The following is a 115,343-nucleotide window of genomic DNA, read 5'->3' as shown; positions in this document are numbered from 1 at the left end:
GGGACCGGCGTCCGGCAGCATTTCGCTAATCAGACACAAAAACAATAAATCCTGCGTGGCCAGACTGCCGGCAACGACTACCTGGAAGCCCCATTCACCTTCGTGACCTCCAGATTGAATGGATCAATACCCTGTAAACACCCGGCGTTTATACCGTACTTGCCGGGTAAAGAGCGGGGCTTGTGGTGTGTATAGATACCACACGTCCTGCAGAAATAATGCTCGGCCACTTTAGTGTTGAACTGATAGCAACCCAGACTGTTTTCGCCCTTTAAAAGCCGAAAATCAGTTTGCTCGGCATAAACCATTCTCGCCCCTTTTCTTGTGCAGATGGAGCAGTCACACATATAGGCCATGTCGAGGCTGCACCTGACCTCGAATACCACTGACTGGCAATGACAGCTTCCTTGATACGTATTCATGACTCGAAGACAACCCTGGCAGTGGTATTTACGATGTGTGCTGCTGAATTCCAGTCTTGAGCCTATCGTCCTCCCCAAACACGGGCAATCGAAGCCTGGATAGATTCGGAGCGAGAGTCCTCGGAGTTCGTGGAAAGCCGGCGGTCAGCGTTCCAGGACCGTGCTTCTCCCGCGTCCTGGAACGCTGATCGCCGGCTCTCCTCCCCTGGCCAGAGGCACCCGCTCTCGGACCATCGCTGGCGCGACGTCAAAAATCGCTCCCGGCGATTTTTTGATCGGCGGGTCCCAACATTGGCAAATTTAACAATGACCGTGGGTCGCGCGTCTTTCGCCGCTTGTCGGTTTCGTCTACGCTTTGCCGGATATGTCGAGTGCCCCCAATGGCCGGCTCATTCGCCGGTCAACCGGGGCCTTTGCCGCTTCCCGGCGGCCGCCTTCGACCCAATAAGCAGGTAAAAAGACCCAGTCAATGACAGTTTCCATCGAGGAAAAGGCAAGTTTCGAGTTCAAGGGCCGCATGCTGATGGCGACGGTCCTCTATCTCAAGGACCTGGACTCCCGTAGTCTGCATCAGCAAATCTCCCAACGGCTGGAAGACGCCGCCCAGTGGCTGCTGGACGCACCGGTGGTGGTGGATGTGGCCCATCCGGAAGAAGCCTCCCAGGTGGAGCTGCTGACCGCCGTGGACACCCTGCGCGGGCTGGGCGTCAATCTGGTCGCCCTGGCCCGCCACCCGGAACTGGACGACCAGGTGGCCGCCATGCTCGGCCTGGGCAGCATCAATCTGGCCAATGGCCGCGATGTGGCCCGCAGTGAGCCGCCGGCGCGCGCCGGCAACAGCAAGGCCGCCCCGGCCGCCGCCGAGGACACCCTGGTGGTGGAGCAGCCGGTGCGTTCCGGACAACAGGTCTATGCCCGTGGCGATCTGATCGTGCTGGCTCCGGTGAGCACCGGCGCCGAATTGCTGGCCGAAGGCAATATTCATATATACAACACGTTGCGCGGACGGGCTCTGGCCGGCGTGCGGGGCAATGAGGCGGCGCGGATCTTCTGTCAGGATCTGGACGCGGAACTGGTGTCCATCGCCGGCCATTACCGGGTCGCCGAGGATCTGCCTGACGCCTATCGACGCAAACCCGTGCAAATGAGCCTGGACGGCGACGCCATGTGCTTCGCCGATCTGATGGGCAAAAGTTGAGAACCTGTCGTTGCCGGTGTCCGGTAGCGGCTCGCACCTACGTCTGCAAGGACTTCGAGGAGAAGAGATCGTGACAAAAATCGTGGTCGTGACATCCGGCAAGGGAGGAGTGGGCAAGACCACCACCAGCGCCGCCCTGGCAACCGGTCTCGCCATGCGTGGCCATAAAACCACGGTAATCGATTTTGATGTGGGGCTGCGGAATCTGGACCTGATCATGGGTTGCGAGCGCCGCGTGGTTTACGACCTGGTCAACGTGATCAACGGTGACGCCAACCTCAAGCAGGGTCTGATCAAGGACAAGCGGGTGGAAAACCTGTTCATCCTGCCTGCTTCCCAGACCCGCGACAAGGATGCTCTGACCCAGGAAGGCGTGGAGAAGGTCCTCAACGGCCTGCGCGACATGGAGATGGAGTACGTAATCTGCGACAGCCCCGCGGGGATCGAGAAAGGTGCGCTGATGGCCGCCTACTTCGCCGACGAAGCGATCGTGGTGACCAACCCCGAAGTGTCCAGTGTGCGTGACTCCGACCGCATCCTGGGGATTCTTTCCAGCAAGACCCGCAAGGCCGAACAGGGCGAAGGCGACATTCCCGCCCGGCTGCTGCTGACCCGCTACTCTCCGGAACGGGTGGACCGCGGCGAGATGCTGTCGGTGGGCGATGTGCAGGAAATCCTGGCCGTGGACCTGCTCGGCGTGATTCCCGAATCCCAGGCCGTGCTCAATGCCAGTAACTCCGGCGCGCCGGTGATCCTGGATCTGGAATCCGATGCTGGCCTGGCGTACGCCGATGCCGTGGCGCGGTTCATTGGCGAGGAACGCCCCCACCGCTTCCTCACCGCCGCCAAGAAAGGATTGTTTGGACGACTGTTCGGAGGCTAAATCATGGGCATCTTCAGTTACTTGCTGCCTAAGAAGCAGAACACCGCCTCCACCGCCAAGGAGCGGCTGCAAATCATCGTCGCCCGCGAACGCAGCGGACGCGGCGGTCCCGACTACCTGCCACAACTGCAGGAAGAACTGCTGGCCGTGGTGCGCAAATACGTCCCGGTGGACCCGGAGGCAGTGAATGTGCAAGTGGACCGGGAGTCCGGCTGCGAGGTTCTGGAACTGAACATCACCCTGCCGGAAGGCGAGGACAATTGATCATTATCGCCGAACCTTGACACACTGTTCTTTTGTACAGTATCTTTGCGGTTCGGCGAGCCCCCTTCAGATTCCCTTCTGTGACCCCTTGAAGGCCTGATCGATCTCCAGGTTCCACGGATGGAACCGGGCTCCCGTCAAAGCAGTGAATAGTGAATAGTGAATAGGGAACAGTGAATAGCTCGCGGGAAAAGCGTGAGCCTTATTTCCAGGAATATGAAAGTAAAGAGGCCGCATCCATCATCTGGGCGCGGCCTCTTTGTTTTCAGCTTCCAACCGGCGCATCCCGCGCAACTATTCCCTATTCACTGTTAACTATTAACTGCTTCTCTCATCCCATATGCCACCCATGGCTGACCACCACGGACTGGCCGGTGAGCGCCGCCGAGGGGAAGGCCGCCAGGTGCAGGGCCAGTTCCGCCACATCCTCCACGGTGGTGAATTCGCCGTCCACGGTGTTCTTGAGCATGACGTTGCGGATCACCTCATCCTCGGAGATGCCGAGTTCTTTCGCCTGTTCCGGGATCTGTTTGTCCACCAGCGGGGTGCGCACGAAACCGGGGCAGATGATGTTACTGCGCACACCGTGGGCAGCGCCCTCCTTCGCCACCGAGCGGCAGAGGCCGAGCAAGGCGTGCTTGGCGGCAACATAAGGTGCTTTCAGCGGTGAGGCCTCCAGGGAGTGCACCGACCCCATATACAGCATGGTGCCGCCACCGCTGGCGTACATGGCCCGCAGCGCTTCCCGGGTGAGCAGAAAGGCGCCGTCCAGATGCACCGCCATGACCTTGCGCCAATTGGCGAAGGACAGCTGATCCAGCGGGTCGATATGCTGAATACCCGCGTTGGCGAACGCCACATCCAGACCGCCCCAGGCCGTCACCACGGCGCTGACGCCATCACCGACCGCCGTTTCGTCGGTGACGTCCATGGTCACCGCCATGGCCTCACCACCGGCGGCCCGAATCGCCGCTGCTGTTTCCCCGGCACTGTGGCCATCCAGATCGGCCACCGCCACCCGCGCGCCTTCCCGGGCATAGCGCTCGGCAATACCCCGGCCAATGCCGCGGGCGGCGCCAGTGATCAACGCCACCTTGCCGTGCAGACGTCCCGCTTGCTCTCCCATTCCACTACTCTCCTGTCCTACTGCTTCCCGGTTCATGACACCACCGGGCCGTCCTTGCCCTTGTTGCCGCTTTCCTGCTCGCCGGCCGCCGTGGCGTCATCGCCGTTGCCCTGTTTCCGCGATGACGACCGCCCTGCCCACAACCGTAACTGACCGACGATGCCGGCGGGGAAAAAGTACACGCTGAGCACGAACAGCAGACCGAACCACAGTAACCAGCGCTCCGGCCCCACCAGCTCCGCCAGCAGCGAGCCCGGCTCCAGACCGCCGCCCAGCCACTTGAGCACATCCTGCAGATAATTCTGCGCCAACAGGAACAAGACCGCGCCCACCACCGAGCCATACAGTGTACCCATGCCACCGATCACGCACATCAGCAGAATGAACACCATCAGCTCGAAATTAAGTGTGTTCTCCGGATTCACATAGCGGTTGATCAGCGCGAACAACACACCAGCCAGCGTCGCCAGCAAAGCAGAGATGATCACCACCGCGGTGCGGTAAAACACGGTCCGGTAGCCGAGCGCCTGGGCACGGAATTCATTCTCCCGAATCGCCTGCAACACGCGCCCGAACGGAGAGTTCACCAAGCGCAGCAGGAACAGGAACACGCCAACAGTGACAAAGAAAGTGATGTAATACATCAGATCGCGGCCAGTGATACGCGCCTTGAACACCGATTCCCGCCATACCTCACCGAGATTTCCCGGATCGGTGAACAACCCGGTCAGGAAAGTAGTGATACTGAAACCACGCAGCTCACCATCAAAAGGTTTGAAGGCCGGCCCCAGTTCACGCGGCACCCGCACGCGCAGCCCATCCTCACCGCCGGTGATGTGATAAAGCTGCGTCACCAGACTGAGGAACGCGAACGCCACCGCCAGCGTCACCAGCGCGAAGAAAATCGCCTTCACCCGCAACGACAACAATCCCAATAACAATGCCAACAGCAGGCTCACCAGCAGGGAGGCGCCCAGACCAATAAAGATCGGAGCAAAGCCTTTACCCATGGCGTCCATGGTCATCGCCACGCCATAGGCGCCAATGCCGAAAAACATGGTATGGGCAAAGGACACAATGTGGGTGTATCCCAACATCAAATCGTAGGACGCCACCACGATCACGAACACGCAGATCATGCCCAGGGTGGAAAATGCCCGGGTACCGGGGAACAGGAACGGCCCCAGCGCCAAGCACAGGAACATCAACAGCAGCACCACGGTGAGCGGACGGCTGCGCGGATAATCTCCGGAAAGCAAGGTCTTCAGCATGTCTCTCTCCTCACACCTTGATGACCGGAATCAGGCCCTGGGGCCGCCACATCAGTACCGCCACCATCAGACCGACGGTGGCCACCGCCGCCAGCCGCGGCTCCAGATAACCGACATAGAGATTGATCAGGCCCACCAGCACGGCGCCGTAAAAACAGCCCCGCACCGAACCCAGACCACCGAGAATGATCACCACGATCACCGAGATCATCAGTTCCTCGCCCATGTGCGCGGTGATGATTTCCCGGTACATGGCCCACATGGCACCACCGATGCCAGCCAGGGCGGAGCCCGCCACGAACACCGCCAGGAACAGCAGACGGATACGGTAGCCGTGCACTTCCACCATCTCCCGGTTTTCCACTCCGGCACGGATCAGAATGCCCAGGCGGGTACGGTCGATTACCCACAACATCAGCGCGTACACCCCCAGCCCCAGGATCACCGCCAGCAGGCGATATTTTTCCAGGGCGATGCCGCCAATAATGGGAATGGCATCGCTGATCAACAGCGCGCCGCGCAGCGCTTCCGGTCGCGGCACCGGGATCTCGTTGGAACCCCAGATCACCTGCAGCAGCTCCATGACGATGATGGAGCCGCCCACGGTCACCAGGATCTGCTTGAGGTGATCGCCATAAACCGGCCGGATCACCAGCCGCTCGAACAACACGCCGAGCAACCCCGCCACCACCAGCGCGAACAGCAGCGCCGGAACCACCGCCACCAGATTGACCCACAGCGAGCCGCTGGTGTAGTCGTTCAGCCACATGGTCAGCACAGTGGCGCCGGCGAAGGCGCCGAGGGAAATAAAGGAACCGTGAGCCAGATTCAACACGTTCATCAGGCCGAAGGTCAGGGTCATGCCGGAAGCCATCAGAAACAGCATGGCGCCCATGGCCAGGCCGCTCAAAGTGAGTACCGCCCAGGTGGAGGAAGGCATCAGAAACAGCGGAATCACCACCATGATCAGCAACAGGAACAGGTGCGGTTTGTCCTGCCGGAAGGCACGCAGCTTCTCCCACCACGACCTGTTGCCGGTGTCGGCGTCAAAAACATCTTGAGGAGCGGACATGCTCTGTTCTCCTTATTGGTGCGCGCCCAGGCCAAGGCCCAGCAGTTCATGCTGCAAGTCCTCGTCCTCGGCGAGTTCCGCCATGGTGCCCCGGTGCACGATATGTCCGTCACTCATCACCGCCACGGACTGGCCAAGGCGCCGGGAAAAATTGAAGTTCTGTTCCACCAGCAGGATCGATACCCGCTGTTGTTTGAGTTGCTCGAAAGCATCGGCAAGGTCATTGATGATGGCCGGCGCCAGCCCCTTGGTGGGCTCGTCCACCAACAGCAACTCGCGCGGTTCGATCACTGCCCGGGCAATGGCCAGCATCTGTTTCTGCCCACCGGAAAGATTGCCGGCGGCGCGATTCCAGAATTTTTTCAACGGCGGAAATACTTCAAAAATCCAGTTCAGGCGTTGCTCGTCCATGGCACCGCTGACCGCCGCCAGGACCATGTTTTCCCGCACCGTGAGCTGACCGAAAATGCCCATGTTTTCCGGTACGAAAGCAATACCACCGCGGGCGATGGCCGGCGTTGCCGTGCCACCAATGTCACGCCCCTGAAAACGCACCTGCCCTTTGGTCAGGGTGGTCAGACCCATGATGGTGCGCAGCGTGGTGCTTTTACCGGCACCGTTACGTCCCAGCAGCACGGTCAGTTCTCCCGCCGGCACGTCCAGATCGACGCCATGCAGAATGTGGTATTGGTCGATGTCCGCGTAGACCTCCCGCAGAGACAGGATCGGCTCGCTCATGCGCCCTCCTCCGCTTCCGCCGCCACACCCAGGTAGGCTTCCTGCACGATCGGCGAGGCGATCACTTCAGTCGGCTCACCATCGGCCACCAGTTCACCGTTGTGCAATACCACGATGCGATCCGCCAGGGAGCGCACCACATCCATTTTGTGTTCCACCAGCAACACCACTTTGTCTTCACGCTGTTTGATCTGGGCGATCAGATCCAGGATCACCGGCACTTCGTCCACACTCATGCCGGCGGTGGGCTCATCGAACATGAACACGGTGGGCTCCAGCGCCAGCATCAGAGCCACTTCCAGCTTGCGCTGATCACCATGGGAAAGATTGGCCACCGCGTCATCGGCGCGGTGCAGCATGTTGACCTGGCGCAGATACTCGGCGGCGCGGTCGGTGATATCACGGCGCTTCGACGCCATCTGCCAGAACACATGGCCGATACGGTGACGCGACGCCACCGCCAGGCGCACGTTTTCCAGAGCGCTGAGATCGGGAAACAGATTGGTGAGCTGGAACGCGCGCCCCAGCCCCTTGTCCGCCCGGGCGGCCACGCCCAGATCGGTGATGTCTTCGCCAAACAGATGGACACTGCCGGCACTGGCCCGCAGTTGTCCTGAAATCAGATTGAACCAGGTGGTTTTACCCGCCCCGTTGGGACCGACAATGGCGGTCAGGGTGCCCGCCTGGAAGGCGCAGGACACCCGATTCACCGCCACGTGACCACCAAACTGGATGGTCAGGTCGCGGGTTTCGAGAACGGCGGTTGGTGACGCCATGACAACTTCCCCGTAGGCAAACTCAAACCGTGGAGACGAAGCTCCGCGAACTGCGCGGACGGCGTGCCGGAGCGCGCCGTCCGCAGCTGATCAGCGCTGATTGCGCAGCGGAATCTTCATTTCGTCCATGGAGATTTCCCGTACCAACACCGGCACGCCGGCGGTGACGGTGCGATCCTCGAACCAGTCGTCACGCTCTTGCGATTCGATACGGAAGTGGTACATGGCCTGCATCGCCTGATGGTCTTCCGCGCGGAAGGTCATCTTGCCCTTGGGCGTGTCGAAGCTGAGCCCTTCCATCGCCTCGATCAGGTCCTCGCTGTCGGTGGACCCTTCGGTCTTACGCAGCGCCGCGGTGATCGCCATGGCCTGGGCGAAGCCCTGGGCGGTGAAGAAATCCGGTGCCGCGTTGAAACGCTTGAAATGCTCCTTCACGAACCAGTCGTTGATCTCGTTTTTCGGGGACTCGAAGTAATAGAAACCGGCGCCTTCCATGCCTGGGAAGGCGGAATAGCCGGCCAAAGCGGCCAGAATGTTACCGCCGGTGGCCAGCTTGATACCGTAACGCTCCGGATGCAGATCCTGAATACGGCCGAGCGGATTGGCGCTGCCCGCCCAGATGGCGAAGATGTACTTGCCTTTGTCGCAGCCGTCCGGATCCTTCAACGCGGTGAACAAACGCTGGGCGGCGGCGGTGAAATCGGTGGTGTCCAGGGGCAGGTATTCCTCATGCACCACTTTACCGCCGGCGGAGGTCATCGCTTCCTTGTAGGCGGCGACGCCATCACGGCCAAAGGCGTAGTCCTGGGCGATGGTGGCCACGCAGACACCGGGTTGCCCCAGCGCCACCGCGTTGGAGACCGCATCCTGTGAGGAATTGCGCCCCACCCGGAAGACATAGCGGTTCCAGTCCGCGCCGGTAATGGCGTCGGCCACCCCTTCCGGCATGATGATGCGCTCGTACTCCTCGGCGATCGGCAAGGTGGCCAGGGCGACGCCGGAGGCCACCGGCCCCACCACGATGCTGGCATCGTCCTCGGCGTAGGCTTCCTCCACCAGGGAGCGGGCCCGGGCGGGGTCGTTCTGGGTGTCTTTATCGATGATCTCGATCTTGCGGCCGGCCACTTCCATGGTGCCGTCGGTGGCGTATTCAAAGCCCATGCGCATGCCGTCACCCAATTGCTTGGCGTAAGCGGAAAGCGGACCGGAGAATCCGGTGACGTGGGCGATGCGGACACTGTCACCGGCTTGCGCGACAGCGGAAAACGACAGGGTACCCAGGGTGAACGCCGTTACGGCGAGCAGACGCTGCTTCATGTTATCTCTCCCTTTCTATCTTCATCGTCTGCACGGCAGCGCGATGAGTGGGCTTGTTGTTCGGTTGTTGTCATTGGGTTGAGAACCGTCCCGGCACGGCCGGACGGCGTGGCATCTCGCCTTGTCCAAACAGGGCGAACTGCATTGGCTCACAATATGACAACTGAATCAGGTTTCTTCAAGCATCAAGATGGAGACAAATTTCATTATTTCGTCTACCAAGCAATTCCCGCCCTCCTAAAATTGCCAATAAAACTCTATAAAACAGCCACTAACAGCGATTATCAGGAAATCCTTTCAAGCACGGTTCAACTTGACACTGAGCGGCTTCGGTCGTAATTTTTCTGACTACTGATTCAGTTTTCAAATAACAAAACAGGATTTGCCCATGAGTTCCGCCGCCAAGGACATCGCCCCCAGCGCCCCGAAAACCGCCCGTGGTGCGCGCACCCGCGCCCGGATTCTGAAAGCCGCCGAGGACACCTTTGGCACTCTTGGCTATCACCGCGCCGGCATCAGCGACATCACCCGCGCCGCCGGCGTAGCGCAAGGCACGCTGTACTGCTATTTCTCCGGCAAGGAGGAAATCCTGCGTGAACTGGTACGCGACATGGGACATAAAGTGCGGGCCCATCTGGCCGCCAGTGTGATCGGCGCCCGCGACCGGCTGCAGGCGGAGGAGCTGGGTCTGCGCGCCTTCCTCGAATACGTCAGCGCCAATCCCTCGCTGTATCGGGTGCTGCAGGAAGCGCAGTTCGTCGATGAAGCGATCTTCCGCGAATATTACGAGGCGTTCGGCCGGGGCTACATGCGCATGCTGGCCGACGCTACCCGCAAGGGTGAAGTGCGGCCCGGCAATGATGAGATCCGGGTCTGGGCCCTGATGGGCCTGTCCAATTTTCTCGGCCTGCGCTTCGCCCTGTGGGACCGGGACCGTTCCTTCGACGAGGTGGTCGCCACCATATCCGATCTGTTCCGCAACGGGCTGGCCCTGGACGGCAAGGAGAAGGCATGAGCGAGTTGGTGCTTTATCAGAACCAGGACGGCCTGGCACGGCTCACCCTTAACCGCCCGGAGCGGCACAACGCCCTGGTGCCGGAATTACTGGATGCCCTTGCCGATGCCCTGGCCCGCGCCCATGGCGAAGCCCCCAGGGCGCTGCTGCTGGATGCCAATGGCCGCTCCTTTTCCACCGGCGGTGACGTGGCCGGCTTTTATCACACGCCGCGAGAGCAGCGCCGCGACTATGCCCACCACGTGGTGGGCCGCCTCAACGACGTCATCCTGGCCCTGCTGACCCTGCCCTGCCCCACCGTGGTGGCGGTGCACGGCACGGTGACCGGCGGCTCCCTCGGTCTGGTACTGGGCTGCGACATCGCCGTGGCCGGACCGCGCGCCAGCTTCGCACCCTGGTACACGGTGGTGGGCTACAGCCCGGACGGCGGCTGGACCGCTCTGATGCCGGAGCGTATCGGCCGCGCCCGCGCCCTCGACATCCAGTTGCTCAACCGGCGAGTGAGTGCCGAGGAAGCGCACCGCATCGGTCTGGTGCAGCACTTGGTGAACGAGGGCGAGGAACAGGATCAGGCGCTCGCGCTGGCACGGCGGTTGTGCCGGGCGCAGCCGTCCAGCGTCCGTCACACCCTGGCATTGACGCGGCCGGATCCACACCGGGTTCGCGCCGCCCTGGATGACGAGCGTCAGCATTTTCTGGAACAGATCGGCAGCGACGAAGCGGACAGCGGCATGGCCGACTTCCTCGCCCGCTGATACGAAAACACCCCAAAGCCGCGAATCAAACGGGAGAGCAAACCGCCGGGAAACCTTCCTTTCCCGGCTCAACGGCCCAAGCAGTATGACCGAGCCTGTTCCACAGTCTCTATCAGGGCATAACAACAACAATCGGGAGAACCACAATGAGCAGAAACACCCTGCTATACCGGCTCGGCCAGGCCGCGCTGATCAGCGCTCTGCCCCTATCGGCCAGCGCCTTCCAGACCTTCGCCGATGAAGATCGTTCGGCGGAGTTGAGCAGCGAGCCGGCACATCAACGCTACCAATTCAACACCCCCACCACCGTTACTTACGACCGCGACACCGTCGCCCTGGGCGCCGCCCAGACCCGCGTTTACGTGGCGGACATGGGCGACTACAAGATCCGCGTGCTCAATCTCAACGGCGCCGCCATCGGCACCCTCGACGACGCCGACCAGACCCTGGCGGCGGACAGCCCGGCCAGCACCGTTCCGGATATCCGCGCGCCGCTGGGCATCGCCTTTCTGTCGAAAAGCGAGGCGGATGACGATCGTCTGGCCGGTCTTTACGTCAATGATGTGGGCCGTCAGCAGGTGCATTTTTTCCGCACCGTTGCCGGCAGCGCCGATAATTTCGAATACGTCACTTCCATCGGCCAGCCCGGTCACGGTGGCGGCGAGGATCTGTATCTGCCACGCAACATGACGATCACGCCGCAAGGGTTCATCTACGTCTCCGATGAATTCAACCATCGCATCAAGGCGTTCAGCATAGACCCGGACAACAACTATCAGGTCAGCCTGATCCAGACCGTCGGCTGGCAGGACGGCAGCGGCCAGTATGTCGGCGCCGGGCCGATCCTGCGCGGCGTGGATAAAAACTACGGCACCGATTCCACCAACTACGACGACTATGCCGGCGAACCGGAAAAACGCGACGGCTTCCGCATTCCCCAGGGCATGACCTACTACCAGTCACCGGACAATGGCGCCACCTATCTTTACGTGGCCGACAACGGCAACAATCGCATCAAGATTTTCCGGGTCAATACCGCCACCGGCCAATTAACCCTGGACGACATGCTCGGGCGCATCCGCGATGACGACGGCAACGTCGATCACCTGAAACGCCCCCGCGGCGTGCGCACCGACCTGCAGGGCAACCTGTACGTGGCGGACACCTACAACGGCCGCATCCTGCGCTTCCCCAACCTGGCCGCCACCACCGACACCAACCCGGTGAAGTACCGAAGCAGCGGCAGCGCCGACGCCCAGGCCACCTGGGTCTATGGTCATCTGGGTATCCATCAGGTGGAGATGCGCGCCCCCACCACCGCCGCCAATGAAGATGCCGCCTTTCAGTTACCCAACGATCTGGTGCCGGTAATCGATGCCAACGGCAATTTCCACCGCGAGGATATCTGGTCGTGGGGTTACTTCTTCAGTGACGCCCGCGTACATCTGGTCAGCGACAGCGGCAATAATCGCATCAAGAAATGCTGGACCAATTCCGCCGGCACCACCCTGCTGCGCTGTTCCGTTTCCGCCGGCGTCGGCGGTGAGAGTAACCATGAATTCTGGGGGCACCCGCGTACGCTTGCCGGGCAGTTGCACTCCGCCAGCGGCATGGCATGGCTGAGCAGCAAGAACCGCCTGCTGGTCAGTGATACGCCCAACACCCGCATCAACATGTACGATGGCAGCGGCAATTATCTCGGCCGTTTCCCCGGTACCGATATCAGCTATGGGGTCACCGGCATCGCCACTTTCAACGATAGCAACCACGGTGAAATGGTGGCGGTTCTGGTGGGTGCCGACGCCACCCTGCCCTGGCCCTACACCGGCGACGCCAGCGTTCGTATTTACGATGCCGACGGCAACCTGGAAGAGCTGTTCAACCTGAGCTACCGCACCGGCGGCCTGTCGGCGCCGCGCATCGCGCTGACCTCCAGCAACATCAATTATCCGGTATCGATCTCGGTACGCGGCGGCGGCGACCAACACGAACTGTACATCACCAGCTTCGCCAATTACGCCTGGCGGTTCGACTATGACAGCGGCAGCGGCACGCTGAACCGGATCTGGTACGCCGGCGGCGTCGACAGCAACAAAGGCAGTGACCTGGGCGACAACTGGAGTCTCGGCCCGGCGTTCTTCGATCAGGGCGCGCCCGGCACCTTCGATCAGATTGGCAGTGTGCTGGCTCTGTCCGACCGCATCTACGTCACCGACCGGCGCAACCAGCGCATCCAGGCTCTGTCCCCGGCCAACGGCGGCCTGCTTGGACAAGTGGGCGTCGGTGGCGGCACCTACGACCATCCGGAAGACCTGGAAGCGGACCGGCTGTTCCTGCCCGCCGGCCTGGCTTACGACGCGCAGCAGGACAGCCTGCTGGTGGCCGATGGCTTCAACATGGTGGCGCGGGCCTGGGCCAACCCGGACGACAGCGCCCCGGACGGTAACGGCGTGATCCGCCCGAACTATCTGGGTCACTGGCTGGACCGCTCGCTCGGCAGCCGCCCGGGCGGCTTGTTCGACGCCGAACAGGTGGCCGTGGGTGACGGCTCGGTATTCGTGTTCTCACTGATCAGCAACCGCGTCACCCGCTTCAACTGGTCGGAACTGAACCCGTAAGAAAATGTGGGCGCGGGGCTCTGGCCATTGGCGAACCCCGCGCCGACGGAACAAGAAACCGGAGGCATCAATGGAAATGTTCGACCTTCTGGCCCAACGTGCCCGGGTAACCCCGGACCGGCTGGCACTGGAAGATCTGCACAGCGGCGAACGCTACAACTACGCGCAGCTCAACGAAAGGGCGGCCCGGCTGGCGGCGGCGGCCCGTGAGCATTGGGGGTTGCGGGAAGGCGACCGGCTCGCCTGGCTCGGCCACAGCCGCGCGGAATTCTTCGCCATGCTGTTCGGCTGCGCCAAGGCCGGCCTGATTCTGGTGCCACTGAACTGGCGACTGGCGGTGCCGGAGCTGGAAGTCCTGATGGCCGACTGCCAGCCCGGGGCCTTGATCTTCGGTGACGAACTGGCCGACGCGGCCCGCGCCCTGGGGGGCACCTTCACCGACCTGACGCTGGTGGCGCTGGATCAGCCGGTCGGCTCGGAACGCCACTATCACCAGGATCTTCAACAGGTGGCCCCGGATCTCAGCGCGCACCCGGAAAAGAGTCCGGACACGCCCTGGTACCTGCTCTACACCTCCGGCACCACCGGCCGGCCCAAGGGCGTGGTGCAGACGTTTCGCATGATGCTGGCCAATTACCTGAACATCGGCCTGGCGGTGAATCTCACCGGCGAGGACGTACTGCTCAACGTGCTGCCATTGTTCCACACCGCTGGCATCAATCTTTACTCCAGCGCGGTGTTTTTTGTTGGCGGTACCGTGCTGGTGGCACGCAATTTCGAGCCTCAACAAGCCCTCGACATATTGGAACGGCGGGCGACCATTTTCTTCGGCGTGCCGGCGGTGTACCAGGCGCTGCTGGAGCAACCGGGATTCAGCGGCGAGCGGCTGCGCCGGGTACGTTCCTGGGGTTGCGGCGGCGCCCCGCTATCCCTGCCGGTGGCGCAGAGTTATGTGGAGCACGGCATTCATGTGCGTACCGGCATGGGCATGACCGAAACCGGCCCCACCGTGTTTTTGCTCGATGAAGACAAAGTAATTGAAAAAATCGGCTCCGTGGGCCGCCCGCAATTGCTCACCGAAGTCCGTATCGTCGACCGGGATGGCCTCGACGTGCCCGACGGCGAAGCCGGCGAGCTGCTGATCCGCGGCCCCAACATTACGCCGGGTTACTGGAATCGTCCGGACGCTACCGCCGAGGCCATCGAAGCCGACGGCTGGCTGCACAGCGGCGACGTCGCCCGGCGCGACGACGACGGCTTTTATTACATCGTCGATCGCTGGAAGGACATGTACATCTCCGGCGGCGAAAACGTCTACCCCGCTGAAGTGGAAAAAGTGCTTGAACAACATCCGGCCATCGCCGAAGTGGCGGTGGTGGGCATCGCCGACCAGCGCTGGGGCGAAGTGGGCAAGGCCTGCTACGTGCCGCGCCCGGACAGCCAGGTCGACGAGGACGCTTTGCGCGCCCACTGCCGTGAACGGCTGGCCGGCTACAAGGTTCCCAAGGTTTTCCAGTGCCTGCCGGCACTGCCCCGTAACTCCCTGGGCAAAGTCACCAAACAGGAGCTGCGCAATGGCGCCGAATAAACCACGGCTGGAGCAAGCCGTGACCCTGTCCCAACAGGACTTTGATCGTTTCGCCGAGATCAGCGGCGATCACAACCCCATCCATGTGGATCCCCAGTACGCCTCGGTAACCCGCTTCGGCGCCACCGTTTCCCATGGCATGCTGTTGTTTTCCCATCTGCGCGCGCTGATCGCCCGGTCCTGGCCCGGCGCCACCCTGTCCATGCAGGAACTGATGTTCCCCGCCCCCGCCTACGCCGACGAGGCATTGACGGTGATCGTCGAAGCGCGGCAACAGGACGATCTATTCACCACCCGCGTGGTCAAGGCCGACGGCGGCATCTGCCTGGAAGGCCGCGCCCGTATTCACATCGCCGAGGAGAACACCCCGTGAGCGAGACCCTGCCCCGTTTTCACGCCCTGAAGGTCGGCGACCAGGCCACCGTCTCCCGCCATTTCAGCGCCGGGGAGCTGAGCCAGTGGTGCGCGCTGGTCAACTTCCCCGAGGCCCGGTGCGCCACCGTGCCGGAACCGCTCATCGCCGGCTTGTTTTCCTATCTGCTTGGCGAGGAGTTGCCCGGCCACGGCACCAACTATCTCAAGCAAAGTCTGCACTTCGAACAGAACGCCGATGTGGGCGAAGCGCTCACCGCCAAGGTCACGGTGACCCGCCTGCGCGCCGACAAGGCACTGGTGAATCTGGCCACCGAATGCACCGGCGCCAATGGCCGGATGATCTGTTCCGGCGAAGCCCTGGTGCTGTTTCAATGTTGACAGGAATGCTGAGCAAGGCGCTGCACCCCGGTCTGTTGCCCTGGCTGACCCGGCTCAACCATCTGATCGAGGAACAACGCCGCAAAGGTATCGAAGCCACCCCCGCCATGGTCCGCGACAGCCTGGCGGGGATGACCGAAACCCTGGTCACGGATAGCCCCGACATCGCCGACGTACGCGACCTGCTGGTGGATGCGGACGGACATACCATCACCGCGCGCGCCTACGATCCGGCACCGGGCCAGCGCAAGCCGGTGTGTTTATTTTTTCACGGCGGCGGCCACATGGCCGGCAGTGTCCAGGTGTACGACCCGATCTGCCGCAAACTGGCCAGGGCCAGCGGTCACCTGTTGCTGTCGGTGGAGTACCGGCTGACACCGGAGCACCCCTACCCGGCGGGCCTGGAAGATTGTCTGGCGGTGACACGAGGGCTCTACCCGCTGCTGTCCCGGGAAGGCTATCCAGTGCAACGGTCACTGACGCTGGCCGGGGACTCCGGCGGTGGCGCCTTGGCCGCCACGCTTTCCGCCCTGCTGCAGGACGATGAGGCACATCGCCCGCAACGCCAGGTACTGATCTATCCGAGTCTGGATTACACCCTGGAACAGCCCTCATTGCAGGAAAACAGCCACGGCTATTTGTTGGAAACAGCGCGTATCGAATGGTATGTGGATCATTACTTCCAGCACGGCGAGGACCGGCGCGCTCATTCTCCGCTGTACATGCCCATGGGCACGGGCATGCCGGAGACCCTGATGATCACCGCCGGCCTGTGCCCGCTGCGCGACGAAGGCCTGCGCTACCTTGACCGGCTGAGTGAAGCCGGCATCCCTCATCAGCACGTGCATTTCCCGGACATGATTCACGCTTATCTGAATCTGGAGGATCTGGTGCCGGAGGCCTGCGCGGAAACTTACCGGTGTATCGGTGAATTCCTGGGGCGGGCCAGGCGCCTGAATAACACCCCGTCATCCCGGGCTTGACCCGGGATCTCCTTCTGGAGGCACACCACCTTGTAGAGGGAGATGCCGGATCGAGTCCGGCATGACGTTTTTCGGAGGCTCCCCAGCAGCGAGTGGCCTGCCAGCGTGTTGCGTGCCTGCGTTATTTCATTGGTAAAACTTGTGAAAACCTGGCCGTTCCGGCCGGTATGCATATTGACCGTTTGCCCCGCGGATTTATGGTAGAGAAAACGGTTTGAAGAATGTCCAGGGACCATGACATGTCTTCTGCAGTACCCGCTCCACCCAGCCCTTTTGTTCACGGCCATCTGACGCTGGAAAGACAGGAACGCCGCGCCCGTAATCTGCTGCGCGGCGCCCGCCGCCATCACGGTCCGGCGGTATTGCGGCTGGCCGCGCGCCGACGTTCGCAGCGCCAGCCGTTCACCCTGGCCGATGCCCGGCGCGCCATTGCCCGGGAACAGGGTTTCCCGGATTGGGCCTCGCAGAGCCATCACATTCGCGAGCTGGAACACAGCCAGCCGCTGTACGGACTCAGCCCGGATGGCGACGAAGCCACCCTGCATCTGTGCGGCGCCATGGACCTGACCCCGCGTCTGCGCGAAGCCGGCTTCGTCGGGGAAATACTGAGCCTGGCGGACCCGTACAGTCTCGGCCCCCTGCGTAACGAACCGATACCGCTGTTCCGGCAGCGGCGCAGTCGTTTTCTGGCCAATCTGCGGCAACAGGACTGGCAACGGGTGGCGCGGGAACAGCAGGACATTCAAGACCGGCTGGCGGAAGCCGCGCGGGGACGGCGGGTGGTGTTGTGGTTCCAGCACGACAGCCAGGATCAGCTGATTCTGGCCCGGCTGCTGCACCAGTTCAGCCATGATGCCAACGGCGGCCGGTTGCAATTGATCGCGGTGGAATCGGTGCCGGGCGTCAAACGCTTCCGCTGCCTCACCCAACTGGCGCCCTTCGTGCTTAACTGGTTGTGGCGGCGCCGGCGCGCGGTCAGCGCCGCGCAGCTGTCGCTCGGCGAAGCGGCCTGGCGCGCGGTGACCGCCAACCATCCCGAAGCGCTTTACCGCCTGTCCCGGCACACCACCTCGGCGTTGCCCATGCTTGGCCGGGCCCTGCGCCGTCATCTGCTGGAACTGCCGGATCCGGCCACCGGCCTGGGACTGAGCGAGCAATTGGCGGCACAGCTGGTGGCGGAGCGCGGGCCGATTTCCATACGCGGGCTGTATAACGCCCTGCAAGAGGAACGCGAACCGCTCCCCTATTTGTCACCCCAAATGTTTCGCTGGGTATTGAAACCCCTGCTGGAAGGCGAGCGGGCGCTGCTGGAATATCACCGCACCCCCGGGCGCCCCTGGGATGAAGGCTTGCTGGATGTCACCCATGCCGGCCATGGCGTCCTCAGCGGCTACCGCAACTGGCTGGACAGCCGCCCGCCCATACGCTGGGTGGGCGGCATCCCCATCGACGGCACCCACGCCTGCTGGTGCATTGACAAGAGCAGTGGACAACCGAGACAGCGCTGAACAAAGCAGTTAAGAATGAATAGAGAACAGTTAACAGCGAAAACCAAAAAAACGATCCATACGCTGTCTGTGGGAGCTTGCTTGCAAGCGAATATTGCCAAGCGCCCGAGCAAACCCCATTCGCTTGCAGGCAAGCTCCCACAGTGGCTAAAGGTCACCTGTTTTGGTTTTTTTCTGTTAACTATTCACTGTTCCCTATTCACTCTTAACTGCTTTTTTTCTTCTTTTCGAATGTGCTCCACCAAAAGCTCCGCCACCGCATCCGGTTGTTGCAGGTGCAGGAAGTGGCCGGCGTCGGCCAGGGTTTTGACGTAGAGGCCTTCCGGGAAGTCACCGGGGTAGATGGTGTGGTCCAGCAGGCGCGGGCTCATGCAGCCGCCGCTTTCGCCGAGCAACACCTGGGTCGGAACCCGGGTTTCTCCCAACAGTGTCTTGCTGGCCTGACGCAGGTCCCGGCGCCATAGCCGGGGCAAGTGCCGGTACCAGCCCAGGGCGGCGGACAAGACGCCGGGTTGGGCCAGGGTGTGCTTGGCCTGCTCCAGGTAGCGGCCGGCTTCCCAGCCCGGCGACCAGCGCCGCCACAGGGTGGCGACACCGTCCAGGTCGTTGCGGTTGAGCCAGGTCTCCGCCGCCAGCGGCAGCTGGAAAAACGGAATATAGGCGCTCAGTCCCAATTGTTCCGGCACCCGCAGCAGCGCCTGGGGCAAGCGCTTCAAAGGCGGTATCGCCAGCGCGGAAAAAGTGCTGAAGGTTTCCGGATAGCGCGCGCAGGCCAGGTAGCCCAACACCGCGCCCCAATCGTGGCCGACCAGGTGCAAACGCCCGCCCAACTGATCGGTGAAGGCCATCAGATCCTCCAGCGCGGCGGTCAACGCATAGTCGCCACTGCCCGGCTGACAGGAGGGTGCGTATCCACGCAATGCCGGCGCCACCGCGGTATAACCGGCGCGCGCCAGCCGCTGCATGATATCGGCCCAATTCTCATGGGTATCCGGAAAGCCATGCAGCAACAATACCGGCTCGCCGTCACCGGTCAGCAGTGCCGGAAAGCGCAGATCGCCATTCACCAGTTCAACCTGTTTCACCGGGATACCTCGAAGTCCTCGTAACCCCTTGGGGTGCGTTCGGTTTGCGTCACATCGGTGACCCGCGCGCGAGCCGGGCCACGGCGCATCCAGGCCAGTAAGGCGCTGACCGCCTCCTCGCTGCCCTCCAGCCAGGCTTCCACGCTACCGTCCTCGAGATTGCGAACCCAGCCCACCACGCCATGGCGGCGGGCTTCATCACAGGTGCTGGCACGAAAATACACGCCCTGAACGCGGCCGCGCACCACCACTTGACGGGCAATCATGATCATTCGTCCTCTTTTCGATGACCGGCCCCCTCATCACTGAGGTCGGGATCGGGGCCGGTTTCCGGCAACTGATTCTCGAACAGCGTTTCCAGAGGAAACGACAAGGGTTCACGCATGCCTTCGCGCGCCTGATCGCAGCGTGCCTTGAGCACCGTTTCCCAGGGCTCCAGCCCCTGGGCATTGACGCTCAGTTGCTGCTCGCTGGTCCAGGGTAACATGGCGAGCAGCTCCGCCAGGGTCAACGAACGTAAATCTCCGCTCAGCATGTAACCGCCTTCATCGGTGCGGCGCATCAATCCACGATCCTCCAGCAGATTGCGGAATTCATCCCAATGGGTGACGCCGGCTTCCCGCAGTACGCGCTGCACCTCATTATGACGTAGCACTTCCCCGTTACGTTGCCGTGTCCACAGCACGCACAGCAATCGCAGCAGCGACTGGGTGCGCGGCACCCGGCGCCGAAACTCCTCGAACACCACCAGGCCGCGCACCAGCTCGGCGCCGGCGAGAACGATGATCCAGGAAATATAAATCCACAACAGAAACACCGGCACCATGGCGAAGGCACCATAGATGACCTGATAGCTGGGCACCTGCCGGATGAAGAACGCGAACCCGCCCTTGGCCAGTTCAAACGCCAAGGCCGCCAGCAAGGCACCGAGCATGCCCTGACGAATCGGAACCGAGGTGTTCGGCACCACGATATACAGCAACGAGAGTAAACCGGTGGTCATCACCACCGGCAAGGCGCGCAGCCAGAAACGATCGCCGCCCAGATACGCCACGGTATCGGTAACCAGGGAAACGGAAGTGAGATAGGAACTGATACCCAGGCCGGCGCCCAGCAGGATCGGGCCCAGAGACAACACCGCCCAGTACATCATCAGGCTGGTCAGCCCCTTGCGCGGCTTGCCGATACGCCAGATCCGGTTCAAGGACTGCTCTATGGTGCGCAACATCAATACCGAGGTCACCACCAGGAACAAGGCGCCCACAACGGTGAGATTGGTGGCCTGCCGGGAGAAGCCTTCCAGGTGGCGAAGAATCTGGTCACCGGCGGACGGCACGAAATACTGAAACGCCCACTGACGAATCGCCAATCCCCGTTCATTGAGCGCCGGAATCGCCGATATCACGGTGAACATCACCGTCATCACCGGAACGATGGCGAACAAGGTGGTATAGGTGAGCGCCGCCGCCGATGACAGGCAGCCGTCCTCGACGAACTGGCGCCGCAGTAAACGCAGAAACGCCACCAGCGACTGCATGCGCACACGAAAGGGAATCAGCGGTGTCTCGTCCTTGTCCGTCATCGGTTTCTTTTTTCCCATCGTTCACCGGGTCACCACGAAAAAGCAGAGGCAAGAGTCCCCTACCATCTTCCCGCGGCACATGGAATCTCCCACAAACGCCGCCCACTACCGTACAATCGAGGGCTTTCGCGTGCGCCGCCGATTACGGGGACGGCACCGCCCACTATTTCGCAAGGGGAGCGAGGCCATGGCCGACTACAGCATCTATCATAATCCGCGCTGTTCCAAATCCCGCCAGGCGCTGGCGCTGCTGGAAGAGAACGGCATTGAGCCGAACGTGATAAAGTATCTGGACAACCCGCCGGATGCCAACACTCTGCGCGCTCTGGTCCGACAACTCGGACTGGCCCGTGCCCATGATCTGGTGCGCGTCAAGGAAGCGGAATACAAAGAAGCGGGGCTGCACGCGGACGCCGATGACGACACCGTCATCGCCGCCCTGGTCCGCTACCCCAAGTTGCTGGAGCGGCCGGTGGTGGTCCACGGCAAACGCGCGGTCATCGGACGGCCGCCGGAAAAAGTGCTGGAGTTGATTGAATCGTGAGCGCCTACATTCTGGTCCTGTACTACAGCCGTACCGGCGCGGTGGCGGAACTGGCGCGCCAGGTCGCGCGGGGCGTGGAAAGCAGCGGCATGGAAGCGCGCCTGCGTACCGTGCCGCCGGTATCCGCCGATCACCAGGCCACGGCGCCGGCGGTACCGGACAGCGGCGCGCCCTATGCCACCCTCGACGACCTGCGCGGTTGCGCCGGGCTCGCCCTGGGATCGCCCACCCGCTTCGGCAATATGGCGGCACCGCTGAAGTATTTCATCGATCAGACCAGCGACCTGTGGATGTCCGGGGATTTGATCGGCAAACCCGCCGGCGTGTTCACCGCCTCCGCCAGCCAGCATGGTGGCCAGGAAAGCACCTTGTTGTCGATGATGCTGCCACTGTTTCACCACGGCATGGTGCTGGCCGGAGTTCCCTACAGCGAAGCGGCCCTGACCCGCACCCGTGACGGCGGCACGCCCTACGGCCCGAGCCATGTGGCAGGTATCGACAACCGCACCCAGCCCAGCGACGACGAAATCACTCTGGCGCGGGCGCTGGGGCATCGCCTCGGCGGACTGGCCCGGGCACTGGAGCAGCGCCGATGATTTTGCTGCTGCGGCTCACCTATGCCCTGCTGCTGCTGATCGGGCTGGCCAACCAGTTCTGGCTGGGGCCGCCGGACGCGCCCTGGATGGCGGCGGTGATCATGGGGGTTGGTCTGTATCTGCCGTTGCTGCTGATGATGCCGGCGGTGATCAACGCCGACAAACGCGGGCTCACCTGGTTGTGTTTTCTGCTGCTGTTCTATTTTTGCGGTTACGTGATACAGGTGCTGGACCCGGAACCGGTGCGCACCCTGGCCATCGTCAAGGTGAGCCTGACCACGGTGCTGTTCGTATTGTCCATGCAAGTCATCCGGGGTGGACGTGCTGATCGATGAACGTCTGCATATTGATACGCCGGAAGGCGCGCGGCTGACCTTGTCCCTGGCCGGGCCGCTGCCGCGCGGCATGGCCTACGGTATCGATTTGATGATCCGTGCCCTGATTCTGATGGTGGTGGCCACGCCCCTGATGTTGCTGGGCCGTGGCGGCTCCGGTCTTTATCTATTGCTGCTGTTCCTGCTGGAATGGTTTTACCCGGTGCTGTTCGAGGTATTCCGGCAGGGGCGCACGCCGGGCAAGGCGGCCATGGGCCTGGCGGTGGTGCACGGCAACGGCGCTCCGGTGGGCTTGAGCGGCTCGCTGGTGCGTAATCTGCTGCGCACCGCTGATCTGTTCCCGTTCGCCTACCTGACCGGCTTCGTGGTGATGCTGGTTTCCTCTCGCCAACAACGGCTGGGCGATCTTGCCGCCGACACCCTGGTGATTCACGTGCCCGCGCCGCAAACCCGCCCCGCTCCCGGTGACAGCGGCGGAGAGCCACCGGATTGGCCGCTGGACCGTGGCGATCAGTTGGTGCTGCTGGCCTTTCATGACCGGGGCTTGCGGCTGTCCGAGGACCGTCAACGGGAACTGGCCAGACTGGCTTACCCGGAACTCACCGATGATGCCGCCCTGGCCCGGTTACGCCGGGTGGTCAATCACGTACTGGGGGCGACATGAGACAAAGCCGGTTCGAGCAGCGCTATCAACCCCAGTGGCATCGCCTTGAGCAGGGCCTGACGGCGCTGGAGAAAAAGCAGCGGCCCAAGAACGTGGACCTGTCGCGCTTCACTGGCGACTACCAGGACCTGTGCCATCAGTTGGCGCTGTCGCGGGAACGGGGCTACAGCCTGGTGCTGCAGGACTACCTGAACGACCTGATGCTGCGTGCCCATCGCCAACTCTACCGTCACCGGGCACCGTTGATGCCGAGGTTGGCGGCGTTCCTGCGCGGTGACTTCCCGCGCGCGGTGCGCGCCATGTGGCGCTGGCATCTGATCAGCGCCCTCGCCTTCCTGCTCTCCGCCGGACTGGTCGCGGCGATGATCCTGCACGACCCGGAGCTGGTGCATACCGTGGTGGACGGCAATGGTGTCAGCGATCTGGAAAACATGTACCACCCGGATCTGCGCGACAGCAGCGACCGCAATCGGGCCGACGATCTGATGATGTTCGGCTACTACATCTACAACAATGTCGGCATCGCTTTCCGCACCTTCGCTGGTGGGGTGTTGTTCGGCATCGGCTCCCTGGTGGTGATGCTGTTCAACGGCAGTTTCCTCGGCGCCGCCGCCGCCCACCTGACCCTGGTGGGCGCCGGGCAGCCGTTCTACACCTTCGTCATTGCCCATGGGGCGCCGGAACTGACCGCCATCGTGCTGGCCGGCGGCGCCGGGTTGCGCCTGGGCTGGTCGTTGGTGGCGCCGGGCTCCTGGCGACGGGTGGATGCCTTGCGCCGGGCGGCGCGGGAAACCCTGCCGGTCATGTACGGCGTGTTCCTGTTGCTGGTGCTGGCAGCGATGATCGAGGCGTTCTGGTCCTCCCGGGAATTGGACGCCCAGATCAAATACACCGTCGGCGGTATCAGTTGGGCCCTGCTTTACGTCTATTTGCTGTTCGCGGGGCGTCATGGATCTGAATAACCTGCGCGCCCGCCTGGCGCCCCGTTCCCCCTGGCAGGCCATGGATCTGGGCACCCGTTTCTATCGCCGCTGGTGGCGTCAGGTCACCCTGGTATGGCTGCTGTTCACGGCGCTGCCCTATACCCTGCTCAGCGCCCTGTCCATTGGCCTGGACAGCCTGTGGCCGATAGTGCTGTTCTGGTGGTTGAAGCCACTGTGGGAAAGACCGCTGCTGGCCTTCTTCAGCCATGCCCTGTTCGGTGACTACCCCGGCGCCTGGACCCTGCTCAAGCGCTTCCCCGCCTATGGCCTGAACGGCTTGGCCGGACAGTTGACCTGGCGCCGGCTGAGCCCGTTCCGGGGTCTGTTGACCGGCATCTGGCAATTGGAAGGCTGCCGCGGCGCCCAGGCCTCGTCCCGCATCCAGGTGCTGCTGAGTCCGCCCGGGCAGCGGGCCGGCACGCTCATGGCGTTGATGGTGGCCCTCGAACAAGTGCTGCTGACCGGTCTGATGGTGCTGGTGCTGACGCTGGTGCCCTGGGACTTCAACATGGAATTCAGCGTCTGGTTCAGCGAACAGAGTTATTTGCATCTGAGTCTGGCGGCACTGGCCTGGTATCTGACACTGACCATCACCGAGCCGCTTTACGTAGCGGCCGCTTTTTCCCTTTATCTTAATCAGCGCACCTGGCTGGAAGGCTGGGATCTGCAATTGGGGCTGGACCGCATCGGCCGGCGCCGCCGGGTGCTCGGCGTCACCACCCTGGCACTGCTGCTGATGCTTACCGTGATGCCGCATCCGGCACCAGCGGCACAAACCGAACCGGAAGACCCCAAACAAGCGGCCATTGAACTACTGGCCGGCGAGCGGTTCATGCCGGTGGAAATCCGCGAGGAGCGCCAACTGCGCCCTTCCTTGCGCAGCGATGACAAGGACAGTTGGTGGAACCGCCTGCTTGATCAGTTGTTCAACAGTGACCATGCGGATCGCGACCGCGCTGGCGGTGACTGGCAACTGCCGGATCGGCTGGTCACGGTCCTCGCCAGTCTGGTGCTGGTGGCCCTGATCGTGTTCCTGCTGCTGGCCCTGTTCCGCAACCGCGGCGCTCTGAAAGGCGGACGTTCCAAGCCCATGGAGATGCCGGTGAGCGTGGCGGGGCTGGATACCCGCGCCGAGTCCTTGCCGGACGACCTGGGTAGCGGTGTGGAGCAGGCGCTGGCCGGTGACGATGTGCGCGCCGCGCTGGCGCTGTTGCTGCGCCATGCCCTGGTAGCCCTGTTTCAGAGCCACCCCACCCGGCTCACTCCCGGCGCCACCGAGCGGGATTGTCTGAATGCCTACCGGCGTCTGCTCGGTGACGATGCCAGAGTGACGTATCTCGGCGACCTGATACGGCAATGGACCCGCATCGCCTGGGCCCATCAGCCGGTGACGCCGGAACAGGCGCGCCAACTGCTGCGGCGCTGGCAACAATTGAGCAGCGCGGAGGCGGCATCATGAAGCGCTGGTGGCCCTATCTTGTACTGGTGCTGCTGGTGGCCCTGGTGGCGGGCTACTTCTGGGCCACGGTACCGGTGCAATACGCCGCGCCGGCCTCACCGGACGCCAGCGTGCGTAATAATCCGTACCTCGCCGCGCAACAGCTGTTGGACCACTGGGGACGGCCCAGCCGCCGTATCTTCAGCACCCGCGCCCTGTTTCCGTTGCCGGACACCGATACCACTCTGATCCTCGATGGCGATCGCGGCTCACTGGGCTACGAGCGGCAATTGGATCTGCTCAACTGGGTCCACGATGGCGGCAATCTGATCATTGCCGCGCGCTACCTGCCGCCCTCAAGCGGCTGGTTCGCCGAGGAGGAAACGGAACAGGACGAGAACGAGACGCGGCGCCGCGATCCGGACTCGCTGCTGTCCCTGTTCGAGGTGGAGGTCGAGGCCCTGCCCCGCGAGGACAATGAAGAAGACCCGCTGGCCCTGCTGTTCGACCGTTTCCGGCCGATGGAAGACTGGTTTCTGGAGTATTGCCTTAGTGGTGATGCCTCCGAGGAGCGGCTGCATCAATGCGAGGTCCTCACCTGTCAGGCACCGCAACACTGGCAGCCGCCGGCGGCGACCCACAATCTGGGCGACCAGCCCCGGCTGCTGCAGAGCGAGACGCCGATACGGCTGCTTTACACCCCCCTGCCGATAGACGATTCCACCGGCGAGCCGGCGCAGGTACTGGAAGCCTCCGCCAGCAACGAGGCCGGCGAAACCCTGCTGCGTTTCCGGGTGGGCGGCGGCACCGTCACCGTGCTTACCGAGCTTGGACTGTGGGACAACCAGCACCTGCACCATTTTGACCACGCCCGGCTGCTGGCCGACCTGACTGCCCGGGGACCGGTATGGTTCGTACGTGGAATCGATATCCCGCCGCTGCCAATATGGCTGTGGGAGCGATTCTGGCCCCTCATTCTGGCGCTGGTGCTGGCGCTGGCATTCTGGTTGTGGCGGCGGCTGCCACGCCGCGGGCCCTTGTGGCGCGATCCGGCCCGCCAGCACACCGATTATCTCGGTCATTTGCGGGCCATTGGCCATTTCCATTGGCGCACCGGCCAGAGCGACCGGCTGTTGGCGTCCCTGCGCCATCAGGTCCAGCGCCGCATCGCCCTGCAACACGCGGACCCGGTCAAGGCCCTGGCGTTGACCGCCAAGCGTCTGGACATCCCCGAACACACGCTTTCCCAAGCCCTGGAGCAACCCCCCGCCGACCGCGCTCAATGCGTGGCCATGGTGGCGCTGTTGCAACAGGTCAGGCAGAGGATCAGGAGTCAACCATGAAAACCGCTGAAACCCTGGAACAGGCCACCGCCCTGGCCGCCGACATCGAGGCGCAGCTGAATCGGGTGCTGATCGGGCAGCCCGAAGTCACCCGTCAGGTGCTGATCGCCCTGATCACCGGTGGCCACGTGCTGATCGAAGGCGTGCCGGGACTGGGAAAAACGCTGCTGGCGCGGAGCCTGGCGCGGGTGCTGAAACTCGATTTTCAGCGCATCCAGTTCACCCCGGACCTGATGCCCACCGATGTCACCGGCCACGCCATCTATGACGCCGGCAACGCCACCTTCCATATCCGCAAGGGGCCGGCCTTCACCAATCTGCTGCTGGCGGACGAGATCAACCGGGCCCCGGCCAAGACCCAGGCGGCCTTGCTGGAAGTGATGCAGGAACGGCAAATCACCATCGAGGGCGAAAGCTTCAGTCTGGCGCCGCCGTTCGTGGTCCTGGCCACCCAGAACCCGTTGGACCAGGAAGGGACCTACCCGTTGCCGGAGGCGGAGCTGGACCGTTTTCTGTTCAAGATCCTGATCGGCTACCCGGAACAGGAAGACGAGGCGCGGATGCTGCGCATGGTGCTGGACGGCACCCTGGCGGACAGCCTCGACGACGCCGGGCTCAGTGCCGTCACCGACAGTGCCGGCGTGCTCTCCTTGAGCCGCTGGGCGGAACAGGTGCTGCTGGACGACGCCATCCTCGATTACCTGCTGCGCCTGGCCCGCGCCACCCGCGATCACCCGGCCCTGGTTCAGGGCGCCAGTCCGCGTGCCAGTATTGCCCTGGCCCGGGCGGCGAAAAGCTACGCCCTGCTCGATGGCCGTGACTTCGTCATTCCCGATGACATCAAGGCGGTGGCGCCGCCGGTGCTGCGCCATCGCCTGCGCCTGGGCGTGGACGCGGAACTGGAAGGCCAGACCGTGGAGACGGTGCTGACCCACTTGCTCGAGCAAGTGGAGGCCCCGCGTCAATGAGACCCGGGTCACGCCTGCTGTTGCTTCTGCTCTGCTGGGCGGCGCTGAGCCTGCTGCCGGTGCTGGCGGCGGCCTTCGCCTCCGGATGGCGCGACAGCGCCCTGCTGATCTGGGTGCTGGCCGGCCTGGCACTGGCGTTATGGGCGGTGCTGGATGCCCGGCGCCTGAGCGCCCGTCCGGCACCGGCCGCCGAGCGCTCACTGCCCGCCGCTCTGTCAGTGGGGGTGCCACAGACCATTACATTGCGTCTGAGCGGCGGGCGGCCCGGTGAGATCTGGAACCTGGCCGATCATCACCCCGATGACGACAGCCACACCGGCCTGCCCCGGGAAGTGACCCTGGCGGCGGACATCACCGAGGTCCGCTACCGCTATCGCCCCTCCCGGCGCGGCCCGGTGGCGTTCGGCGACATCGAAGTGTGGCTGCCGTCCCCGGCGCGCCTGTGGCAAGGCCGCCGCCGGGTAGCCGCCGCCCGCACCGTACCGGTGTATCCGGACTTCTCCCCCATCGCCCGGGCGGCCCTGGCGGTGGATAAAAGCCAGCTGCGCTTTGGCAACCGCCAGCAACCGCGCCGCGGCCAGGGCCTGGAATTTCACGAACTGCGGGAATATCAGCCCGGTGACAGCCCGCGCCGCATCGACTGGAAAGCCAGCGCCCGCCGCCGTCATCTGATCACCCGTCACTACCAGGATGAACAGAACCAGAGCCTGTGGGTGCTGCTCGATGCCGGGCGACGAATGAAGCTGCCGGTGGGCGATCTGACCCTGTTCGACCATGGGCTCAACGCCACCTTGCTGCTGGCCTGGTCGGCACTGCGCCAGGGCGACCGGGTGGGCAGTCTGCTGTTCTCCCGGGACACCCCGCGCTGGCTGTCGCCGGTACACGGGCCTAGCGGCATTCAAACCCTGCTGAAAGGCTTCTACGACGTTCATCCCCAGGAGCACGCCAGCGACTTCAGCCAGGCCGCCCGCTATTTCCACGGCCGCTGGCAACGCCGCTCGCTGGTGGTGCTGGTCAGCCGGCTGCACCCGGAGGACAGCGACGATCTGCTCGCCGCCGTGACGCTACTGAGCCGGCGCCATCTGGTGATGGTGGCGGACATCCGCCTGCCCGAGCAGGAAGCCCTGCACCAGGCGCCGGTCCAGGACCTGGACGATGCCCTGCGGCTGGCGGCGGATGCCCAGGAACAAGAGCACCGGAGAGCCCTGCACGTGCGCCTGCGCCGCGCCGGCGCCAACGTGGTCGCCGCCACCCCGGAACGCCTCGCCGAACGCCTTGGGCAGACCTATCTGGCTTTGAAACGGGCGGGGAGACTGTGAAAAGCAGTTAATAAGGAACAATGAATAGTGAATAGTTTCGCGTGGCAGATCCTTCCACGCAGATAGTACAGAGGCCGCGTCCAAAGCCCTGCGCGACATTATCGTCATCAAGAAAACAAGCCGCTTCACGGCTGCGGCCAGACGTTATCGATACTCAATCGTCTCCCGGCTACGCAATGTTTTTGATTTTCGCTGTTAACTATTCACTGTTCCCTATTAACTGCCTTCATTCGACGCTTCCCCCGCAAATTGTTACCCTAGTTTTCTGGGTACGGATCATTTTTCTGACAAGCCGTTGAAAAAGCCGTGGCTGTTATTCTTCAGGATAAGGAATCTTGCATGGAACCTAATTCCCTCGAGGAACCTTCCGCAAAGGTCAAAATAAACCCCCCGGTTTTTTTCACATCCGTGATCATCATTGTTGGCCTGGTGCTGTTCTCGATCTTGTTTAAAACCGAGGCGGCCGAGTTCTTTTCAACAATGAAAACCGGTGTGCAACAATACGCCAGCTGGTTTTACATTCTCACCGTGGCGATTCTTTTATCGCTGGTGGTGTTCGTGATCGTCAGCCGTTACGGGGATATCAAGCTGGGGCCGGATCACTCGGAACCGGACTACAGCTATGGCTCCTGGTTCGCCATGTTGTTTTCCGCCGGCATGGGCATCGGCTTGATGTTCTATGGCGTGGCGGAGCCGGTATTGCATTACATGTCGCCGCCCATGGCCGAGCCCGGCTCCATCGACGCCGCCAAGGAAGCCATGCGCGTTACCTTCTTCCATTGGGGGCTGCACGCCTGGGCCATTTACGCCGTGGTGGCGATGATTCTGGCGTACTTCAGTTTCCGCCATGGTTTGCCGCTGACATTACGCTCCGCTCTCTACCCCCTGATCGGCAAAAAAATCTACGGACCGATCGGTCACATGGTGGACGTTTTCGCGGTGGTCGGCACCGTGTTCGGCGTGGCCACGTCCCTTGGCCTGGGCGTGGAGCAGGTCAACGCCGGCCTCAATCATCTGTTCGGGCTGCCCAAGACCGAATGGGTGCAAGTGGGGCTGATCATCTCGATCACCGCCCTGGCCACCATCTCGGTGGTGACCGGCCTGGACGCCGGTATTCGGCGCCTCTCCGAGTTGAACCTGGCCCTGGCGTTCCTGCTATTGATGTTCGTGCTATTCCTGGGACCGACCCTGTTCCTGCTGAAGGCCTATGTGCAGAACCTCGGCGCTTATCTCTCCAATCTGGTGGACATGACGTTCAATCTGTACACCTATCAGCCGGTGGAGAACGACGGCAGTGGACCACAGGGCTGGCTCGGCGACTGGACCCTGTTCTACTGGGGCTGGTGGATTTCCTGGTCACCGTTCGTGGGCATGTTCATCGCCCGCATTTCCCGCGGCCGGTCGATCCGTGAGTTCGCCCTCGGCGTAATGCTGGTGCCGGCCGGCTTCACCCTGCTGTGGATGACGGTGTTCGGCGACTCCGGTATCCAGATGATCGCGGACAATATCTTCCCCGCCCTGGGCACCGAAGTGCAGAAGGACGCGGCGGTGGCGTTGTTCCATTTCCTCGAACAGTTCCCCTGGTCCGGTGTGATCTCGTCCATCGCGGTATTGATGGTGGTGGTGTTCTTCGTCACCTCCTCGGACTCTGGCTCCATGGTGGTGGACATGCTCGCCTCCGGCGGCCATGACGACACCCCCGTATGGCAACGGGTGTTCTGGGCCAGCTCCGAAGGGATCGTGGCGATTGCCCTGATGTTGGCCGGCGGTTTGAAGGCGCTGCAATCCGCCACCATCGCTTTGGCACTGCCATTCTCCCTGGTGCTGCTGGTGGCCTGTGTCGGCCTGTTGCGCTCACTCAAGGTGGAGGGCATCCGCAAGCTCAGCTTCCAGGCGTCGCTGGCACCACCGCCCACCGTGCACATGGGCCACAGCACTCCCGCCGGCGGCTGGAAAGCCCGCCTGCGCGGCATGGTCCATTTCCCCGGCAAGGCACGGGTTCTGCAATACGTGGCAGAGGTGGCCGCTCCGGCACTGCAATCAGTGGCCGAGGAACTGCGTGGCCATGGCCTCAAGGTGGAGGTCAACGAGAGCGACGAAGGGGATCGGGTTTATCTGACCGTGGATCTGGGCCAGGAAATGGACTTCGTCTACGGCGTGCGGGTACGCGGCTACACCCGGCCGTCCATCAGCATGCGTCAGTTGGAACACTCCAAGCGCAAGGCGGAAAGCGACCGCTACTATCGCGCCGATGTGTTCCTCAGCGAAGGCGGTCAGGACTACGATCTGATGGGCTTCACCCGCGAGCAGGTCATCGGTGATGTGCTCGACCAGTACGAGAAGCACATGCACTTCCTGCACATGATGCGGTGAGACGGCGGGCCCTTCGGGCCCGCTTTTCCAAAGCAAAAAAATCGCGGTCCTTTCCTGTATGAAAAAAGAGGACCGCGATTTTTTTTGTCTCGGGAAACCTTAATCCAGCGGCCTGAGCAAACCGTCGTGCAGCTCATGGCGGGTATGACAACGGCTGGCGAAATCCGGCGCGTGGGTCACCAGCAGGAAAGCCGTGCCCAGCGTCTGATTGAGTTCCAGCATCAGGTCCTGGACCTGGGCGGCGGTGCGCTCGTCCAGGTTGCCGGTGGGCTCATCCGCCATCACCAGCGCCGGATCGGTCACCAGCGCCCGGGCGATCGCCACCCGCTGACGCTCACCACCGCTGAGCATGGAAGGCTTGTGTTGCAGGCGTTCACCCAGCCCCACCCGGGACAGTACCCGCTCGGCGCGCTCGGTGGCGTGTTTCGGCAGCTCACCGCGAATCAGCAGCGGCATGGCCACATTTTCCAGAGCGGTGAACTCCGGCAGCAAATGATGGAACTGGTAGACGAAGCCAAGATAACGGTTGCGTATCTGCCCCAACGCCCGTTCGTTCATCCCCGCCAACGGCTGACCGCCAATGGTGACGCTGCCACGGGTCGGCACATCCAGACCGCCGAGCAGGTTCAACAAGGTGGACTTGCCGGAACCCGAGGCACCAACGATGGCCGCCATATCCCCGCGCCGCACATGCAGCTCCACGCCATTGAGCACCTGCAGCTCGCCGCGCCCTTCCTGATAGCTCTTGATCAGCCCACGGGCGTGCAGAACGGTATCATTCATAGCGCAATGCCTCCGCCGGATGGACCCGGCTGGCGCGCCAGGACGGATACAAGGTGGCCGAGAAACTGATCAGCAAAGCGATGGCGACGATGATGCCCACATCACTCCACTGCAACTCGGACGGCAGGTAGTTGACGAAATAAGCGTCGAACAGATGAGTATTGAAAGTGCGCTCGATCCATTGCGCCAGAGTGCTGACGTTATCCGCCAGCAGGATCCCCAGCACCGTGCCAAGCAAGGTGCCGACCATGCCCACCACGGTGCCCTGCACCATGAAGATCCGCATGATCGCGCCGGGGGACGCGCCCAGCGTGCGCATCACCGCGATATTGCCGCGCTTTTCGGTGACCAGCATCACTTGGCTGGAAATGATGTTGAAGGCGGCCACCGCGACGATAAAGCTGAGCAACAGCGTCATCATGGTTTTTTCCATCTTGATGGCCTGGAACAGGTTGCCGTGGGTACGGGTCCAATCACTGGTGTAGTAACCGTAGCCAAGACTCTGCTGCAGCTCCCAGCCCACCTGAGGGGCGGCGAATAAATCATTGAGCCGCAGATGCACCCCTTCCACGGAGCCCGGCTGTCGCGCCAGGCGGGCCGCGTCTTCCACGTTGACGTAGGCGTAGAGTGAGTCCACCTCGGCGCGGGCGCGGAATATCCCCACCACCGTGAACCGTTTGAAACGCGGCATCACGCCCGCCGGCGACACCGTTGCCTCCGGCAGTACCAGAGTGACTTTGTCACCCAGTTCCGCATCCAGCTTGCGGGCCACGCCATAGCCCAGCACGACGCCGAAACTACCGGACTGCAGGGCATCGAAATCCCCTTCCCACATCATGTCACCGACGATCGACACCTGGCGTTCCGCCTCCGGCTCGATCCCGGAAATCAGCGCCCCGGCCACGTTGCCGTCAAAGGTCAGCATGCCTTCCAACTGCCGGAACGGGGCCACGGCCTCCACCCCGGGATAGCCTTCGATCTGATCCGCCAGCTGCTGCCAGTCGTTGACCGGTTCGCGTCCGTATACCGACAGGTGCGTCACCATGCCAAGGATGCGGGTCTGCAGTTCCCGGTCAAAACCGTTCATCACCGACAGCACGGTGATCAATACCGCCACCCCCAACATCAGCCCCAGGGCCGAAATCAGCGTGATAACGGAAATAAAACTGTTGCGGGCCCGGGCACCGGTGTAACGCAGGCCGACATAGAGAGAGAATGGTCGAAACATGGCGCGCATTTAAGCACTATTGCCGAAATGACGAAACTGCTTTCGGTTCCGTCCCCTGGTCGGATCACCTCAACTCGCTTTGTGACCAGTATCCTCGACCATGCAAATCACAATTGATTCAATGATCCGCGTTTTTATTGATCCGGTGGCCACTGTCGCCAAGCCGGATTCCTTTTTTATGTTGTTGGGGGACACACCATGATAAGAATCGTCGTGGCGCTGCTGGCGCTGGCGGGGGGCGGCCTGGTACTGGCCGGGGAGGCGCCACAGCGTGGCATGACCCAGGCCCAGGTGCGCGCGCAGTTCGGCACCCCGGTGGACACCAGGGGGCCGGTGGGCCAGCCACCGATCAGCCGCTGGGTCTATCCGGACTACACCGTTTACTTCGAGAATCAGGTGGTGCTGCACAACGTCACCCGGCCCTTGAATGAGACCGCGGACAACGCCAGGCCGGCCAATGACGCCGGCGATACCGAAGACAGGCATCCCGGCGACGGCGCCGGAAACGCGGAACCCTCTCCCCCGCCCCCCGCTGCCGCACCCGAGCGGGACGGCGCCACCCCATCGACGGCACCGCGCGACGATACCGCCAGCGAGGCGGAGGACGGCGGTGACGACGGCCAATTCCGCTTCGATCCGGTCACCGGGCGCATTGTCATAGACGACCGGCCGACCACGGATCAGGGCGGCGGCGCGGCACGCCAGTAAAACCGTCGATCGATATTCGCCAGCAGGCCGGCTCCCACAGTTTGCGCTACGGAGCCGCTGTGGGAGCTTGTCCGGGCGGCGGGCCGCTGCAAGCGAATACCCAACACCGGAGGCCACGACATCGGGCCAGTTGACGGCGCCTTCGGGCGATACCACAATCGCGGGCCATCCCTTTTTGGAACCCGATATCATGCGCCGCCTGCTTCCCGAATGGCATCCTCAATGGGGCGTACTCCTGGCCTGGCCGGACGCCAATACCGACTGGGCCGGACTGCTGGAAGAGGCCGAACAGAGCTTCACCGCCCTGATCGGCGCCATCCTCGGCCATGAAAACGTACTGCTGCTGTGCCGCGACACGGCGGTGGAGGCCCGTGCCCGTGAGTGCCTGGGCGCCGTCGGCGCCAACCTGGCGCGGCTGCGGGTAGTCCACGCCGACTATGACGACACCTGGGCGCGGGATTTTGGTCCCATCGCGGTGGCCGACGACGACGGCTTGCGCCTGTTGGATTTCCGCTTCAACGGCTGGGGCGGCAAATTCCCGGCGGAGCGCGACAACGCCCTCAATCGCCGTCTGCCCTGGCGGGTTCCCGTGGAGGGTGTCGGGCTGGTTCTGGAAGGCGGCTCCATCGACACCGATGGCCAGGGCACGCTGCTCACCACCCGTCATTGCCTGGGCCACCCCAATCGTAATCCGGATCTGGATGACCAGGCCCTGGAAGCGGCGCTGCGCGAGCATCTTGGCGTGGACCGCATCTGGTGGCTGGAACACGGTCATCTGGAAGGCGACGACACCGACGCCCACGTGGATACACTGGCCCGCTTCGTCAATCCCACCACCATCGCCTACGTGCAGTGTCAGGACGACGGCGACAGCCACTACCCCGCCCTGGCGGCCATGGAACGGGAACTTCAAATACTGGCCGAGCAGAATGGTTTGACGCTGGCACCGTTGCCAATGGTGTCGTCGCAGTACAATGACGACCGCGAGCGATTGCCGGCCACCTATGCCAACTTCCTGATCACCAATCAGGCGATTCTGATGCCCACCTACCAATGCCCCACCGATGAAGCGGCGCTGACCGCGCTGCAACAGGCGGCGGGCAGCCGGCCGGTGATCGGCATTCCCTGCCGCGCCCTGATCGAACAGGGCGGCAGCCTGCATTGCGTTACCATGCAATTACCGGAAGGCGTGCTGGAGGACTGACATGCGGATCGCCCTGGTTCAACAAAACATTGTTCAACACAGCAACGGCAACGACCTGGAAGCCAACCTGAACCGGTCCGTGGAACTGGTGCGTCAGGCCGCCGCCGAAGGGGCCGAACTGGTGCTGCTGCAGGAACTGCACCGCAGCCTCTATTTCTGCCAGACCGAGGACACGTCAGTGTTCGACCTGGCCGAGCCGATCCCCGGCCCCAGCACCGAACGGCTCGGCGCTCTGGCCCGGGAACTGAACATCGTCATCGTCGGCAGTCTGTTCGAAAAACGCGCCGCCGGCCTCTACCACAACACCGCGGTGGTGCTGGAACGGGACGGAACCCTGGCGGGCATCTATCGCAAGATGCACATCCCCGACGACCCCGGGTTCTACGAGAAATTCTACTTCACCCCTGGTGATGCCACTTTCAATGACGGCCACTCCGGTTTCACGCCGATTCAGACCAGCGTCGGCAAGCTGGGCGTGCTGGTGTGCTGGGACCAGTGGTATCCGGAAGCGGCCCGGCTGATGGCGCTGGCCGGTGCCGAGTTGCTGCTCTACCCCACCGCCATCGGCTGGGACCGCAACGACGATGACGCCGAGCAGCAGCGGCAACTGGACGCCTGGATCACCGTGCAGCGAGCCCACGGCGTCGCCAATGGCCTGCCGGTGCTGGTGGCCAACCGCACCGGCTTCGAGACCAGCCCGCACGGTGGCGATGGCATTCAGTTCTGGGGCAACAGCTTCGTCTGTGGCCCGCAAGGTGAATTCCTGGCCCGGGCCGGCAGCGACGAGGAAACCGTGCTGGTGGTCGACGTGGATACCCGCCGTAGCGAGGCGGTGCGACGCATCTGGCCGTACCTGCGCGACCGCCGCGTGGACGCTTACGGCGATCTCAGCAAACGCTACCGGGACTGAATAACCTCGCGATCCGGCGATCCGCTGACACCAGGTCACTGTAGGAGCTTGCCTGCAAGCGAATTCTTCCACCGTCGGAGAATATATTCGCTTGCAGGCAAGCTCCCACAGCGGCTAAAGAACAGGGTGCATGTTCCCCCTTTACGGCGAGGCGAAGCGCTCGGCGGCATCTTCCTCGCTCAACGGCGCCATCCGCCGTGGGCGGTGAACGCTGGCGTATTCCATCACCGCCGTCACCGAATCGAACTGACCGAGACGGCGCAGCACACTCAACGTCGGAGTAGCGAACTGGCGCTCGCCTCCGCCATGATATTCCAACGCCAGACGGGGGTTGACCCAGCAGTGGTCGATGGTTTCCTGGCCATCATGACGGGGTTGCTGGAACGGTGGTGCCTCGGCGACGAAGAAACGGGTATCAAAGCGGCGCGGCGGCCCCGGCGGGGTCACCCAATGATCGAAATAGCCCAGGCTTTCCAGTGGCACCCGCAGATCGTGGCGCCGGCACAACGTCAGCCAGTCCAGTTCGCCGTTCATGACCGCGTCACGGTCATCGGCCAGTACCGGATGGTGTGGTTCCGGCCAGTCGGCATCGCCGGGCCGGGCCAGCAATACACCGGCCTCCTCGAAACACTCACGAATCGCCGCCACCAGATAGCCCAGACCGCCTGCTTCCAGATTCAGCAGGGTGTTGGCGGCGGCCTCATCGAGGCCGTCCAGATGGGGCATCAACGCCGGATCGGAATCGGCGTGATCCACCGCGCCACCGGGGAAAACATAGAAACCGGGCATGAACACCGCTTTGTGGGTGCGCTGCAGCATAAGTACTTCGAGGCCCTCACGGGCGTCCCGAAGCAGGGCCAGGGTGGCCGCGGGACGTGGTTGCATAGATCAGCTCGCTTGATTCTTCTTTCCCTTCACCATAGCCGGTCCTTGAGCGGAATGCGACGCTTGCCAGGCGACTCCGTTCATTCCTCGCTCTCCGGCCCGCATTCCACGGCGTCATTGGCCGGTCTGACCCGGCTGCCCGGCGTCACGCCGTGGCGGGCGAAAAAGCCGGCATTCACTTCCAGGACGTTTGAATAGCGGGCATCGGAGCGGTACACCGGGCAGGAATAAGGGTCACGGTGAAGGCAGGGTTCCATGGTGTGAATCGTCAGGATTTCACCGCTCTGGTCCAGGAACGCGATATCCAGCGGAATGCGTGTGTTGAACATCCAGAAACCGTTGGCCGCCGGCTGTGGCCGTTCAAACCGGAACCACATGCCCTTGAACGCGCCCAGTTCATCCCGCTCCATCAGGCCACGGGCCCGCTCTTCAGGAGTGTCCGCCAATTCCACCAGTAGCCTCTCCGATAGGCCATCCACACACAGCACGGTATGCCCCGACGGCACTTCCACGGCCATCCCCAGGGATGTCACCATCGTCAATCCGGCCGCCAGCAGCCTGACCGGAAACCACTGAGCGATAGTCCGTGCTATCAAGGCGTTGATTCTCCCATGGTTGTTAACATGGCAATGGCTCATTGCCGGGCTCATAACTTATGTGCACAATTGTATTCAAAAAGTTGTTTTGTGATATAGTCAACTGAATTCGCTTTCCTGAGGTGTGCATCAAGGACTCCCCAGGCGGAGAAAGGCTTCTCCGTCGGCACACCTCCGCGCATAACAACAAACAAGTGCGGAACGAAGGATAAGAATGATGAAACGGACGCCAGACTTCAGCCTCTTTCTCGCCGTGGTAAAAGCCGGCACCCTGTCGGAAGCTTCCAGGGTTCTCGGTATGTCCGCGGCGGCGATCAGCAAGTATCTCACGCAACTGGAACAGCACATGAAGCTGCGCCTGCTGGCCCGCAGCGCCCGCGGCTTTCATCTTACCGAGCATGGTCGTGAACTGTTCGAAAGTCTCGATCACATGCTGCCGGAACTGACCCCTATTCTCGGGGAGCCGATGTCGCGGCTGGACCATCCCACCGGCACCCTGAAAGTAGTCTCCTCCATCGCCCTGGGGCGTCACCGGGTGGCACCCTTGCTATCGGAATTCAGCGCCCGCTATCCGGAGGTGTCCATCCAGTTACAACTGGGCGACGCGCCGGAAGATCTGTTCCGCTCCGGCGTGGACGTGGTGATCTCTCCTGGTGAGCCCATCGATCAGTCGCTGGTGGCGCGCCGGTTGATTACTCACCCGTGTTGTTTGTGCGCGGCGCCGGACTATCTGGCAAGGCGGCCAGCGCCTTCCCACCCCCGGGAATTGCACCAGCACGACTGCTTGATACTGGATTGCCACGGTGCCTTCCGCGATCGCTGGGTGCTGCGCGACCCTCGTGGCGGCACCCACACCATCAAGGTGGCGCCGCACAAGATCACCGATAACAGCGAGCAGCTCAAGCAGTGGCTGCTGGACGGCCACGGGCTGGCCCTGAAAAGCGAATGGGACATCGCCGAGCATCTTCACCGGGGTGAATTGGTCAAGATCCTGCCCGATTACGAAATGCCGCAGCTGAGTTTCTATGTGATCTACGGTGGCCGCCACCTGGTACCGGCGAAAACCCGGGCTTTCGTGCAGTTCATCGAGAATCAGCTGCGCCCCCGGGAAGATCCGGAACGCCTGCGCGCCTGAGCACTGGCTTAAGGTGCCCGCCCCGGTGGCCCGACCCGGCTACGGGGGCGGTGATCATTTTTTATTCTTTTTTCTTTTCTTTATCCCTCCATAAGCGTAGTTTGAAGAGCAGAACCTTCGGTTAGAGGCCGGAGGTCGGGCCCGAGGGATCGGGCGATACAGGTTGCAGCAAGACCCGACTGAACATGGCGCACGGGCGATACGGGAGCTGATCGGCTCCCCAAGCAGGTCCCGGAGTTTTTACCGACTCCCGAGCCGGCACTACCCCCGCCGGAGCAGTCTCGAAGGAACCCGGCCGGATCCACTGGAGATGGCAAGACGGTTCCGTTCGATGCCCCCATGCGCAGCCCATTACTGGCCTCCCAAAAGGAGGCCTCACAGGGAGGTTCATATCATGACTGACCGCTTGCTTTACAAACTACTGCTGGCATTCGCGCTGATCTACCTGCTCGGCGCCACCACCTCCACGCGTGCCCACGAACCCGACTCATCCCTTTCTTTGCCCTTCTCCCAAAGCGCTGTCGTTTTCTCTGCCTGACGCCAATCGGGGGCTCTGGCCCACCGCGTAGCGGTGGGCTTTTTTATGACCGCTATCCGTGGCGGCCACCCTCCGGGCCGTCACAGAAGTGACGTTAAAAATCGTTCCCGACGATTTTTTATGGTTCATCGCGGTTTAGAGGGAAACGGCCTTACCCTCCATCAGGGACAGCGGAGCCGTGTTACGCCTTTGCGGGAACGTCGTGAAGCAGGTTCCGCAAAGGCGTAACACGGCTCCGCTTCGAGGTGCCAGACGGCCGTTTCTGGAAAGGTCCGTCGTCGTTGGAGTCCGGAACGCGGCGGTTCACTCGAAACGGGTCTGCATGGAGGCCTTCCGGGACCCTGTTTGACAGGGACGTCAAACCGGGAGCTTACAGGGATGTATTTACAGCGATCCCGGAAGGCTTCCATGCAGACCCGTGCCCCCGATGGAGACGCTCATTCCCGTCATTCCGCGATGAACCTTTTTTATGACCGCCATCCGTGGCGGTCACCCTCCGGGCCGTCGCTAAAGCGACGTTAAAAATCGTTCCCGACGATTTATTTATGACCGCCATCCGTGGCGGTCACCCTCCGGGCCGTCGCTAAAGCGACGTTAAAAATCGTTCCCGACGATTTATTCATGACCCTCAGTGCGGATGAGGATGATCATGGTCCTGCGTTTCCGGCGAGGGTATCGCCCGGGCCCGATCCAGCCAGCGCCGCCGCCAGTTGGCCAGAGTATCGCTAGTGACGCTTCGGGTGCCGGTCAGCAGCGACGGCGTCTCGCCCACGGCGCTGCCGGTGAGGCGATGGAACACCCTCCAGGTAGGGTCCCGTTGCGCCAGCCCCCCTCGATCCGACGCAAATACCACCTGGTCGCCCGCCGCCCGGGGCCAAACCGCGTTACCCGTGCCCGACAGCCGCCGCGCCGGGCTCCAGCCCGTCTCCGCGCGCCAGCGACTCCCCCATAAACGATGGCGCCAATCGCTGTCCCGGGTGTCCATCCAAACAGCCTGAATCGCGCCGTCACCGCGGACCGCCAGCGTCGGCCTCTGGCTCATGGCCTGATCATTGCTGCCCACCGGCACCGGTTCCGACCAGCTCAATCCCCCATCCTCGGAGACACTGGCCAGAATGGCACTGTTGACCCCGGCACTGCGCAGCACCTTGGCATCCCAGGCGGCGATCAGGCGGCCGCCGCCATCGGCGACCAGACTCGGGTGGCGATCCGCCAGCGCGGTCTCGATGAAAGCGTCATCCGGGCTGCCATTATTGGAGACCCGAACCAGGGGGGACCAGACTCCCGTGTCCGGATCGCGCCGGCGAGTGACGATTTCCCAATTGTCCGGATCGGTACGATCCAACCCTTCCAGGCCATCGTAAAAACCGGTCTGTCCGGTCCAGCCCGGATTAACGTCGAAGCGATTGTCCTGGAACGCCACCACCACGGTATCGTCCGCCAGCACCGTCAGCGCCGGATGCAGGGACGAGGGATCACGGGTGCTGCGGGTATCCAACGCATGACCACCGTCACAAACCTTGTCGCTGCTGAGCGACTCCGCGGCACCATCGGCGCCGATCTGTACCATCAGATCAAAGCACCGCCGGGCGTTATCGCTCCACGCCACCACCGGCCGTCCGTCGGCGAGCACCGCCAATGCCGGCCGGATCGCCCGTCCCTCGGTGGCGCTCAGAAGCACCTCCGGTTCCCAGGTCAAACCACCATCGGTGGAACCGCGCAGAATGATCCGCGGCCGGCGCGGTTGCTGCCCGCGACGCTCATCCTCCCAGACCACCCACACGCGGCCGCCGCCAGCAGCAACCCGGGGGAAGCGCGCGGCGCCCGCCAGCGTATTGAGCACCACCGGCTCGGCCTGATCGCCGCGCCGGAACAGGATATCGGTGCCCTCGGCGTCGTGGCGTTCGGCCACCACCAGAGGCACTCCCTCCGCCGTCTCGGCAACGTCCGCGAAGCCGCTGAAGGCGCCGCGCTCCCCCACTACCAACGCGGCGCCGTCCCGCCATTGCAGGGACGCCGGCACCGCCCTTTCCCCTTGCGGCACGCCGCCAGCGTCGGAGGCGCGCAGGAATACCGGCGAGGTCAGCGCTTTGCGCACACCCAGCAAATCGGTGACTTCGGCATAAACCCAGTAAGGCGCATCGCCCTCGGGCCGGCTCACCGTGGTCACGAAGGTGTCATCAGAGGAGGAAGGCCGGAACGTGGCCAGAGGGCCAGCGTCCCTGCCCGGCGCCGCGTACAACCTCAGACGGTGCGCCAGCCCCCGCTGCACCCGCATTCGCAACGTCACCGGCTGCCCCGCCGCAGCCACCACCGCATCGCCCGGTAACGCCTCGAAGACGCCATCACCCTGAGCGTCCGCGCGCAACGTCAGAAACGGCGCCAGAGCACCGCCCTGGCTCAGCACCGTGTGGCCGTGCCGGAGTGCCCCGAGAATCGCCCGCTCGGTAACCACCGGAGCGAACACATGGGTTTTCACCGTACCCGGGCCGAACCCCAGCCACAGTTCGCGAAAATGGTTGTCGGAACTGGCGGTGACGCCGGTTTCCATACCCAGATTCCAGCGGCTCTCGGCGTAGGCCAGTTGGGCGTCCTTGTCCTGGGCGATGTTCCAGACCTCGATCAGATCACCGCCGATCAGGCTGGCGTGATCATTGGGCGTGCCGTCGTCATCGCTCCAGTCCCTATCCGGATGGTTCGATTGCCACACCGCGCCCTGGCCGTGAGCATCCCAAAGGCTCTGCTGGGTAGGCCGGTGCTCCGCGCCTTCAGCGCCATCCATACCATCAAGGACGGTGTCCACGGCGCCGAGGATGTTGGCATGGGGCCGGCCATTGGCTTCCTCTCCAGGGATCAACAGCAGATCCCCGGAGGTCCATAACGGATCCCAGTGCTGGTCGTAGGTGCGATGATCGGTGAGGGCCAGGAAATCCAGGTCCTGGCGCACCGCCTGACCGATCTGATCGGCCACCGCCACGTTGCCAGGCAAGGCGTCGTCACTGGCCTGACGCCACATGGAACCATCCGAGGAGTGATCGGTATGAACGTGGGTATCGGTGGCCAGCCACTGGCCCCGGGGTGCCTCCAGGGGGGCCGCGGGTAGCGGCTCATTGCGCCACTCCGGATCGAAATAGACCGGCTCGGGTTCAGGCTCCGGTTCTGGCTCGGGATCCGGGTCCCCCTGCCCAGGCGGCGAGCCCGGATCACCACCATCATCCGGCTGGCCCGTGCCACCCGAGCCACCGCCGCCCCCGCAACTGGCAAGCACCAGCAACAGCAGTCCCAGGCCAAGCCACCGATTGATCCCTCTACTTTGTTCCACCGCCGATTACTCCTTGTCCTGCCCAGGCACCATGGTTCCAGGTTTAAAACCAGCGGCACTTTAAGCGCGCCCCATGTTGCTCCGATGACAGCGGGGTTATCGAAACCGGCAACTGTGTTGTGAAAATGTAAGGTTCATCGCCAAATAACGGAGATAATTACCTCCATCGAGGCGCGGCTCTGTACGGAGGCCTTCCGGGACCCTGTTTGACAGGGACGTCAAACCGGGAGCCTACAGGGACGTATTCACGGCGTTCCCGCGAAAGCGTAACGCGCCTCCGCTGTCCCCGATGGAGGGAAACGAACCAACAGCAAATAGAAGGCGTCTGAGGCCTCAGCGTGACCAGACCGAGGCGTCGTAGGCCAGCGGCCGTTCGACCCTGGCGATGTCGGCGAGCAGATCGTGGCGCAGGTGGTAATCCAGATCAAAAGGGTGGATCGACAGACGCAACGGCGTGCCGGTAACGGCGGCGAGACCACGATTAACGGCATTGCACAGGCGCAACACGCGGGCACGGCCAGGGGTGTCCGCTTCGTACCCCAGCAACGGCAACAGACGGAAGCGGCTCTCGCGCAGATCGTGGATACCGGTCAGCGTCTCCAGGTAACGGAATGGCAGCTGTGCACGCTGCCGCCGCGACAGCGCACCCAGCGCCCAGGCCGGCGGCACGTACAGATCACCGACCGGAACCCGGTGTCGTCCAAACCAGTCATGGCACTCCCCGATCAGAGCGGCCACGCCCTCGCCATCCAGGGACAGATGCTCGGCCACATCGCGCGACAGCAGCGCACTGTGCGCACGGTGATAGAGACTTCGCGGAGGGTCGCAACGATGGCGCCAGCCGTGACCGGCCAGCGGGTACCCGCGCGCCGCCAGACCCCGCAGCCAGGAAAGGTCGTCATCGCTCCAGTCCCGACCCGGCACCACCAGCAGGGTCACCGCTTGCGCCGGCAGCCGGTCCAGAACGGCCAGCAGCGACGACACCGCGGCGCGGGTCTCCGGCATCACGTCATGCACCGAAACCAGAACCGGTGCCATCAACTCACCCGTGCCTGAGTGGAAAGCCGCCGCAACAGCGCCAGGGTCGGCGACGGCCACGGCTTCGGCAGCGACTGGGCCTGGCCGGCGCACTGTTCCAGCACCCGCAGCCAGTGCCCCACCGCCTGTTCGTTCATCAGCACGGCGGCGGATCGGCCGCTACGGGCACGCAGCGCCCGGCTGCCGGCGCTTTTCGCCTCCAGCTCCGCCAACGCCTGCGCCAGACTCTGATCGCGGCCCTGCACCACCAACGCCGCCCCCAGCGCCGGCCATTGATTGATGCCGCAGGCCGGCGCCGTGATCACCAGGCGCTCCCGGGCCAACGCTTCCAGCGCCACGGTGCCGAACGCTTCCACCGTGGAAGGCAGGATCAGCACCTGGGCGTCATCCAATGCCCGTACCACGGTGGCGCGATCGCACCAGCCCAGATACCGCAGATTGGGATAGCGTTCGGTGGCGGCCTCCACTTTGTCCCTCTGGGGGCCGTCCCCGGCCACGGTAAAGGTCATCTCCGGGCGGGCCGCCGCCAGTTCCAGGAAGCGGTCAATGTTCTTCTCCGCCGCCAGCCGGCCCACATACAGCACCGAGGACACCGTGTCCGCCAGCGGCGTCACCGGCGTGTGCACGAATTCCGGCGCCAGCGGCGTACCCACCAGTTGCGGATGGCGAGCGCCGGCCTGTCGCGCCTTGCCGAGCATGTCCTCGCTGATGGTCACCACCGCGCTGCTGCCACGGAACAGGGTCCGGTTCAGCCAGTTCAGAAAACCGCCAGCCAGACGCGCCAGGCGCGGCCCCCAATAGAGCTGCACCAGTTTGTCGTAATCGGTCTGAAAGGTGACACAGACGGGGATACCCAGTTTGCCGGCGGCCCAATAGGCCCCCAGAGAAAAGATCCCGGGACCGGGGATCACCACCACATGGGGTTTCATTTCCCACATCAGCGCGGTCAGCTCACGCATTTTGGGAAAGAAAAGCCGCTGAGTGGCATCGCCGGGAATGGGAATGGACGCCCCCTGACAGGGGTGCGGATCCTCGAGGCTGGGCGAGACCAGTTCCACCCGCGCCACCCGATCCTGCAAATGCGCCACCAGATCCTGGAAGTAGGCACCGACCCCATTGCGTCCCTTCATGGCGTCGACGACGAACAGCACGCGTAAATCGCTTTGTTTCACCATAGGACTTTGCCTCGTGAATACGCATCGCGCTGGCACATCATCGTGACGATACCAGGGCGATGCGTGTTCGCGGGCACAGTATGGTGAGAGCCGATGTCGATTTTGTGACAATCCGCTTTCATCCACTCTCTCCTTCCGGCAGCGGAAATGAAAAACGCTGATAGACCCAGCCGAAGGTGCGCCGCAACGGCTCCACCTCCAACCCCAGTTCGCGGGCATCGTAATGATGACCGCTGCGATAACGCCGGGCACGTTCCGACTCGGCGACGAGATAGCGCTGGTACTCCCGCGAGGGCGTCCAACCGAAACGCCGGTAGAACCCTTCCACCGTGTCCCGCGGATCGGCGGCGAGTGACTCCATTACCGACAGCGCCTGGCGGGATGGCGGCAGCGCGTCAAGGCTGTCGAGCAGGTGACGGTAGTAGTAGTCGAGCATCGCCATGAAGCCCTCACGCCAGTAGGCAGCGGTATCACGGCCGTCGAAAAGACGGGCACCGACGACAATGGAGTTGATCTGTGAGGGCACCGATTGAGTGGGGTTACGCAAACAGCCGATGAAACGGGCGTCCGGAAAGGTCTCCGCCAGGGCCTGGATCCAGGGTGTGAACGAGGGGTTCTTGGACAGGAACACCCGGTCCTCGCCATGGAAATACAGGTGCCGCTGCACGAACCGGCGGTAGGCCGCCATGATCCGGCGCTTTTCCGCCGCCGGCAGATCGCGGTCGGCGAATGTCAGGCGCCAGAGACGCTCGTCCGGCACCACCAGCACCAGCAGGAAACAACCCAGCACCGGCAACAGCGCCAGGTAATCCTCCTCCGGATCACGCAACCCGGTCTTGTGAATATCATCCAGACCGCCGAGCAGCCGCCGCTCCAGCCAGGCCAGCAGCCGTCCCAGCGGCTGGCCGAGCCGGCGGTCGATGAGGCCGATGCCGTGAAACAGGTAACGCTGGCTGATGGAGGGCGCGAAAATCAGTTCCCACAGGGAGGTGGTGGTGAAACGCTGGTCATCGCCGGCCAGCAGACGGTGCAAAAAAGTGGTGCCGCTGCGCGGAATGCCCACCACGAACAGCGGCTCGCGCACGGCGATCTGGCGATAACGGGGAAACAGCACCCGATCCAGCAGCAAGGCCAGGCCGTTGATCGTCTGCAGCAGCAAAAAGGCGGGCCAGAACAGCGCCATGGCCAGCAGCCGTCGCGGCGACCAACCACTCACCCTGCCCTGATAATCCGGGTTCCAGGATTTCAGGAACAACCGCCCGTACAGTTTGGCCACATGCCACATATGGAGGTTTCCCGATTCACGCCATTCGCGGTGATCCTAGGGTTCAAGAATGACCGTTTTATGACGTTTTGCAACCCCCGCGCCGACGCTTGCGGCGTTCCCCGGCGCGCTGCACAATGCCGCCAGCTTTTTTATTGCTCCCGGCAATTTTCTATGACCGCCGTACAGGATACCCGCCATGTCCCAGCCCTTCCCCACCATCGTCGGCCATCGCGGCGCCCGTGGCGAGGCGCCTGAGAACACCCTGGCGGGCTTTCAGGTGGCGGTGGCGGCGGGCGCCGGAGAAATCGAGCTGGATGTGCGCCTTTCCGCCGACGGCCATCTGATCGTTCTGCACGACAGCGACCTGAAGCGCACCACCGGCCAGAAGGGCCACGCCCGGCATTTCACCCTGGCCCAGCTCAATCTGATGGACGCCCGCGTCAACACACCCGGCTGGCACAGCACCGTGGGGGTGCCCTCGCTGCGCGAAGTAGTGGCCCTGTGCGGCCCGGCCATGCGCTTTCAGTTCGAGGTGAAGGGCGCCGACCGTGCCATCCTGCACCAGCTGGCCCATCAGTTGACGCATATGATCGACCAGGACGGTCTGCGTGAGCGGGTGGTGATCACCTCCAGTCATACCGGCTTCCTGCGCATGGTCGCCACCATGGCCCCGCATCTTGAACGCGGCTATGTCAGTGAATACCGCTACCAACAACCCACCCGGCGCGCCGCCGCGCTCGGCTGTCGCTGGCTGATGCCCCACCACAGTCTGGTCTCGCCGCGGCTGATGCGCAGCGCCCGCCGGCGCGGACTCAAGGTCTCCACCTGGACCGTCAATGATCTCAATGAGGCGGAACGGCTGGCAAGGCTCGGCGTGGACGGCATCATCACCGACTTCCCCACCAGCTTCCTGGCCCACTTTCGCGGCAAGGATCAGCGTCAGGTGGCGGCCCCCGCCGCCCAGGCCGAGTTGGATCCGAGCCTCAGGGATCCTTGAAGAAGTCGCGGATTTCCTGCTCCCGGGCCGTCGCGTCCCGATACCCCAATTCGATCAGCTCGCGGGTGAAGCCGGGCTCGAACAGCAAATAACTGAGCGCGCCGGCACCCGGCGAACGGGTGGCGCCGGAACCGCGCAAGAAGAACCGCAAGGTGCGCGGCAACTCGCGCGAATGCCGCCCCGCGATCTCGTCGATGGGCTCGGAGGGATAGATCTTAAGAACATCCACGGGCCGCAGTTGGATGCCACGCTGGCGCCGCTGACCGGCATCGGTGGCGGCCAGGGTGTTGTTGATGCGCTCGAGCCGTTCCACGTCCCCTTCCAGGGTATCGACGAACACGCTGTTCAACACATGACCAAGCACCTGGGCCAGCGAAGGATAGCCGCTGAGCGCCTGTTGCTGTCCCGGACTGTTGCCGCCGGACACGCCGATCACCAACAGGCGGTTGGCGCCCAGATGCAATGCCGGGCTCACCGGGGCCAGTTGGCGTACCGCGCCGTCGCCGTAAAAACTGCCGTCCACCTGCTCCGCCGGAAACAACAGCGGAATCGCCGCCGACGCCAGCATGTGCTGCACACCGATCACCGAGCGGCGCCCGAGGCGGCGGGCCCGGGTCCATTCCTGCAGATCATCGGCGCCCTGGAAGAACGATACCGACTCGCCGGTGGCGTAACTGGACGCGGTGATCGACAGCGCCCGCAAATGGCCCTTGTCCACGCTGTCGCCGATCCGCTGAAAATTGATCAGCAAGCGCAGCAGCCGTTTCAGCGGCGTGTTATCGAGCAAGGCGCTGCGAGTCTTGGCCTGGCCGCCGGTGGCGGCGGAAAACATCCAGCGCAGCAGGCTGCTGGTGAAAGCGAAAATATCGGTGCGGTAAACCTGCTCGGCGGTCATGTTGGACCACACCCGGTCCAGGCTGTGCACCGCGGTGGCGTAGTTGTGAGCACCGGCGGCCAGACCGGCGGCGTTGATGGCGCCGGCGGAGGTGCCGCAAATAATCGGAAACGGATTGGGCGACTGCGCCGGCAGCATTTCCGCCACCGCGCGCAATACCCCGACCTGATAGGCGGCGCGAGCGCCGCCACCGGACAATATCAACCCCCGCACCGGGGGCGTTGGTGATGCCATGAATGGTTCTCCTCGAAGCGCCTCAGTATGCCTTTGGCGCGCCTCAGCGTCATCCGCTGGCGTCACTGTTTCGGCTGTCTTATGCTGCCGTCGTGGCCGTCTTCCGCGGCCGCTGACGAGCACCCGCTAAATGGCATTACGCACCGCCCGCGCCGACGACCTGGACGCCCTGTGCGCCCTGGAGCAACGCTGCTTCAGCAGCGACCGGTTATCCCGCCGCAGCTTCCGCCATTGGCTGCGGCAGAGCCCTTGCGGCCTGATCGTGGCGGAGGAAGAAGGGCACGGTCTGGTCGGTTACGCCCTGGTAATGCTGTACAAAGGCACTCGTCTGGCGCGCCTCTACTCCATCGCGGTGGACGCCAGCCAGCGCGGCAAAGGGCTTGGCGAGCAGTTGCTCGACGCCGCCGAGCACTACGCGCACCGTCATCGCCGGCTTTACCTGCGCCTGGAAGTCCGCGAGGACAACGCCGCCGCCATCCGCCTGTATGAACGGCGCGGTTATCGGCTGTTCGGCCAGACCGCCGACTATTACGAGGACCATCAGGACGCCCTGCGTTTCCAGAAACGGCTGCATTACCGGCCCGACGGCGGCGAGCGGCTGGCGGTGCCGTGGATCCGGCAGAGCACCGATTTCTCCTGCGGCCCCGCCTGCCTGATGATGGCCCGTGCCGCGCTACAGAGCGAACCGCCCAGCGACAGCGAGGAACTGCTGATCTGGCGCGAAGCCACCACCATCTTCATGACCGCCGGACACGGCGGCTGCCACCCGCTCGGCCTGGCCCTGGCGGCGCGCCGACGCGGACTCGCCGCCGAGGTCTGGTGCAATCAACGTGGCCCTCTGTTTCTTGATTCGGTGCGTGATGCGCACAAGAAAAGAGTGATGGAAACGGTCCACCACCACTTCGTCGAACAGGCACAGGCGCAAGCCATTCCGGTGCACTACATGGAACTGGACAGCGAGCGGTTGGATCAGGCGCTGGAAAACGGTGAAGTGGCCATGGTGCTGATCAGCACCTGGCGGCTGGACGGTCGCAAAGCGCCCCACTGGGTGGTGGTGGCCGGCGGCGACCGGGAGTGTTTCTACATCCATGACCCGGACCCGGCGGAGGATCAGATCCCTCTGGACTGCCAATACATCCCCATCGCCCGCGACGGCTTCGACAAAATGGCCCGCTATGGGCAGTCACGGCTGCGTACGGCAGTAATTGTTAAGGCAGTTAAGAGTTAATAGTGAATAGTTAACAGCGAAAAATACAAACGGAGGAGCTTTAGCCGCTGTGGGAGCTTGCCTGCAAGCGAATGGGATTCGCTCGGGCGTTTAGCACTATTCGCTTGCAGGCAAGCTCCCACAGAAATCGTATTGGTGAGATTTTTCTTTCGCTGTTCACTATTAACTCTTAACTGTTACCTGCTTTTTTTCCTGCTTTTTCAGGTTTTCAACACGTCCTTGCCCAGTGTTCCGGCGCGTTTGGCGTTTTCCTGGCGGGTGTTTTCCTCGCAGGCATTGCGGTCACCGCCGCAGATTTCGCAGCCGTCCTTCATGCCCAGCGTTGCCAGGCCGCCACAGGACCCCTTGATCGGCTTGTTGGAGAAGATCACGCCAACGGCCATGGCGGCGAACAGGATGCCGATAACGACAAAGGCGGCAATAAGAGTGGCAAACATATCACTTCTCCTGTTTCTGGCTGTCCAGAACAGCCTGGAAAGCCGGGGTCAGAATTTCTTTTGGCCCCTCATTGGTTCTGACAATGAACAGCACCGGCAGTTCATGCTCGCGGGCGAAGGCGACGCCCTCTTCCGGCCCCAGCACGGTCAGCGCGGTGGCCAGAGCATCCGCCATCATACAGGACTCGTGCAGCACGGTAACCGATGCCAGATGATGAGTAACCGGGTAACCAGTACGGGGATCGATGGTGTGGGAGAACAGCTTACCGTCCTCTTCAAAAAAATTGCGGTAGTCGCCGCTGGTGGCAATGGCGATATCGTGCAGTTTCAGCACTTTCTCCACTTCCCGCTTGCCCACTTCCGGGCGCTCGATGGCCACGCGCCAGGGCTGGCCGTAGGGTTTGGTGCCGGACGCCACCAGTTCGCCACCAACTTCCACCAGATAATTACTGATGCCGGCTTCTTTGAGCACTCCGGCCAGCTTGTCCACGCCAAAGCCCTTGGCGATGGAGGACAGGTCCACATACAGCCCGCCGGGCTGGGTCGCCTCCCGCCCCTGGAGCGTCAGCCGCTGCCAGCCGATGCGCCTCAGCGCTGCCTGGACGTCCTCGTCCGCCGGTGGTTCGAAGCGGTCCGGATCCGGGCCAAAGCCCCATAGATTCACCAAAGGCCCCACGGTGACGTCATAGGCGCCGTTGGTGTCTCCGGACAATTTCAACGCCGCCGCCAGTACCTTGGCGAAATCCTCCGGCAAGGTCTGGACCGTCCCCGCCTCCGCCTGATTGAACCTGGACAGGTCCGAATCCGGCCGATAGGTGCTCATCTCCTGGTTCACCTGCTCCAGGGCCGCCTCCAGCTCGGTCTTGAGTGCCGGAATACCGTCGCGGGGGGAACCGGTGAACTTCACCGACCAGGTGGTGCCCATGGTCGGGCCGGACAACGCCGATAGCCGTTGTTGAGCGTCGTCGCAGGCGCTCAGTATCAACAGCAGCAACAGCGTGAAGGGAATCAGAAAGAGACGGGATTTCATGGCTGCTCCCAGGACAGGGCCCAAACGCCAATACGCGGTATCGATAAACAAAGCCCGGCCATGGTTGGCTATTGTTTCACCCTCTCCCGGCCCGGCCTGCCCTGGCCGGTCGTAAATCATGCTGCGATATGCCACTGGCATATCGGCGGTGGATGCCACCAGACTCGGAGTCACCATCCCTGGCGCGACGCCCGGAGTTTCGCCAACCCCCGGCCCGGCCTTCCCTGGCCGGTCGTAAATCATGCTGCGATATGCCACTGGCATATCGGTCATGATTTACCCACCAAAGTCATCGAGAAGGATGTTCTCGGGCTCCACGCCCAGATCTTCCAGCATCTTGATGACCGCGGCGTTCATCATCGGCGGACCGCACATGTAGTATTCACAGTCCTCCGGCGCCGGGTGATCCTTCAGGTACTGTTCGTACAGCACGTTGTGGATGAACCCGGTGAGGCCAGTCCAGTTGTCTTCCGGTTGCGGGTCGGACAACGCCAGATGCCATTCGAAGTTGTCGTTCTCCTCGGCGAGCTTGTCGTACTCATCGTTGTAGAACGTCTCGCGCCAGCTGCGCGCACCGTACCAGAAGCTCATCTTGCGCTTGGAATGCAAACGCTTGAGCTGGTCGAAGATATGGCTGCGCATCGGCGCCATGCCCGCGCCACCGCCGATGAACACCATCTCCGCGTCGGTGTCCTTGGCGAAGAACTCACCGAAGGGTCCGAACACGGTGATCTTGTCACCCGGTTTCAGGCTGAACACATAGGAGCTCATCAAGCCCGGCTGGATGCCGGAGGAGCCCGGAGGCGGCGTGGCGATCCGGATGTTGAACTTGAGAATGCCCTTCTCTTCCGGATAGTTGGCCATGGAGTAGGCGCGGATCACCTCTTCGGTGTTCTTGGTCTTCAGATCGAAGAACTTGAAGTGCTCCCAGTCGCCGCGATACTCCTCACTGATATCGAAGTCGGAGAAGTTGACTTCGAACGGCGGCGCTTCCAGCTGCACATAACCACCGGCACGGAAGGCCACTTCCTCGCCTTCCGGCAGCTTCAGGGTCAGTTCCTTGATGAAGGTGGCGACGTTGTCGTTGGAGATGACCTCGCACTCCCACTTCTTCACACCGAAGAACTCTTCCGGCACCTTGATCTTCATGTCCTGCTTGACGTTCACCTGACAGCTCAGGCGCCAGCCATCGCGGATCTGGCCCTTGGTGAAGTGGCCTTCCTCGGTGGGCAGGATATCGCCGCCGCCGTCGAGGACCTGACACTTGCACTGGGCGCAGGTGCCGCCGCCACCACAGGCGGAGGACAGGAAAATGCCCTGGTTGGCCAGGGTACCCAACAGCTTGCCACCGGCGGGCGCGTCGATGCCCTTCTCCGGGTCACCATTGATATCGATGTGAACGTCCCCGCTGGCCACCAGCCGGGAACGGGCCACCAGAATCACCGCCACCAGCGCCAATACGATGGCGGTGAACATGGCGACGCCAAGAATGATCTCAAAACTCATAATCTGGCTCTCCCCTTTCCCTTAGAGCTGCACGCCGGAGAACGACATGAAACCCAGGGACATCAGACCCACGGTGATGAAGGTAATGCCCAGCCCCTTCAGACCGTCGGGTACGTCGCTGTACTTCAGCTTTTCCCGGATTCCCGCCAGCAGTGTGATCGCCAACGCCCAGCCGGCACCGGCGCCAAGGCCGTACACCAGCGACTCACCGAAGGCGTAGTCCCGCTCCACCATGAACAGGGAGGCCCCCATGATGGCGCAGTTCACCGTGATCAGTGGCAGGAACACGCCCAGCGCGTTGTACAGCGCCGGCACGTATTTATCCAGGGTCATCTCCAGGATCTGCACGATCGCCGCGATCACGCCGATGTAGCTGAGCAGCCCCAGGAACCGCAGATCCAGAGTGGCCAACGCGGGAATACCGGTCCAGGACAGCGCCCCTTCATTGAGCAGGTAATGCAGAATCAGGTTGTTCACCGGCACGGTAATGGTCAGCACCACGATCACGGCGATGCCCAGACCGATCGCGGTGGAGATCTTCTTGGAGATGGCGATGAAGGTACACATCCCCAGGAAGAAGGCCAGCGCCATGTTCTCGACGAAGACGGCGCGGACGAACAGACTCAGATAATGTTCAAACATGCGGCTTCTCCGTTCAGAACGCGTCGCTGGTGCGGGTGTGCGGCTTCATCTTGAAGACGTCCTCTTCCACCTGCTCCGGCTTCCAGACGCGAATCGCCCAGATGAACAGGCCGATCAGGAAGAAGGCGCTCGGCGGCAGCAGCATCAGGCCGTTGGTGTTGTACCAGCCGCCGTCCACGGTGCGCTCCAGAATCTGGTAGCCGAACAGGCTGCCGGAACCCAGCAGCTCACGGGTGAAACCGAGACCCAGCAGGATCACTGAGTAACCCAGGCCATTACCAACACCGTCCAGGAAGGACGGGATCGGCGGGTTCTTCATGGCGAAGGCTTCCACCCGGCCCATGACGATACAGTTGGTGATGATCAGGCCCACGAACACCGACAGCTGCTTGGAAATGCTGTAGGCGTAGGCGCGCAGGAACTGATCCACCACGATCACCAGTGAGGCGATGATGGTCATCTGCACGATCATGCGGATGCTGCCCGGAATCTGATTACGGATACAGCTGACGAAAAAGTTGGAGAACGCCGTCACCGCCGTCAGTGCGATGCACATGGTCAGCGTGGTGTTCAGATTACTGGTTACCGCCAGGGCGGAGCAGATACCCAGGATCTGCAGCGCGATGGGGTTATTGTCGAAAATCGGACCAAACAGAATGTCCTTGGTTTTCTCCGCCATTACGCTTCTCCTCCGTTGTCGGCCTGGACGGCGGCGGAACCGGCGCCGTCATCGGCCGCTTTCATGCGATCCAGATACGGACCGAACCCGTCTTCCCCTACCCAGAAACGCACCAGATTGTTGACGCCCTTGCTGGTCAGGGTGGCACCGGCGAGGCCGTCCACCTTGTGTTCGGCTCCGGCGGTGCCGGAATCGACGGTGCCCTTGACCACCTGAATGGCCACGTCACCGCTGTCGTCGTGCAGTTTTTTGCCTGGCCACAGGCCCTTCCAGGCCGGGTTGTCCACTTCACCGCCCAGACCCGGGGTTTCACCGTGTTGATAGAAGCCCAGGCCGGAGATGGTCTCGGCGTCCGCCTCCAGAGCCAGGAAGCCATACAGAGTGGACCAGAGGCCGTAGCCGCGCACCGGCAGGATGATACGGCTGAGGTTGCCGTTGTCGTCCCGGGCCAGATACACCTCGGACACGTTCTCCTGCCGTTTGATGCTGGCGATGTCCTGATCAGCGCTCAAACGCTCGCTTTCCGCCGGATCCTTGGCCGCCTTCAGCGGATCGTAGGACTCCGGCTTGTCCACGTACTCGCCGGTTTCCAGGTCGACGAATTTGCGCTCAATGGTATCGAACGCCTTCTGCACGTCCATGCCCGGCTGATACAGCCCGGCGGCCTGGAGAATGTTCACCTGGCGGTCGAGCACCTGGTTCTTCTGCTGCACCGGCCGCAGTGACACGGCGGCGGTGGACACCACCACCGCGCACACCAGACAGACCAACAGGGCGACCAGCAGCGTTCTGCCTACACTTTCGCTATTTCCAGCCATTACGCTACTCCCCCGGTCCGACGCAGGCGACGACGCACGTTCGCCTGGGTAACGAAATAATCAATCAACGGCGCGCACAGGTTGCCGAACAGGATCGCCAACATGATGCCTTCCGGGAAGGCCGGGTTGACCACCCGGATCAGCACGGTCATCACACCGATGACGATGCCAAAGATCAGTTTGCCGGTATTGGTCATGGCGGCCGATACCGGGTCGGTGGCCATGAACACCAGACCGAAGGCAAGACCGCCCACCGTCAGGTGCCAGTACCAGGGCATGGCGAACATCGGGTTGGTGTCGCTGCCGATCAGGTTGAACACGGTGCTCATCGCCGCCATGCCCAGCAACACGCCCAGCATGATCCGCCAGGAGGCGATCTTGGTGAACAGCAGGAAGACCGCGCCCAGACCGATGGCGATCAGCGAGGTCTCGCCGATGCTGCCCTGGATGCCGCCCAGGAAGGTGTTCATCCAGCTCAGGCTCTGGCCGGCATCGGCGCCGATCAGCGCGTTCTGGGCAAGACCGGCGGAAAAGTCCAGATTGCCGCTGGCGGCCAGCGACAGCGGGGTGGCGCCGGAGAAGTTGTCCACCGCGGTCCAGATGGCGTCACCGGACATTTGCGCCGGATAGGCGAAGTACAGGAACGCCCGGCCCACCAGCGCCGGGTTGAGGAAGTTCTTGCCGGTACCACCGAACACTTCCTTGCCGATGACCACGCCGAAGGACACACCCAGCACCACCTGCCAGAGCGGAATCGCCGGCGGCAGAATCAAGGTGAACAGGATACCGGTGACGAAGAAGCCTTCGTTCACTTCATGGCCGCGTTTCCAGGCGAACAGGGCTTCCCAGAAGAAACCGGTCAGATAGACGGCGATCAGGATCGGCACATAGTAGACCAGGCCGTGAACCATATTGGCCCAGAAGTTCTCCTGGCTGAAGCCGGTGAGCGCCGCCACCAGCTCGGTACGCCAACCCGGAATCGGGTCGAAACCGAACTCGGTGATTTGCAGGTTGGCCTGAAAGCCAGTGTTGTACAGACCGAACAGGATCGCCGGGAAAGTGGCGAACCAGACCGTCATCATAATGCGCTTGAGATCGATACCGTCACGTACGTGGGCCGCGGACCGGGTCACCGAGTCCGGGCTGTACAGCATGGTGTCGAACATCTCATAGAAGACGTAGTACTTCTGCAGCTTGCCACCCTCGTGGAAGTGGGGGGCGACTTTGGTATCAAGGTAATTCCGCAGACCCATATCAGCTCTCCACTTCAATGGTGGTCAGGTTGTCGCGGAGGATCGGGCCGTACTCGTATTTGCCGGGGCATACGAAGGTACACAGGGCCAGATCCTCTTCCACCAGTTCCAGCGCGCCCAGGGCGGTGGCGCTGTCGGTATCGCCCACCGCCAGCGCGCGCAGCAGCTGGGTCGGCAGAATATCCAGCGGCATCACTTCCTCGTAGGCGCCGATCGGCACCATGGCGCGCTCACTGCCGTTGGTGGTGGTGGTGAAGTTGAAGCGCTTGCCCGGCATCAGCCTGGAGAGGTAGATGTTCATCACCGAGAAGCGATTGGCACCCGGGGAGATGTAACCCAGCAGGTCGCGCTCATGCCCTTCACGCAGCACGGTGACCTGGTTACACAGACGGCCCAGGTACGCCACCGGACCGCGGGCGTGGTGGCCATTGAACACGGAACCGGAGATCACCCGGTTTTCCCCGTCTTTCAGCTCGCCACGGCAGAAATCGTCGCTCTGCGCGCCCACACGGGTACGCAGCAGGCGCGGCGTTTTCACCTGCGGGCCGGCCAGAGCCACCACCCGCTCGCTGCTGATACGGCCTTCGGTGAACAGCTTGCCGATGGCGATCACTTCCTGGTAGCCCACGGCCCAGACCTGTTTGTTCAAGCTGACCGGATCGAGGAAATGAATATGGGTCCCGGCATTGCCGGCGGGGTGCTTGCCAGCGAAGCTTTCTTCACGGATCTGGCCCTGGGCGAAGGACGGCAGCGTGGACTTGGCCGCCTTGCACACCCAAACCGGCCCTTCGGTGAGACGGGACAACACGGTCAGCCCGTGACGGAAGCTCTGTTCGTTCTCCTGGATCACCAGGGACGGATCCTGACACAACGGATTGGTGTCGATGGCGGTGACGAAAATGGAATTCGGCACGCTCTCCGGTGCCGGCACCTTGCCAAAGGGGCGAGCACGCAACAACGTCCACTCACCGGAATCCACCAGTTGGGTCACCACGGTTTCACGATCCAGGGAAGCCAGTTGGTCCGGCTGATAAGTGGTGAAGGTCACCTCTTCTTCCTGGTCGGCCACTTCGATGACCACGGACTGCAGGACGCGCTTGTGGCCGCGATTGATGGCGACCACCTTGCCTCCGGCCGGCGCGGTGTATTTCACGCCGTCGGTTTTTTTGTCCGTGAAGATCAGCTGACCTTTCTTGACTTGGTCCCCTTCGCGGACTTCCATAGTGGGTTTCATGCCCACGTAGTCGCCGCCGAGCACGGCGACAGAACGGACCTGGTGGCCTTCCTCTATCGCCTGGCGCGGCGCGCCGGCGATGGGCAGGTCCAGTCCCTTCTTGATTTTGATCATAGTGTCTCGCCCACGTTGCGTGTTGCTGATGTCGGGCTGCGCCTTCCTCGGAAGCACTGCACAGGCAGCGGATGGGGGAATTCGCGCAATAACCGGTAATAGCGTCAGGATCACCCGTGAATGAGGATTCAAGGGCCCGGCCCGTCGGCCGGCGCGCGACATTATAATGACCACATGAAAAGTATGCCAGAGAGGCAAGCCCCTCCGATGGTCCCGTATCGCTTCCCGATCGCTTTCCCGCCCCGTTTTACGCCGATACCGGCGAATTCGGGAACGGACGAAAAAAAGCCCGCTAAAGCGGGCTTTCCGTGCCTGACTTATTCCGCCGGATACACCGGGTATTCCACCCCGGAGATCTGCTGCAGAATCCGCAGCACCTGGCAGCTGTAGCCGAACTCGTTGTCATACCACACGTACAGCACGCAGTGGCGGCCGTTGACGATGGTGGCCTCGGCGTCGATGACGGAGGCATGACGGGAGCCGACGAAGTCGGTGGATACCGCGTCCGGGCTGCTGACGAAATCCACCTGGCGCTGCAGCGGAGAGTGCAGACTCACCCAGCGCAGGTATTCGTTCATCTCCTCCAGGCTGGTTTCCTTCTCCAGGGTCAGGTTCAGGATCGCCATGGACACGTTCGGGGTGGGAACGCGAATGGAGTTGCCGGTCAGCTTGCCATTCAGGGACGGCAGCGCCTTGGCCGCGGCGGTGGCGGCACCGGTTTCGGTCAGCACCATGTTCAGCGGCGCGGCGCGGCCACGACGAGGCCCTTTGTGGAAATTATCCAGCAGGTTCTGGTCGTTGGTGTAGGAATGCACCGTTTCCACGTGGCCGTATTCAATGCCGAACTTGTCCTCGATGGCCTTCAGCGGCGGCACGATGGCGTTGGTGGTGCAACTGGCGGCGGAGATGATCTTGTCACCATCGTCGATCATGTCGTTGTTGACGCCGTGCACGATGTTCTTGAGGTTGCCTTTGCCCGGCGCCGTCAACATCACACGGGCAATGCCCGGACATTGCAGATGCTGGGACAGGCCTTCCTCGTCACGCCATTTGCCGGTGTTGTCGATCAACACGGCGTTCTCGATACCGTACTGGGTGTAGTCGACGGACGCCGGATCGTTGGAGTAGATCACCTTGATGTAGTTGCCGTTGGCGATGAGGGCGTTGTCTTCCTCATCCACGGCGATGGTGCCGGCGAACGGGCCGTGCACGGAATCACGGCGCAGCAGGCTGGCGCGCTTCTGCAGATCGCCCTTGCCGGACTCACGCACCACGATCGCCTTCAGGCGCAGGCCATCGCCGGAGCCGGCTTTCTCGATCAGCAGGCGGGCGAGAATACGGCCGATACGGCCGAACCCGTACAGCACCACATCGGTACTGCCGGCCAGTTTGGCCTTGTTTTCCACTGCCTCGGAGAGCGCTTCACGGACGAAGTCTTCCACCGACAGGCCGCGATTGTCGTTTTTGTACTCAACCGCCAGCTTGCCGATGTCCAGACGGCAGGGGCCCAGGTCCAGCTTGACCGCTTCCTGGAGGATGGGGAACGAATCCACCACGGACAGACCGCTGTCGGACAGGCCGTCTTCAATCTGCTTAACAAAACGGTGGGTCTTGAGAATCTGGATAACGGACTTGTTAACCAGGGAACGGCTATAGACCGTGGTGGTCACGTTCTTTTCCCGGTACAGCCGACCGATCATCGGAATCATCGCCTCGGCGATTTCCTCACGGTTTTTCCATCGTCCGAAGTGGTCTTCCAGTTTGTTCACGGATGAGCCCCTCTCAATTGGGTTCCTGGGGGCGCGCATAATAGCGCCAACGCGGGGGTTTATCCACCCGCCACGCGCTCTGCCCCCGGGCTTTCTACACTGGCTTGGCGCTGGGCCGCAGCCGCATCAGCCCTTCCTGGGCCACCGATGCCACCAGAGTGCCGTCCTGACGGTAGATGGCGCCGAAAGTCAGCCCCCGGGCACCGGCGGCGCCGGGGCTCTGGCAGTCATAAAGCAGCCAGTCGTCCACCTGGAAATCATCGTAAAACCACATGGCATGGTCGATGCTGGCGCACTGGATATCGCTCTGCCAGAAGGTCATGCCGTGGGGCTGCATGGCCGTGCCCATGAAACCGAAATCAGAACAATAGGCGAGCAGCGCCCGCTGGGTCATACGATCGGCGGTGACCCTGTCGCTGACCCGGAACCAGAAGCGTTTGAGCGGCTCCCGGCTTTCCGGCGCGAACAGGTCCTTGGGGGTCACCGGCCGAAACTCCACCGGCCGTTCACGCAGGAAAGCACCACGGAACTGCTCCGGAATCTGCTCCACCACCCGCATGCGGGCACTTTCATCGCTTTCCAGGCTGTCCGGCTCCGGCACGTCCGGCATGGTATTCTGGTGCCGGCCGCCCTCTTCCTCCACCTGGAACGACGCGGACAGGCTGAAGATCGGCCGGCCGTGCTGGATCGCGTTGACCCGGCGGGTGGTGAAGCTCTTGCCGTCACGGATCCGGTCCACGTCATAGATCACCGGCACGCGGATATCCCCGGGCCGCAGGAAATAGGCATGCAGGGAGTGGGCCGGGCGGTCCTCCGACACTGTCATGGACGCCGCCAGCAACGCCTGGCCGGCCACCAGGCCACCGAAAATACTGCGCTGGCCATTGGCCTCGGTCTGACCACGGAACAGGTTGTCCTCCAACCGTTCCAGGGTAAACCGGTTCATTAGTTCCGCGACGGACTCTCTCATAGTTCTCCCCAGCTGTGGTGCGCGCATAGGCGCGCAATAGTACCGCAAACGCAGGCCAGGCTCTAAAGCAAAAGCGTCGCGCCCGCGGATCGCTTCGCTCCGTGATTCGCTGGCACGCCGACCGTTCTTCCCACCGAAAGGGCTCCGAAGCCGCTGAGGGAGCTTGCCCGCAAACGAATCTTTTGGTCCAGGAACCCAATTCGCTTGCAGGCAAGCTCCCTCAGTGGCTTCGTCCGACCCCCCTGCCCCTGCTACAATGCGCCCGCGCTGGAGACCTTTGATGACCCTGTTACCCGATTCTTCCCTGTTTTCCACCGGACGTGAACACTACCGCGACTGGCGCGATCCCGGCGCCGGCGGTCTGGCGGCGGTACTGGCGGAACTGGCCCGCCGTGATGAGGGCCTGCTGCTGGTGGCCGCGCCGTCCAGCAACCGTGCCCAGCAACTGGCGGATTCCCTGTCCTTTTATCTGGCGGACCGGGAAGTGCCGGTGCGGCTGTTTCCGGACTGGGAAACCCTGCCCTACGATCTGTTCAGTCCCCACCAGGACATTGTCAGCGACCGCATCCAGGCGCTGCACTGGCTCGGTCAGGCCCGCGGTGGCGTCCTGGTGGTGCCGGTGAACACGCTGATGCAGCGGCTGGCGCCGCCGATCCATATCAATGGCAATCATTTCCAGCTCAAGGTCAACGACACCTTCGACATGGAAGCCACCCGCCAGCAGTTGGTGGCCTGCGGCTACCGGCAGCGCGACAACGTCTACGAACACGGCGAGTTCGCCGTGCGGGGCGCCATCATGGATATCTTCCCCATGGGCGCGACACAACCGTTCCGGGTGGAACTGTTCGACCAGGACATCGAATCCCTGCGTCTGTTCGACCCGGAGAGCCAGCGCTCCACCGGCCAGGTCCAGGAAATCAATCTGCTGCCGGCGGCGGAGTACCCGCTCAGTCAGGACGGCATCCGCCATTTCCGCGGTGCCTTCCGGGAAACCTTCGACGTGGAGCCAAGAAAAGTCCCGCTCTATGAAGAAGTGTCCGAAGGCATCGCCAGCCCGGGGCTGGAGTACTACCTGCCGCTGTTCTTCGAGCAACTGGCCACTTTGTTCGACTATCTGCCGGCCAACGCCCGGGTGGTGGAACTGGCCGAATGCGAAGAGGCCGCCAACCACTTCTGGGACGAAGTCAATCAGCGCTATGAATCCCGCCGCCACGACATCCGCCGGCCGGTGCTGCCGCCGCACAGCCTGTTCCTGCGCCCGGACGAGTTGGCCGGCGCCTGGAAAACCCTGCCCCGGGCCCGGGTGCGCGACTCCGAACAGGCGCTGACGTTCAACCTGGCGCCCTCACCCCGGCTTGCCGCCGACCCGCGCAGCGGCAATGTACTGGCGCCCTTGCATACCTTCTCCGATGCTCACCCGGACACCCGCATCCTGGTGGTCGCGGAAACCGCCGGGCGCCGCGAGGCACTGCTCGATCTGATGCAAAAGGTCTCGATCCAGCCGGCACTGAAAGAAGGCTGGCGGGACTTCCTCGACGCCCCCGAGCGCTGGAATCTGACCCGGGGCGAGCTGGACGCCGGCTTTTACGCGCCGGACCACGATTTGCTGGTGGTCAGCGAAAGCGAACTGTACGGCGAGCGGATCATGCAACGGCGGCGGCGCCGCACCAGCGAGGACAGCGGCCAGGATCTGGCGGTCCGCTCCCTGGGCGAGCTCACCATTGGCGCCCCGGTGGTGCACCTGGACCACGGCGTCGGCCGCTATCAGGGCCTGGTGCACATGACCGTGGATCATCAGCCCCATGAATTCCTGCTGCTGGAATACGCCGGTGGTGACAAGCTCTATGTGCCGGTGTCCTCGCTGCATCTGATCAGCCGCTACGGCGGCGGCGAACACCCACCGCTGAATCGTCTGGGCAGCGAGCAATGGAGCAAGGCGCGGCAAAAAGCCGCGGAAAAAATCAACGATGTGGCGGCGGAACTGCTCAACACCTATGCCCGCCGCGAAGCCCGCGAAGGCCGGGCTTTCCTGCTGGAGCAAGAGGATTATCAGCGCTTCGCCAGCGGTTTTCCGTTCGAGGAAACCCCGGACCAGGAAAACGCCATCAACGCGGTGATCGCCGACATGCAACGGCAAAAACCCATGGACCGCCTGGTCTGTGGCGATGTCGGTTTCGGCAAAACCGAGGTGGCCATGCGCGCTGCTTTCGTGGCGGTCCAGAACGGCACCCAGGTAGCGGTACTGGTCCCCACCACCCTGCTCGCCCAGCAGCACTATGAATCCTTCGTCGACCGTTTCGCCGACTGGCCGGTGCAGATCGAAGTGCTGTCCCGTTTCCGCAGCGCCAAGGACAAAAGCCAGGTGCTGACACGGCTTGCCGAGGGCAAGGTGGATATCGTCGTCGGCACCCACCAGTTGCTGCAAGAGAATGTCAGTTTCAAGGACCTGGGCCTGATCATTGTCGACGAGGAACACCGTTTCGGCGTGCGCCACAAAGAGCGGCTCAAGGAAATGCGCGCCGAGTGCGACATCCTCACCCTCACCGCCACACCGATTCCGCGCACCCTGAACATGGCGCTCAGCGGCATGCGCGACATTTCCATCATCGCCACGCCGCCGCAGCGGCGCCTGTCGGTGAAAACCTTCGTGCGGCAACGGGACGACACCGCCCTCAAGGAAGCCATCCTGCGGGAGTTGCTGCGTGGCGGTCAGGTCTACTACCTGCACAACGACATCGACACCATGAGCCGCGCCGCCGAACAGATCCAAGCGCTGGTGCCGGACGCTCGGGTCGGCATCGCCCACGGCCAGATGCGCGAACGGGAACTGGAAGCGGTAATGGGCGACTTCTACCATCGCCGTTTCAACGTGCTGGTGTGCACCACCATCATTGAAACCGGCATCGACGTACCCAGCGCCAACACCATCATCATCGAGCGCGCCGACAAACTCGGCCTGGCGCAGTTGCACCAACTGCGGGGACGGGTCGGCCGCAGCCACCACCAGGCTTACGCCTACCTGGTCACGCCTTCCCCCAAGGCGATGACCAAGGACGCGCTGAAACGGCTGGAAGCCATCGAACAAGCCACCGACCTGGGTGCCGGCTTCGTGCTCGCCAGCCAGGATCTGGAAATCCGCGGCGCCGGCGAGCTGCTCGGAGAAGAACAGCACGGCAACATGGAAACCATTGGTTTCACGCTCTACATGGAAATGCTGGAGCAGGCGGTGGAAGCACTCAAACGTGGTGAGCAACCGGACACCGCCAAACCGCTGTCCGGCGGCCCGGAAGTCAACCTGCGGGTTCCCGCCCTGATTCCGGAAGACTACCTGCCGGACGTGTTCACCCGCCTGACCCTGTACAAACGCATCGCCGGCTGCAAAACCGGCGACCAGTTACGGGAATTGCAGGTGGAAATGATCGACCGTTTCGGCCTGCTGCCGGAACCGGTGAAAACCCTGTTCAAGGTCACCGCTTTGCGGCAACAGGCGGAAGCGCTGGCCATCACCCGGGTGGACGCCAACGCCGCCGGCGGCAAACTGGAATTCGCCGAACGCACCCCGGTGGACCCGCTCACCGTGGTCAAACTGATGCAGAACGCCCCCAACCGCTACCGCCTGGAAGGCGCCCACACCCTGCGCTTCCAATTGCCGTCGGAAACCGCCGATGAACGCGTTCAGTTAGTCGAGCAGCTGTTGGAACATCTGGCGGGGAACGGGAAAGCACCGTGAAAAAGGCAAGGAATAGTGAATAGTTAACAGTGAATAGGGAAAAAACGGCGTTGCGGATTTGCAGGGAGGTTTTGCAAATTAGCAACACTGACGTTAAGCATCGTACTTTCTTTGAAAACACTTTCTTTAAAAACAATGAGGCCGCGCCCAACTCCTGAGCGCGGCCTCACTGTCTTCCAATCACTCTGCTCTATCTCGCGTCGCTGTTCCCTGTTCCCTGTTCCCTGTTCACTATCCACTATTAACTGCCTTTCCCGCCGCCACCGCGCTGGCCCAGGCCCACTGGAAGTTGAAACCACCGAGCTGGCCGGTGACGTCGAGCACTTCGCCGATGAAGTACAGGCCGGGAACGGTTTTGACGTCGAAGGTTTTGGAGGAGACGGCGTCGGTATCGACACCGCCGAGGGTAACTTCGGCGGTGCGGTAGCCTTCGGTGCCGGAGGGTTTGAAACGCCAGCCCTTGAGCACGGCGGCGATGCTGGCCAGGCGTTCGTTGCTCTGGTGCTGCAGCGGGCCTTGCCAATCGAACCGCGCCACCAGAGCCGCCGCCAAACGCTGGGAAAAGAACGAGCGTAACCAGCACTCCACGGTGCCGTTGGGATGTTGCTTGCGCTCTTCCAGCAGAGCCGCGTAAGGCTCCGCCAGCATCGGCAACCAGTCCACGGTAACGTCGGCGCCCGCTTGCCAGAACGCGGACACCTGCAGCATGGCGGGCCCGGACAAGCCCCGGTGCGTGATCAACATGGGCTCGGAGAAAGACCGGCCCCCGGCTTCCGCGCGAACCTCGGCGCTGACGCCGCTGAGTTCCGCCAGCCATGCCTTGTCCGCGGGTTGCAGCGTGAACGGCACCAGCGCGGCGCGGGTCGGCAACACGTTCAGACCGAACTGTTCCGCCACTTTATACCCGAACGGGCTTGCCCCCATGGTGGGAATGGAAAGCCCGCCACTGGCGATGATCAGCTTGCTGGCGCGCACCGCGCCATCGTTGGTGCGCAGCGTGAAGCCTCCTTCCGCTCGCCCCGTTCCCGGTTTACCCACCGGCTGATCATTGATGTGCGTTACCGTCGTGTTCAACCGGACTCTGGCGCCAGCCCATTCGCATTCGGTGAGCAGCATCTCCACGATCGCTTTACTGGAGTCGGCGCAGAACAACTGCCCTGGCGCTTTTTCCACATACTCGATGCCGTGCCGCTCCACCAGCTCGACGAAATGCCAGGGCGTATAGCGGCTCAACGCGGATTTGCAGAAGTGCGGATTGGCGGAAACGAAATGGGCCGGCGTGGTGTTGAGATTGGTGAAATTACAGCGCCCGCCGCCGGACATGAGAATCTTCTTGCCGGGCTTGTTGGCATGATCCAGCACCAGCACCGAGGCGCCCCCATAGCCGGCGGTGGCGGCGCACATCAGCCCGGCGGCACCGGCACCGATGATCACCACGTCGTACTGTTCCGCCATGCCGCTACACCCTCATTCGCTGAAGCCGCGCAGCATAACGGGATGCCGGCGGAGGTGCCAGATGTGGGTTCTGGACGGAGGTAACGACAAGGCGCCTGTAGATACCCTGTTCGATATCAAGCGTTTTGAAGCCCTTGAGGCTGAAATAAACGCGATGAATCGAATGGGGTATCGGTCTTCAAACAGGCCCACAGGCCGGTGAGGTATTTACGCATCACCGCTACCAGAGCCTGGATCTTCTTCTTGCCCCGCGCCACCAGAGCCTCATAGAACGCCTTGGCGTTGGGATCATAGCGCACCGCCGATAGCGCCGGCATATACAAGGCGGAGCGTAGGTAAACATTGCCCGCCTTACTGATGCGTCCAGGCCGGTTCACACTGGTTCCAGACTGGTGCTGACGCACATCCAACCCCGCATGCCGACTGACCTGACTGGACTTCAGATCCCGTGGCAGCACGCACAACTCCGCCAGGACCGACAAGGCTGTCGCCTCTCCAACACCCTTGGCCGCCAACAGATGCTCATACTGACGCTGCAGTACGGGAGCCTCGGCCATCAGCTCCAGGGCGGCCTGGCGAAGCCGCTCAATACGGCTCTCCAGAGTGGCGATGCCGTCCTGCTCATCCTCGATCAGCAGAGCCGGAGTGGAGCGGGTGGCCTTCAGAGCATGCAACCGGTTCTTAGCCTGAGCCCGGCTGCCCACCAGCCGGTTGATCTGTCGTCCCAAGCTTCTCAGCGCCTGGTGCTGCTGATCGGGCGGCGTCCACAGCGCCGGGGCCATACGCTGGCCGTATTCGGCCAACAGATCCGCATCGATGCCGTCGGATTTACTGGTCTGCAGCTTCAACTCAGCGAAATGGCGGAAACTCTTGGGGTTGATCACCGCGACCGGCAGGCCCGCGTCGGCCAGTGCCACCGCCAGATCGAAATAATAGATGCCCGTGGCTTCCATCACGATCAGGGCCGGCTTGGCCTTCTTCAGCTGTGAGATCAGAGCCGCGTGCCCCTCCACGGTCTGTTTGTACTGCTTGGGCTGAGAGGCCTTGTCGCCTTGCCGAATCACGGCATCCACGCTGTAAGCACTGATATCCAAGCCCACATTAACTGACACGTCACTTCACCCCAGGTCATTGATTAGAGACAATGGGCACCGGTTCCCCGACCTCGCACTGCTTGCCACTACCGACCTTGTGGATACGAAGTCCCTTGGTGGGCTTCGGGATACCCTTCGGAGTGAGCAATGAGGCGGGGAGCCGCTCTACAGACGAAGTCAGACCACGCTGCTTCCAGGAGCGAACGGCCTCCCCGGTAACCGTGTTAAACCCTATCAATATCTTCCGGGGCAACATACAAGGAGCTTGCCCTGCAAGCGAATGTTATCGGTACGGCCCATTCGCTTGCGGGCAAGTTCCCTCGGCGGCTTCGTGGCGTAATCCGTGGGAGCCAGCCCGCTGGCGAAATACCCAACCCCGCTAACCCCTCCCCGCCATATAACCAATCGATCCAAGCACCCTCTCCAAACCCGCGCTATGGTTTAAGCAAAGGGGCCGTGATCCGGCCCCGGAACCGCCCACAGCGGGCTTACCGGCCCCCGGGACGACAAGGAGAGCGTTGCCATGTTCGCTAACCTCGAACGGACCAACGTTGCCGAGCTGCACCTGCATCGTGATCCGCACTCCGGGCTGCGTGCCCTTATCGCCATTCACTCCACCCAACTGGGTCCCGCCGTCGGCGGCTGCCGCTGCCTGCGCTACGACGACGAGGACGCCGCGCTAGAAGACGTCACCCGCCTGGCCCGAGGCATGAGCTACAAGGCCGCCCTTGCCGGGCTGCCCCTGGGCGGCGGCAAGGCGGTGATTCTGGAACCGCCGGACGGCTATGACCGGGGCGCCCTGTACCGGGCCTTCGGCCGCGCCGTGGACAGCCTCAATGGCCGCTACACCACCGCGGTGGACGCTGGCACCCGCCTTGAGGATCTGGACCAGGTGGCCCGTGCCACCCGTCATGTCTGGGGCTACAGCGGCGACGGCCTGGACCCTTCACCGCTCACCGCCCTGGGCGTGTTCGCCGCCCTTGATGCCAGCGTGCGCCAGCGGCTGGGCCGGGACAGCCTGCGCGGCCTGCACTTCGCCGTGCAGGGCGTGGGGCACGTGGGCAGCCGCCTGGCACTGCTGCTGACCCGGGCCGGCGCCCGCCTCACCCTGGCCGATGCCGATGCCAAACGGGCCGGCGAACTGGCCGCCCGGCTGGGGGCCTGGATCGTGCCCGCCGACGCCATCTACGACGTGCCCTGCGACGGCTTCGTGCCCTGCGCTCTCGGCGCCGTGCTCAACCGCGACACCATTGCCCGGCTGCGCGCGCCGCTGGTGGCGGGCAGCGCCAATAATCAACTGGCCGGGGACGAGGACGGTGAACGGCTGCGCCAGCGGGACATCCTTTATGCGCCGGATTACGTCACCAATGCCGGCGGCCTGATCGCCCTGGCGCTGGGGCACGCCGGCGCCGGCCGGACCCGTATCCGCCAGCAGGTGCTCGCCGTCGGCACCACCCTGACGCAGATCTTCCGCGAAGCGGAACGGGCCGGCTGGTCCACCAGTGCCACCGCCGACGATCTGGCGGAACAACGGCTCAATGGCCACCGCAACGTGGCCTGAGGAGGTGTTATGAGAACCGACCATGACAACCGCCGGGTGACGGCCTACAAGACCATGGCATTGATCCGTCACTTCGATAAAAAAGCGGTGAACCTGCAACGCACCGGGCGGCTGGGCACCTATGCCTCCTGCCTGGGCGCCGAAGCGATCGGCACCGCCGCCGGGCTGGCGCTGACCCGGGACGATTACTTCGTGCCCTACTACCGCGACCACGCCACGCTTTATCTGCGCGGCGTGCCGCTGCATCAAATCCTGCAGTACTGGGGCGGCGACGAGCGTGGCAACGCTTTTCCCGCGACCAGCGACGCGCGCCGCGACCTGCCCTACTGCGTGCCCATCGCCACCCAGTTGACCCAGGCCGCCGGCATCGCCAGCGCCGCCAAGCTGCGCCACGAGCACGCCGCCGTGCTCGCCACCTGCGGCGACGGCGCCACCTCACGGGGTGATTTTTACGAAGCGCTCAACGTGGCCGGCGTCTGGCAGCTACCGCTGGTGGTGCTGATCAACAACAATCAGTGGGCCATCTCCGTGCCCCGGGGCTTGCAGACCGCCTGCGCCAGTCTGGCCGACAAGGCGGTGGCCGCCGGCATCCCCGGCGTGCAGGTGGACGGCAACGACCTGGACGCCCTGCTCGAAGTACTGGACCACGCCCTTGAGCGGGCCCGTGCCGGCAAGGGCGCCACTCTGATCGAAGCGATCAGCTACCGGCTCAGCGATCACACCACCGCCGACGATGCCAGCCGCTACCGCAAGGCCAGCGATCTGCACCGGGCCTGGCAGAACGAGCCGGTGCGGCGCCTGCGCGACACCCTGGCCGAGGCCGGCCTGTGGGATGCCCAGCGGGAAACCGACTGGCAGCAACAGTGCGAGCGCACCGTGGAAGAGGCCATCGACACCTATCTGAATCTGCCCCCCGCCCCGGCCACCGACATGCTCGATTACCTTTACGCGGAATTGCCCGCCGCCCTGCGCGACCAGCGCAACGCCCTGGCGGTGGTGGACCAGGAGGTGCGTCATGGCTGAACTACAGACTCACGGCGCCCACGCCGTACCGATGAACCTGCTGGAAGCGGTCAACCGCGCTCTGACCCGGGCCATGGCCGAGGACGACAGCGTGGTGCTGCTCGGCGAGGATATCGGCACCAACGGTGGCGTGTTCCGCGCCACCGAAGGCCTCAAGCAACAATTCGGCTGCCGCCGGGTGATGGACACGCCACTGGCGGAAAATCTGATCGCCGGCCTGGCCGTGGGCATGGCCAGCCAGGGGCTGAAACCGGTGGCGGAGATCCAGTTCATGGGTTTCATTTACGCCGCCCTGGAACAGATCCTCAGCCACGCCGCCCGTTTACGTAACCGCACCCGCGGCCGGCTCAGTTGTCCGCTGGTGATAAGGGCGCCCTACGGCGGCGGCATTCACGCGCCGGAACATCACAGTGAAAGCACCGAGGCCCTGTTCGCGCATATCCCCGGCCTGCGTGTGGTGATGCCGTCCTCGCCGTCCCGCGCCCACGGCCTGCTGCTGGCCGCCATCCAATGTCCGGACCCGGTGATCTTCCTGGAACCGAAGCGGCTGTACCGGCTGAAACGGCTGCCGGTGGTGGCGGACGGCGATCCCCTGCCGCTGGATACCTGTTTCACCCTGCGCACCGGCGACGATCTCACCCTGATCAGCTGGGGCGCGGCCATCCACGAAACCCTGGGTGCCGCCGATCAACTGGCGGCGGAAGGCATCAACGCCGAAGTGATCGACGTGGCCTGTCTGAACCCATTGGACCGGGATACCCTGGTGGCATCAGTAAGCCGCACCGGCCGTGCCGTGATCGTTCATGAAGCCCCCGGGCACGGCGGCATGGGAGCTGAAATCGCCGCCACCCTCGCCAACCAGGCGCTGCTGCATCTGCGCTCTCCGGTGGAGCGGGTTACCGGCTATGACTGCCCGATGCCCTATTTTCAACTGGAGCAGCATTATCTGCCGGATGAGGAACGAATCGTGGCGGCGGCGAAACGGACTTTGGCGTATTAAAAAGAACAGCCAGATGCCAGACGCCTGACGCTTTTAAAAAGAATGTAAAGCGTTTGGCGTCCAGCGTCCGGCGACGACCAACGGGAGTCTCACCATGAGCTACTTCACCCTGCCGGACCTGGGCGAAGGCCTTCAGGAAGCGGAAGTGATCGAATGGCACGTCAAGGAAGGCGATGAAGTGAACGTGGACCAGGTGCTGTTGAGCGTGGAGACGGCCAAGGCCATCGTCGATATTCCGGCGCCCAAGGCCGGTGTCGTCGCCCGTCGCTTCGTCGCCGAAGGCGATTTGGTGCACACTGGAGAGCCGCTGCTGGCCTTCGAGGGCGAGGAGGACACCAGCCAGAGCGTGGTGGGTGAACTGGCCAGTGGACAGGACGGCGACCGTGATGACTTTATCATCGGCGCCGCCGCCGGCAGCCAGGGCGGCCCTGGCGCGGCGCCGGCGATCCGCGCCCTGGCTCAACATCTCGGCGTGGATCTGGAGCGCCTCAAGGGCAGCGGTCCGGGCGGCACCATCACGCTCAACGATGTGCAGCAGCACGCCAGACTGAAACAAAGCCATGGTGACAGCACGCCACTCAAAGGGGTCGCCCGCAGCATGGCCAAAACCATGGCCAGCGCTGGCCAGCAGGTGGTGCCGGTCAGTCTGTTCGATCAGGTCAGCATCCGCCATTGGAGCGCCGGCACCGACATCATGTTGCGTCTGATCCACGCCATCGTCGCCGGCTGCCGGGCGGAACCGACGGTCAATGCCTGGTTCGACGGCGATCAACTGAGCATGCGCAAAGTGGAAAAGATTGATCTGGGGATTGCCGTGGACACCCCGGATGGCCTGTTCGTGCCGGTGCTGCGCGACGTCGCCAACCGGGATGACGGCGATCTGCGCGAAGGCCTCGACCGCCTGCGCCGCGACGTGGAGCAGCGCAGGATCCCGCCAAAGGAACTGCAAGGGGCCACGCTGTCACTGAGCAACTTCGGCACCCTCGGCGGCCGTTTCGCCACGCCGGTGGTGGTCCCTCCACAGGTAGCCATTGTCGGCGCCGGCAAGGCCTTCACACAGCCCGGATTCAACAACGGCGAGGTGTTCGAGGACAAACAACTGCCGCTATCGCTGACCTTCGATCACCGGGCTCTGAACGGCGGCCAGGCGGCGCGCTTCCTGGCGGCCTTGCTGCAATCGCTGGCGAACTAGGGCCTGTTCACCCTATTTCCATCGCGCCTGTTGCGGCTAAAACGTCACCACTCCGCGTTACTCGTCGTTTATTTGGAATGACCAAACCGCGCGCCCTCCGCCTGGCTGGAGGCAAAAAGGGCATCCAGCAGGCGCGATGGAAATAGGGTGAACAGGCCCTAGCGCGATATGGCGCCATTGCATCAAGCCAGCCCGATCCGGGCCCGTACCGCCTCGGCCAGCGCCACCACCGATAATGGCGAACAACCTTCCGCTTTATTACTGAGCGTCACATAAGCCGGCTGCCCCGCGCCCACGGTGCCGGCGATCACCTTGGCCAGGGCCTCGCGGGTCTCCGAGTCCGGATCCACCAGTTTGTCGAACGGCGAATACTGATCCCGCGCCCTCTCGTAACCGTAAGCGCCGTGTTTCACATTGAGATTCCAGCGGCACACCAAAGGTCCGGGCCAGAGCGCGCGCAGGATCGGCAGTTGTTCGGCAATGGGCGGCATCTTGCCATGGAGTCCGAGGCAGTAAGTAGTTCCGGTGTCTTTCAGAGCGTCAACAAATGCCGGGGTGAGCCATTGCCGATCGCGTACCTCCACCGCCACCACCGCATCCGGGCAACGGGCCCGGAGCCCGGACGCGTTTCGCAACAGTGTATGCAGCCCTTCGATCAGCCGTTCCATTTCTTTGAGCCAGTGAGCGGGCAACGGACTGATTTGAAATACCAGCGCCCCCAGCTTCGGCCCGAGCCCGATACCGGCCGGTTCGATGAATTCGGCCTGTGCGGCCGTCGCATCCAGGAAATCCGGGTTGATCTTCTGCCCCTTGCCGCCGGCGCCACGCAACAGGGCATCGGTCACCCGGCTTGGTGCCTTGACCACGAAGCGGAAATCATCGGGAACCTGCTCCGCGTGATCGGCGTATTGGTCCACGCTCAACGGCCGGTAAAAGCCGCGGTCGAGACCGACGGCGCGAAACAGCGGATGTCTGGCATAAGCATCCAGCCCGCGGCGGGACAGCTGCTCTTCGCTGTAGAGTTTGTCCCAGACCAGCCCGGCCCAGCCCGGATAATGCCAGGACGAGGTACCCATTCGGAGCGCCTCCGGCAAATCCGCCGCCAGCGGGATCAGCGACGGCTCCGGCGTGGCTGCCCGCACTTCGGAAGCGGTGCCACCGTCATCAGGAAAAAGTGCATTTTGCATGACGCTCTCATTCCTCCGGATAGTGCGCCCGCCGGTGAGACCGGCCCTCCGGGTTACCGATAATAATGAATCGACCAGAAACGGAACGATTTGCCCTGTTTCCCACCCTCCTGTTTTTCACACCATCGTGGAAACGTTTCCTCACGCTCAGTCGACGTGTAATCGCGCCAGGCGGCGAGCAAATCGCGGAAGTAATCCACCTCCCTTCGGCAGGCGGCGCGCTTGTCCTCATTTTCGAGATACGCCAACAAGGACTCGGCCCGGTCCAGGGCCTGCTCCGCCTCGCTTTCCTCGCCAAGGAAACAGGATTCACAGAGATGGTGGGTCTGGAAATCCACCTGATTGAGCTGCTCGCCGAAAAGCGCGCCGAGGCTGATTTCATCCCCTGGGTCCAGTTCATGGGCCCGGCGCGATGCCTCCAGGTCCATCACCAAATAGCCCAGCCACTTCCACGGTATCGGATTGTCCGGTTCGGCGTCCGTCCATTGCTGCAATATGGCTTTCAAGGACATTCGCAGCGGGTGCGGCAGTAACCGATGCACTTCGGCATGCCGATACGACAGCGCGGTCAGCTCCTCGGCGCAAGCGCGCTGTTGCGTCACCGGCCGTGCTTCCATTCCGGTGATGAACTCCCGGGCGGCCGCCAGCGCCGGCTTTCTAAGCCCCTTTTCGGCAAGCAGACAATAACGGCTGAAGGCGGCGAACCCGCTTCGATCAGCGTACTGCTCACCAATCGACTTCAGTCCCTCGAAATTGCTCTGGTTCCAGTAACGCATGTTAGAAACTCGGACATCACGATCCGTGGACCTACTGTGGGAGCTTGCCTGCAAGTGAATGGGATAGGCTCAGGTGTTTGCGATATTCGCTTGCAGGCAAGTTCCTACAGTGGCTCCGTAGCACAAACCGTGGGAGCTAGCCTGCTGGCGAATCCCGACCCTCCAGCGTGGCGCATTCGCTTGCAGGCAAGCTCCCACAGCGGCTTCGTAGCAGCCAAGGATGATGCTGGCAGGACGGCGGCCGCTCCCTACCAATGTTCCGCCAGATCCGCCAGCACCCGGCATACACCGGCCATGCCGTCGTGGATCACCGCTTCAATCTCGGCCATGGTGATCTCCCGGTCGGATTTGCCGGCACCGGGGTTCACCACCAGAGACAGCATGGCATAGGGAATATCCAGTTCCCGGGCCAGAACCGCTTCCGGCATGCCGGTCATGCCCACCACGTCACAGCCGTCGCGCTCCATGCGCAGAATCTCCGCCGCGGTTTCCAACCTCGGCCCCTGAGTGGCGCCATAGCAACCGCCGTCCGTCCAGGCCAGACCGCTGACGGTGAGCCGCTCCTTGAGCGCGGCACGCAGGGCGGCATCAAAGGGCCAGCTGAAATCAACGTGCACCAGAGGCTCCTCCGGATCATCGAACAGCGTCATGTCACGGCCGTGGGTGTAATCAATGATCTGATCCACCAGTACCAGCGCACCGGTGGGCGCCTTGTCGGTGATCCCGCCCACCGCGTTGACGGCGACGATGGCGCTGGCGCCGGCGTCCTTCAGCGCCACCATATTGGCCCGGTAGTTGACCTGGTGTGGCAGCAGCACATGGGGATCCCCGTGGCGGGCCAGGAACAGCACCTCACGACCATTGAGCCGCCCTTCCACCACCGGCGCCGACGGTTCGCCGAAGCGGGTGCTCAGGGTCTGGCTGCCGGTAATGCGCAGGTTGTCCATGCGCGTCAGGCCGGTACCGCCAATGAATGCCAGCATCTCAGTTCCTTATTCTTCCACGGCGAAGATGCCGGGGGCGTTACGCCAATAGCCCTTGTAGTCCATGCCCATGCCGAACAGGTAAAAATCCTCGGCCTCCAGCGCGGTGTAATCAGCCTTCAGACCCGGCCGCGCCTTGCGGTCGTGCACCTTGTCCACCAACACGCAGGTTTTCACGCTGGTGGCCCCCTGGGCGTGGCAGGCATCGACGATCGCCAACAAGGTGGAGCCGACATCGAGAATATCGTCGAGGATGATCACGTCTCGCCCGGACAGGCTGGCACCCGGAGTGACGATCCACTCCACGTCCCCGCCCCGGGTGTCACCCAGATAGCGGGAAGCGTGCAGATAGTCCATTTCCAGCGGAAAATCCAGGCGCGTGAGTAAATGCCCGGCGAAGATCATGCCGCCGTTCATGATGGTGACAAACAGCGGGAAGCGCTCGCTGTAGTCCTCGGTGAGCTGAATCGCCAGTTTGCCGATGGCCGCTTCCACCTGATCCTGGGAGTAGAGCTGGCGCGCGTCGCGGCGCACCTGCATCAATTCCTGTTTTACCTCATCCGCGATGGGCATGTTGTGCCTCCTCGGCCGCCGGCGCCGGTGGGGTGTCCTGTTGATCGTCATCGCTGACCATGTGCAGAGTACGGGTGGGGAAAGCGAACTCGGCGCCATGCTGCTCGACAATCTCCATGATCTTCATCAGCACGTCCTGCTTGATCTCATGGAAACGCACCCAGTTGGTGGTTTTGGTGAAGGTGTAGATAAAGAACTCGATGTGCGATGCCCCATAGGTATCGAAATTAACGATCAGGGTGCGGGCGTCGGTTTCGATGTCATCGTGATCAATGAGCATTTGCCGGACGTCGGCGACAATGGCCGGCATTTTGCGCCAGTCGTTATAGCGAATACCGATTTTTTCATTGATCCGCCGGTTGAACATGCGTGATGGATTCTCCAGCACGATGGTGGTGAACAACGAGTTGGGAATGTACAGCGGCCGCTGATCGAAGGTGCGGATGCGGGTCAGCCGCCAGCCGATGTGTTCCACCGTCCCTTCGATGGTGCGGTCCGGCGAGCGAACCCACTCCCCCACTTTGAAGGGCTTGTCCATGTAAATCATCATGCCGCCGAAGAAGTTGGCAAGCAGGTCCTTGGCGGCGAAGGCCACCGCCATGCCGCCGATACCACCGAAGGCGAGCACCCCGGATACGCTGTAGCCCAGCGCCTGCAGGATGATCAGCAAGGAGGTGATGATCACTGACACTCGCAGCAACTTGGACACCGCCGCCGCGGTGGTGGTGTCCATGGGTTTCTTCATCCGCCCGGGATCGGTCAGATTGTGCTCGACGCCGGTGATCAGGCGGTTGGCGAACATGGCGATGATGGCGATGAACGCCACCCGGCGGACCATGCCCACATGCTCGAACAAGGCGCTTTCGGAAACGTCGTAGAGCATCTCCGCCGCCACCGACAAACCGATCACCCAGGTCACCAGCCGCAACGGCAGGCGCAGGGCCTCAATCAGCACGTCATCCCATTTGCTGGCGGTTTTGTTACCCAGCACGGTGAGGATGTCCAGCACCCGCATCATCACGAAATTCAGCGATACGGTACAAAATACCACCACGAACACCTGCGTCAGCCAGATGATCGTCTGCGTTTCCGGGCCGGGCCACTGGAGCAACAGTTTCCAGTTCAGCAGGGCCTCCCAATTCATGCGCTTTCTCCCGACAATTGTTCAGCAAGGTCACAGGCCCGCTGGCGGCGGACCGGATTCATCGGCCGGCGCGGGCGCGCCCGCAGGGCGCTGGCCGGTACCACTTTCGGCAGTGATTGCTGTTCCAGCCAGGACAGCACCGCCAGGGCACCGGCTCGATCGTTGCACACCAGCACCATGTCGCAGCCGGCGTTCAGCGCCGCCTCCGCCCGCTGCGTGTAATCGCCAGCGGCGGCGGCGCCGGCCATGGTCAGATCATCAGAGAAGATCACGCCGCGGAAGCCCAGTTCCTCGCGCAGCACCTTCTGCAACCAATAGGGGGAAAATCCGGCGGGCTGGGCATCCATGGCCGGATAGCGCACATGGGCCGGCATGATGCCGTCCAGGCGCGGCGCCAGCGCCCGGAACGGGGCCAGATCGGCGGCCATCTCGGACAGCGAGCGCGGGTCCTCGGGTAATTCCAGGTGGGAGTCCGCCTGGACGTGACCGTGGCCGGGGAAGTGCTTGCCGGTGGCGCTCATGCCGGCCCGCTGCATACCATCCAGAAAGGCATCCGCCAGGGTGATCAGCACGTCGACGTTGTCGCTGAAGCTACGATTTCCGATCACCGTGCTGCGGCCATAATCCAGATCCAGCACCGGCGCGAAGCTGATGTCGATGTCCACGGCGCGGACTTCGTCCGCCATCAGCTCGCCGAGCAGCTCCGCTGCCTCACGACCGGCCCCGGGGTCCTGCTGATAACGCCGCCCCAGCGTGCCCATGGCCGGCAACCGGGTAAACCCCTCGCGCAGGCGTTGCACCCGCCCGCCTTCCTGGTCCACGGCGATCAGCAATTCCGGCCGCAGCGCCCGCATGGACGCCACCAGATCACGTACTTGCAGCGGGTCCTGATAATTGCGGCTGAACAAAATCACCCCGCCAACGGCGGGATGAACGAGTAAATCGCGCTCCTCACTGGTGAGCGCGACGCCTTCCAGATCCAGCATCAGCAGAGGCTGGGTGTTATTGGCCTGATTCATGTGATTACTCGGTGATGGAGACCGCGCACCCCAAGGGCACGCGGTCGAACAAATCGATGACGTCGGCGTTACGCATGCGGATACAACCGTGGGAGGCGGGCTGCCCCATGGGCTCGTGGTCCGGCGTGCCGTGAATATAAATAAAGCGCCGGAAACTATCCACGTCGCCGCCCTGGTTTTTACCTGCTTCCAGACCACCGAGCCAGAGGATGCGGCTTAGAATCCAGTCCCGTTCCGGTTCCGCCGCGGCCCGTTCCGGTGTCAGGATCTCGCCGCTGAAGCGGCGTCCGCGAAACACCGCGCCCACGGGAAGCCCCTCGCCGATACGGGCACGCACCAGATGTTCCCCACGGGGCGTGCCGTTACTGCCGCTGCGCTCATCGGCACCGACCGCCGCGGTGGAAACCGGATAACGACGCTGGCCGGCGCCATCGAGGGTCAGGGTCTGATCGGCAAGGGAAATAGTGATGTGCATAGGACCAAGGGAAAGTTGACAGTTGATAGTGGACAGTTGACAGCGAAAGACGAAAAACAAAAACCAGTGATCTTCAGCCGCTGTGGGAGCTTGCTTGCAAGCGAATGAGGTTCGCTCGGACGTTTAGCGATATTCGCTTGCAAGCAAGCTCCCACAGCGGCTAGAGCTCAGACTGTTTTGATTTTCGGTTTTAACTGTCAACTATCAACTGTCAACTATCAACTGTCTTTTCAGTTGCCTTTTATCCCGCCAACCACGAAGGGCAGCAGGTGCTGGGCGATGTCGCTGGCGGACACCGAGCGGTTGAAGTCCTTCTTGCTGATCGTCTGCAGGGATTCCATGCCGGAGAGCGTGAAGATCACCGCGCCAAGGCTGAAGTGCACGCGCCAGAACAGCTCCACCGGCGGCACATCCGGCGCGGTGCGGCGCAGTAAGGTGGTGAACTGGTTGAAGACATCGCCGTAGTGCTTGCGCAGATAGGCGCGCAGATGATCCTGGGGCTGGCTGTAGGCCTGGCCGGCGAGGCGAAAGAAGACCATGGCACGGCGCGGCTCCTCGGTGCCGGAGCCCAATGCCAGCCGCGATGCCACGGTCAGCAGCCGTTCCAGACTGAGCGGGCCGTCGTCCAGCTCCAGTTCCCGCAGTTTCACCGACAATGCCTGGCAGAACGGCGTCAGATAGCGCTCGAACACCGCCTGGATCAGCGCTTCCTTCGAGCCGAAATGGTAGTTCACCGCCGCCAGATTGACACCGGCCTTGCCGGTAATGGCACGCAGGCTGGTTTCCGCGAAGCCCTTCTGGGCAAACAGCACTTCCGCCGTATCGAGGATGCGGCGAACGGTATCGGATTGGGACATGGGGAACCTGCCAGGCTGGGAGCAAACGTTTGAAACATACGTTTGGCGGCGATCACCGTCAAGCAGACGCCGTTATTCCGGGGCCCCCTTGCGTTTGAGTTTGCGGCTCCAGCGCTGGCGGGCATAGTGGCGCAGATTGGCTACATTATCGGTTTCATCCATGATTTCCTGGCCGAGGATGGTTTCAATGATGTCTTCCATGGTGACCAGGCCCACCCAGGTCCCGAGGTCGTCGTAGACCAGGCCCAGGTGTTGCCGGTCACGCAGCATCTCACCAAACACCACCTCGATATTGGTGTCGGTGCGGAACAAGGCCATGGCACGGGCCAGCTCACCCACGGTGCGCTCATCCTCCACTTCCAGCAGATCGCTTTTGTGCACATAGCCGAGTGCTTCATCCTTGTCATTCAGCACCGGATAGCGGGAAAAAGGCGTGGACACCAGGTGATGGCGCACTTCCGCCACGGTCTGTTCCGGGCGCAGCGATTCCACCACCGTGCGCGGGGTCATCACCTTGTCGACCCTGATTTCATGGAGACTGAGAATATTGGCGATGACCCGGCGCTCGCCCTCATCCAGCGCCTGCTGCTCGTGGCCGATGGACGCCATTGCCTTCAACTCCGCCCGGATGTCGGTATCCGGCTCGCCATCACCGATCTGCCGGGTGATCATTTTCGATAACCACACGAACGGCTTGAGCACCCAGATCATGACATTGAGCACTGGCGGCAGTAGCGGCGCCAGGGCGCGCCAGAATTTGGCGCCGATGGTCTTCGGAATAATCTCGGAGACGATCAGGATGGCCAGGGTCATGACCGCCGAGGCCACGCCCAGCCAGGTTTCCCCGAACAGCACCGCCACCTGGGCGCCGACCCCGGTGGCGCCGGCGGTATGAGCGATGGTATTGAGGGTGAGAATGGCCGCCAGCGGGTCGTCGATATCCTCCTTGAGGTGCCGCAGGCGTTCAAACAGCTTGGGTTTGTCGTCCTTGAGACCGGCGATGTAGCTGGGCGTGATGGACAGCAGGGCGGCTTCCAGAATCGAGCAGAGGAACGAAAACCCCAAAGCGACGGCGGCGAAGATGATCAGTAACAGCATGACGTTCCCCGCTTACCATTCGTCCATATAAGTACCGAACAAACCGAGCAGTTCCTCCACCCGGTTGGCCGCCTCTTGCAAACGCTCCAGATCACCATCGGCCAAGGGCGCATAAGGATCCTCGGCGCGCAGAGCCAGGGCGTTGGTATCACCGGGAGGCGTGGCCCGGCGCGCCAGACCGGCGGCGCCCACCGCCGCGCGCAGCTCCAGATCCAGCCAGCATACCGGATCGGAGCGATCCTGCCGCGCCTGGATCAGCAGTTGCATTTCCGGGGCGTGGACGTCGCTATCGGCGAAGGCCCGCTCCAGGGCAGCGAGGCTGATCAGGTCATCGTAACCGGGCACTTGGTAGGACTTGGCGGACTGCCGCGCCATACCCACCAGCACCGAATAGAGATGAAACACCACCGCGCCACGCAGCGCCAGACGGTGCCCCATCGGACTCCCGGCCTCGGCCCGCAGTGTCTTGAGCAGGTCGCGGGCGAAAAACAACCGCTCACGCAGACCGCTGATTTCGTTTTCCCGCACCATTCGGGACATGGTTATCTCCGGCTATGGTTCATGACCGGCGAGCGGCGGTTTTCTTCTTCGCCGCCGCCTTTTTCTTCGGTGCGGCTTTCTTTTCTTCCACTTCCCACTTGCCGTCCCGGTAGAAGGCGTACCAGCCGGTGGGCTTACCCTCTTCCTCGGTCATCACATACTGCTCCTTGGCCTTGCGGCTGTAGCGCAGTATCGCCTTGCGGCCCTCGGAATCCTCGCCGGGGGCTTGCGCGAGGTAACGGTGTTTGGGATCCAGTTGCTCCGCCACGGACTGGATCTCCTCCACCAGCGGCGCCCGCGTTTCCCGGTTCTTGGGGAACTTGCTGGCGGCCAGGAACAGGCCGGAAGCACCGTCACGCAGCAGGTAATGATCATCCACTTTTTCGCACTTGAGATGCGGCATGGGGATCGGATCGGCGCGGGGCGGCGCCGGCTCGCCGTTCTTCAGCAGCTTGCGGGTGTTGCCGCAGTCATCGTTGGTGCACTTGAAGAACTTGCCGAAACGGCCGGTGCGCAGCTGCATCTCGCTACCGCACTTTTCACACTCCAGGGTCGGGCCATCGTAGCCCTTGATTCGGAACTCGCCCTGCTCCACCACGTAGCCGTCGCAATCCGGGTTGTTACCACAGACATGCAACTTGCGTTTCTCGTCGATGAGGAAGGATTCCATCGCCGTGCCGCATTTCGGGCAACGCTTCTTGCGGCGCAGCTCCTGGGTTTCCGCCTCATCATCGTCGGCCCGCACCGCCTCCTCGCCAGGAAGCAGATTGAGCGTGGCGGTACAGCGCTCCTTGGGCGGCAGGCTATAACCGGAGCAGCCCAGGAAGACACCGGTGGAGCCGGTACGGATCTGCATCGGACGGCCACAGGTGGGACAGGCGATGTCGGTGTCCGTGGGCAGATTGGCGCGCATGCCGCCCTTGGCCTGCTTGCCACTGCCCTCGCCTTGGGCGGCTTCCAGCTTGGCCTGAAAATCCTGGTAGAAATCGTTGAGCACATCGCGCCAGTGGCGTTTGCCCTCGGCGATTTCGTCGAGGGTTTCCTCCATCCGCGCGGTGAAGTTGTAATCCATCAGATTGGGGAAGCTTTCCACCAGGCGATCGGTGACGATGTCGCCCATCTTCTCCGCGTAAAAGCGGCGGTTTTCCTGCCGCACATAACCGCGATCCTGAATCGTGGAAATGATCGAGGCGTAGGTGGACGGCCGGCCGATACCGCGCTTTTCCAATTCCTTGACCAGACTGGCCTCGGTGTAACGGGCCGGCGGCTTGGTGAAATGCTGGGTCGCATCCACCTCATCGATGACCAGCACGTCGCCCTGCTTGAGATCCGGCAGGACCGTGTCTTCCTGCCCCTTGCGCGCCGCCGGCGGCAGGATCCGGGTCCAGCCGTCGAACTTCATGATGCGGCCCTTGGCCTTGAGTTCATAGCCGTCCGCCTCGGCGGTCAGCGTGGTGCTCAGGTATTCCGCCGGCGGCATCTGGCAGGCGATGAACTGGCGGCGGATCAGCTCGTAAAGGCGCTGGGCGTCGCGCTCCATGTCCTTGAGCGACTCGGAGGTGCGATTGACGTCGGAAGGCCGGATCGCCTCGTGGGCCTCCTGGGCGCCTTCCTTGCTGGAATAGGACAGCGGTTTCGCCGGCAGATATTTCTCGCCCAGCTTGTCATCGATCCAGGCCCGGCACGCCGTCACCGCGTCCGCGCTGAGGTTGGTGGAATCGGTACGCATGTAGGTGATATGGCCGGCCTCGTAGAGGCGCTGGGCCATCATCATGGTTTTCTTTACCCCGAAGCCCAGACGGGTACTCGCCGCCTGCTGCAGAGTGGAGGTAATGAACGGCGCCGAGGGTTTGGACCGGGTCGGCCGCTCCTCGCGCTGGGAGATGGTCAGCTGGCCGGCGCGGCGCAGTGCCTCGCGGTGGCGCTCCGCGTCCTCTCCGTTGTTCGGCCGGAAGTTTTCACCCTGGTAACGGGCCACCTGCAGACGCAGCTGGTCCGCTTGCTGCTTGCTGTCGTGGGTGTCGGCGTGCAGCTCCCAGAACTCCTCCGGGGTGAAGGCGCGGATTTCCCGCTCGCGCTCCACCACCAGCTCCACCGCCACCGACTGAACCCGGCCGGCGGACAGGCCGCGGGCGATCTTTTCCCACAGCAGCGGTGAGATCATGAACCCCACCACCCGATCGAGGAAACGGCGTGCCTGCTGGGCTTCCACCCGGCTCATATCCAGCTTGCCCGGTTCCTGGAACGCGGCCTGGATCGCCTTCTTGGTGATCTCGTTGAACACCACCCGGTCGAAACGCTCGTCGTCGCCGCCGATCACCTCACGCAGGTGCCAGGCAATGGCCTCCCCTTCGCGGTCCAAGTCAGTGGCGAGATAGATGCGCTCGGCCTTGGCGGCCAGACGCTTGAGTTCATCGATGACCTTTTCCTTGCCGGGCAGGATCTCGTAGTGCGCCTTCCAACCGTGCTCCGGGTCCACCCCCATGCGGTTGATCAGTTGAGACCGCGCTTTCTTCTTTTTATAAGCCTCGCGTTCTTCCTTGGGCAGCGAACGGGTATAGGCCGCCTCCTTGGCCCGTTCCTGGGGCGTGGACTTCTTGCCGCCGCCGCTGACCGGCAGATCGCGCACGTGGCCCACGCTGGACTTGACGATGAAGTCATCGCCCAAATAGCGGTTAATGGTTTTCGCCTTGGCCGGCGACTCCACAATTACCAGGGACTTACCCATTACGTTCGTCACCCACAACTGAATTACCGAGAAGTCGGTCGATCCGGCCTTCCCCGGCCGGATACGATGTCCAGACCCCGTTTCCGGGGTCCTCAGGGGCGCCTATTTAGACAGCGGCGCTAACGTCCGGTCAAGCTTCGGGGTGGCACAATCCCTTTTTGACGCCTCCCCGAGGGCCTGCCCATGGCCTTCGGAGAACCATGCCGGCCCAGGCGGGATCGGCCGCCGGGCGGGCCTTGATCAGCATCAATCGACCGCTTCCCGGGAGCGGGCTATACTCGGTGAAAAGCGTTCGAGGGAGACCGCCGTGACTGCTCCGTATCAAAGAATTCTTGTCGCCATCGATTGCAGTGACGAGTCCGCCGACATCCTCTGCCGTGCCGCCGGGGTGCTGGAAGGTAATGCCACCGGCGAGTTGCATCTGATTCATGTGATCGAGCCGCTGGCGCTGGCCTATGGCGCGGATGTGCCCATGGACGTCACCGACCTGCAAAGCGGGCTGGTCAAGCAGGCCCGCGAAACCGCCCTGGAATACGCTCGCCAGTACCAGATCGGCGAGGATCGCATCCACGTTGAGCTGGGTTCCATCGAAAAGACCATCGTCGACAAGGCCGATGCGCTGGGCGTGGATCTGATCGTGGTGGGCAGCCACACCCGCAGCGGCCTGGCTCTGCTGCTGGGCTCCACCGCCCGCGGCTTGGTGCCCGGAGCCCATTGCGACGTGCTGGCGGTGAAAGTCCAGCGCAAGGACAAGAAAGCGGACTGAGGGCACCGGCCCAGCCCAACCAATCCGCGCCTTGTGCAGATCGCCCGGCCAGCAGCCGGCCGGGGTGAGCCGTCACGTCATCGCCGGCCCGGCACGGGGGTGATCGTTCCAGCGGCATAACAGCGCCGCCAGCGCCCGCGCCTGTTCACGCAGTGCCGCCAGTTCCTGCGCGGTTCCCTTCTCGCCCTGATAAACCGGGATCTTGCGCAGAGCCGCCTCCAGTTCCGCGTCCGGCGCCGCCAGGCGCTGCACCTCCACCGCCCAGCGAATCTGATGCACCAGCATGTGAAACAGCGCCAGGCGGGTTGCAAGACTGAATAACGCCACCCGCGGCTGATCGAAATCGGCGAACGACAAGCGCGCCAGCACCGCTGGTTTCGCCTGGTCTTCCTCCGCCACTTTTTCCGCCACCTTCAAGGTGGCGCTGCGCGGCGTCGCCAGCAGCAGGGACAAAGCGCCAAACACCTCCCCCGGCGACACCCGGTACACCACGGGTGGCGGCGTGCCCTCGCCAAGCACCCACAGCTCTCCACGCAGCAAAAAATAAAGCCCGCTGGCCTCGGCCCCGGCCCGAATCACCACCTCGCCCGGCGCGGCTTCAAGAATCCGGGTCCCGGCCAGCAGCAAGGCTCGCTGGTCGGCATCGTCGCGGGATACTTCATTGAAAAACGGCACGCCGGAAAGTAATGACTCCACCCGCGCCTGCTGAGAACGTTGCCACTCGGCTTGCTTCATTTCCCCCCCAATCCACGGCAGCCTCACCATTCGCTGAAAGGCTGCTGCGGGAGCTTGCCCTGCAAGCTAATTCCCGGAATGCAGCGCTATTCGCTTGCACGGCAAGCTCCTACAGCGGCTCCATGGCCCCTCCGCGGGAAGCTGTCTTGGCAGCGAATACAACGCCACGACGCCGCCTTCCCCCCCGGGAAGCGCCGAGCGCATAGCCTAGCCGGGATGGCCGCGCAAGGCGAGCGAAGAGCACCTCGCAACAACATTGGAATGACAAAAACACTGGACATATTGTACTGTTCGTATTATCAGTATGCCATTCCCGTTGTGGCGACCCACAGGAGACCGACATGAGCAGCAAACTGACCCTCCGCCAGCAGCAGGTGCTGGATTGCATCCGTGATTCACAGGCGGACACCGGCATGGCCCCCACCCGGGCGGAAATCGCCGAAAGAATGGGGTTCCAGTCCAAGAACGCCGCCTCCGATCACCTGCGGGCACTGGAGCGTAAAGGCTATATCCGCCTGCACAGCGACCGCTCCCGCGGCATTCAGCTCCTGGAGTCGGCCCTCGGCGACGAGGATGAATTACCGGTGGTGGGCAAGGTGGCCGCCGGCACCCCGATCGAGGCGGTGGAAAACGTGCAGCGCACGGTACCGGTGCCACGTGGATTGTTTCGCCAGCGGCCCACCTATCTGCTCCAGGTGCAGGGCGACAGCATGATCGACGCCGGCATCTTCGACGGCGATCTGATCGCCGTGCGCAAGAGTGAAACGGCCCGTTCCGGTGAAATCGTGGTGGCCCGCATCGGCGAGGAAGTGACGGTGAAAACGTTGCGGCTGAACAAATCCGATGCCACCTTGCTGCCGGCCAACGAAGACTACGAACCGATTCAGGTGCCCGCGGATCAGTTGATCATCGAAGGTGTGTTCGTCGGCCTGATCCGCGATCCGAACGCGCATTAAGAGCCATTCGCCGCCCCCGAAGAGACAAAATGCGTTAGTGCCAGTTAGACTACGCACGCATTTGCGTTTTCTCCATGGCGCCCGTGGTCCTGTTGTCGCCACATTGATGGCCAGGGAATGAAAGGCCACGACCTTCCGTAGACGCCATGGAGACACCCTGAGACGTACCCTGAGACAGAGTTTCCATGAACAGGACGGTCAGGACCAAGGATAAACAGTGATAACGGCGACATCAGTCGACGTGCCAGGGAGGGTCGGGCATCCCAGCGGATGCCAAGCGCCGGGGGCGCATCACGGGTTCTCTCACGGCATGCCCGCCGTGTTCTCTGTGCCTGTGGTTTGTTATTGCTGAGTAGCTTTGCCATGAACGACACCCGTTTGCTAGCACCCTGCCCGTCCTCACCCAATTGCGTGTCCAGCCTGGCCACGGATGAACGGCACCGGGTGGCGCCTCTTCCCGGCTACGCCGACCGTGCCGGCAGTCTGAAACTGCTGCGCGAAGTGCTGGCCACCCTGCCCCGTGTCAGTTTCGAACAGGTAGGGCCGGCACGCTTGCAGGCACGCTTCACCAGCCGCGTGCTTCGCTTCGTTGATGACGTCACTTTCTATGTGCACGAGAATGGCGGTATTGAAGTGCGCTCCGCCTCGCGGGTCGGATACTACGATTTCGGCGCCAACCGGCGCCGGGTGGAGGATCTGCGTGAGCGGCTTGAGGAACGGCTGGGCGGCCTGACACCGGTTCAGGGGCAAGGCGCCGGATGAGTATGCCTGACCCCAGTGCGTGTGAATGGGCGGACATCGGTGTCAACCTCACCGACCGCCAGTTCGCCGACGACCGTGAAGCGGTACTGCAACGGGCCCGGCGGGCCGGCGTCAGCCGCCTGCTGCTGACCGGCACCAACGTCGAGGAATCCCGGCAAGCACTGGCGCTGTGCCAACGCTACCCCGATCAGGGCCTGCTCTGTACCGCCGGCCTGCATCCGCATAGTGCCCGCTTCTGTAACGACGGGATTCTGTCGGAATTACGGGAACTGCTGGGGCAACCGGCGGTGGCGGCGGCTGGTGAGATGGGGCTGGATTTTAATCGGGATTTCTCCCCGCGCCCGGATCAGGAAAAAGCGTTCGAAGCGCAACTGGCGCTGGCCGCCGGGTTGAACAAACCGGTGTTTTTACATCAGCGGGACGCCCATGATCGCTTCCTGCCCATGCTCAAGGCCTGGCGGGACCGGTTACCCTCTGTGGTGGTGCACTGTTTCACTGATCAGCGCCGCCCCCTGTTCGACTACCTGGACCTGGATTGCTTCATCGGCATCACCGGCTGGATCTGCGACGAACGACGCGGCCGCGAGCTGGCCGAACTGGTACCGCATATTCCCGGCAACCGGCTGCTGCTGGAAACCGACGCCCCTTACCTGCTGCCAAGGGATTTACCGGAACCTCCGGCAAAGAAACGCCGCAATGAACCCTGCCTGCTCCCCTGGATCGGCGAACGGGTGGCGGCCCTGCGAGGCGAAACGACGCAAGCCCTGGCCCAGCAAACCCTGGCCAATACTCTGGCGTTTTTGCAGCGGGATTGGCCGGCGGCCTAGTAGCCGCCGTGGGGGCTTAAATCAAAATCCAATTCGCTTGCAAGGCAAGCTCCTGCAGCGGCCTTGTAGCACTCTCCGAATTCATCTCTCCAAGTCCCCTCAGGCCAGCCGTTCCCCCATCAGAAACGCGCGCACGTCCAGCAGTCCGAATGGCCAGGCCAATTCCTGCTCACCCCGACGCAAGACCGGAATACGCTCACCGTACCGGGCGATCAGATCGTCGTCCTCGGCGATGTCGACGGCCTCGATAGCCAGCAGCGGGTCCACGGTCAAGAGCATATCCCGGGCCCGCTCGCACAAATGGCATCCCAAGGTGGTGTAAAGCGTGACGGTCATGGTGTCTCCCCGTGACGGATGGCGAAGCAATGGTGCAGTCCGTGGCGGCGAAAGTCCTCCGGGGTGCTCCATTGGGTAAGGTCTTCCACCTGGTACCAGCGGCGAATACTTTCATCCAGTTCGAAACGGCGGAAGTTGCAGGAGAAGTACAGGACACCGCCGGGCTCGAGCCGTTTGAGAATACGGCGGATCAATTCACCGTGATGCTCCTGGACCACGAAATCCTGGCGGCTTTTGTTATTTGAGAATGTGGGCGGATCACAGAACACCACATCGAACTGTTCGCGGCAGGTTTCCAGCCAGCTCATTACATCCGCCCGCTCGAGCGGGTGAGCGTCACTGGAAAAACCATTCAAGGCCAGGTTGCAGGCGGCCCAGTCCAGATAACGGCGCGAGGCATCCACCGTCACCACCCGGCGAGCGCCGCCCACCAGAGCGTGAACACTGGCGGCGCCGGTGTAGGCGAACAGATTCAGGACGCGCTTGCCGGCGGACTCCTGCGCCAAGCGCAGCCGCATCGGCCGATGATCCAGGAACAGGCCGGTATCCAAATAGTCATTGAGATTCACCAGAAGATGGGCACGTCCTTCGCGCACCACCTTGTATTGGCCCCGGCTGTCCAGCTTTTGATATTGGCGGTGCCCCTTCTGCCGCTCGCGGGTGCGCAGATGAACCTGCTCCCGGTGTACCGCCAGCGCCGAACGCACCGCGCTCACCGCCCACTGGCGGCGCTCCTTGGCTTTATCCGGGTCGATGGAGGACGGCGCCTTGAACTCCTGCACCAGCGCCTGGTCGCCGTAGATATCCACCGCCACGTTGAACTCCGGCAGATCACGGTCATAGAGTCGGTACGACTGGATATCCTCACGTTCCAGCCAGCGGCGCAGGTGCTTGCCGTTCTTGCGCAGCCGGTTCAGCAGCGGCATCGCCCCTTCCGGCGGCGCGAAGCCAGGCTCCGGTGCCACCCGCAGCGGCGCTTCCGGCACCGGCGGCCGTGGCCGGTAGACGCGGATATAGTTCTTCAGCGGCCCGTTTAGCAAGCGGTGCTGGCTTTGTAGTTCCATGCCGCAACGATCCAGGGTGGTGACATCAGTGCCCAGCAACACCGCGGTCCAGTTGAGCGCCCTTTGCCCCATCAGGCGGCCAAGGCCGGCGTGCAGCCAGGCGGAACGCTCGCGCTCCTCCAGACGCTCGCCCCAGGGCGGGTTGGTCACCAGCAGTCCGGTGTCGCCCAGATCCCGCTGGCGCAGGGCACCCAGCTCGCGCCGCTCCAGGTGCAGCAAGCGCCGCACCCCGGCTCGCTCGGCGTTATCCATGGCGTACTGGATGGCCCGGTTATCCACGTCGAAGCCCTTCAGCGGCGGCAACGACGGCACCTTCCGCAAGGTGGCGGCGGCCTCTTCGCGCAGCCCTTCCCACAGCGCCCGCCGGCATCCGCGCCAGGCCATGAATCCGTAGTCCTGACGCAAGGCGCCGGGCGCCACGCCGCCGGCCATCCAGGCCGCTTCGATCAGCAGGGTGCCGCTACCGCAAAACGGATCCAGCAACATCGAGGGGCGGTCCTGGCGATGCCAACCGCCGGCTCTCAGTACGCCCGCAGCCAGATTCTCGCGCAGCGGCGCCCGGCCACCGGCCAGACGATAGCCGCGCCGATGCAGCGGCGTGCCGGCCAGATCCAGCCACAGGTGAGCCTGATCCTCGTCCAAACGCCCGCGGACGCAACACGCTCCCAGTTCACTGTCCGAAACACGCAGCGACGGAGGCAGCGCCCGCGCCAGCCGCCGGGTGCTGATACGGTTGTCACCGCGCACGCCCTTGCCGTGCTCCAGATTGAGAAACAAGGGCGCGCCGGCCGCCACCAGGGCTGGCCAGTCCAGCGCCGCCGCCAACGCTTCCGGGGCTTCTTCCGCGCTGATCTCCAGAGTCACCAGCGGCAGCAGCACACGCTCCGCCAGACGCGACCACAGGCACACCCGCAAGCCGTCTTCCTGGCGCCCATCGATGATGACATGGGCGTTACCGGTCTCTGTTACGGATATGCCCAGCTCCACCAGTTCCTCGGCCAGCAGCGGGGCCAGGCCCGGCAGGCAAGTGGTCACGAACTCCATGGGGAATGCCTCATCGGTGTCTGCACGAATTGATGTCTCGAAGCAATTATCAGCTAAATCAAGGAGATAGGCGAACTTTCACGAAACCGTCAAATATGCGGCATCCGTTTAACCACGCCGTCACATATTGCCGTTCGTTATTCGACACGGGCAGCCCCCTTTCCCATACTCGAAGAACGGCTTGCGCGATAATGGACGCGGGCCAAGGCACTACCAATACCTGATCACTCGTGTTCGCCACCGGCATCACGGGCCTTTGAGCCAGGGAGAAAGACCCGGAACAACAATCCGGGGAGACAAAGGGCTCGCCCGCCCCGCCGGAGGAGATTCCGTATGGAATTCAGGGCGGCGCATTGTGACACAGAGAAGATCAGCAGGATATTCCCAGTCACTACGATGAAGGAAAGAGGAAAGTGTCCATGAAAAGACAGAAACGGAGTCGTGAGGAGCGGGCCTACAGCCGCGGATACCAGGCCGGTTACAAAGGAAAATCCAAAGACTTTTGTCCCTTCGACGCTTTGCAGGCCCGCAGCAGCTGGCTGAACGGATGGCGCGAAGGGCGCGTTGATCAATTACATGGCCTGGTGGGTGTCGCCGGCATCCACAACCTCAAGGATCTCCGCTGAAGAAAAGGGGGAAATGAACCGGATATGATGAACCGATAAAGCAACCCGTTCTCCACAGCGCCGGCACTCTTGGTGCCGACCCCATAGGGCCCCACCCGGGCCCTTTTCTTTAGAGCCTGTTCGCGATCTTTACGCCTCAGCCCTTTGGCCAGCCCCGGGCGATCTCGCCGATCAGTTCCGGGCCCCGGTATATCAGTCCGCTGTAGATTTGCACCAGATCGGCACCGAGACGCCGCTTTTCCAGAGCATCCTCGCTGTTCATGATGCCGCCCACGCCGATCAGCGGTACACGGCCGTTCAGGGTGCGGCTGACCACGTCCAGCGCGCGGTGAGCAATCGGTTTCAGCGGGGCACCGCTGAGGCCGCCCTGCTCGTCAGCGTGCGGCTCGCCGGCGACACCGGGTCGCTGCAACGTGGTATTGCCGACACAGACCCCATCGATGCCGTGACGGACGAAGGCTTCCGCCATGGACGCCAGTTCCTCGTCACTATTGTCCGGGGCGATCTTGACCACCAGCGGCACCTTCCAGCCATTGCGCTGGTCGAGCTTGCTCTGCTCCTCGCGCAAAGTGCTCAGCAGCGCGTTCAATGCCTCGCCATGCTGCAGCTCGCGCAGGCCCGGTGTGTTCGGCGAGGACACGTTGACCACCAGATAGCTGGCCAGGGCATGCACCTTGCGCTGGCAGTGCAGGTAGTCTTCCACCGCCTGCTCCATCGGCGTGTCCTTGTTCTTGCCGATATTGATGCCAAGAATACCCTTGTAGCCACTGCCACGGACCGCTTCCACCAGGTAATCGACGCCCTGGTTATTGAACCCCATGCGATTGATCACCGCCCGGGAGCGGGGCAACCGGAATAAACGCGGCCGCGGATTGCCCGGCTGCGGGCGTGGCGTCACCGTTCCCACCTCGAGAAAGCCAAAGCCGAGAGCCGCCAAGCCGCGGATGCAGTCTCCGTTTTTATCCAGCCCCGCCGCCAAGCCCACCGGATTGGGAAAATCCAGCCCCATCACCCGCACCGGCCGGTCCGGTACCCGGCCCGGATAGAGCTTGCCGGCGCCGTGACGCAGCGCCGCCAGCGTCAAATCATGACTGCGTTCGGCGGACAGGGAAAACAACAGGGGACGGGCGAGGGAATACAGCATGGGCGTTCCGGTTCCTTCGTGGGCGACAACGGCCGGGGATTATATCGGGAACCGCGCCGCCCTGCCCGGTTTGCAGAACGCCGGCACGCAGAGCCGCTTCACGAAGCCGCGGCAGGAGCTTGCCCCGCAACCCCAACACCAGAGGCCGCATTCGCCAGCAGGCTGGCTCCCACGGAAGGCCGGACCACAAAGCCGCTGTGGGAGCTTGCCTGCAGGTGCCTTGTCGATACCCTAACGACGGTCGGGCAAGGCGGAAGGCAGAAAATCCCGCTCGTCCGGCAGTGTTTCCGGAAACAGCAGGCCACCGGGCTCGCTGGTCTCGGTGAAGCGCAAGTGATAGCGGCCCTCGCGCAGGTCATGATAGGCATCCAGGGCGGTCCAGACCGCCGGGAGTTGTGGATAGCATTTGCTGTAAGCCAGGCTGACCCGCCACAGCGCGCCGCTGAGGTCATACTGATCCGCCACCGCGATCTGCCAGCTGTCCTCGTCGATATAGAAACGGCGGCGCGAATAAATATGCCGCTCGCCTTCCCGCAGGCGCCCTTCCACCACCCACACCCGATGTCTTTCCCAGCGCGTCCCCGCCGGATTCAAATGTCCCCGACGCAGGGATTGGCCCTCCCGCTCCAGATCGATGTGAAAATCATTGTTGTACGGAATAAAACGCTCCACCGGCTGCGGGTAAAGCAAACGCCAGCGGTATTTGTCCAGCGCCCCGTTGAACAGATCCGCGTCGTCAACGGTACGCAGACCGTCACTGCCGGCCAGCACGGCGTCGTAGGCGATTTCCGGTGCCCGGCGCACACGCTGCCGCCCCACGTCATAGCCCCAGGACTGGCGTGGCATCCGCGCCGGGTCCAGGGTGTCGTACATCAGTACCGCGCCGCCGGCCAGCCGCGCCGGCGCCAGTATCCGCGAGTAGTAGTACAGATAACGGGGCCCGATGCGCTCTGCGTCGAAGCGCTCATCGTAATAGGGAAAATACAGACTTTGACGCGAGCTGACGCGGCGGTAGCCGCCGCCGGCGCGCACCGACAGCTGACTGGACTGGCGCTCCATGAAAACACCGCGCCAGCGCAACAGATGGTTCCACATCGCCTGACGGCCGCGGTCACCGGCGTCGCCGTGCGGTATGGGGAAAGGGATACCGCCGAACGCTCCCGTAACGCCACGCTCGGAAAGCGTCGCCCGCACCGCATTGGCGGCGGTATTGCGATACACCCAATCCGGCGCCGCCGCGGTGCGGCGGCTGCGGTAGACCGGCAGGTAAAAGCTGTCGGGATAGCGGCGGATCATCGCCGCCACGCCCTGCGGCAGGTCCGCCTCGTACTCGGCCAGGTTGCCGGCGTCGATGCGCAACAGCGGCTGATCCGCCGCCGGCACTCGACAGCCCTCGCCGCGCCAGGGAGGGATCGCCAGCGGCGATGAGAGTGGCTGGGTATTACCGGCCCGTTCACCGCCCAGCGGTGTCAGATCCGACGACAGCCGCCGCGCCTCCTGCTCGCTCACCGCCGCCGGCACCGGCTGCGCAGCCAGCCCGAGGGCCAGCCCGGCGAGCAAGAGCAGCGGATAGCGGTTCATCAGGCCCCGAGAATACGATCCAACACTTCCGCCAGATTGGCGGAGGCACCTTCACGCACTTCGCTCAGCGCGGTGCGCAGCGACGTCGACAGGTCCTCCCGCAGACGATTCAGCCGCGCGGCGCCATTACCGAGCCGGGCGGCGATCTGCGGATTAATGGCGTCCAACGTCTTCAGAGCCTCCGCGAACAGGCGATGGCCGCTGCCATCCTCGGCGTGGAATGCCGAGGGATTGCCGTTGACCAGAGTGCCGATCAGCGCCCGCACTCGGTTGGGCAGAGTCCACTCGAAGTCGGGATGGGACATCAACGCTTTCACCCGCGCCACGGTGGCCGGTCCTGGCACCGCCGCCTGCACCGCGAACCACTGGTCCATCACCAGCGCTTCGTCCCGCCAGCGCTCGGCGAACTGCTCCAGCGCCGTCTCGGCGCCGTCCAGGCCATTGCTCACCAGAATCCCCAGGGCACCGATTTCCTCGGTCATGCAGGAGGCGTCGCGGAAGGTCCGTTGCAGGTCGTCGGCAATACCATCGGCTTTGGCCAGGCCCAGGTAGGACAGGGCCAGCATGCGCAGACGGCGTTTACCCATGGCATCACCATCGGCGCGATATTCCGGCTCCCGCAGGGACTCGGCCAGACGCCGCCAGTCTTCGTCGAGAGCCCGTCCCAGGGCCACCTTGAAAGCATGAGCGGCGCGGTGCACCCGGGCCGGATCCAGCGGCGCATGCCGGTCGCCGATGGCGGTCTCGGTGGGCAGGGTCAGCAGCAGCGCGGCCTGGGCCGGATCCTCGGCGGCACGCCGGATCACCCCTTCCAGGGCCGGGCGCAGCCGTTCCAGTTGCTGCTCGGCGCTCTCGCCCTGTTCGATGATGCGCGCCAGCGCCGAGAAGTACAGGCGTTGGGCGGCATCCCACCGGCAGAAACCATCGCTGTCGTGGGCCAGCAGTGTCTGCAGTTGGGTTTCGTCGAAGTCGTAGCGCAGGATCACCGGCGCCGAGAACCCCCGCAGCAGGGAGGGCGTCGGCTTGACCGGCAGCGGGAATGAGAAGGTCTGAGTGGCCCGCTCCAGAATCACCACGGTTTCGGTATCGCCCTGGTCGTTCAGCGCCAGCGGCTTGCCCCGCGGGTCCAGCAGCGCCAGTTTCACCGGAATCATCAGCGGCTGCTTGTCCGCCTGTCCCGGGGTGGCCGGGGTGTGTTGGCTCAGCGTCAGGCTGTAGAGGCCATCCACGTAGGTGTCCTCGGCCCTGACGATGGGGGTGCCGGCCTGGCTGTACCAGCGTTTGAAGCCGCTCAGGTCACGTCCGGACACCTCCTCCATGCAGGCGACGAAATCGTCACAGGTTACCGCCTGCCCGTCGAAACGCTCGAAATACAGGTCGGTGGCGCGGCGGAAGTCCTCGGCGCCAAGCAACTCATGCTGCATGCGCACTACTTCCGCGCCTTTCTCATACACGGTCAGGGTGTAGAAATTGTCGATCTTCTGGTACTGCGCCGGACGCACCGGGTGGGCCAGCGGCCCCTGGTCTTCCGGGAACTGGTGGTTGACCAGAAAGTTCACGTTTTCCACCCGCACCACCGCCCGCGAATTCATATCCGAGGAGAATTCCTGATCGCGGAACACGGTGAAGCCTTCCTTGAGGCTGAGCTGGAACCAGTCCCGGCAGGTGACGCGGTTGCCGCTCCAGTTGTGGAAATACTCGTGGGCCACCACCGATTCCACCCGCTCGAAAGCGGCGTCGGTGGTGGTGGCCGGGTGGGCCAGCACACAGGCGGTGTTGAAGATGTTGAGCCCCTTGTTTTCCATGGCGCCCATATTGAAGTGGCTGACGGCGACGATCTGGAAGATATCCAGGTCGTACTCACGGCCATAGACCCGCTCATCCCAGGCCATGGCTTTTTTCAGCGACACCATGGCGTGATCGAGTTTGTCCAGATCCCGGTGTTCGGCATACAGATGCAACGCCACCTGACGCCCGGAAGCGGTGGTGAAGGTGTCCTTGAGGCAGGCCAGATCGCCGGCCACCAGGGCGAACAGATAGCAGGGTTTGGGGAACGGGTCTTCCCAGGTGACCCAGTGCCGGCCGCCCTGCCCGTCGCCTTCGGACTCTTCTCCACTGGCTACCGGGTTGCCGTTGGACAGCAGCAGCGGGTAGTGCTCGCGGTCGGCCCGCACCGTAGTGGTGAACCGGCTGAGCACGTCCGGACGATCCGGGAACCAGGTGATGCGGCGGAACCCTTCCGCCTCGCATTGCGTGCAGTACATGCCATTGGAGCGATACAGTCCCTCCAAAGCGGTATTCTTTTCCGGCTCGATGCGAACCACCGAGGTCAGTTGGAAGCGCTCCGGTACCGAGAACACGGTCAGACGGCCGTCCGCCTCGCGATAGCGGGAGGCCGGCAGCGCCGCGCCGTCCAGACTCAGTGACAACAGTTCCAGATGCTCGCCGTCGAGCACCAGGTCCTCCGGCCGGTCGTCCCGGGCCGGATTACGCTCCAGCGTCAGGGTGGCGGTGACCAGCGTGTGGCCATCGCGAATATCCACGTCCAGATGGGTTCGCGGAACCAGATAGGCCGGCGGCAGATAGTCCGCCAGGCGAGTGACATTGGCCGGGCTGCCATCACGCATCAGTGCTCTCCTTTCCGCTCGGGCGCCGGTTGCAGGGCCACCGGTTGCTCGCTGTCCGCCTCACTGCTCTTGCAATGTGAAGGCACATAACCGGTACGCTCCTGTTCTGGCAGATTCTTGGTTTCCCAGGCGATGATCGCCTGCAGGCACAGTTCACGCTGCTCGGCGGAGACCCGGCGGCCATCGGGCCAGCGCCCCAGTTCCACGGCGCGGCGCAGACCGTGCCACACCTCCAGGGTCATGGAATCAATCAACTGCTCGAAATTGGAAAAATTCATCATCCCTCTCGGGTCGCGACATGGGTGGGACGGCGGTTGGCCATCAATTATCCCCCGGACGGGTGCTCCAGCCCAGTTTGGAACGGCAGGCCTGATAGAAATCGTGCCCCGGCGGGTGGATCAACTGCAAACGGTGGGGTTTCTTGCGAATGGCGATGACATCGCCCAGCTGCAATCGCACCCCGGAAGTGCCGTCGCAGCTCACCAGGGGCTTCACTTTCTCGGTGGTGATCTGGATCTTGATCTCGCTGTTGCCGTCCACCACCAGGGGCCGGCTCGTCAGGGTGTGGGGGTTCATCGGCACCAGCACCATGGCGTCCAGACGGGGATGCATGATCGGGCCGCCACCGGACAGGGCATAGGCGGTGGAGCCGGTGGGTGTGGAGATGATCAGGCCGTCGGAACGCTGCCCATAGACGAAATGGCCATCAATGATCAGCTCGAAATCGATCATATGGACACTGTCACCGGAGAGCAGCACCACATCGTTGAGGGCGCTGCCCTCGCCCATCACCAGATTGCCGCGCCGCACTTCCATATCCAGCAGAAAGCGGCGCTCGGTGGTGTATTCCCCATCCAGCACCTGACCGACCCGGGATTCGATTTCCGAGGGCAGGATGTCGGTGAGAAATCCCAGGTGGCCGCGGTTCACCCCCAGCACCGGCACATCGTAACGGGCCAGGGTACGGGCCGCGCCCAGCAGGCTGCCATCGCCGCCGACCACGATCACCAGATCACAGGATTCGCCCATCTGAGCGGCGCTGGCCGCCTGCAGCCCCATTTCCGGGAGACTGCCGGCGATGTCCTTTTCCAGGATGACGGTGCAGTCGCGACCGTGCAAAAAGTGAATCAGCTGGCGCATGGAGTACAGCGCCTGCTCGCTTTCGGAACGGGCAATCAGGCCGATATTGCGAAATTTGTCTTGCGCCACATTAGTCCCGGGTTGGGCCCCAGCCCCGGATCCCCGGGACGGGCTATTCGAGATACTCGTGCAGGTGGTCGGCATTGCCGTTAAGGCCGCCTTCCAGCACGAACACGTCCAAGCCTGCGTTTTTTAACAAAAATGCCGCCGTGGCGCTACGCCGACCGGTGTCACAGTAGGCCACGTAGGCCTGTTTCGGGTCCAGCAACCGCGACTTCAGGCGCAGCACATTCAACGACATATTAGCGGCTCCGGACAGCCGATGGCGGTCAAACTCGTCGCCGGTGCGCACATCCAGCCAACGGGCGCCGGCGGCGATCTTCTCCCGGGCCTTGTCCACCGGCAGGGTGTGGATGATCGGTTCACGCAGCAGCGCGTCGAAATCGTCCCGCCCCAGCCGCATCAACACCCCGTCCGTGGCCATGGTGATGGTGGCGTTACGCGGCGTGCCGGACAGTAACGCCTCCTCGCCGAACCACTGCCCTTCCTCCAGCATCGCCACCGGCGTCGCCACCCCGGGGTTGCCCAGCTCGATGGACACCTCGCAGACCCCTTCCTTGATGATGTAGCAGCAATCCGCTTCCTCGCCCTGGCGGATGATCACCTCGCCTTCCTTGCAGCGGCGGGCGTGCAGGCGGCGGAAGATTTCCAGAATGTTGGCCGGCGGCACCCGGTGGAACAGGTTGGACTTCAGCAACCGGATCATCCAGTCGCGGTCATGCTGATAAGCGGCATTGGCGTTGATGTCGAGAATCACGTAACCGGCGGACTGATCCCAAGACAAAATGGTGTCCAGCCGGAAACTGTCGAAACGCACCACGCTGACCTCGGTCAGCGCCCGGGCGTCATCCCGACGTGGCTGAAAGTGACCGAGTGGATGCCAGGACGCGGCATCCCCAGCCCGCACCACACCGCGCTGCCCACTCTCGTTGAACAATTCCACGTCGCCGCTGAGCAGATAGATGGTGGCGTTATCGCGATCGCCCTGACGGAACAGAATATCGCCGGGTTCGTAACGGCAGACCTCCTGCTGATCCAGCAGCCAGTCGAGCTGATCGTTGGACAGCGCATTGACCGGCACGAACGCCTGCAATAAACGCTTATCGATGGACTCTTGAGCCATGAATGGCTTCCCCCCTTATCATTCGATCGCGCGAGCCCCCCGACCCGCGCGATCCGGCATGCTTAGCGTTTGTTTAAAGTCTTGAAGCAAGATACTTACCAGTTCGCGGCACGATTACCGGAACTTGAGCACATTATCGATGGCGGCATCCGAACGGCAGTGCGGACAGCGGTTGGAATTACAGTCGGACACGCCCGGCTTGAACTGATTCGGCACGTCCACCCGGATCACTCTTTTGCCACAGGCACGCGCTTCCGGCCCCACCGCCACCTGGCATACCGGATTTTCGTAGTGAGCCAGCCAGGCACGGTAGTGATCCTCGGTCACCAGGCATTTACGGGCGGCGAACGCCAGCGGGTTTTCCATGTAATCGGAAATCTGATCGGCACCGATGGAGACATGGCCGGCACCAGGATGGAAGGCGATGAAACTGAGACCCAGGCTCTCCAGTTTACGCAACATCTGCTCGCCGCCGGCATTGCTCACTTTCATCTGTTGATGCTTGAGGCCGGCCACGTCCTTGCGCAGTTGAGCGATCAGGTCGTCCCGGTTGAGCACCTCCATTTCCTTACTGTGCAATTCATCGGCCAGCCGCGCCCGTTCTTCTTCCAGGCGCTGCTCCAGCTCCAACTGGTACTGCTGGCGCAGGCGCTCCGTTTCACTGCCGTGCTGGCGATCCTGAGCGGCCTGCTCCTGCTGATCCCGGCGCAGTGTCTCCAACTGTTCCTTGAGTGAGCTGTTCTGTTCGCGCAACGCCGCGTTCTGGGACTTCAGCGTCTTGAACTGCATCAGCACCTTTTCCAGCTGCGTATTGAGGATTTCCTCTTTCTGCTGCTGGGCATAGCGCAGTTGCGCCATCTCTTCCTTCTGTCCGCTCTCCAGGGTATGGATGCGCAGACGCAGTTCCTTGATGGTGCGGGCCAGCCTTACCCGTTCCGGATCCGGCTCGGCGGCGCCGAGAGTGGGAATGTCCTCCTCGGACAGCACCGGCGGTGCCGTCGGCGGTGGCAGATCCTCGTCCATCTCCAGGCCCATCTTCGGCCCGCGCTGGCGCAACAGATCCCGCACCGCGACGAAGTCGTTGGCGCCGGGCTTCATCGATGGATCCCACAATTGGTCCTGGTGCCACGCCACCGGGCACTGGCTGCGGCAGGCCAGCCGGATCGGACCGCTGCCCATGTCCGGGCCAGGGCCGCCGTGCTCGGCCAGATGGCGCAACGGAATATTCCAGGTGGTATCGGCCATGCCGTCTTCGTCGAAGCCGATCAGAAACAACACCAGCGCCTTGACCTTCAGCTGTCCGTTGACCAGACAGTAGGCACCGCGCATCTCTTTGCGGGCGAACTCCGGCACCCCCACCATGCCGTCCAGAATCGCCTCGAAGTCGGCGTAGAGCATGCTTTTGGTGATGTGGTGCTCGGCAAAGAACACTATTGCTTCAGAGGTAACGGAGGACCCCGCCATCTCGCCTTCCCCGGGTCATGTCTTTATCGTTTTATCCGCCTCGCGAACCGTCAGGTGACCAGGCTCGTCACAATCTGCCGATCGCGGACAGCTACGACAAAAGTGTGAACCGGCTTTTAGGTAAAAGAAAGGGGTTGCTCGGGAAAGGTAATCAGAACGCTGAGTGCTTCACAGAATCGGGAGGGGTTGGCCCATCGGGCCGGAGGGGTGACGACGGGGGATCAGAGCTCCACACCGTCGTCATCGTTTTCCCAGTCGCCTTCCACCAGCTCTTCCAGGGTTTCCAGCCACAGTTTTTCCTGCATCCGTTCTTCGAAGTAATGATCCATGGTTATTCTCCTTTACGTTTCATTCTGTATTTTCAAATCAAAGATTGTCGGATCAACTTTAGCGTCCCCTTGGTGACCCTTTCATGACAGGGGTCAAAAGGCGCTTATAGGGCCTGTTCACACTATTTCCATCGCGCCTTCATTGGTGGCTTTTTAGCCACAACTGGCGGGACGCAAGCAGTGTGAACAGGCCTTAAGAATAAGAACATCAGGAGAGGGGGAAGTTCCGCGGTGGCCTGGCGCCACAAAAGAAAAAGCCGCATCGAAATACTCGATGCGGCTCCTTAATACATGGAAAAAGGCTAAGATCATGAAAAATGTTGGCGGAGCGGACGGGACTCGAACCCGCGACCCCCGGCGTGACAGGCCGGTATTCTAACCAACTGAACTACCGCTCCGAACTTTCCGTGAAAGGGCGGCGTAGACGCCATCCTTTCGGGAAACTGGTGGGTGGTGACGGGATCGAACCGCCGACCCTCTGCTTGTAAGGCAGATGCTCTCCCAGCTGAGCTAACCACCCGCATCGCGTTGCGAAGTGGGCGCCATTTTAGGGATTGGCCCCGGAGTGTCAACGGCTTTCTGCGAAAAAACCTGCCGTTCGTTCATATTTTCGTCGCACTGTCGAATAAACGCCCATTTTGGCTGCATTTCAGCCGGAATCCGCCTCCGATTCGCGCTCTTCAATCCACCTTTTCGCCTGCTCCAGGGTGAAGCGCCCGGGCACGGCCCGGCCACTGGGCTCGGCCACCAGATAATGACTCACCCGCAACTGCCAGGTGGCGCGGTCCAATTCCCCTTCTTCCATGATGGTATAGCCGGTGCGTCCCCAGGCGAAGCCATTGCCGATCACGCCGCGCCCTCCTCACTCTCCTCGCCGACCACCCGGTCGACGATCAGGTCCGCCAGACCTTCCACCGAAAGACTGCGGGACTGATCAAACCAGTTATGGGTCCAGCCGGTCATGCCGGTGATCAGCCGCCGCATGATGAACGGGTCGGCGCGGAAACGGCCTTCCTTATGGAGATCCGCGAGCACGTCCAGCCAGAGCTGCTCATAAATGTCCCGCAAGGCCAGCGCTTCGCGCTGCTTGTCCGCATTGAGGCAACGCCACTCGGTCACCAGCACCGTCATCGCCTCGCTGGTATCGCCGACGATGGCGGTCAGTTCCGCGCGCACCAGTGCCCGCAACCGCTCCACCGGCCGATCCTCGGCGGCGATGGCGGCGCGCAGACGCTCGGTATTGAAGTGGATAACTTCCTCCATCACCGCGAACAGGATCTCTTCCTTGGTTTTGAAATGGTGGAAGATGGACCCGCTCTGGATCCCCACCACGGCGGCGATATCGCGCACCGTGGTGCGTTCATACCCCTTGTCGCGAAACAGTTGGGCGGCGGCGCTGAGCAGGCGCCCCCGCGGACTGTCGTCAATGCCGTGTACAGCGCGTGCTTGTGTCATTGGTTCCTCCTGATCGGCCGGCATTATACGCATTACACAACATGGGCATCAGACTGGGCATCAGACAATGCCGCTGGCCGGTTCGGCCGTGGACCTGAGCGTTTCGGTCAAGGGGCGTGGCCGATTCCATATTTACATACCAAGCGCTTGCTTGGTAGTGTTGAGCCACTCCGTCACCGGCCCATTCGTCATGAAGGAAGGAAGAAGGAACAACACCATGAGCGATCTGACCCGCATCGGCTGCGCCGCCGGCTTCTGGGGCGATACCAACAGCGCCGCCTTCCAACTGGTCCGCCAGGGCAATATCGACTATCTGGTGTTCGACTATCTGGCCGAGGTCACTTTGTCGATCATGGCCGGGGCGCGCATGAAGGACGCCAACGCCGGCTACGCCCACGATTTCGTCACCCAGGTGATGGCGCCGCTGGCCCGGGAGATCAAGGACAAGGGCATCAAGGTGATCAGCAACGCCGGCGGCGTGAATCCCCGCGCCTGCCGGGATGCTCTGCGGAAAGCGTTCGCCGAGGCCGGCGTCGAGATGAACATCGCCCTGGTGGAAGGCGACGATCTTAATCCACGCCGGGCCGAGTTCACCGACTGCCGGGAAATGGACACCGGCGCGGCCTTGCCGCCGATTACCGTGACCATGAATGCCTACCTTGGCGCCCTGCCGATCAAGGCCGCTCTGGACGCCGGCGCCGACCTGGTGCTGACCGGCCGCATCGCCGACTCCGCGCTGGTGCTGGGCCCGTTGCTGCATGAGTTCCAGTGGCCGGACGACGACTACGACCGGCTGGCCCAAGGCTCCCTGGCCGGCCATCTGATCGAGTGCGGGGCCCAATGCACAGGCGGCAACTTCACCGATTGGCGCGATGTGCCCGGCTTCGACAACATGGGCTTCCCGATCGCCGAATGCCACCGGGACGGTACCGTGGTGATCACCAAACCGGCGGACACCGGGGGACTGGTCACCCCCGCCACCGTCGGCGAACAACTGCTCTATGAAATCGGCGACCCGCGTCAGTACATCCTTCCCGATGTGGTCTGTGACTTCACCAACGTCACTCTCACCCAGGACGGGCCGGATCGGGTCAAAGTCAGCGGCGCGCGCGGGCTCCCCCCCACCGACACCTACAAGGTGTCCGCCACCTACCCCGACGGCCAACGCATCACCGCCTCTTTCCTGATGGGCGGCATCGACGCTCCCGCCAAGGGCCAGGTGGTGGCGGACGCCATCCTCGGCAAGGTGGCGGCGCAGTTCAAACAGGCGGGGCTGGCGCCCTTCCGGGATGTCAGCGTGGAAATCCTCGGCAGCGAGGCCACCTACGGCAACCAGGCGCGCCGCCAGGACAGCCGCGAAGTGGTGGTGAAAATCGCCGCCCTGCACGACGACCGCAAGGCCCTGGGTCTGTTCGCCCGGGAAATCGCCCAGGCCGCCACCGGCATGGCCCCTGGTTTGTCCGGTCTGGTCGGCGGCCGGCCCAAGCCGATGCCCCGTATTCGTCTTTATTCCACCCTTATCGGTAAACAGAAGGTGCCGGTCACGGTGGACGTCAACGGTGAAACCCTGCCGGTGGCCATTCCCGCCGGCGAGCCGCTGCCGAAACCAGCCCCGCAAGCGGACGGCGAGACTGCCTCCGGCGACACCGAGGTGCCGTTGGTGAAACTGGCCTGGGCCCGCTCCGGCGACAAGGGCAACCACGCCAACATCGGCGTTATCGCCCGGGACCCGGTTTACCTGCCCTATTTACGCGCGGCGCTGAGTGAGGCCGCGGTGGCGGACTACATGCGGCATGTGCTCGATCCGGAAACCGGCTCGGTCAGCCGCTGGGAGCTGCCCGGCATGCACGCCTTCAATTTCCTGCTGCGCAACGCGCTGGGCGGCGGCGGTATCGCCAGTCTGCGCATTGATCCGCAGGGCAAGGCGTTCGCGCAACAGTTGCTGGACATGCCGGTGGCGGTGCCCAACACCCTGGCCGCGTCTCTGCATTGACTCCGTGGCGGCCCGCCCCAGAGGCGGCCGTCACCTGGCTCATTGATAAAGGAAAACAAACCATGTCCTACCGTTCCGTCTTTCGGGAAAATCTGTTCGCCGACCGCAACATCATCGTCACCGGCGGCGGCTCCGGTATTGGCCGTTGCACCGCGCATGAATTGGCGGCGCTCGGGGCGCGGGTGGTCCTGATCGGCCGCAGCGAGGACAAGCTGCGGGAAGTGGCCGGGGAAATACAGCAGGACACCGGCCGCGAGGCCCTGTATTTCAGTTGCGACATCCGTGAGGAGGAGCGGGTGCGCGCGACCGTGGCCCGGATCTATCAGGCCGTGGGTCAGGTACACGGCCTGGTCAACAACGCGGGCGGCCAGTTCCCCGCACCGCTGGCGCTGATCAGCCAGAAAGGCTGGGAAACGGTGATCCGCACCAACCTCACCGGCGGCTTTCTGATGGCCCGGGAAGTGTTCACCCAGGGCATGAACCAGCACGGCGGCGCCATCGTCAACATCGTCGCCGACATGTGGGGAGGCATGCCGGGCATGGGGCACTCCGGCGCCGCCCGCGCTGGCATGGACAATTTCACCAAGACCGCCTCGGTGGAATGGGGATGCTGCGGCGTACGAGTGAACGCGGTGGCCCCGGGCTGGATCGCCTCCTCCGGCATGGACACCTATCCGGAGGCGTTTCAGAACATTCTTAAAACCCTGCGTGCCGCGGTGCCACTGAAACGCATGGGCGTGGAAGCGGAAGTGTCCTCGGCGATCTGTTTCCTGCTCAGCGACGCCGCCGCCTTCATCAGCGGCGACACGCTGCGTATCGACGGCGGCGCCAGCCAGGGCAACGTGGCCATCTTCCCGTTGCCGGAGCACAAGCGCAGCGAACCCTTCGACGGCTTCCACCGCGCCATCACTCCCGCCATTTTCAAACAAGACTGATTCCGCGCCAACCGACAGGACCCGATCATGCCCGTACTCGAAACCAGCCTGGACGTGAACAGCGACAGCTTCCGCGAAAGCCGGGATGCCATGCTCAAGGCAGTGGAAGAATTCCGCGCCATCGAACAAGGCGTGGTGGACGCCTCCGAAGCCAAACGCGCCAAATTCGAAAAACGGGGTCAACTATTGCCCCATGAGCGAGTCGCCCGTCTGCTCGATCCGGGCTCACCGTTCCTCAGCCTGATGAACCTGTCCGGCTATGGCATGCACGACGACAAGGACGGCACCGAAGCCGGCGGCGGCAGCATCGCCGGTATCGGCTATGTGGCCGGAGTGCGCTGCCTGGTCACGGCGTCCAACTCGGCTATCAAGGGTGGCACCATCACCCCGTCCGGACTGCACAAAACGCTGCGTCTGCAACGCATCGCCCTGGAGAACAAGCTGCCGGTGGTGAGTCTGGTGGAATCCGGTGGCGCCAATCTGAACTACGCCGCCGAGGTGTTCGTCGAGGGCGCGCGGACCTTCGCCAACCAGGCACGTCTGTCCGCCGCCGGCATCCCGCAGATCACCGTGGTGCACGGCAACGCGACCGCCGGCGGCGCCTATCAACCGGGCCTCTCCGATTACGTTATCGTGGTCCGCGACCGCGCCAAGATGTTTCTCGCCGGGCCGCCATTGCTGAAAGCGGCCACCGGCGAGATCGCCACCGACGAAGACCTCGGCGGCGCGGAAATGCACACCGGTGTGGCCGGCACCGCCGAGTATCTGGCCGACGACGACGCCGATGGCATTCGCCAGGCGCGGGACCTGATGGGTGTGCTCGGCTGGCGCGACGATGCGCCGGCCACCGATGAATGGGCACCGCCACGCTACGATGAAGAGGAACTGCTTGGCGTGGTGCCCAGCGACGCCAAGAAGCCCTATGACGTGCGTGAGGTGATCGCGCGGATCGCCGACGATTCCAACTTCGTCGACTTCAAGAACGACTGGGATGCCGCCACCGTATGCGGCTGGATCGCCATCGAAGGCCAACCCGTGGGCGTGCTTGGCAACAACGGGCCGATCACCCCGCGCGGCGCGGCCAAGGCAGCCCAGTTCATTCAATTGTGTGACCAGAGCAATCGGCCGTTGCTGTTTCTACACAACACCACCGGCTTCATGGTCGGCACCGACGCCGAACGCAACGGCGTGATCAAACACGGCTCGAAAATGATTCAGGCGGTGGCCAACGCCCGGGTGCCGAAAATCTCCATCGTTATCGGCGGCTCCTACGGCGCCGGCAACTACGCCATGTGCGGCCGGGGTCTGGATCCACGCTTTATTTTCGCCTGGCCCAATTCCCGGGTGGCGGTGATGGGCGGCCAGCAGGCCGGCATGGTGCTGCGTATCGTCGCCGAGGCCAAACAACGGGCCAACGGCATTGAACCGGATGAGAAAGTGCTGGAGATGCTGCAGCAAAGCACCGCGCAGAAACTGGACGCGCAATCCACCGCGCTGTACGGCACCGCCCATCTATGGGACGACGGCATCATTGACCCACGCGATACCCGCCGGGTGCTGGCCTATGTTCTGGATATCTGCCGCCAGGCGGAGCACCGCCAACTCAATGGCAACACCTTTGGCGTGGCAAGACTATGAATGAAGTTGACAGTTAACAGTGAATAGTTAACAGCGAAAATCAAAGGCGGCTCAAGAATCAGCCTGGAAGCCAGTCAAACCGAATAGAACACATAGCAGGAGTGTGTCATGAAATTCACGCAGGAACATGAAGAACTGCGCCGCACGGTACGTCAATTCGTCGACAAGGAAATCAATCCGCATGTAAAGGAATGGGAGGCGGCCGGCCGTTTTCCGATTCATGAGGTGTTCAAGAAAATGGGCGACCTCGGCCTGCTCGGCGTCACCAAGCCGGTGGAGTACGGCGGCATGGGGCTGGACTATTCCTACGGCATGGTAATGAGCGAGGAGATGGGCACGGTGCATTGCGGTGGCGTGCCGCTGGCGGTGGGCGTGCAGACCGACATGGCGACACCGGCCCTGGCCCGCTTCGGTTCCGACCAGTTGCGCCGGGACTATCTGGCGCCCGCCATCGCCGGTGACATGGTGGCCTCCATCGCCGTTTCCGAACCGCAGGCCGGTTCCGATGTGGCGGCGGTGAAAACCACGGCAAAAAAAGACGGCGACGATTACGTCATCAACGGCACCAAGATGTGGATCACCAATTCGCCCAGCGCCGACTTTTTCTGCCTGCTGGCGAACACCTCCGATGACAAGCCGCACATCAACAAGTCCCTGATCGTGGTCCCCAAGGACGCCGCCGGCATCACCGTGGACAAGCCGCTGGACAAACTGGGCATGCGCTCCTCGGAAACCGCCCAGGTGTTCTTCGACAACGTGCGCGTGCCGCAACGCAACCTGATCGGCCAGGAAGGCATGGGCTTCATGATGCAGATGATGCAGTTCCAGGAAGAGCGCCTGTTCGCCGCCTCCAACAGCCTCAAGGGCATGGAACACGTGATCAACGAAACCATCGAGTACGCCCGCGAGCGCAAGGTGTTTGGCATGAGCCTGCTGGACAATCAGACCGTGCACTTCCGTCTGGCCGAATTGCAAACCGAGGTGGAAGCCCTGCGCGCCCTCACCTACCGCGCCTGTGACCTCTACATCAACGGCCAGGACGTGCTGCAACTGGCCTCCATGGCGAAACTGAAGGTGGGCCGGCTGGCACGGGAAGTGGCGGACTCCTGCCTCCAGTTCTGGGGTGGCAACGGCTTCATGTGGGACAACCCGGCCAGCCAGCTCTATCGTGATGGCCGGCTTGGTTCCATTGGCGGCGGCGCCGACGAAATCATGCTCGGCATCATCTGCAAGACCATGAACACGCTGCCGGGCAAAAAGAAATAATGGATCGGACCTCCGACGTCAGCCCCAAAGCCGAGTGAGACCTGCCATGACGCTACCTGAAACCGAAACAATCACCCTCCACCGTGATGGTACCACCCTCTCCGTCACGCTGAACCGGCCGCAAAGCCGCAACGCCATGAGCCTGATCATGGTTGACGAGCTGATGGCGGTATTCGACTGGGTGGAAGCCAATCCGGATGTCCGTGCCGTGGTGTTGCGTGGCGCCGGCGGCCATTTCTGCGCCGGCGGCGACATCAAGGACATGGCCGGCGCCCGTCAGCAGGCGGCGGCCGGCGACGATCAGGCGTTCTTCACCCTGAACCGGCGTTTCGGCGCCATGGTCAGCCGCGCCGAAAGGCTGCCGGCGGTTTTGGTGTGCGTATTGGAAGGCGCCGTGCTTGGCGGCGGCTTTGGTCTGGCGTGCGTCTCCGATGTGGCGCTGGCCGCCGGCGATGCCCGCTTCGGGCTGCCGGAAACCGGCCTGGGCGTGATTCCGGCTCAGATCGCCCCGTTCGTGGTACGCCGCATCGGCCTGACCCAGGCCCGCCGGCTGGCGCTCACCGGTGGCCGCTTCGATGGTCACGGCGCCCAGGCGCTCGGGGTGGTGCACGAGGTGGCCGATTCCACCGAGGAGCTGGAGCAACGGTTGCGGCAGGTGCTGGAACAAATCCGCCGGTGCGCGCCCCACGCCAACCGGGTGACCAAGCAATTGGTGCTGAGCGTGGACGAGCAGCCGCTGGACGCGGTGCTTGATCAGGCCGCCCGGGACTTCGCCAACGCCGTCACCAGCGAGGAGGGTCAGGAAGGCACACTGGCCTTCGTACAGAAACGCGCACCGTCCTGGTCAACGGATAAGGAATAACCATGAGCTTCGACAAAATTCTGATCGCCAACCGTGGCGAAATCGCCTGCCGCGTCATCGCCAGTGCTCAGGCCCTGGGTTATCGCACCGTGGCGGTGTATTCCGAGGCGGACCGCGATGCCCGCCATGTACGGTTGGCGGATGAAGCGCTTTGTATCGGGCCGGCCAATGCCACCGCCTCCTACCTCAACATCGGCGCGCTGCTCGACGCCTGCCGCCGCAGCGGCGCCGACGCGGTCCACCCGGGCTACGGTTTCCTTTCTGAAAACAGCGACTTCGCCCGGGCCTGCGAGGATGCCGGCATCACCTTTATCGGCCCGCCGGTGGCCGCGATCCGGCTGATGGGCTCGAAACGGCTGTCGAAAATCGCCATGGAAGAGGCCGGGGTGCCCTGTGTGCCCGGTTATCAGGGCGAGGATCAGAGTGACGATACCCTGCTGCGAGAAGCGCGGCGCATCGGCCTGCCACTAATGATCAAGGCCAGCGCCGGCGGCGGCGGACGCGGCATGCGCGTGGTCACCGACGAGACGGAGATCCCGGCGCAACTGAACAGCGCCCGCCAGGAAGCCCGTAACAGCTTCGGCAACGACGAGCTGATCCTGGAGCGGGCGGTGAGCACGCCGCGCCACGTGGAAATTCAGGTGTTCGGGGATCACCACGGCAATGTCATCCACCTCGGCGAGCGGGACTGCTCGGTGCAACGCCGCCATCAGAAGGTGGTGGAGGAAGCCCCCTCCCCGGCCCTGGACGCAACCTTGCGGCGGCGCATGGGCGAGGCGGCGGTCAATGCCGCCCGCGCCTGCGGCTATGTGGGCGCGGGCACGGTGGAGTTCCTGCTGGGCGCCGACGGTGAGTTCTATTTTCTGGAGATGAATACCCGTCTGCAGGTGGAACATCCGGTTACCGAACTGGTCACCGGCCAGGATCTGGTGGCCTGGCAACTGAAAGTGGCCGCCGGCGAAGCCCTGCCGCTGACCCAGGACCAGGTCACCCTGACCGGTCACGCCATGGAGGTCCGCCTCTATGCGGAGGATCCCGCCCAGGGCTATCTGCCGCAAACCGGCCCGGTACGGCGCTGGCGCCCGGCCAGCGGAGAAGGGATCCGGGTGGATCACGGCCTGCGTGAAGGCGACCAGGTGGGCAGCCACTACGACCCGATGCTGGCCAAGATCATCGCCCACGGCGCCACTCGGGAGGAAGCCCGGCGCCGGCTGCTGCGCGCGGTGGAAGACACCGTGCTCGCCGGCGTCAATGACAACCGTGCCTTCCTGGCCGCCATCCTGCGCCACCCGGTGTTCGCCGCCGGTGAAGCCACCACCGCCTTTATTGGCGCCGATTTCGCCGGCGACCCCAGTCTCACGCCCGCACAACCCGGTGATGCCTTGTGGTCGGTGGCGGCGCTGCTGTTCGCCCGGCACCAGGATCACCGCCGGAACGGGCCAGGCCGCGGCTGGCAGTCCAGCGCCCTGGGCGCGCAGCCTCTGACGCTGGGCTGTGGCGAGCACAGCCGGACCCTCACCCTCCAGGGAACCCGTGTCGCGGGCGAACTACCGGTGGCGCTGGAGGAAATGGATGACGAATCCGTCGTCGCCGAAGTGGATGGCATCCGCCGCCGCTTTCATTGGTGCCGACACGGTGATCAGCTATGGCTGCAACACGGCGCCGACAAGGCCGTGTTCCAGGACCTGACCCATCAGCCGGCCGCCGGCCGGGACGGCCCTGGCTCCGGCCGGCTGAGCGCGCCCATGGACGGCGCCGTGGTGAGCCTCTCCGCCAGCGTCGGCGAGCAGGTGCGGCGCGGCCAGGTGCTGGCCGTAATGGAGGCGATGAAAATGGAGCATGTGCTCAAGGCCGATTGCGACGGCACCGTGACCGAGGTGGCGGTGGCGGTGGGCGATCAGGTACGGCGCCAGCAGTTGCTGGTGGTGCTGGACCCGGCCTGACGGCGATACGGCCCGGCGGCCGGGCAAATGCTCTGGCTTTCGGGCTGTGTTTGAATGGCGGCTGGCGTGGGGTTCCATTGTCCCGATTGGCGATGTTTTAACCAATCAGGACGGTGACCGGTGGGTCCGTTCGATCACCGCTTGCCCGCCTCCGGGGCGCCGGTTATGGTAGCGCCCATCCGCGGTCAACTTACGATTGTTCGCCGCGAATATTTGGTCATCTCCGGATCACGGCGCATCCCCCCTCCTATTGTCGGAGCGGCGGCGGCACGCCTTCGGAGAAGCCTTTTTCAGCCCTTTGCTGGTAGTGGACTCCCGGCACGACCCGGGTATTCCAAGAACATAGAGAATCAGAGAGTGGAGATGCCATGAGCAGCGCCGACGTCATTACGTTGCCGAAGATTCTGTCGAAGGTTCCCGAGATCGTTGCCAATCTGCCCGGGCTGTTGAAGGGCTCCAAGATGAGCAAGATCACCGACACCACCAAACCGCTGGGGCTGGGGGTCGAATTCGAGGCCGCCACCGCCGCCAACCCCAACGGCATCGCCGTTATTCACCAGGACACCGAACTCACCTACCGGCAATTCAACGCCTGGGCCAACCGCATCGCCGACTACTTCGCCTCCATCGGGCTGAAGAAAGGCGACACCGTGGTGGTAGATATCGAGAACCGCCCGGAACTGGTGGCCACGGTGCTGGCCTGCGCCAAACTGGGCATCTGCGCCGCTCTGGTGAACACCTCCCAGCGAGGCAAGGTCCTCACCCACAGCATCAATCTGGTGGAGCCCAAGGCCGCCATCATCGGCGGCGAATTGATCGAAGCCATCGAGGAAGTCCGTGACGATCTGGATCTGAAGACCAACTTCTTCTATCTGGCCGATGCCGACACGCTGCAAAACCCGGGTGAAGCACCGGCCGGCTACAAGAACCTGGCCACCGAGATCCAGAACTGCTCCAGCGAGAACCCGGCCGGCACCAACCAGAGCCGTCTCAAGGATCCGCTGTTCTACATTTACACCTCCGGCACCACCGGTCTGCCGAAGGCGGTGGTCTTCAACCACGGCCGCTGGCAAAAAGCGTTCGGCGCTTTCGGCTACTCCGCCGTGCGCCTGGACAAGGACGATCGCCTGTATTGCACTCTGCCCTTCTACCATGCCACCGGCATGGTCATCTGCTGGGCCTCGGTGATCGCCGCCCGTGGTGGCCTGGTGCTGGCGCGCCGCTTCTCCGCCAGCCGCTTCTGGGACGATATCCGTCAGCATAACTGCACCGCGTTCGGCTATGTCGGCGAGTTGTGCCGTTACCTGCATGAGCAGCCCCGCAAGGCCGACGACAGCAACAACCGCGTGCACACCATCGTTGGCAACGGTCTGCGGCCGGGTATCTGGAAAGACTTCAAGGAGCGTTTCGGCATTGAACGCGTGGAGGAGTTCTACGCCTCTTCCGAGGGCAACGTGGCCTTCACCAATGTGTTCAACTTCGACAACACCGTGGGCTTTTCCCCGGTGAGCTACGCTATCGTCAAGTACGACAAGGAAGCGGATCAGCCGGTGCGCGACGCCAAGGGTTTCATGATCAAGGTGAGCAAGGGCGAGTCCGGCCTGATGCTCGGTGAGATCACCGACAAGACCCCGTTCGACGGCTATACCGACAAGGAAAAAACCGAAAAGGCGATCTTCCGCGACGTGTTCAAGAAAGGCGATGCCTGGTTCAACACCGGCGATATGATGCGGGACATTGGTTTCCGCCACGCCCAGTTCGTCGATCGTCTCGGTGACACCTTCCGCTGGAAAGGGGAAAACGTCTCCACCACCGAAGTGGAACAGATCCTGGATGGCTTCGAGGCGATCATCGAGTCGGTGGTTTACGGGGTGGAAATTCCCGACACCAACGGCCGCGCCGGCATGGCCGAGCTGCGTCTGGACCGGCCCCACGACGAGGTGGATTTCCAGGCCCTGTGCGACTACCTCAAACGTGAGTTGCCGCCCTATGCCATTCCGGTATTCCTGCGCATTACCGACCATGGAGTGGAAACCACCGGCACCTTCAAGCACCAGAAAAACAAGCTGAAGGACGAGAAATACGATCTGAGCAAACACGACGATCCGGTCTACGTTCTGCTGCCCGGCGAAAACTGCTACCAGCGCCTCAGCGAAGAAATGCAGAAGGGTATCGACGGCGGCGAATATCGTTTCTGAGTCTGTTTGCCGTTATTCTTTCACCCTCTCCCCTCTAAGGGAGAGGGTGAAAACAACCGCCGGCCCTACCCCACCTCATCCCGTAACCGCCGTTTCAGTATCTTGCCCACCGGGTTGCGGGGGATCGCATCGACGATGCGCAGTGCCTCCGGCAGCTTGTAGAGGCTCATGCCGGATTCACGCAGAAAGCCGGTGATATCATCCAGGGTCGGCGGCGACGCCGGTTCCCGCGCCACCACGCAGACACACACCCGCTCCCCCATCACCTCGTCCGGCTGCGGAATTACCGCCGCGTCCAGGACCGCTGGATGCGCCTGCACCGCGTTCTCCACTTCCGCGCTGGAAATATTGAAACCGCCCCGGATCACCATGTCCTTTTTGCGATCATGGAAGCCAACATGGGCGTCATCCCGGATCACGAACAAGTCACCGGTACGGAAGTAGCCATCAGCGGTGAACGCTTTTTCGGTCAAATCCGGCCGTTTGAAGTAACCGGCGAACAGACTCGGTGCCCGATAGCACAATTCGCCGATACCCCCCGGTTCGGTCACCTCCCGGTCCTCGTCATCCAGCAGCTTGACACTTACCCCATCCACTCCGGACGGCCAGCGGCAACCGGGCTTGCCCCAGAACGGCAGGTGATCCACCCGCCGCTCCAGTTCCGGTACATCCGCCGGCCCGGCGATCAGGCAGGTGCCCTCGTTCTGTCCCCAGATATTGATGATTTCGATGCCCCAGCGACGCTTGAATTCCTCCAGCGTCCACAGTGACGGCGGCGCCGAACCGGTGGTGATGGCGCGCACCGAGGACAGATCGATGCGATCCACGTCCGGCAGCTTGGCGATCATGTTCAGTACCGCCGGCACCAGAATAGTGAAGTGGATGTTCTGCTCGGAGAGTTGTTCCAGCAGCACCGGCATGGTCAGTGGATGGTGCAGAACCAGGGTGCCGGCGGAAACCAGCCAGGACACATAATTGACGCCCAGCGCGGTCATGTTGACCAGCGGCGCCACGCACAATTGCCGGTCCCCTTCCCGCAGCCCGGAGGTCCGCATCAGCGGACCGATATGGGAGAACCAGCTGTTGTGGCTCATAGGACAGCCCTTGGGTCGCGACTCGGTCCCGGAAGTCCAGCACAGAGTGAAGATATCATTGGCGTCCACCGTCACTGGCGGTAACGGCCCCACCGGCCCTTCGGCGATGGCGGTCAGTTCGACCAGGGAAAGACATTGCTCGAAACCCAGCGTCCTGCCCATGGCGATATAATCAAAGCCCTTGGCGTGATCGGCGGCGATATACAAGCGCGCACCGGTGAGTTCCGCCACATAGCCCACATCGGTGGCCCGCCATTGCAATGGCAACGCGGTAAGAACGCCACCGGCGCGGGCCACCGCCAGGTAGAGCATGGCCAGCTCCCAGATATTGGGGAGCTGGGCCACCACGATGTCGTCCTTAGCCAACCCGCGCCGGATCAGTTCCGCGGCGGTGGCATCCACCGCCCGGCCGAACGCCTCATAGCTCAGCGAACGAGCCGGCGTGCCGACCAGATCCGGCCGGTCTGGCGGGTCCACCACCGCTTCCCGGTCCGGGTGGGCGTCGCGGTTATGTGCGAACTGGTCCAATAAGGTGCGTTGGCCCCAACGCCCCTCGCCAACGTAATGATCAATCCACTGCCGGGAATGCAAAATCATGGCTTGTCCTTGCTATTGCCCTGAACACCCCATTAAACCCCCTGCCCGCGCCGGCACCATCGTCGGATTGAACGATGTCGGCCTGGACAGGCGAGCGGCCGCGATAACATCAGGGTTTGATAATCGTCCATTCCGACGACGTTAATTGCCGCCGCCCACCGACAGGATGAAAGACCCATTTCGGGTCATATAAGAAGGAGAACATTCCCATGCCGGTATTTCGTTCATGGGGCGCGGCCTCCCGTCGCGGCCCCGCTTTCACTGCCCTGCTTGCCGCTCTCGCCGCTTTGCTGTTCAGCTCCGGGGTGGCGGCCAAACAGCTACGTTACGCCACCGGCTCAGCGCCGAATTCCCTTGGCGGCCTGGCGGCGGAGAAGTTCGCCGAATCGCTTGAGGACTACTCCGGCGGCGACCTCACCGCCAAGGTCTATATGATGTCCCTGCTCAGCTTCGCGGAAATGTCCGGCGGGGTGGAAAAAGGCATGACCGACATCGGCTCCATGATCTACCCCTATTTCCCGTCCGAATATCCGCGCACCAACCTGGTGGCCGAACTAACCATGCTCACCGATCTGATGGGCGCTCCGAAATCCCTGTCCAATCTCGCCTACGCCGGCGCGGTCAGCGAGTTCATATTCGAACACTGTCCGAAGTGCGTCGCGGAATGGGAAGCCCACGACCATGTTTTCAGCGGCGGCTCAGCGGCGTCCCCCTACTATTTTCTCTGCAACAAGCCCGTGGATACCCTCAAGGACCTCAGCGACAAACGGGTCCGCGTGGGCGGCGCGCAATGGGCCCGGGCGGCCGAAGCACTGAACGCCACGCCGGTGACCATGTCGGTGAACGAAATCTACGAGGGCCTGAGCCAGGGCGCCGTGGACTGCACCATGCAGGCCGCCGCCGAACTGATCAGCTTCAACCTGATGGAAGTCACCACCGACATCACTCTGGGCGCCCCTCTTGGCATCTACGGAGGCCTGTCCCTGAGCACCAACCGCAAAGTGTGGCGCGATCTCGATGAGAAACAGCGTAAGGCGGTTCTGCACGCCGCCGCCGACTCCAATGCCAATGTGACCTGGGGCTATCGCATCGATGACGAGCGCGCGCTCAAGCAAGCCAAGGAAAAAGGCATCGCCATGCACGAAGCCGACGACGCCATGGTCACCACCACCGAACAGTTCATCGAAAAGGACATGGAGACCATCGCCGCCAACTACCAGACAAAATACGGCGTGGACGACGCCGCGGAGATGATCGCCACCTTCCGTCCTCTGTTGGAGAAATGGATGACACTGGTCAAGGACGTGGACAGCAGCGAGGCGCTGGCGGACCTGTACTGGAAAGAAATCTACTCGAAAGTGGACGTCAGCAAGTACGGGCTGTAAGCGCTACTCCACCTCCCCTCGCACGGCCCGCTGAAAGCGGGCCGTGCTTTGTGAATCCAAGCGCAAGTCGGCATCGGCGAAGGCCTCGTCTTCCGGCAACAACAGCGCCACCCCGGCCCCACGGTCCACTGACACGGTCAGGTCTTCACCACGCAAGTCCAGCAGATGACCGCCCCGGCGCCGCTCCTGGTCAATGAAGTGAAAGTGATAGCCGGCACCGCTGACCGCGGCCAGGTAATCCGGTAACCGGAACCCCACCAGAGTACCCGTCACATCAGCCAGCTCATACACGTTCTGCTCGGCCACCACCTGATCAATGGGCCGATACGGCGGCTTTTGCCGGGGCACGCTGCGTAATTTCAGAGCTTGGAAACGCCCGTCCAGCCGCACGGCGTAAACGCCGTTGGCCGATGGCAGCCGGGCGTCCAGAGCACGGGCCAGGTGCGCCATTCCCCGCACTTGCGACAAAGTGAAACGCTGATCCCGGGTAAACCGCTTCACCGTCAGAAACGGGGTTTGCTCCTGATCCGACACGGCCCTGATACGGCCTTCCAGGTCGGCCTGGTAGGCCTTGCCACCCAGCACGATAATCTCGCCGTCCACCGGGCTAAGAGCACCGAGGCCAAAGTCCCCCAATGCCAGCATCCGGCTGAAGCGAGTGCCGCCCTCCAGGACACCGGCGCTCAACGCGGTGGTCGGCGCCAACTGATAGACCAGATCTACCGGCGCCAATTCCGCCCGGGCGCCTGCTGCCAACCCTATCGACAGTAGAAAAATGCCCGCCGCTTTTCTCATCCGTTTCTCCTCGAGATTCATGAGCCCCCCAGACTAGGCGGCGGCGGAAGC

At 63.0% G+C, this 115,343-nt stretch carries 102 protein-coding genes and 2 tRNA genes; 46 read left to right on the top strand and 58 right to left on the bottom strand.

Features of this window, described 5'->3' with window-relative positions; translation table 11 throughout:
- Window positions 1-77 precede the first annotated feature (77 nt).
- Complete coding sequence (locus RYH70_RS09120; protein ID WP_449355848.1) at window positions 78-422, bottom strand: GFA family protein; 345 nt, start codon at window positions 420-422, stop codon at window positions 78-80.
- A 469-nt stretch (window positions 423-891) separates the two neighbouring features.
- Between RYH70_RS09120 and minC the strand changes: the two genes are divergently transcribed.
- The 3 genes from minC (at window position 892) to minE (ending at window position 2,767) form a co-directional block, all read left to right on the top strand.
- Window positions 892-1,620 (top strand): septum site-determining protein MinC, encoded by a 729-nt coding sequence (gene minC / locus RYH70_RS09115; RefSeq protein WP_055100773.1) that lies wholly within the window; start codon window positions 892-894, stop codon window positions 1,618-1,620.
- 70 nt (window positions 1,621-1,690) lie between these two features.
- Complete coding sequence (gene minD / locus RYH70_RS09110) at window positions 1,691-2,503, top strand: septum site-determining protein MinD (RefSeq protein ID WP_022994510.1); 813 nt, start codon at window positions 1,691-1,693, stop codon at window positions 2,501-2,503.
- 3 nt (window positions 2,504-2,506) lie between these two features.
- Entirely contained in the window at window positions 2,507-2,767 is a 261-nt protein-coding gene (gene minE / locus RYH70_RS09105; RefSeq protein ID WP_317010102.1) for a cell division topological specificity factor MinE, read from the top strand.
- 331 nt (window positions 2,768-3,098) lie between these two features.
- Here minE and RYH70_RS09100 read toward each other — a convergent pair whose 3' ends face one another.
- The 6 genes from RYH70_RS09100 to RYH70_RS09075 form a co-directional block, all read right to left on the bottom strand.
- Entirely contained in the window at window positions 3,099-3,893 is a 795-nt protein-coding gene (locus RYH70_RS09100) for a 3-hydroxybutyrate dehydrogenase (protein WP_022994508.1), read from the bottom strand.
- A gap of 32 nt (window positions 3,894-3,925) precedes the next feature.
- The gene (locus RYH70_RS09095) at window positions 3,926-5,164 is read right to left on the bottom strand and encodes a branched-chain amino acid ABC transporter permease (RefSeq protein ID WP_022994507.1); all 1,239 of its coding nucleotides are present in this window, start codon (window positions 5,162-5,164) and stop codon (window positions 3,926-3,928) included.
- 10 nt (window positions 5,165-5,174) lie between these two features.
- The gene (locus RYH70_RS09090) at window positions 5,175-6,236 is read right to left on the bottom strand and encodes a branched-chain amino acid ABC transporter permease (RefSeq protein WP_022994506.1); all 1,062 of its coding nucleotides are present in this window, start codon (window positions 6,234-6,236) and stop codon (window positions 5,175-5,177) included.
- A 12-nt stretch (window positions 6,237-6,248) separates the two neighbouring features.
- Window positions 6,249-6,974 (bottom strand): ABC transporter ATP-binding protein, encoded by a 726-nt coding sequence (locus RYH70_RS09085; protein WP_022994505.1) that lies wholly within the window; start codon window positions 6,972-6,974, stop codon window positions 6,249-6,251.
- Window positions 6,971-7,750 carry an ABC transporter ATP-binding protein gene (locus RYH70_RS09080; RefSeq protein ID WP_022994504.1) on the bottom strand — a complete coding sequence of 260 codons (780 nt, stop codon included), beginning with the start codon at window positions 7,748-7,750 and terminating at the stop codon, window positions 6,971-6,973. Before RYH70_RS09080 ends, RYH70_RS09085 begins: the two co-directional genes overlap by 4 nt.
- Before the next feature lie 90 nt (window positions 7,751-7,840).
- Entirely contained in the window at window positions 7,841-9,067 is a 1,227-nt protein-coding gene (locus tag RYH70_RS09075; RefSeq protein ID WP_080530857.1) for a substrate-binding domain-containing protein, read from the bottom strand.
- 388 nt (window positions 9,068-9,455) lie between these two features.
- Between RYH70_RS09075 and RYH70_RS09070 the strand changes: the two genes are divergently transcribed.
- The 8 genes from RYH70_RS09070 to RYH70_RS09035 all read left to right on the top strand — a co-directional run bounded on the left by RYH70_RS09070 (window position 9,456) and on the right by RYH70_RS09035 (window position 18,287).
- Window positions 9,456-10,082, top strand: a complete 627-nt coding sequence (locus RYH70_RS09070) for a TetR/AcrR family transcriptional regulator (protein ID WP_063139669.1) — start codon at window positions 9,456-9,458, stop codon at window positions 10,080-10,082.
- Window positions 10,079-10,837, top strand: a complete 759-nt coding sequence (locus tag RYH70_RS09065; RefSeq protein WP_317010101.1) for an enoyl-CoA hydratase/isomerase family protein — start codon at window positions 10,079-10,081, stop codon at window positions 10,835-10,837. The genes RYH70_RS09070 and RYH70_RS09065 overlap by 4 nt, the downstream gene beginning before the upstream one ends.
- 146 nt (window positions 10,838-10,983) lie before the next feature.
- Complete coding sequence (locus RYH70_RS09060) at window positions 10,984-13,455, top strand: NHL repeat-containing protein (protein ID WP_317010100.1); 2,472 nt, start codon at window positions 10,984-10,986, stop codon at window positions 13,453-13,455.
- Between the two features lie 70 nt (window positions 13,456-13,525).
- The gene (locus tag RYH70_RS09055; RefSeq protein ID WP_317010099.1) at window positions 13,526-15,043 is read left to right on the top strand and encodes an acyl-CoA synthetase; all 1,518 of its coding nucleotides are present in this window, start codon (window positions 13,526-13,528) and stop codon (window positions 15,041-15,043) included.
- A complete protein-coding gene (locus RYH70_RS09050) occupies window positions 15,030-15,416 on the top strand; it encodes a MaoC/PaaZ C-terminal domain-containing protein (RefSeq protein WP_317010098.1) in 387 nt (128 codons plus the stop codon). Before RYH70_RS09055 ends, RYH70_RS09050 begins: the two co-directional genes overlap by 14 nt.
- Window positions 15,413-15,796, top strand: coding sequence for a hotdog family protein (locus tag RYH70_RS09045; RefSeq protein WP_055100769.1), 384 nt, complete (start codon window positions 15,413-15,415; stop codon window positions 15,794-15,796). Before RYH70_RS09050 ends, RYH70_RS09045 begins: the two co-directional genes overlap by 4 nt.
- Entirely contained in the window at window positions 15,790-16,779 is a 990-nt protein-coding gene (locus RYH70_RS09040; protein ID WP_253825074.1) for an alpha/beta hydrolase, read from the top strand. The genes RYH70_RS09045 and RYH70_RS09040 overlap by 7 nt, the downstream gene beginning before the upstream one ends.
- Window positions 16,780-17,018: 239 nt before the next feature.
- Window positions 17,019-18,287 (top strand): DUF1835 domain-containing protein, encoded by a 1,269-nt coding sequence (locus RYH70_RS09035; RefSeq protein WP_055100767.1) that lies wholly within the window; start codon window positions 17,019-17,021, stop codon window positions 18,285-18,287.
- A gap of 185 nt (window positions 18,288-18,472) precedes the next feature.
- Here the strand turns inward: RYH70_RS09035 and RYH70_RS09030 are convergent, their stop codons facing one another.
- Genes RYH70_RS09030 through RYH70_RS09020 form a run of 3 tightly spaced genes read right to left on the bottom strand, consistent with a single transcriptional unit; the run spans window position 18,473 to window position 20,954 of the window.
- Window positions 18,473-19,372: an alpha/beta fold hydrolase gene (locus RYH70_RS09030; protein ID WP_317010097.1), complete on the bottom strand. Its 900-nt coding sequence runs from the start codon at window positions 19,370-19,372 to the stop codon at window positions 18,473-18,475.
- Window positions 19,369-19,638 (bottom strand): acylphosphatase, encoded by a 270-nt coding sequence (locus RYH70_RS09025; protein WP_317010096.1) that lies wholly within the window; start codon window positions 19,636-19,638, stop codon window positions 19,369-19,371. The genes RYH70_RS09030 and RYH70_RS09025 overlap by 4 nt, the downstream gene beginning before the upstream one ends.
- Before the next feature lie 2 nt (window positions 19,639-19,640).
- A complete protein-coding gene (locus tag RYH70_RS09020; protein WP_022994492.1) occupies window positions 19,641-20,954 on the bottom strand; it encodes a YihY family inner membrane protein in 1,314 nt (437 codons plus the stop codon).
- Window positions 20,955-21,141: 187 nt separating this feature from the next.
- Between RYH70_RS09020 and arsC the strand changes: the two genes are divergently transcribed.
- The 10 genes from arsC to betT all read left to right on the top strand — a co-directional run bounded on the left by arsC (window position 21,142) and on the right by betT (window position 31,517).
- A complete protein-coding gene (gene arsC / locus RYH70_RS09015) occupies window positions 21,142-21,498 on the top strand; it encodes an arsenate reductase (glutaredoxin) (protein WP_022994491.1) in 357 nt (118 codons plus the stop codon).
- Window positions 21,495-22,094, top strand: a complete 600-nt coding sequence (gene wrbA / locus RYH70_RS09010; protein WP_197021012.1) for an NAD(P)H:quinone oxidoreductase — start codon at window positions 21,495-21,497, stop codon at window positions 22,092-22,094. The genes arsC and wrbA overlap by 4 nt, the downstream gene beginning before the upstream one ends.
- A complete protein-coding gene (locus RYH70_RS09005) occupies window positions 22,091-22,429 on the top strand; it encodes a DUF2069 domain-containing protein (RefSeq protein ID WP_022994489.1) in 339 nt (112 codons plus the stop codon). The genes wrbA and RYH70_RS09005 overlap by 4 nt, the downstream gene beginning before the upstream one ends.
- Window positions 22,416-23,093: an RDD family protein gene (locus RYH70_RS09000; RefSeq protein WP_022994488.1), complete on the top strand. Its 678-nt coding sequence runs from the start codon at window positions 22,416-22,418 to the stop codon at window positions 23,091-23,093. Before RYH70_RS09005 ends, RYH70_RS09000 begins: the two co-directional genes overlap by 14 nt.
- Window positions 23,090-24,055, top strand: coding sequence for a stage II sporulation protein M (locus RYH70_RS08995; protein ID WP_317010095.1), 966 nt, complete (start codon window positions 23,090-23,092; stop codon window positions 24,053-24,055). The genes RYH70_RS09000 and RYH70_RS08995 overlap by 4 nt, the downstream gene beginning before the upstream one ends.
- The gene (locus tag RYH70_RS08990) at window positions 24,042-25,535 is read left to right on the top strand and encodes a hypothetical protein (protein WP_055100763.1); all 1,494 of its coding nucleotides are present in this window, start codon (window positions 24,042-24,044) and stop codon (window positions 25,533-25,535) included. Before RYH70_RS08995 ends, RYH70_RS08990 begins: the two co-directional genes overlap by 14 nt.
- Window positions 25,532-26,857, top strand: a complete 1,326-nt coding sequence (locus tag RYH70_RS08985) for a DUF4350 domain-containing protein (RefSeq protein WP_063139681.1) — start codon at window positions 25,532-25,534, stop codon at window positions 26,855-26,857. Before RYH70_RS08990 ends, RYH70_RS08985 begins: the two co-directional genes overlap by 4 nt.
- Window positions 26,854-27,825, top strand: a complete 972-nt coding sequence (locus RYH70_RS08980; RefSeq protein WP_022994484.1) for an AAA family ATPase — start codon at window positions 26,854-26,856, stop codon at window positions 27,823-27,825. Before RYH70_RS08985 ends, RYH70_RS08980 begins: the two co-directional genes overlap by 4 nt.
- Entirely contained in the window at window positions 27,822-29,144 is a 1,323-nt protein-coding gene (locus RYH70_RS08975) for a DUF58 domain-containing protein (RefSeq protein ID WP_022994483.1), read from the top strand. Before RYH70_RS08980 ends, RYH70_RS08975 begins: the two co-directional genes overlap by 4 nt.
- A gap of 339 nt (window positions 29,145-29,483) precedes the next feature.
- Window positions 29,484-31,517: a choline BCCT transporter BetT gene (gene betT, locus RYH70_RS08970; RefSeq protein ID WP_022994482.1), complete on the top strand. Its 2,034-nt coding sequence runs from the start codon at window positions 29,484-29,486 to the stop codon at window positions 31,515-31,517.
- A 99-nt stretch (window positions 31,518-31,616) separates the two neighbouring features.
- On the opposite strand, the gene RYH70_RS08965 is transcribed toward betT, so the two are convergent.
- Entirely contained in the window at window positions 31,617-32,300 is a 684-nt protein-coding gene (locus tag RYH70_RS08965) for an ABC transporter ATP-binding protein (RefSeq protein ID WP_022994481.1), read from the bottom strand.
- Window positions 32,293-33,528 (bottom strand): lipoprotein-releasing ABC transporter permease subunit, encoded by a 1,236-nt coding sequence (locus tag RYH70_RS08960; protein ID WP_026949975.1) that lies wholly within the window; start codon window positions 33,526-33,528, stop codon window positions 32,293-32,295. The genes RYH70_RS08965 and RYH70_RS08960 overlap by 8 nt, the downstream gene beginning before the upstream one ends.
- Before the next feature lie 198 nt (window positions 33,529-33,726).
- Between RYH70_RS08960 and RYH70_RS08955 the strand changes: the two genes are divergently transcribed.
- From RYH70_RS08955 to RYH70_RS08945, 3 genes are all read left to right on the top strand, one after another.
- Entirely contained in the window at window positions 33,727-34,236 is a 510-nt protein-coding gene (locus RYH70_RS08955) for a hypothetical protein (protein WP_317010094.1), read from the top strand.
- Window positions 34,237-34,426: 190 nt separating this feature from the next.
- Entirely contained in the window at window positions 34,427-35,440 is a 1,014-nt protein-coding gene (locus RYH70_RS08950) for an agmatine deiminase family protein (protein WP_316310191.1), read from the top strand.
- Between the two features lies 1 nt (window position 35,441).
- Complete coding sequence (locus tag RYH70_RS08945) at window positions 35,442-36,350, top strand: carbon-nitrogen hydrolase (protein WP_317010093.1); 909 nt, start codon at window positions 35,442-35,444, stop codon at window positions 36,348-36,350.
- 141 nt (window positions 36,351-36,491) lie between these two features.
- On the opposite strand, the gene RYH70_RS08940 is transcribed toward RYH70_RS08945, so the two are convergent.
- Both RYH70_RS08940 and RYH70_RS08935 read right to left on the bottom strand, forming a co-directional pair.
- Window positions 36,492-37,235, bottom strand: coding sequence for an NUDIX hydrolase (locus RYH70_RS08940; RefSeq protein WP_022994476.1), 744 nt, complete (start codon window positions 37,233-37,235; stop codon window positions 36,492-36,494).
- Window positions 37,236-37,315: 80 nt separating this feature from the next.
- The gene (locus RYH70_RS08935; protein WP_167374834.1) at window positions 37,316-37,831 is read right to left on the bottom strand and encodes a DUF192 domain-containing protein; all 516 of its coding nucleotides are present in this window, start codon (window positions 37,829-37,831) and stop codon (window positions 37,316-37,318) included.
- A gap of 214 nt (window positions 37,832-38,045) precedes the next feature.
- Here RYH70_RS08935 and RYH70_RS08930 point away from each other — a divergent pair, with 214 nt between their 5' ends.
- Both RYH70_RS08930 and RYH70_RS08925 read left to right on the top strand, forming a co-directional pair.
- Window positions 38,046-38,966 carry a LysR family transcriptional regulator gene (locus RYH70_RS08930; RefSeq protein ID WP_081705960.1) on the top strand — a complete coding sequence of 307 codons (921 nt, stop codon included), beginning with the start codon at window positions 38,046-38,048 and terminating at the stop codon, window positions 38,964-38,966.
- A gap of 394 nt (window positions 38,967-39,360) precedes the next feature.
- Entirely contained in the window at window positions 39,361-39,504 is a 144-nt protein-coding gene (locus tag RYH70_RS08925) for a hypothetical protein (protein ID WP_163121073.1), read from the top strand.
- Between the two features lie 628 nt (window positions 39,505-40,132).
- Here RYH70_RS08925 and RYH70_RS08920 read toward each other — a convergent pair.
- The 4 genes from RYH70_RS08920 to RYH70_RS08905 all read right to left on the bottom strand — a co-directional run bounded on the left by RYH70_RS08920 (window position 40,133) and on the right by RYH70_RS08905 (window position 46,324).
- Window positions 40,133-42,826: a CehA/McbA family metallohydrolase gene (locus RYH70_RS08920; RefSeq protein ID WP_317010092.1), complete on the bottom strand. Its 2,694-nt coding sequence runs from the start codon at window positions 42,824-42,826 to the stop codon at window positions 40,133-40,135.
- Between the two features lie 333 nt (window positions 42,827-43,159).
- Window positions 43,160-43,864 carry a polysaccharide deacetylase family protein gene (locus tag RYH70_RS08915; RefSeq protein WP_026949977.1) on the bottom strand — a complete coding sequence of 235 codons (705 nt, stop codon included), beginning with the start codon at window positions 43,862-43,864 and terminating at the stop codon, window positions 43,160-43,162.
- A complete protein-coding gene (locus RYH70_RS08910) occupies window positions 43,864-45,039 on the bottom strand; it encodes a glycosyltransferase (protein WP_022994470.1) in 1,176 nt (391 codons plus the stop codon). Before RYH70_RS08910 ends, RYH70_RS08915 begins: the two co-directional genes overlap by 1 nt.
- Before the next feature lie 118 nt (window positions 45,040-45,157).
- Complete coding sequence (locus RYH70_RS08905; protein WP_063139700.1) at window positions 45,158-46,324, bottom strand: sulfotransferase family protein; 1,167 nt, start codon at window positions 46,322-46,324, stop codon at window positions 45,158-45,160.
- 178 nt (window positions 46,325-46,502) lie between these two features.
- Between RYH70_RS08905 and RYH70_RS08900 the strand changes: the two genes are divergently transcribed.
- Window positions 46,503-47,303 carry a glycerophosphodiester phosphodiesterase gene (locus RYH70_RS08900; RefSeq protein ID WP_022994468.1) on the top strand — a complete coding sequence of 267 codons (801 nt, stop codon included), beginning with the start codon at window positions 46,503-46,505 and terminating at the stop codon, window positions 47,301-47,303.
- Here the strand turns inward: RYH70_RS08900 and RYH70_RS08895 are convergent.
- Complete coding sequence (locus RYH70_RS08895) at window positions 47,290-48,432, bottom strand: patatin-like phospholipase family protein (RefSeq protein WP_026949980.1); 1,143 nt, start codon at window positions 48,430-48,432, stop codon at window positions 47,290-47,292. The genes RYH70_RS08900 and RYH70_RS08895 overlap by 14 nt on opposite strands.
- 130 nt (window positions 48,433-48,562) lie before the next feature.
- Between RYH70_RS08895 and RYH70_RS08890 the strand changes: the two genes are divergently transcribed.
- Window positions 48,563-49,660, top strand: a complete 1,098-nt coding sequence (locus tag RYH70_RS08890) for a GNAT family N-acetyltransferase/peptidase C39 family protein (RefSeq protein ID WP_284455455.1) — start codon at window positions 48,563-48,565, stop codon at window positions 49,658-49,660.
- Between the two features lie 200 nt (window positions 49,661-49,860).
- Here RYH70_RS08890 and nqrM read toward each other — a convergent pair whose 3' ends face one another.
- The 10 genes from nqrM to tesB form a co-directional block, all read right to left on the bottom strand.
- Window positions 49,861-50,097 (bottom strand): (Na+)-NQR maturation NqrM, encoded by a 237-nt coding sequence (gene nqrM / locus RYH70_RS08885; protein WP_022994465.1) that lies wholly within the window; start codon window positions 50,095-50,097, stop codon window positions 49,861-49,863.
- 1 nt (window position 50,098) lies between these two features.
- Window positions 50,099-51,127 carry an FAD:protein FMN transferase gene (locus RYH70_RS08880; RefSeq protein ID WP_317010091.1) on the bottom strand — a complete coding sequence of 343 codons (1,029 nt, stop codon included), beginning with the start codon at window positions 51,125-51,127 and terminating at the stop codon, window positions 50,099-50,101.
- A gap of 276 nt (window positions 51,128-51,403) precedes the next feature.
- Window positions 51,404-52,633 carry an NADH:ubiquinone reductase (Na(+)-transporting) subunit F gene (nqrF, locus tag RYH70_RS08875; RefSeq protein ID WP_022994463.1) on the bottom strand — a complete coding sequence of 410 codons (1,230 nt, stop codon included), beginning with the start codon at window positions 52,631-52,633 and terminating at the stop codon, window positions 51,404-51,406.
- Window positions 52,634-52,654: 21 nt separating this feature from the next.
- Window positions 52,655-53,275 carry an NADH:ubiquinone reductase (Na(+)-transporting) subunit E gene (nqrE, locus tag RYH70_RS08870; RefSeq protein WP_022994462.1) on the bottom strand — a complete coding sequence of 207 codons (621 nt, stop codon included), beginning with the start codon at window positions 53,273-53,275 and terminating at the stop codon, window positions 52,655-52,657.
- Between the two features lie 13 nt (window positions 53,276-53,288).
- Window positions 53,289-53,954, bottom strand: a complete 666-nt coding sequence (locus RYH70_RS08865; RefSeq protein ID WP_055100753.1) for an NADH:ubiquinone reductase (Na(+)-transporting) subunit D — start codon at window positions 53,952-53,954, stop codon at window positions 53,289-53,291.
- Window positions 53,954-54,772 (bottom strand): Na(+)-translocating NADH-quinone reductase subunit C, encoded by an 819-nt coding sequence (locus RYH70_RS08860; protein ID WP_022994461.1) that lies wholly within the window; start codon window positions 54,770-54,772, stop codon window positions 53,954-53,956. The genes RYH70_RS08865 and RYH70_RS08860 overlap by 1 nt, the downstream gene beginning before the upstream one ends.
- Window positions 54,772-56,025 (bottom strand): NADH:ubiquinone reductase (Na(+)-transporting) subunit B, encoded by a 1,254-nt coding sequence (locus tag RYH70_RS08855; protein ID WP_022994460.1) that lies wholly within the window; start codon window positions 56,023-56,025, stop codon window positions 54,772-54,774. The genes RYH70_RS08860 and RYH70_RS08855 overlap by 1 nt, the downstream gene beginning before the upstream one ends.
- A gap of 1 nt (window position 56,026) precedes the next feature.
- Window positions 56,027-57,373, bottom strand: a complete 1,347-nt coding sequence (locus RYH70_RS08850) for a Na(+)-translocating NADH-quinone reductase subunit A (RefSeq protein ID WP_284455454.1) — start codon at window positions 57,371-57,373, stop codon at window positions 56,027-56,029.
- Window positions 57,374-57,690: 317 nt separating this feature from the next.
- Complete coding sequence (locus RYH70_RS08845) at window positions 57,691-59,142, bottom strand: glyceraldehyde-3-phosphate dehydrogenase (RefSeq protein ID WP_022994458.1); 1,452 nt, start codon at window positions 59,140-59,142, stop codon at window positions 57,691-57,693.
- Window positions 59,143-59,236: 94 nt separating this feature from the next.
- Complete coding sequence (gene tesB, locus RYH70_RS08840; protein ID WP_026949983.1) at window positions 59,237-60,112, bottom strand: acyl-CoA thioesterase II; 876 nt, start codon at window positions 60,110-60,112, stop codon at window positions 59,237-59,239.
- A 280-nt stretch (window positions 60,113-60,392) separates the two neighbouring features.
- Here tesB and mfd point away from each other — a divergent pair, with 280 nt between their 5' ends.
- Entirely contained in the window at window positions 60,393-63,842 is a 3,450-nt protein-coding gene (mfd, locus tag RYH70_RS08835) for a transcription-repair coupling factor (RefSeq protein WP_317010090.1), read from the top strand.
- Between the two features lie 231 nt (window positions 63,843-64,073).
- On the opposite strand, the gene RYH70_RS08830 is transcribed toward mfd, so the two are convergent.
- Both RYH70_RS08830 and RYH70_RS08825 read right to left on the bottom strand, forming a co-directional pair.
- A complete protein-coding gene (locus RYH70_RS08830) occupies window positions 64,074-65,297 on the bottom strand; it encodes a BaiN/RdsA family NAD(P)/FAD-dependent oxidoreductase (RefSeq protein ID WP_317010089.1) in 1,224 nt (407 codons plus the stop codon).
- 116 nt (window positions 65,298-65,413) lie between these two features.
- On the bottom strand, window positions 65,414-66,409 hold the full coding sequence (locus RYH70_RS08825) for an IS110 family RNA-guided transposase (protein ID WP_080530207.1): 996 nt from the start codon (window positions 66,407-66,409) through the stop codon (window positions 65,414-65,416).
- Between the two features lie 505 nt (window positions 66,410-66,914).
- Between RYH70_RS08825 and RYH70_RS08820 the strand changes: the two genes are divergently transcribed.
- The 4 genes from RYH70_RS08820 (at window position 66,915) to RYH70_RS08805 (ending at window position 71,167) form a co-directional block, all read left to right on the top strand.
- A complete protein-coding gene (locus RYH70_RS08820) occupies window positions 66,915-67,952 on the top strand; it encodes a Leu/Phe/Val dehydrogenase (RefSeq protein ID WP_317010088.1) in 1,038 nt (345 codons plus the stop codon).
- A gap of 9 nt (window positions 67,953-67,961) precedes the next feature.
- Window positions 67,962-68,975, top strand: coding sequence for a pyruvate dehydrogenase (acetyl-transferring) E1 component subunit alpha (gene pdhA, locus RYH70_RS08815; RefSeq protein WP_080530832.1), 1,014 nt, complete (start codon window positions 67,962-67,964; stop codon window positions 68,973-68,975).
- A complete protein-coding gene (locus RYH70_RS08810; protein WP_022994452.1) occupies window positions 68,968-69,975 on the top strand; it encodes an alpha-ketoacid dehydrogenase subunit beta in 1,008 nt (335 codons plus the stop codon). The genes pdhA and RYH70_RS08810 overlap by 8 nt, the downstream gene beginning before the upstream one ends.
- Window positions 69,976-70,069: 94 nt before the next feature.
- Window positions 70,070-71,167, top strand: a complete 1,098-nt coding sequence (locus RYH70_RS08805) for a dihydrolipoamide acetyltransferase family protein (RefSeq protein WP_097057952.1) — start codon at window positions 70,070-70,072, stop codon at window positions 71,165-71,167.
- A gap of 182 nt (window positions 71,168-71,349) precedes the next feature.
- On the opposite strand, the gene RYH70_RS08800 is transcribed toward RYH70_RS08805, so the two are convergent.
- From RYH70_RS08800 to topA, 11 genes are all read right to left on the bottom strand, one after another.
- Window positions 71,350-72,354, bottom strand: coding sequence for a DUF72 domain-containing protein (locus tag RYH70_RS08800; protein WP_317010087.1), 1,005 nt, complete (start codon window positions 72,352-72,354; stop codon window positions 71,350-71,352).
- A gap of 53 nt (window positions 72,355-72,407) precedes the next feature.
- The gene (locus RYH70_RS08795) at window positions 72,408-73,130 is read right to left on the bottom strand and encodes a hypothetical protein (protein ID WP_055100748.1); all 723 of its coding nucleotides are present in this window, start codon (window positions 73,128-73,130) and stop codon (window positions 72,408-72,410) included.
- 248 nt (window positions 73,131-73,378) lie between these two features.
- On the bottom strand, window positions 73,379-74,113 hold the full coding sequence (locus RYH70_RS08790) for an S-methyl-5'-thioinosine phosphorylase (protein ID WP_317010086.1): 735 nt from the start codon (window positions 74,111-74,113) through the stop codon (window positions 73,379-73,381).
- A 9-nt stretch (window positions 74,114-74,122) separates the two neighbouring features.
- Window positions 74,123-74,686, bottom strand: coding sequence for a hypoxanthine-guanine phosphoribosyltransferase (locus RYH70_RS08785; protein ID WP_022994447.1), 564 nt, complete (start codon window positions 74,684-74,686; stop codon window positions 74,123-74,125).
- Complete coding sequence (locus tag RYH70_RS08780) at window positions 74,670-75,830, bottom strand: mechanosensitive ion channel family protein (protein ID WP_022994446.1); 1,161 nt, start codon at window positions 75,828-75,830, stop codon at window positions 74,670-74,672. Before RYH70_RS08780 ends, RYH70_RS08785 begins: the two co-directional genes overlap by 17 nt.
- Complete coding sequence (gene nagZ, locus RYH70_RS08775) at window positions 75,827-76,849, bottom strand: beta-N-acetylhexosaminidase (RefSeq protein WP_055100746.1); 1,023 nt, start codon at window positions 76,847-76,849, stop codon at window positions 75,827-75,829. The genes RYH70_RS08780 and nagZ overlap by 4 nt, the downstream gene beginning before the upstream one ends.
- A gap of 4 nt (window positions 76,850-76,853) precedes the next feature.
- On the bottom strand, window positions 76,854-77,324 hold the full coding sequence (locus RYH70_RS08770) for a L,D-transpeptidase (RefSeq protein ID WP_022994444.1): 471 nt from the start codon (window positions 77,322-77,324) through the stop codon (window positions 76,854-76,856).
- A 230-nt stretch (window positions 77,325-77,554) separates the two neighbouring features.
- Window positions 77,555-78,181 (bottom strand): TetR/AcrR family transcriptional regulator, encoded by a 627-nt coding sequence (locus tag RYH70_RS08765; protein ID WP_022994443.1) that lies wholly within the window; start codon window positions 78,179-78,181, stop codon window positions 77,555-77,557.
- A 72-nt stretch (window positions 78,182-78,253) separates the two neighbouring features.
- Window positions 78,254-79,279 (bottom strand): CNNM domain-containing protein, encoded by a 1,026-nt coding sequence (locus RYH70_RS08760; RefSeq protein WP_022994442.1) that lies wholly within the window; start codon window positions 79,277-79,279, stop codon window positions 78,254-78,256.
- Window positions 79,280-79,291: 12 nt separating this feature from the next.
- On the bottom strand, window positions 79,292-79,819 hold the full coding sequence (locus RYH70_RS08755; RefSeq protein WP_022994441.1) for a hypothetical protein: 528 nt from the start codon (window positions 79,817-79,819) through the stop codon (window positions 79,292-79,294).
- Between the two features lie 19 nt (window positions 79,820-79,838).
- Complete coding sequence (gene topA / locus RYH70_RS08750; protein ID WP_317010085.1) at window positions 79,839-82,547, bottom strand: type I DNA topoisomerase; 2,709 nt, start codon at window positions 82,545-82,547, stop codon at window positions 79,839-79,841.
- 307 nt (window positions 82,548-82,854) lie between these two features.
- On the opposite strand from topA, the gene RYH70_RS08745 reads away from it, so the two are divergent.
- Entirely contained in the window at window positions 82,855-83,313 is a 459-nt protein-coding gene (locus tag RYH70_RS08745; RefSeq protein ID WP_022994439.1) for a universal stress protein, read from the top strand.
- Between the two features lie 72 nt (window positions 83,314-83,385).
- On the opposite strand, the gene RYH70_RS08740 is transcribed toward RYH70_RS08745, so the two are convergent.
- Window positions 83,386-84,048: a cyclic nucleotide-binding domain-containing protein gene (locus tag RYH70_RS08740; protein ID WP_022994438.1), complete on the bottom strand. Its 663-nt coding sequence runs from the start codon at window positions 84,046-84,048 to the stop codon at window positions 83,386-83,388.
- Between the two features lie 341 nt (window positions 84,049-84,389).
- Here RYH70_RS08740 and lexA point away from each other — a divergent pair, with 341 nt between their 5' ends.
- From lexA to RYH70_RS08725, 3 genes are all read left to right on the top strand, one after another.
- Entirely contained in the window at window positions 84,390-85,004 is a 615-nt protein-coding gene (gene lexA, locus RYH70_RS08735) for a transcriptional repressor LexA (RefSeq protein ID WP_022994437.1), read from the top strand.
- A gap of 363 nt (window positions 85,005-85,367) precedes the next feature.
- The gene (locus RYH70_RS08730; protein ID WP_022994436.1) at window positions 85,368-85,766 is read left to right on the top strand and encodes a DUF1499 domain-containing protein; all 399 of its coding nucleotides are present in this window, start codon (window positions 85,368-85,370) and stop codon (window positions 85,764-85,766) included.
- On the top strand, window positions 85,763-86,593 hold the full coding sequence (locus tag RYH70_RS08725) for a TatD family hydrolase (RefSeq protein ID WP_022994435.1): 831 nt from the start codon (window positions 85,763-85,765) through the stop codon (window positions 86,591-86,593). The genes RYH70_RS08730 and RYH70_RS08725 overlap by 4 nt, the downstream gene beginning before the upstream one ends.
- Window positions 86,594-86,692: 99 nt before the next feature.
- On the opposite strand, the gene RYH70_RS08720 is transcribed toward RYH70_RS08725, so the two are convergent.
- Window positions 86,693-86,929, bottom strand: coding sequence for a glutaredoxin family protein (locus tag RYH70_RS08720; RefSeq protein ID WP_022994434.1), 237 nt, complete (start codon window positions 86,927-86,929; stop codon window positions 86,693-86,695).
- Entirely contained in the window at window positions 86,926-89,037 is a 2,112-nt protein-coding gene (gene rlmKL, locus RYH70_RS08715; protein ID WP_233917583.1) for a bifunctional 23S rRNA (guanine(2069)-N(7))-methyltransferase RlmK/23S rRNA (guanine(2445)-N(2))-methyltransferase RlmL, read from the bottom strand. Before rlmKL ends, RYH70_RS08720 begins: the two co-directional genes overlap by 4 nt.
- 419 nt (window positions 89,038-89,456) lie before the next feature.
- Between rlmKL and rmf the strand changes: the two genes are divergently transcribed.
- Entirely contained in the window at window positions 89,457-89,663 is a 207-nt protein-coding gene (gene rmf / locus RYH70_RS08710; RefSeq protein WP_022994432.1) for a ribosome modulation factor, read from the top strand.
- Between the two features lie 136 nt (window positions 89,664-89,799).
- Here rmf and RYH70_RS08705 read toward each other — a convergent pair whose 3' ends face one another.
- From RYH70_RS08705 to RYH70_RS08655, 11 genes are all read right to left on the bottom strand, one after another.
- The gene (locus RYH70_RS08705) at window positions 89,800-90,807 is read right to left on the bottom strand and encodes a quinone-dependent dihydroorotate dehydrogenase (protein ID WP_022994431.1); all 1,008 of its coding nucleotides are present in this window, start codon (window positions 90,805-90,807) and stop codon (window positions 89,800-89,802) included.
- Between the two features lie 231 nt (window positions 90,808-91,038).
- Window positions 91,039-92,388, bottom strand: coding sequence for a DUF1329 domain-containing protein (locus tag RYH70_RS08700; protein WP_317010084.1), 1,350 nt, complete (start codon window positions 92,386-92,388; stop codon window positions 91,039-91,041).
- On the bottom strand, window positions 92,388-95,015 hold the full coding sequence (pepN, locus tag RYH70_RS08695) for an aminopeptidase N (protein WP_317010083.1): 2,628 nt from the start codon (window positions 95,013-95,015) through the stop codon (window positions 92,388-92,390). The genes RYH70_RS08700 and pepN overlap by 1 nt, the downstream gene beginning before the upstream one ends.
- Window positions 95,015-95,296, bottom strand: coding sequence for a YeaC family protein (locus tag RYH70_RS08690; protein ID WP_022994428.1), 282 nt, complete (start codon window positions 95,294-95,296; stop codon window positions 95,015-95,017). The genes pepN and RYH70_RS08690 overlap by 1 nt, the downstream gene beginning before the upstream one ends.
- A 40-nt stretch (window positions 95,297-95,336) precedes the next feature.
- A complete protein-coding gene (locus tag RYH70_RS08685; protein WP_014994154.1) occupies window positions 95,337-96,224 on the bottom strand; it encodes an NAD(+) kinase in 888 nt (295 codons plus the stop codon).
- 43 nt (window positions 96,225-96,267) lie between these two features.
- Window positions 96,268-97,338 carry a cyclic nucleotide-binding domain-containing protein gene (locus RYH70_RS08680; RefSeq protein WP_022994427.1) on the bottom strand — a complete coding sequence of 357 codons (1,071 nt, stop codon included), beginning with the start codon at window positions 97,336-97,338 and terminating at the stop codon, window positions 96,268-96,270.
- A 114-nt stretch (window positions 97,339-97,452) separates the two neighbouring features.
- Window positions 97,453-98,802 (bottom strand): hypothetical protein, encoded by a 1,350-nt coding sequence (locus RYH70_RS08675; protein ID WP_116027952.1) that lies wholly within the window; start codon window positions 98,800-98,802, stop codon window positions 97,453-97,455.
- 650 nt (window positions 98,803-99,452) lie between these two features.
- A tRNA-Asp gene (locus RYH70_RS08670) sits at window positions 99,453-99,529 on the bottom strand.
- A gap of 46 nt (window positions 99,530-99,575) precedes the next feature.
- A tRNA-Val gene (locus RYH70_RS08665) sits at window positions 99,576-99,651 on the bottom strand.
- Between the two features lie 129 nt (window positions 99,652-99,780).
- On the bottom strand, window positions 99,781-99,981 hold the full coding sequence (locus RYH70_RS08660) for a hypothetical protein (RefSeq protein ID WP_022994424.1): 201 nt from the start codon (window positions 99,979-99,981) through the stop codon (window positions 99,781-99,783).
- Window positions 99,978-100,586, bottom strand: a complete 609-nt coding sequence (locus tag RYH70_RS08655) for a TetR/AcrR family transcriptional regulator (RefSeq protein ID WP_022994423.1) — start codon at window positions 100,584-100,586, stop codon at window positions 99,978-99,980. The genes RYH70_RS08660 and RYH70_RS08655 overlap by 4 nt, the downstream gene beginning before the upstream one ends.
- 217 nt (window positions 100,587-100,803) lie before the next feature.
- Here RYH70_RS08655 and RYH70_RS08650 point away from each other — a divergent pair, with 217 nt between their 5' ends.
- From RYH70_RS08650 to RYH70_RS08620, 7 genes are all read left to right on the top strand, one after another.
- Entirely contained in the window at window positions 100,804-102,579 is a 1,776-nt protein-coding gene (locus RYH70_RS08650; protein ID WP_317010082.1) for an acyclic terpene utilization AtuA family protein, read from the top strand.
- 62 nt (window positions 102,580-102,641) lie between these two features.
- Window positions 102,642-103,514 carry an SDR family oxidoreductase gene (locus RYH70_RS08645; protein ID WP_022994421.1) on the top strand — a complete coding sequence of 291 codons (873 nt, stop codon included), beginning with the start codon at window positions 102,642-102,644 and terminating at the stop codon, window positions 103,512-103,514.
- Window positions 103,515-103,541: 27 nt separating this feature from the next.
- The gene (locus RYH70_RS08640; protein ID WP_097057943.1) at window positions 103,542-105,152 is read left to right on the top strand and encodes an acyl-CoA carboxylase subunit beta; all 1,611 of its coding nucleotides are present in this window, start codon (window positions 103,542-103,544) and stop codon (window positions 105,150-105,152) included.
- 108 nt (window positions 105,153-105,260) lie between these two features.
- Window positions 105,261-106,418 carry an acyl-CoA dehydrogenase family protein gene (locus tag RYH70_RS08635; protein ID WP_022994419.1) on the top strand — a complete coding sequence of 386 codons (1,158 nt, stop codon included), beginning with the start codon at window positions 105,261-105,263 and terminating at the stop codon, window positions 106,416-106,418.
- Window positions 106,419-106,464: 46 nt separating this feature from the next.
- On the top strand, window positions 106,465-107,280 hold the full coding sequence (locus RYH70_RS08630; protein WP_055100727.1) for an enoyl-CoA hydratase/isomerase family protein: 816 nt from the start codon (window positions 106,465-106,467) through the stop codon (window positions 107,278-107,280).
- A 2-nt stretch (window positions 107,281-107,282) separates the two neighbouring features.
- Complete coding sequence (locus RYH70_RS08625; protein ID WP_317010081.1) at window positions 107,283-109,223, top strand: acetyl/propionyl/methylcrotonyl-CoA carboxylase subunit alpha; 1,941 nt, start codon at window positions 107,283-107,285, stop codon at window positions 109,221-109,223.
- A 368-nt stretch (window positions 109,224-109,591) separates the two neighbouring features.
- Window positions 109,592-111,421, top strand: coding sequence for a long-chain-acyl-CoA synthetase (locus RYH70_RS08620; protein ID WP_233917569.1), 1,830 nt, complete (start codon window positions 109,592-109,594; stop codon window positions 111,419-111,421).
- Between the two features lie 65 nt (window positions 111,422-111,486).
- Here the strand turns inward: RYH70_RS08620 and RYH70_RS08615 are convergent, their stop codons facing one another.
- Window positions 111,487-113,112 (bottom strand): class I adenylate-forming enzyme family protein, encoded by a 1,626-nt coding sequence (locus RYH70_RS08615; RefSeq protein WP_317010080.1) that lies wholly within the window; start codon window positions 113,110-113,112, stop codon window positions 111,487-111,489.
- Window positions 113,113-113,321: 209 nt separating this feature from the next.
- Between RYH70_RS08615 and RYH70_RS08610 the strand changes: the two genes are divergently transcribed.
- Window positions 113,322-114,497, top strand: a complete 1,176-nt coding sequence (locus tag RYH70_RS08610) for a C4-dicarboxylate TRAP transporter substrate-binding protein (protein ID WP_317010079.1) — start codon at window positions 113,322-113,324, stop codon at window positions 114,495-114,497.
- A gap of 3 nt (window positions 114,498-114,500) precedes the next feature.
- Here the strand turns inward: RYH70_RS08610 and budA are convergent, their stop codons facing one another.
- Window positions 114,501-115,292, bottom strand: a complete 792-nt coding sequence (gene budA / locus RYH70_RS08605) for an acetolactate decarboxylase (RefSeq protein WP_063139720.1) — start codon at window positions 115,290-115,292, stop codon at window positions 114,501-114,503.
- Window positions 115,293-115,343 lie beyond the last annotated feature (51 nt).

This window comes from Alloalcanivorax xenomutans, assembly GCF_032810065.1.
In the GTDB taxonomy this organism is placed as follows: Bacteria; Pseudomonadota; Gammaproteobacteria; order Pseudomonadales; family Alcanivoracaceae; genus Alloalcanivorax; species Alloalcanivorax xenomutans.
This window is presented reverse-complemented; position numbering and strand designations above follow the sequence as displayed.

Bases quoted from the DNA above. Each gene is read 5' to 3' on its own strand.
- RYH70_RS09120 (WP_449355848.1), bottom strand. From the start codon at position 422: ATGAATACGTATCAAGGAAGCTGTCATTGCCAGTCAGTGGTATTCGAG.
- minC (WP_055100773.1), top strand. From the start codon at position 892: ATGACAGTTTCCATCGAGGAAAAGGCAAGTTTCGAGTTCAAGGGCCGC.
- minE (WP_317010102.1), top strand. From the start codon at position 2,507: ATGGGCATCTTCAGTTACTTGCTGCCTAAGAAGCAGAACACCGCCTCC.
- RYH70_RS09100 (WP_022994508.1), bottom strand. From the start codon at position 3,893: ATGGGAGAGCAAGCGGGACGTCTGCACGGCAAGGTGGCGTTGATCACT.
- RYH70_RS09095 (WP_022994507.1), bottom strand. From the start codon at position 5,164: ATGCTGAAGACCTTGCTTTCCGGAGATTATCCGCGCAGCCGTCCGCTC.
- RYH70_RS09090 (WP_022994506.1), bottom strand. From the start codon at position 6,236: ATGTCCGCTCCTCAAGATGTTTTTGACGCCGACACCGGCAACAGGTCG.
- RYH70_RS09085 (WP_022994505.1), bottom strand. From the start codon at position 6,974: ATGAGCGAGCCGATCCTGTCTCTGCGGGAGGTCTACGCGGACATCGAC.
- RYH70_RS09080 (WP_022994504.1), bottom strand. From the start codon at position 7,750: ATGGCGTCACCAACCGCCGTTCTCGAAACCCGCGACCTGACCATCCAG.
- RYH70_RS09075 (WP_080530857.1), bottom strand. From the start codon at position 9,067: ATGAAGCAGCGTCTGCTCGCCGTAACGGCGTTCACCCTGGGTACCCTG.
- RYH70_RS09070 (WP_063139669.1), top strand. From the start codon at position 9,456: ATGAGTTCCGCCGCCAAGGACATCGCCCCCAGCGCCCCGAAAACCGCC.
- RYH70_RS09065 (WP_317010101.1), top strand. From the start codon at position 10,079: ATGAGCGAGTTGGTGCTTTATCAGAACCAGGACGGCCTGGCACGGCTC.
- RYH70_RS09060 (WP_317010100.1), top strand. From the start codon at position 10,984: ATGAGCAGAAACACCCTGCTATACCGGCTCGGCCAGGCCGCGCTGATC.
- RYH70_RS09055 (WP_317010099.1), top strand. From the start codon at position 13,526: ATGGAAATGTTCGACCTTCTGGCCCAACGTGCCCGGGTAACCCCGGAC.
- RYH70_RS09050 (WP_317010098.1), top strand. From the start codon at position 15,030: ATGGCGCCGAATAAACCACGGCTGGAGCAAGCCGTGACCCTGTCCCAA.
- RYH70_RS09040 (WP_253825074.1), top strand. From the start codon at position 15,790: ATGTTGACAGGAATGCTGAGCAAGGCGCTGCACCCCGGTCTGTTGCCC.
- RYH70_RS09035 (WP_055100767.1), top strand. From the start codon at position 17,019: ATGTCTTCTGCAGTACCCGCTCCACCCAGCCCTTTTGTTCACGGCCAT.
- RYH70_RS09025 (WP_317010096.1), bottom strand. From the start codon at position 19,638: ATGATTGCCCGTCAAGTGGTGGTGCGCGGCCGCGTTCAGGGCGTGTAT.
- RYH70_RS09020 (WP_022994492.1), bottom strand. From the start codon at position 20,954: ATGACGGACAAGGACGAGACACCGCTGATTCCCTTTCGTGTGCGCATG.
- arsC (WP_022994491.1), top strand. From the start codon at position 21,142: ATGGCCGACTACAGCATCTATCATAATCCGCGCTGTTCCAAATCCCGC.
- RYH70_RS09005 (WP_022994489.1), top strand. From the start codon at position 22,091: ATGATTTTGCTGCTGCGGCTCACCTATGCCCTGCTGCTGCTGATCGGG.
- RYH70_RS08995 (WP_317010095.1), top strand. From the start codon at position 23,090: ATGAGACAAAGCCGGTTCGAGCAGCGCTATCAACCCCAGTGGCATCGC.
- RYH70_RS08990 (WP_055100763.1), top strand. From the start codon at position 24,042: ATGGATCTGAATAACCTGCGCGCCCGCCTGGCGCCCCGTTCCCCCTGG.
- RYH70_RS08985 (WP_063139681.1), top strand. From the start codon at position 25,532: ATGAAGCGCTGGTGGCCCTATCTTGTACTGGTGCTGCTGGTGGCCCTG.
- RYH70_RS08980 (WP_022994484.1), top strand. From the start codon at position 26,854: ATGAAAACCGCTGAAACCCTGGAACAGGCCACCGCCCTGGCCGCCGAC.
- RYH70_RS08975 (WP_022994483.1), top strand. From the start codon at position 27,822: ATGAGACCCGGGTCACGCCTGCTGTTGCTTCTGCTCTGCTGGGCGGCG.
- betT (WP_022994482.1), top strand. From the start codon at position 29,484: ATGGAACCTAATTCCCTCGAGGAACCTTCCGCAAAGGTCAAAATAAAC.
- RYH70_RS08965 (WP_022994481.1), bottom strand. From the start codon at position 32,300: ATGAATGATACCGTTCTGCACGCCCGTGGGCTGATCAAGAGCTATCAG.
- RYH70_RS08960 (WP_026949975.1), bottom strand. From the start codon at position 33,528: ATGTTTCGACCATTCTCTCTCTATGTCGGCCTGCGTTACACCGGTGCC.
- RYH70_RS08955 (WP_317010094.1), top strand. From the start codon at position 33,727: ATGATAAGAATCGTCGTGGCGCTGCTGGCGCTGGCGGGGGGCGGCCTG.
- RYH70_RS08950 (WP_316310191.1), top strand. From the start codon at position 34,427: ATGCGCCGCCTGCTTCCCGAATGGCATCCTCAATGGGGCGTACTCCTG.
- RYH70_RS08945 (WP_317010093.1), top strand. From the start codon at position 35,442: ATGCGGATCGCCCTGGTTCAACAAAACATTGTTCAACACAGCAACGGC.
- RYH70_RS08940 (WP_022994476.1), bottom strand. From the start codon at position 37,235: ATGCAACCACGTCCCGCGGCCACCCTGGCCCTGCTTCGGGACGCCCGT.
- RYH70_RS08930 (WP_081705960.1), top strand. From the start codon at position 38,046: ATGATGAAACGGACGCCAGACTTCAGCCTCTTTCTCGCCGTGGTAAAA.
- RYH70_RS08925 (WP_163121073.1), top strand. From the start codon at position 39,361: ATGACTGACCGCTTGCTTTACAAACTACTGCTGGCATTCGCGCTGATC.
- RYH70_RS08915 (WP_026949977.1), bottom strand. From the start codon at position 43,864: ATGGCACCGGTTCTGGTTTCGGTGCATGACGTGATGCCGGAGACCCGC.
- RYH70_RS08910 (WP_022994470.1), bottom strand. From the start codon at position 45,039: ATGGTGAAACAAAGCGATTTACGCGTGCTGTTCGTCGTCGACGCCATG.
- RYH70_RS08905 (WP_063139700.1), bottom strand. From the start codon at position 46,324: ATGTGGCATGTGGCCAAACTGTACGGGCGGTTGTTCCTGAAATCCTGG.
- RYH70_RS08900 (WP_022994468.1), top strand. From the start codon at position 46,503: ATGTCCCAGCCCTTCCCCACCATCGTCGGCCATCGCGGCGCCCGTGGC.
- RYH70_RS08895 (WP_026949980.1), bottom strand. From the start codon at position 48,432: ATGGCATCACCAACGCCCCCGGTGCGGGGGTTGATATTGTCCGGTGGC.
- RYH70_RS08890 (WP_284455455.1), top strand. From the start codon at position 48,563: ATGGCATTACGCACCGCCCGCGCCGACGACCTGGACGCCCTGTGCGCC.
- nqrM (WP_022994465.1), bottom strand. From the start codon at position 50,097: ATGTTTGCCACTCTTATTGCCGCCTTTGTCGTTATCGGCATCCTGTTC.
- RYH70_RS08880 (WP_317010091.1), bottom strand. From the start codon at position 51,127: ATGAAATCCCGTCTCTTTCTGATTCCCTTCACGCTGTTGCTGCTGTTG.
- nqrF (WP_022994463.1), bottom strand. From the start codon at position 52,633: ATGAGTTTTGAGATCATTCTTGGCGTCGCCATGTTCACCGCCATCGTA.
- nqrE (WP_022994462.1), bottom strand. From the start codon at position 53,275: ATGTTTGAACATTATCTGAGTCTGTTCGTCCGCGCCGTCTTCGTCGAG.
- RYH70_RS08865 (WP_055100753.1), bottom strand. From the start codon at position 53,954: ATGGCGGAGAAAACCAAGGACATTCTGTTTGGTCCGATTTTCGACAAT.
- RYH70_RS08860 (WP_022994461.1), bottom strand. From the start codon at position 54,772: ATGGCTGGAAATAGCGAAAGTGTAGGCAGAACGCTGCTGGTCGCCCTG.
- RYH70_RS08855 (WP_022994460.1), bottom strand. From the start codon at position 56,025: ATGGGTCTGCGGAATTACCTTGATACCAAAGTCGCCCCCCACTTCCAC.
- RYH70_RS08850 (WP_284455454.1), bottom strand. From the start codon at position 57,373: ATGATCAAAATCAAGAAGGGACTGGACCTGCCCATCGCCGGCGCGCCG.
- tesB (WP_026949983.1), bottom strand. From the start codon at position 60,112: ATGAGAGAGTCCGTCGCGGAACTAATGAACCGGTTTACCCTGGAACGG.
- mfd (WP_317010090.1), top strand. From the start codon at position 60,393: ATGACCCTGTTACCCGATTCTTCCCTGTTTTCCACCGGACGTGAACAC.
- RYH70_RS08830 (WP_317010089.1), bottom strand. From the start codon at position 65,297: ATGGCGGAACAGTACGACGTGGTGATCATCGGTGCCGGTGCCGCCGGG.
- RYH70_RS08820 (WP_317010088.1), top strand. From the start codon at position 66,915: ATGTTCGCTAACCTCGAACGGACCAACGTTGCCGAGCTGCACCTGCAT.
- pdhA (WP_080530832.1), top strand. From the start codon at position 67,962: ATGAGAACCGACCATGACAACCGCCGGGTGACGGCCTACAAGACCATG.
- RYH70_RS08810 (WP_022994452.1), top strand. From the start codon at position 68,968: ATGGCTGAACTACAGACTCACGGCGCCCACGCCGTACCGATGAACCTG.
- RYH70_RS08805 (WP_097057952.1), top strand. From the start codon at position 70,070: ATGAGCTACTTCACCCTGCCGGACCTGGGCGAAGGCCTTCAGGAAGCG.
- RYH70_RS08800 (WP_317010087.1), bottom strand. From the start codon at position 72,354: ATGCAAAATGCACTTTTTCCTGATGACGGTGGCACCGCTTCCGAAGTG.
- RYH70_RS08795 (WP_055100748.1), bottom strand. From the start codon at position 73,130: ATGCGTTACTGGAACCAGAGCAATTTCGAGGGACTGAAGTCGATTGGT.
- RYH70_RS08790 (WP_317010086.1), bottom strand. From the start codon at position 74,113: ATGCTGGCATTCATTGGCGGTACCGGCCTGACGCGCATGGACAACCTG.
- RYH70_RS08785 (WP_022994447.1), bottom strand. From the start codon at position 74,686: ATGCCCATCGCGGATGAGGTAAAACAGGAATTGATGCAGGTGCGCCGC.
- RYH70_RS08780 (WP_022994446.1), bottom strand. From the start codon at position 75,830: ATGAATTGGGAGGCCCTGCTGAACTGGAAACTGTTGCTCCAGTGGCCC.
- nagZ (WP_055100746.1), bottom strand. From the start codon at position 76,849: ATGAATCAGGCCAATAACACCCAGCCTCTGCTGATGCTGGATCTGGAA.
- RYH70_RS08770 (WP_022994444.1), bottom strand. From the start codon at position 77,324: ATGCACATCACTATTTCCCTTGCCGATCAGACCCTGACCCTCGATGGC.
- RYH70_RS08765 (WP_022994443.1), bottom strand. From the start codon at position 78,181: ATGTCCCAATCCGATACCGTTCGCCGCATCCTCGATACGGCGGAAGTG.
- RYH70_RS08760 (WP_022994442.1), bottom strand. From the start codon at position 79,279: ATGCTGTTACTGATCATCTTCGCCGCCGTCGCTTTGGGGTTTTCGTTC.
- RYH70_RS08755 (WP_022994441.1), bottom strand. From the start codon at position 79,819: ATGTCCCGAATGGTGCGGGAAAACGAAATCAGCGGTCTGCGTGAGCGG.
- topA (WP_317010085.1), bottom strand. From the start codon at position 82,547: ATGGGTAAGTCCCTGGTAATTGTGGAGTCGCCGGCCAAGGCGAAAACC.
- RYH70_RS08740 (WP_022994438.1), bottom strand. From the start codon at position 84,048: ATGAAGCAAGCCGAGTGGCAACGTTCTCAGCAGGCGCGGGTGGAGTCA.
- lexA (WP_022994437.1), top strand. From the start codon at position 84,390: ATGAGCAGCAAACTGACCCTCCGCCAGCAGCAGGTGCTGGATTGCATC.
- RYH70_RS08730 (WP_022994436.1), top strand. From the start codon at position 85,368: ATGAACGACACCCGTTTGCTAGCACCCTGCCCGTCCTCACCCAATTGC.
- RYH70_RS08725 (WP_022994435.1), top strand. From the start codon at position 85,763: ATGAGTATGCCTGACCCCAGTGCGTGTGAATGGGCGGACATCGGTGTC.
- RYH70_RS08720 (WP_022994434.1), bottom strand. From the start codon at position 86,929: ATGACCGTCACGCTTTACACCACCTTGGGATGCCATTTGTGCGAGCGG.
- rlmKL (WP_233917583.1), bottom strand. From the start codon at position 89,037: ATGGAGTTCGTGACCACTTGCCTGCCGGGCCTGGCCCCGCTGCTGGCC.
- rmf (WP_022994432.1), top strand. From the start codon at position 89,457: ATGAAAAGACAGAAACGGAGTCGTGAGGAGCGGGCCTACAGCCGCGGA.
- RYH70_RS08705 (WP_022994431.1), bottom strand. From the start codon at position 90,807: ATGCTGTATTCCCTCGCCCGTCCCCTGTTGTTTTCCCTGTCCGCCGAA.
- RYH70_RS08700 (WP_317010084.1), bottom strand. From the start codon at position 92,388: ATGAACCGCTATCCGCTGCTCTTGCTCGCCGGGCTGGCCCTCGGGCTG.
- pepN (WP_317010083.1), bottom strand. From the start codon at position 95,015: ATGCGTGATGGCAGCCCGGCCAATGTCACTCGCCTGGCGGACTATCTG.
- RYH70_RS08690 (WP_022994428.1), bottom strand. From the start codon at position 95,296: ATGATGAATTTTTCCAATTTCGAGCAGTTGATTGATTCCATGACCCTG.
- RYH70_RS08680 (WP_022994427.1), bottom strand. From the start codon at position 97,338: ATGGCTCAAGAGTCCATCGATAAGCGTTTATTGCAGGCGTTCGTGCCG.
- RYH70_RS08675 (WP_116027952.1), bottom strand. From the start codon at position 98,802: ATGGCGGGGTCCTCCGTTACCTCTGAAGCAATAGTGTTCTTTGCCGAG.
- RYH70_RS08655 (WP_022994423.1), bottom strand. From the start codon at position 100,586: ATGACACAAGCACGCGCTGTACACGGCATTGACGACAGTCCGCGGGGG.
- RYH70_RS08650 (WP_317010082.1), top strand. From the start codon at position 100,804: ATGAGCGATCTGACCCGCATCGGCTGCGCCGCCGGCTTCTGGGGCGAT.
- RYH70_RS08645 (WP_022994421.1), top strand. From the start codon at position 102,642: ATGTCCTACCGTTCCGTCTTTCGGGAAAATCTGTTCGCCGACCGCAAC.
- RYH70_RS08640 (WP_097057943.1), top strand. From the start codon at position 103,542: ATGCCCGTACTCGAAACCAGCCTGGACGTGAACAGCGACAGCTTCCGC.
- RYH70_RS08635 (WP_022994419.1), top strand. From the start codon at position 105,261: ATGAAATTCACGCAGGAACATGAAGAACTGCGCCGCACGGTACGTCAA.
- RYH70_RS08630 (WP_055100727.1), top strand. From the start codon at position 106,465: ATGACGCTACCTGAAACCGAAACAATCACCCTCCACCGTGATGGTACC.
- RYH70_RS08625 (WP_317010081.1), top strand. From the start codon at position 107,283: ATGAGCTTCGACAAAATTCTGATCGCCAACCGTGGCGAAATCGCCTGC.
- RYH70_RS08620 (WP_233917569.1), top strand. From the start codon at position 109,592: ATGAGCAGCGCCGACGTCATTACGTTGCCGAAGATTCTGTCGAAGGTT.
- RYH70_RS08615 (WP_317010080.1), bottom strand. From the start codon at position 113,112: ATGATTTTGCATTCCCGGCAGTGGATTGATCATTACGTTGGCGAGGGG.
- RYH70_RS08610 (WP_317010079.1), top strand. From the start codon at position 113,322: ATGCCGGTATTTCGTTCATGGGGCGCGGCCTCCCGTCGCGGCCCCGCT.
- budA (WP_063139720.1), bottom strand. From the start codon at position 115,292: ATGAGAAAAGCGGCGGGCATTTTTCTACTGTCGATAGGGTTGGCAGCA.